Genomic DNA, 91815 nt, shown 5'->3' with positions numbered 1-91815 from the left:
GGAGTCCGCCGGAGTCCGGCGGCGGCCCCGGTCGCTGCGCGCCCCCCGTCCGGCAGGGCCCCGGCGGCGGCGATCCGCATCCGCTCCCGGGTCCGGCCGGAGCGGTTCCGGGTCCGGCGGCGAACAGGTGCCCCGGGCGGCGGCTCATCCCGGCCGCGGCGTATCGATTCGCTTTCCCGTCCCGGGCACGCTACTCTGAAGACACAACGACGCGGGGTGGAGCAGTTCGGTAGCTCGCTGGGCTCATAACCCAGAGGTCGCAGGTTCAAATCCTGTCCCCGCTACCAAGGCCCGGACCCGGGATGAATTTCCCGGGTTCGGTGCTTTTCCCGGTCCATTCCCCACGGAATGGCCGGGGGGTGATGATCTTCACGATCATCATCGGCCCGGGCCCTCGGACCCGGGTGAACAGGGCCGATCTCACCGTTATCCCTCACCGGAAACGATTTGCGGCCCGGGGGGAAACCCTCTAAAGTAGAGATCAACGGCGCGGGGTGGAGCAGTTCGGTAGCTCGCTGGGCTCATAACCCAGAGGTCGCAGGTTCAAATCCTGTCCCCGCTACTGAAACCGGGCCCGGAAATCCATTGGATTTCCGGGCCCGAGTCTTTTCCCCGGGCCGCTCCTCCTTCCGGGAAGCACAGATCCATCCGGGAAGCACAGAGCGGCGAACCCGCCGAGGTCGCGTCGACCGGGTTCGCCCACGGGACACCGATCGGCACGATGCGCCTCCGCTTCCGCGCCCCCGCCCGGCGCAGGGGGCTCGGCGATGTCCTCGCCGGGGGACCGCCCGGGCTCCGGGGTCTCAGGGGGCCAGTGCGGGCAGGTGGGTGCGGATGGAGCGGCGCAGGACCGCCGCCACGATCGGCGCCAGCCCGGGCAGGACAGGGCTCGGCGAGGACATCGCCGGGGGACCGCCCGGGGGTCTCAGGGGGCCAGTGCGGGCAGGTGGGTGCGGATGGAGCGGCGCAGGACCGCCGCCACGATCGGCGCCAGCCCGGGCAGGACGGCGTCGAACTCGATGAGGTACTCCAGGCGGGTGCCGCCGCCCTCGACGGGCTCCAGCCGCTGAACACCGCGGTGGCGGCGCAGCGGCCCGCCCGCGGTGATGCGGTACTCGATCAGCCGGTGCGGCTCCGCGACCGTCACCGTTTCCACGAACCCGGGCAGCGGGCCCACCCGCAGCAGGCGGGCGGAGCCGACCCCGTTGCGGGACGTCTCGCCGTCGCGCAGACGGGTGATCCGGGCCCCGAACAGCGGCCCCAGGTTCTCGTGCTCGGAGAGCGCCGCGAACACCGTCTCCGGGTCGGAGGCGAACGTGTGCGTGAGGTGGATGCGCGCGCTCATGGGACGCCCTTCGGTTCCGGGGCCTTCCGCGGGCACCCTGCCCGGGAGGGGACTCACCGGCAGCGTACGGCGGCCACCCGAAGGTATTCAACCCCGCGACCATTCATATAAGTGAATACCCCGGGAGGCGGGACCTCCCGGGGGCCGGGCGCCGTCGGGCGAGGGGACGCGGCGACGGCGCCCGGGGTCTCAGCGGGTGCGGCCCTCCACCAGCTCCACCACCCGGTCGGCGCGCTCGGCGACCTTGGGGTCGTGGGTCACCACGACCACCGCCGAATCGCGGATCCGGGCCTGTTCCAACAGCTGATCCATGATCATCCGGCTGCTGGCGGCGTCCAGCGCGCCGGTGGGCTCGTCGGCGAGGATCAGCGCGGGGTCGCGGCTGAGCGCCCGGGCCAGTGCCACACGCTGCTGCTCGCCGCCGGAGAGCTGGTGCGGCTTGGAGTGGAGCCGGTGCCCCAGCCCCACCGCCTCCAGCAACTCGCGGGCACGGCCGCGGCGGCGCAGCGCGGGCATCCCCGCCAGCACCAGGGGCACGCCCACGTTGGCCATCGCGGTCCGCCGCTCCAGCAGGTGGAACTGCTGGAACACGAACCCGATGCCCTCGCCGCGCAGCCGCGAGCGCGGGCCCTCGCCGAGTCGGCTGGTCGCCACCCCGTCGAACGTGTACTCGCCGCCGCTCGGCTTGTCCAGCAGCCCGAGCAGGCTGAGCAGGGTCGACTTGCCCGACCCGGACTGGCCGATGATCGCGACGACCTCGCCCCGGTACACGTCGAACGTGCAGTCGTGCAGCACGTCGATCCGGGTCCCCGACACCGTGAAGTGCCGGGTCAGCCCCTCCACCCGCAGCAGCGGGGCCTGTGGAGGGGCTGCCTGCGGGGCCAGGGGGGACGGAGCCGTGGACACTACATCCCCTCCTCTTCCAGGTACATCTCCTCGGTGCCGTCGTCGGCGCCGGGCACGTCGAAGCGCGGGTCGAGCGGGATCGGGTCCATGACCTGCTCGCCGACCTCCAGGCCGGAGACGACCTCGATGAACGAGCCGTCGGAGATGCCCAGCTCCACCGGGCGGGTCTCCTCGGTGCCGTCCTCGGCGACCACGATGACCTCGCCCTCGCCGGTGGTGCCGCGCACCGACGTCACGGGCACGACCACGACGTCCTCGACCTTGCCGGTACTGATCGACAGCTTGCCCTGGACGCCCGCGAACACCTGGACGTCGGAGGGGACCCGGCAGGTCAGCTCGCCGCCGGAGCCGCCGGTGTCGCCGCCCTCCATCGGCAGGCCGAACTCGTCGGTGCCGGACTGCTCCCCGCCCCCGCCGGCCTCGGCGGCGCCCAGCGACAGGAACTCGCACTGGGTGGGCGGCGGGCCGTTCTTGATCTCCAGGAGGATGTCCGAGGGCTCCTCGTAGAACCGGTACAGGTCGTTGGCGGGGATCGTGGCGACCGCCCGGTACACGTCCGGGGCGACGGCGGCGACCACGGCCCCCGGCTCCAGGACGTCGCCGACCTGCACGTCGGCCAGGCCGGTCACCTTGCCGTCGACCGGCGCGTACAGGCTGACCTCGCGGGTCACCGGGGCGGCCGGGGCCTCGTCCTCACCGGTGCCGGCGCCCGGGTCGGGCTCCTCGGTGTACTTCACGTTGAGGATGGGCGCGCCCTCCTCCACCGTGGCGCCGTCGGTCACCCACAGGTGGACGACCTGGCCGCCCTTCTGGGCCTTGACGCTCTTGCCGGGTTCGGCCTGGACGGTCGCGTCCAGCACCATGACGGAGTCGATGGTGCCCAGCTCCACGGGGTAGGGGGCGCCGCCCACGTCGACGGCGCCCTCCATCGGGAACTCCTCGCCGGAGCCGCCCATGCGGTTCAGCAGGAAGAACCCGCCGCCGGCGACCGCGACCACGAACAGCAGCGCCGCCGCGCCGATGATGATCCACTTCTTCACGTGTGTCTCCTATTCCCGCAGTCCGGCGACGACGGACGAGCGCAGTGCCCGCAGGGCGGGGATGACTCCGGCGAGCAGGCCGACACCGGCGGCGCTGCCCAGGCCGACCAGGACGGCGGTCGGCGGGATGGCGATGGGTACGTCGGGTGGCAGGTCGATGAAGGAGGGGACGATCGCGGCACCCGCGGCCACGACGGCCCAGCAGCCGAGCAGGGCGATGACACCGGCGACCAGCGACACCACGACGGCTTCCATCACCACGGCGACGAACAGCGTGAACCGGGTCGCGCCCAGGGCGCGGTAGGTGGCCAGCTCGCGCCTGCGCTCGCGCACGGTGACCAGGCCGACGTTGAGCACGCCGAGCAGGCCGGTGGTGAGCGTGATGGCGGCGATGCCGATGAGCCCGACCGACAGGTAGCCGATCACCCGGTTGACCTCTTCGGCGTAGTCCGCCCGGTAGACCATGACGGACTCCTGGTCCTGCCCGCCCCAACGCTCGGAGGCCGACAGGATCCGCTCGGTGAAGACCTCGCCCCAGGGGTCGGTCGCGGCCGGGTCGGCGGGGTCGATCCGGACGCTGTACTCGGGGTCCTTGATGGTGACCGGGGCGGCGGCGCCGTCCTGGGAGGTCTCCACGGCCTCGCCGTAGATGAGCTCCTCGGTGGCGGGCGCGCGTAGCAGGTAGGCGGTGTACCAGCCGCTGTCCAGGGCCGAGCTCGACGAGACGCCGACCACGCGGACGTCCATCCAGTGATCGGTGCCGATCTGCACCCGGGTGATGTCCTCCATGTCCCCGGCCAGACTCTCGTTGACCACCAGGACCGGTGCCAGGGACTCGGAGTCGGCGTCGGTGAACCAGCGGCCCTGGGTCATGGTCATCCGCCGGATGTCGCCGAGGGTGGCGTCCACGGCCCGGATCTCGACGTCGGGGATGGTCTGGTCGCCCGAGCGCACGGAGACGCCGTGGAGCATGGTGTTGAGCGACACGTCCACGCCGCCGGCGCGGACCAGATCCTCCTCGAAGGCCGCCACGTCGGTGACATCGGTGTCCCACATGCCGACCATGAGGGTCGCGGCGCGTCCGGCGTTGGCCTCGCTGTAGGCGGTGGCGAACCGCTGCCCGAAGTCGCCCGCGGTGACGACGGCGATCAGTGAGCCGACACCGACGACGATGCCGGCGCAGGACAGGATCGTCCTGGCGATGTTGGCGCGGGAACCGGCGAAGGCGAGCAGTATCCCGGCAACGAGGGAACGCAGCATACGGTCCCTTCCCAGTGAATGTGTGTGGGGTGGCGCCGCGTCGCGGGCGGCGCCGTACAGGCCCGTGGGGACGGGACCTCACTCCGGAACATCGCAGGGCGGGCAGGTTTCGGTTCATGATCATCGAGGGATTTTTGTTTTTCCGCGACCGGACCGGGGCCGCCCCGGGGAGCGGGTGCGCCGGTGCGGGTCAGACCTCGAAGCCGTCGCAGGTCAGGGGTGTTCCCGTGGCGGCGTCGGACCACAGGGCGGTGTACACCCCGGGAGGAAGGTCGAAACCGTCTTCTTCGGGATAACGGACATGCACCCATTCCCCGGGAACAGTGTCCGTTTCCAGGGTGTGGAGGTCGTCGCCCGGGGTCCGGACCGTGACGGTCACCGTGGTCGGGCCGACGCCCTCGGGCGGCAGCAGGCCCAGGTCGACGGGCCCCTCCCCGACGGCGGCGCGCGGCGCCTCGGTGCGCCAGGCGCCCTCGCCCGGGACCCCGGCGGTGTCCACGGCGGGGGTGCACATCAGGAGGTCCGGGTCGAAGACGGCGCCGTCCGCGTCGGGGGCGGACTCCGCGCCGGGGCCGTCGGTGCGCACCGAGTCGGCGATCATCGCGTCGAGTTCGTCGGGTGTGTACCCGTGGCCGCCGCCGCAGGCGGTGGCGGCGAGCAGGAGCAGCACGACGGCGCCCGGGCGCACGGGTGTGGGAATGTGGGTCGGCACGGACGCCACGCTACTACTCTCCGTGTCGTGGTCGATGCACAACGTCGAAGAGTGGTGGTCCGCAACCCGGAGCCCGCCCCGGATCAGACCGGGCGCAGCGGCGTCGGCCCTCCGTTAAGCCAGGTCAGCGCCCGATCGTGCAGGATCCCGTTGGTGCACACCAGCGGCCCGCCGTCGACGAACCCCTCACCGCGCAGGTTCGTGGCCCGCCCGCCGGCCTCCTCCAGGATGATCGGCAGCGGCGCGGCGTCCCACAGCGACAGTTCCGGTTCGGCCGCGATGTCCACCACGCCCTCCGCCACCATCACGTGCGACCAGAAGTCGCCGTAGGCGCGGGTCCGCCACACCGACCGGGTCAGGCCCAGGAACGACTCCAGCCGCCCCTGCTCCTCCCAGCCGCTCAGGGACGAGAAGCTCAGCGAGGCGTCGGACAGCTCCGACACCTTCGACACGTGGCAGCGCGAGGCCTTGGACAGGCTCCGGCCCTGCCAGGTGCCGCCGCCCAGGGACGCCCACCAGCGCCGGAACAGCGCCGGGGCCGACACCACGCCGACCACCGGCCGGTCGCCCTCCAACAGGGCGATGAGCGTCGCCCACACCGGGACGCCGCGCACGTAGTTCTTGGTGCCGTCGATGGGGTCGATCACCCATACGCGGTTGCTGTTGCCGCTCTTGCCGTACTCCTCGCCCACCACGGCGTCCCGGGGGCGGGCGCGCGACAGCACACCGCGGAGCGTCTCCTCGACCAGCCGGTCGGCCTCGGTCACCGGGGTCAGGTCGGGTTTGGTGTCGACCACCAGGTCCAACGCACGGAAACGCTTCAGCGCGATGTCGTCGGCAGCGTCGGCGAGCACGTGGGCCAGCCGCAGATCATCGTCAAAGGACGCCATGGGCGGTAACGCTACCCTCCCGGGCACGAACATGGCCAAAGAGCCCCACGCGCGTGATCAGAGTGTTAGTCGGGGACACCGCCCGGTCACCGAACCGGGGGGTGGGAGTCCGGACTCCCGGATGTCACCATGGGGGGATGGATACCAGACAGGGCGGGTCGGTCCGCGAGCGGCTGATGGACGCCGCCTACGCCGAGGTCGTCTCCGGCGGGTGGGGCGAGCGTCGGATGGCCGACATCGCGGCCGCGGCCCAGGTGTCCCGCCAGACCCTGTACAACGTGTTCGGCAGCAAGGAGGGGCTGCTCCAGGACGTCGTGGTGCGCGAGGTCAACGCGCTGCTGGACGAGGTGGTGCGGGTCCTGGCCGCCGAGCACGGCGATCCGGCCCACACCGTGAGCCGGACCGCGCGCCTCATCCTGGACACCGCGCGCGGCAACCCGCTGTTGCACGCGGTGGTCACCGGCGACCGCGAGCTGCTACCGGTGCTGACCACCCGCTCGGAACCGCTGCTGGGGGTGCTCGGCGAGCGCATCGCCGCCTCCCTGCGCGAGCACCGCCCCGACCTCGGCCCGGACCTGGCCGAGGCGGTCGCCGACGTCGGCGTGCGGCTCACCGTGTCGTACGCGCTCCAGCCCATCGACCCCGCCGAGGCGGCCCGCCGGATCGAGACGGTGACCCACGGGATGCTGCTGGTCGGCCGCCGGGAGGAGTGTTGACCGGGGAGGAGGCCGCCCGGGCGCGGATCACGGCCATCCCGGTGCGCAGACCCGAGCGGCTGGCCGTGCTGGACCGGGTGGCCCGCGCGTTCGAGCCCGGCGTCCGCTACACCGAGTCGCAGGTCAACGCCGTCATCGGCGGCTTCAGCGCCGACGTCCCGGCGCTGCGCCGCGGCCTGGTGGACGAGGGCTTCCTGGAGCACGACCGCGTCCACTACTGGCGCTGCGGCGGCACCGTCGACCTGTGACCCGGCTCAGGCCGGTTCCTTCAGGAGCCGGTCGACCAGCCCGGCGCCGTCCTGGTCCCCGCCCCCGGCGGCGATCTGACGCCTCATCAGGTCGCCGTAGGGGAGCAGCAGCTCCGTGCTCACCCCCTCCTCCCCGGCGGCGCGCAGCAGGGTCTCCTCCCCACGCGCCTGCATGGCCAGGTTCGAGACCACCCCGGTGGTGAAGTCGCCGCTCTCCAGACGGGCGGCGAACTCGCCCGCGGCGGGCAGCATGGCCGCCAGCCAGCCCTGGAGGAGTTCGGCGACCTGTGCGGGCGGCACCTGCGACCTCCGGGTCAGCGCGAAGGCGTGGGTGATTCCGGCGAACATCCCGTTCATGGCGCTGAGCAGGGCGATGTCCACCAGGGAGGCCGACCCCGGGTCCTCGCCCTGGAACCGGGCGTCGGTGGGGACGGACAGCGCCCCCTCGTGCTCGGCGAACGCCTCCGCCGAGCCGCTGTAGAACGTGTACGCGCCCGACTCCGGGACGCCCACCATAGGCGGTACCGCCATGATCCCGCCGCTGACGAACCGGGCCCCGCGTTCGGCGGCCCACTCCGCGCGTGCGCGCGCCTCCCCGGGGGTGGAGGTGGTGAGGTCGACCAGGTCCTTCCCGGTCAGGTCCACCCCCTCCAGGGTGGAGCCGACGGAGGCGTCGTCGAACAGGCAGGTGAGGACGAGGCGGCCTGCGGCCACCGCCGCGGCGGGGTCGGCGGCGACGTCGGCGCCTTGCGCCGCCAGGGGTTCGGCGCGGGACGCGGTGCGGTTCCAGACGGTCACGGGGTGCCCGGCGGCGAGCCAGGCGCGGGCGAACGCGGCGCCCATGTCACCCAGGCCGAGCAGGACGATACGGGACGGGTCGGTGCTGTTCTCTGTCATGTGGACTAGGCTCGCGGCGGGCGGGAACGCCCACAAGTACGCACTTTGAAGTGGGTGCTCACCGCGGGGTGAGCGTGCAGGCAGGGGGGTCGGGATGGCCCGGCGACCGGGGGTGTACCACTGCGGCACCGACGCCGCGATGGACGTGATCGGCGGCAGGTGGAAGGTGCTCGTGCTGTGGGCGCTGGGCGAGCGCCCGCACCGGTTCGGCGAACTGCGCCGCGCCCTGGACGGGTTGTCGGAGAAGGTCCTCGCCTCGCACCTGCGTGAGATGGAGGAGGACGGGCTCGTCCACCGCGAGGACTTCGACGAGGTCCCGCCCCGGGTCGAGTACTCGTTGACCTCGCGCGGCGTCTCCCTCAACGAGGCCCTCGAACCGCTGGGCGCCTGGGGCCGCGAGCACGTCCTGAACCGCGCCCCCACCGGCTAGGGCCTGTCCGGCGGGTCGTTCCGCCCGCCCGTCGCCCACCGCCGCCCTCAGCGGACGCCGTCGGCGCGGTGTCTCCGCGGAGCCGCCTGCGCTCGGATGGCCGAACCCGGGCGGGCCCCCGCCGTGCGGGAGATCGCCCGGCGGCCGCTCGTGTCCTTCGGCGCTTGCGCCGATGCACGGGAGCCGCCTCGCGGCCGTGTCCCGGAGCGGTCGGGCGAAGAGGCCCTATCGCTCCCGCTCGTGCTCCTCCTCGGTGTCGCCCTCCCGGCTGGCGAGCAGACGGCGCAGGGAGGCCGCCCGGGCCGGGTCGGTCTCACCGCGCGCCAGGGCGGCGCCGATGGCGCAGTCCTCGGCGTCGTCCTGGTGGGTGCAGCCCGCCGGGCAGTCCAGGGCGAGGTCGGCCAGGTCCGGGAAGCCCTCGACGATGTCCTCCGGCGCGATGTGCGCCAGGCCGAAGCTGCGCACACCCGGGGTGTCGATCAGCCAGCCGCCCTCGAACGGCAGCGCCACCGCGGACGTGGAGGTGTGCCGCCCCCGGCCGGTGACCGCGTTGACGTGGCCCACCGCCCGGTCGGTGCCCGGGATGAGCCGGTTGAACAGAGTGGACTTGCCCACACCCGAGGACCCCACCAGCACGGTGGTCCGCCCCGCGAGCCGGCCCGCCAACCCGGTGAGGTCGCCCTCCGGGCTGAGCACCTCGTAGGGCACGCCCAGCGGCTCGTACACCTGGAGCAGCTCGCCGGGGTCGGCGAGGTCGGCCTTGGTCAGGCACAGCAGCGGGGACAGCCCCGCGTCGTAGGCGGCCACCAGGCAGCGGTCCACGAACCGCGGCTGCGGGGCCGGGTCGGCCAGGGCGCACACGATCGCCAACTGGTCGGCGTTGGCCACGATGATCCGTTCCACCGGGTCGGTGTCGTCGGCGGTGCGGCGCAGCACCGAGCTGCGGTCCCTGACCCGAACGATCCGCGCCAGGGTGTCCGGGAGCCCGGACAGGTCGCCGACCACGTCCACCCGGTCGCCCACCACGATCGACCCGCGGCCCAGCTCGCGGGCCTTCATCGCCACCACCCGGGTGCCCTCGACCAGGCACCGGTACCGGCCCCGGTCCACCGCGGTGACCAGGCCCTCCACCGCGTTCTCGTGCTTGGGCCGGGTGCGGGTGCGGGGCCGCGACCCGCCCCGGGCGCGGATCCGGATGTCGTCCTCGTCGAGGTGACGCCCCCCGCCCCGGGTGCGGCTCATGCCAGCGCCCCCGTCCACAGGCCGGGGAAGTCCGGCAGCGTCTTGCGGGTGGTGGCGATGTTCTCCACCTCCACCCCGGGCACCGCGAGCCCGATGACGGCGCCGGAGGTGGCCATCCGGTGGTCGTCGTAGGAGTGGAAGACACCCCCGTGCAGCGGCCGAGGCTCGATGACCAGGCCGTCGGGCAGCTCTTGGACGTTCCCGCCCAGGCGGTTGATCTCGGTGGCCAGCGCGGCGATGCGGTCGGTCTCGTGGCGGCGCAGGTGCGCGACGCCGGTGAGGCGCGAGGGGGTCGAGGCCAGGGCGGCCACCGCGGCGATGGTGGGGGTCAGCTCGCCCACCTCGCGCAGGTCGGCCTCCAACCCCAGGATCCGCCCGGTGCCGCGCAGGGTCAGCGCCCCGTCGGCCCAGGACACCTCGCCGCCCATCCGGGTGAACAGCGACCGCAGGTGGTCGCCGGGCTGGGTGGTGCGCTCGGGCCAGCCCTCGACGGTGACCTCGCCGCCGGTGACCAGCGCGGCCGCCAGGAACGGGGCGGCGTTGGACAGGTCCGGTTCCACGGTGATCTCGGTGACCTTGACCGGCCCCGGCTCCACCGTCCAGACGTCGTCGCCGACCAGCACCGTCACCCCGGCGGCGCGCAGCATCTCCACGGTCATGTCCAGGTGCGGCCGGGAGGGCACGGGGGCGCCCTCGTGGCGCACCCGCACCCCCTGCTCGAACCGGGCGCCCGCCAGCAGCAGCGCGGACACGAACTGGGAGGAGCCCGAGGCGTCCAGGACGACGTCGCCGCCGCGCACCCGTCCGGTCCCGTGCACGGTCATCGGCAGGGCGCCGGCGGAGTCGTCGATGTCGGCGCCCAGGGCGCGCAGCGCCGCCAGCAGTTCGCCCACCGGCCGCTCCCGCGCCCGCGGGTCGCCGTCGAAGTCCACGTCCCCGGTGGCCAGCGCGGCCACCGGCGGCACGAACCGCATCACCGTTCCGGCGTTGCCCACGTCGATCGCGGCGGGGCCGCGCAGCGGACCCGGGGTGACGAACAGGTCCTCACCGCGTTCCTCCACGACCGTGCCCAGGGCGCGCAGCGCGCCCACCATCAGTTCGCTGTCCCGGCTGACCAGGGGACGGCGCACCAGACACGGTGTCTGTGACAGGGCGGCCAGGATCAGCGCGCGGTTGGTGACCGACTTGGAGCCGGGCAGGGCGAGTCGGGCGCGGACGGGGCCCTCGGCGACGGGAGCGGGCCAGTGCGGTGCTGTGGTGGGCTCAGGCATGCCCCAAGGTTATCGGGAGCCCTCTCCGGACGCTTATTCTTGGTAACGCCATGGTGTATCTGGATCACGCAGCCACGACCGAGGTCCGCCCCGAGGTGATCGCCGAGGTCACGGCCGGGCTCGGCTCCCTCGGAAACCCCTCCTCCCTGCACGGACACGGGCGCGCCGCCCGACGCGCGGTCGAGGAGTCGCGCGAGCGCATCGCCGAAGCCCTGGGGTGCACCCCGCACGAGGTGATCTTCACCGCGGGCGGCACCGAGTCGGACAACATCGCGATCAAGGGCCTGTACTGGTCCCGCCGCGCCGAGGATCCGCGGCGCCGCCGGATCATCACCAGCGCGGTCGAGCACCACGCGGCCCTGGACCCCGCGCACTGGACGGCCGAGCACCAGGGCGCGGTCCACGAGACGCTGCCGGTGGACCGGCTGGGCCGGGTGGAGCCGCGCACCCTGCGGGAGGCGATCGAGCGCGACCCGGAGTCCGTGGCCCTGGTGTCGGTGATGTGGGCCAACAACGAGGTCGGCACGGTGCAGCCGGTGGCCGGGCTGGCCGCCGTCGCCGCCGAATACGGGATCCCCTTCCACACCGACGCGGTGCAGGCCGTGGGCGTGGAACCGGTGGACTTCGCCGCCTCCGGGGTGAGCGCGCTGACGGTCAGCGGGCACAAGCTCGGCGGCCCGGTGGGCACCGGGGCGCTGCTGCTGGCGCGCGGGCTGGCCCCGGTCCCGGTGCTGCACGGGGGCGGTCAGGAGCGCGACATCCGCTCGGGCACCCTGGCCACGCCGCTGGTGAGCGGGCTGGCCACCGCGGTGCACCTCGCGGTCGCCGAGCGCGAGAAGCACGCCGCGCACCTGTCGTCGCTGCGCGACACCCTGGAGGAGCGGGTGCGCGGAGTGGTCCCCGACGTCGTCGTCAACGGGGACCCGGACCGGCGGCTGCCGGGTATCGCGCACCTGTCCTTCCCCGGCTGCGAGGGCGACGCCCTGCTCATGCTGCTGGACGCCAGGGGCGTCTCCTGCTCCACCGGCTCGGCCTGCTCCGCGGGGGTGGCCCAGCCCAGCCACGTGCTGCTGGCGATGGGGGCCGACCCCGACACCGCCTCCAGCAGCCTGCGCCTGTCGCTGGGCAGGACGTCCACCGAGGCCGACGTGGACGCGCTGGTCGAGGCCATCGGGCCCGCGGTGGAGCGCTCGCGGGCGGCCCTGGCCAAGCGCCGCGGGAACAGTGAGCGGCCGAGGGCCTTCCGCGGGTGAGGGGCGGGCTCAGCCGGCCCGGTGGATGGTGACGGACTCGATCACCACGTCCTCGACCGGGCGGTCCTGGCCCTGGGTGGCGACCTGGGAGATCTCCACGGCCACGTCCATCGAGGCGTCGTCGGCGACGTGCCCGAAGATCGTGTGCTTGTTCTGTAGGTGCGGGGTCGGCGCCACGGTGATGAAGAACTGCGAGCCGTTGGTGCCCGGACCGGAGTTGGCCATGGCCAGCACGCCCGGCTCGTCGAAGGTCTCCGCGTCGCTGAACTCGTCCTGGAACTGGTAGCCGGGGCCGCCGGTGCCCTGTCCCTGGGGATCGCCGCCCTGGATCATGAAGTCGGGGATGACCCGGTGGAAGACCGTGCCGTCGTAGAACTCGGCCTCGCCGGTCACCGGGTTGGCCACCCCCGCGCCCTCGGCCAGGCCGACGAAGTTGGCGACCGTGACCGGCGCGATCTCGGGCAGCAGGTCCACGGTGATGTCGCCGTGGTCGGTGTGCAGGGTCGCGCCCTCCACGTCGGTGACGTCCACGTCCGGGACCTCGGTCGAGGCCGGCGCGTCGTCGTTGCCGCAGGCGGCGGTCGTGGCGAGCAGTGCTCCGGCCAGCAGGGCGGCGGACAGGGCGGTCGGGCGCATGGATCACTCTTCGGGGAATCGGTGGGGACGGCGGTCGCCACTGAAGGGTACCGACCCCGCGGGCCCCGCGCCGCCCGGGGCCGTCAGCCCCGTGTCTCCTCCGGGCCGTCCTGCTCCCGGCGTTCGGCCTGCTCACGGGCGCGGCGGCGCTGCTCCTCGGCGCGTTCGCGGCAGCGGCGCAGGAACTCCTCGTCGTCCTCGGGCGTCGCGCCCCGGGCCCGGTTGGGGTGGTCGTATTCGGGGAAGGGGGAGGGCGGGCGCACGGGTCCGGGAACGCGGGCCCGGTGCGGTCGGCCCAGGGCGAACCACGCCAGCGCGCCCAACTTGGGCAGCAGCAGGACGATCACCGCCCAGGCGGGTTTGGGCAGCAGGCGCACGGCGTCGGCGTCCGAACCGATGACGTCGAACAGCGCGTACACCCACACGGCCAGTGCCACGACGAAGAACAGCAGGTAGAGGTAGGCCACGGGATCTTCCTGTTGATCGGGGGAACACCCGGAGCGCCGGGTGGCATTGTCAGACCTTGTACTGACTTATCACGGATCGCCGCACTCATTGGTCGCTTGACCGGGCACCCCGCTCCGGGAGAGGGTCGGACCACGGGGCCGCCCGGCGTCGATCCAGGTCCGGCCCCACGTGCGACGGAGGAGGATGATGGGCGTGAACACGGTGTTGCCCTCGGCGGTATGGCTCCCCTTCGGCGCGCGGATCCTGCGTGCCCGCTCGGACAAGGGGCTCTCCCGTGCCGAACTCGCCGCCACGGTCGGGGTGAGCGACGACAAGCTCGGCGAGGTGGAGAGCGCCCGCTGCCGACCGGCCCGCTCCCTGGTGGAGCGGGTGGACAACGCGCTGGGCACCGAGCACCAACTGGTGGACGCCTGGGCGGTCGCGCTCCAGGCGGAGGCGTTCCCCAACGAGTTCGGGGACCTGAGCGAGCTCACGGTGCACGCCCCCGAGGTGTGGGAGACCCAACCGGTGGTCATCCCGCCGTTCCTGCGGACCCGGGAGTACTCCTGGGCGGTGCTGCGGCCCAGCTACTTCGACCTGTCCGACGGCGAGGTCGAGGCCATGGTCGAGGAGGAGATGTTCCTGAGGGCCGCGATGACCGGTCCCGAGGGGCCGTCGCTGCGGGTGGTCCTCAACGAGACGGTGCTCCGGCGGCCCCAGGGCGGGGCCGAGGTGCTCAACGCCCAGCGCGACTTCCTCGCCGACCTGGTGGCGGCCGGGATCGTGCGGCTGGGGATGATCCCGGAGAAGTCGCCCCGCCACCCCGAGCTGGGCGGGCCCTTCCGGCTCATGGAGTACGGGGACCGGGCGCCCATCGTGTACGCGTTCGCCGCCCAGGGCGGGGAGCTCATCACCGACGCCGAGCAGGTCCTGCGATGCTCCATGATCCGCGACGCCATCGAGGAGGTCACGGTGGAGCTGACCCCGGATTCGGAGATCCTCAGCTCGCGCTGGCCCGAGAGCTGAACGCGGGCGGACCGGGGCGGGGGAAGCGCTCCCACGAAAGGTCTTGGGGTGGGGTCCCATGATGGGCTAGGTTGCCCGCCATGGATATCGCGATCACATCCGGATACGTCGTGCCCGTCGACGGGGACCCCATCGACGGCGGCACGGTTCTCATCACCGACGGCAGGATCACCGCCGTCGGCCCCGACTCCGAGGTGGCCGTCCCCGCGGGCGCCACCGTCGTCGACGCCTCCGGCAAGTGGGTGCTCCCCGGTTTCGTCGAGGCCCACGGCCACATCGGCATCGACGAGGAGGGCATCGGCTGGGCCGGTGACGACACCAACGAGATGACCGACCCCAACGGGGCCCGGATGCGCGCCCTGGACGCCATCAACCCCGCCGACCGCGGCTTCGTCGACGCCCTGTCCGGAGGCGTCACGAGCTCGGTGGTCAAGCCCGGCTCGGGCAACCCCATCGGCGGGCAGACCGTGGCGGTCAAGTGCTGGGGCCGCAGCATGGAGGACCGGCTCATCAAGCACCCCGCCAGCGTCAAGAGCGCGCTCGGCGAGAACCCCAAGCGGGTCTACGGCAACAAGGACAAGCTGCCCTCCACCCGCCAGGGCGTGGCCGCGGTCATCCGCGACGCCTTCACCAAGGCACAGGACTACAAGGCCAAGAAGGAGCACGCCGAGGCCGAGGACAAGCCCTTCGACCGGGACAACACGCTGGAGGTGCTGGTCAGGGTCCTGGACGGCGAGCTGCCCTGGTGCCAGCACACCCACCGGGCCGACGACATCCACACCGCCATCCGCCTGGCGGACGAGTTCGGCTACCGGCTCATCGTCAACCACTGCACCGAGGGCCACCTGCTGGCCGACGAGCTGGCCGCCCGGAACATCCCCGTGATCACCGGCCCGCTGATGACCAGCCGCTCCAAGGTCGAGGTCAACAACAAGACCCTGGCCAACCCGGGCATCCTGGACCGCGCCGGAGTGAAGGTGGCCCTCACCACCGACCACCCGGTCGTGCCCATCGAGTTCCTGATCCTCCAGGCCGCCCTGTGCGTCAAGGAGGGCATGGACCCGGACTCGGCGATCCGCGCCCTGACCGTGAACCCGGCCGAGATCATGGGCCTGGACGACCGCGTCGGCTCCTTGAGGCCGGGGCTGGACGGCGACGTCGTGCTGTGGTCGGGCGACCCGCTGGACCTGCGCAGCCGCGCCGAGCGCGTGTTCATCGAGGGCCGTGAGGTGTACACCTACGACTACGAGGCCCGCCGCGGTACGGCCGCGGACGCCTACTACCGCGAGTCCTGAGGCGGCCGGTCCGGGCCGCGCCGGCCGGCCCGGGCCCCCGCCCCCTCAGCCTCCGGCCCCCGGCCACCGGGGATATGAGGCGGCCGTGGCCTGCGATATACGCGCATGTGCCGATGTGCGGGCAGGGTCCTTAGCGGGAGTCTGAGGTCATCCGGGACGACGGAGCCCGGGACGGGACTTCCGGGAGGACACCATGACCCACCACGACCCCGCCGCGGACGCCGCCGAGCGCTACCGCCTGGACCGGGAGCAGGAGGCCGCCCGCGAGCGTGAGCTGCGACGCATCCGCGAGGAACGGCTCCGGGGCGGGGAGCCGCGCCGGTTCGGGCGGTTCCGCGGCCGGAGACGGCCCGCGGGTGATTACGACCTGGCCGGGTAGGCGGTACGGGCACCCCGGGTCGGGCCGGGGAGGGGGCGGTGTGCCGCGCGGGGTGCGGCACACCGCCCCCGCGTTCGGCCGGGGCGGGGTCAGCCGGCGAGGGGGAGCCGCCGCAGGGGTGCTCCACCGGGGAGGTCGGCGTCGCCCGCGGTCGCGAACACGGTGGCGCGCTCCGCCTCCAGGCGCTTCCAGGTGTCCTGCGGGTCGGCGCCGACGGCCGGGAACGGCGTCAGGATGATCGGCGCGCCCGCCGCCACCGGCCCCAGCAGCAGCTCCGCGCTCCCCCCCAGCACGTCCAGCGGGGCCGCGGGGTCCAGGACCAGTGCCACCCGGTCGGCGTCGGCCAGCCCCCAGCGCCGCGCCCGCTGCCGGCCGTCGGCGACCAGGGCCGCGCCCGTGCGGGTTCCGGACAGGCTCAGCGCCGGGGCCTGCGGGTCCACCGGGTAGGGGGAGAAGCGGTCACCGTACCCGCGCACCTCCGCCGAGTAGTCCAGCACCATCGCCGGGACCTCCCGCAGCGGCAGCCCCAGCGGGTGCAGCGAGGTGCCCACGACCTCCTCGGCGCCGCTGTCCAGCGCCGCCTCCAGACGGTCGGCGTCGGCCACCGCCACCTGGGCGTCCGCGGGCAGGTCGCCGCCCTCGGCGACCTCGGCGACCGCACCCACCGACCAGCACGCCGTCAGCCACACCAGCGCCTGCCAGTGCACCGGCAGGGCCAGGACCACCCGGTCGCCCGGCTGCGTTCCGAACCCGTCCACGAGCATGTTCGCGGTCTTGGACACCCAGTTGTCGAAGGTGGCCCGGGACAGTTCCACCCGGCCGCCCGAGGCGTCGTAGGAGGTGATGAACGGGCGGGAGGGGTCGGCGGCGACCAGGTCGCGCCACAGCTGCGCGGGAGTTTCGGACATGTCCCCACTCTAGAACCCGCCCGGAGCGGGAGGCGGCGGGTCCGTAACAAACCGCCGTGCGGTGTGCGAGAAGGTGACGGGAAGTGTCAGAGTTGCCTCATGCGCTTGCTTCCCGGACGATTCCTCGCCCGTGTCACCGCGCTGCCCGCGATCGCCGTGTCCGCCTGGCTCCTGGTGGCCTTCCCCCTTCTGGCACTCGGACTGTTCACCCCCTGGATCGCCCTGATCCTCGGGGTGCCCGCCGTGATCGCGGCCGGTGCCCTGGTGCCACGGCTCATCCCCGACCCGGAGGAGGACGTGCCCTGGTGGCCCGTCATCCTGGTCCTGGTGGTCGCCGCCGCCTTCGCGATCGTGCAGATCGCCTACCACGCCGAGGCCCTGGTCATCCGGCGCGACCCGGCCTCCTACGCCATGTACACGGTGTGGATCGCCGAGAACGGCCACCTGCCGATCCCGCAGCAGCGCGAGCTCATCGCCGGGGACGACCCGGCGCTGAGCTACCAGAGCCTGGCGCACTACGAACGCGGCGACGTCATCTGGCCCCAGTTCATGGCGGGCGCCCCCCTGGTCGCCGCCATCGGGTACTGGCTGGGCGGCCTCGACGGCATGCTCATCGTCACTCCGGTCCTGGGCGCCCTGGGCGTCCTGGCCTTCGCCGGGCTCACCGCCCGCCTGGTCGGCGCCCGCTGGGCGCCCCTGGGCGCCCTGGTCCTGGCCCTGTGCCTGCCCCAGCAGTGGGTCAGCCGGTTCACCTACAGCGAGCCCGTCACCCAGATCCTCCTCCTCGGCGGCCTGATCCTGGCCTACGACTCCCTGGTCAGGCGTACCCACATCACCGACCGGTGGTCGAACACGCAGACCCTGGCCGCCGTCGCCGGCCTGGTGCTCGGCCTGGCCCTGGTCGTGCGCATCGACGCCATTCGCGACCTGCTGCCCGTCATCGGGTTCGCCGCCCTGCTCCTGCTCGCCCGGCGCGGCCAGGCCCTCCCGCTGCTCGGCGGCCTGGCGCTCGGCTCCGGACTGGGCTTCTACGCCGGGTACGGGCTGTCGCTGCCCTACCTGGAATACCTGTCGGACTCCCTGGAACCTCTGCTGATGATCAGCGGCGGGGTGGTCCTGGCCGCGGCCTTGGGCACCGCGCTGCTGTGGCGGCACGGCCTGCCGCGCACCGACCGGGTGCGGTGGCTGCCCGGCGCCGTCGCCGCCCTGGCCCTGCTCACCATGGTGGGTTTCGCGATCCGCCCGCTGCTGTGGCCCGACTACGGCCACGGCAGCGACTTCACCGACGGCTGGGTCGCCTACGTCCAGGCCCAGGAGGGGCTGCCGGTCGAGGGCAGCCGCACCTACTACGACATGAGCCTGTACTGGGTGGGCTGGTACGTGGGCCTGGGCACCGTCCTGTTCGCCTCCCTGGGCGTGGCACTGGTCCTGCGCCGCCTCACGCAGTGGCGCGACCCCCAGTGGCTGCTGCCCGCCATGCTGCTGGTGTGGACGGTGGCCACCACACTGCTGCGCCCCGCCATCACCCCCGACCACCCCTGGGCCAGCCGTCGCCTCATCGTCCTGGTCATCCCCGCGTTCGTGCTGTTCGCGGTCTGGTTCCTGGCCTGGCTCACCCGTTACTGCGCCATCGCCGTGCAGGCGGAGAAGCAGAGCTCGGCCATCCGCGTGCTGCCGGTGGTGGTCGCCGCCGGGGCGTCCGTGGCGATGGTCGGCCCCACCGCCGTCACCTCCTTCTCCGGGATCATGGGGTACCGGCAGGACGTGGGGACGGTGGCGGCCACCGAGCGATTGTGCGCGGCCCTCCCCGACGACGCCTCGGTGATCGTGGTCGACCCCGGCATGGCGGGCAACTACATGCCGTTGCTGCGCAACGTCTGCGGGGCGCCCACCGCCGCGCTCGGCGAGGCCGCGCCCGAGAACGTCGACCGCGTCATCGGCGAGATCCTGGCGCGCGGCCGCACGCCCGTGCTCGCCTCCGAGGACTGGGACCAGCTGTCCGCCCTGGTCCCCGACGTGGAGCCGGAGCGACCCTTCCACGTGGTGGCGCAGATGGATCCGAGTACCCTCATGGAACCGCCCACCGGCCACTGGAGCTTCGTCGGGAGCGTGTGGATCACGGTCGTCCCCAAGCCCTGACCCGCGCCCCGCAGTCCGTCCGCACCCTCTGAGAAGAACGCATGAGCCAGACACACGACGACCCCAGCCCCCACCCCGACGCCGGGACCGAGGACCCGCCGGTCCGGGTCACCATCGTCCTGCCCTGTTACAACGAGGAGGACCACGTCGTCGACGAGGTCAAGCGGATCTGCTCGGCCATGGACGCGTCCGGGTACGGGTACGAGCTGCTGGCCGTCGACGACGCCTCCACCGACGCCACCCTGGAGCGGCTGCGCGAGGTCGCCCCCGTGTTCCCGAGCATGCGGATCATCGCGTTCGGGCACAACGGCGGCTCCGGCACGGTCCGCCGCATCGGCAGCCAGCGGGCCCGCGGCGAGTACGTGGTGTGGACCGACGCGGACATGAGCTACCCCAACGAGCGCATCCCCGAGCTGGTCGCCATGCTCGACGAGGACCCCGAGATCGACCAGGTGGTGGGCGCCCGCACCCAGGAGATGGGCAGCCACAAGGCACTGCGGGTGCCCGCCAAGTGGGTCATCCGCAAGATCGCGGAGAGGCTCACCAACACGCGCATCCCCGACCTCAACTCCGGGCTGCGCGTGTTCCGCCGGGACGTGGCCCGCCCCTACCTGCGGCTGCTGCCGCCCGGATTCTCCTGCGTCACCACCATCACACTGGCGTTCCTGTCCAACCAGCACCCGGTGCGGTACGTGCCGATCGAGTACGCCAAGCGCGCCGGGAAGTCGAAGTTCCACTTCGTCACCGACGCGTACCGGTACATCCTCCAGGTACTGCGCATGGTCATGTACTTCAACCCGCTCAAGGTGATGATGCCGCCCGCGCTCGCCCTGCTGGGCGTGGGCGCCGCCAAGTTCGTGTTCGACCAGGTGCGCAACCCGCTGTACATCCCCAACAACACCGTCATGATCCTCATGACGGGGCTGATCATCGCCGCCATCGCCCTGCTGGCCGATCTCATCGTGCGCTCCCGGGACGGGGCGTGAGTCCCGCGCGGGTCGCGCTGGTCGGCCCCGCCCACCCCTACAAGGGCGGCGGCGCCCGGCACACCACCGAGCTGGCGCACCGCCTGCGGGCCGCCGGGCACCCCACCGTGGTCGAGTCGTGGCGTGCCCAGTACCCGGCCGCCCTCTACCCGGGGACGCAGACCGTCGACGAACCCGAGGGGGAGCCCTACCCCGACACCGCGCGCGAGCTGGCCTGGTACCGGCCCGACGGGTGGTGGCGGACCGGGCGGCGGCTGGCCCGGGGGTCCGACCTGGTGGTCCTCACCCTGTTCTCGCCCGTGCAGGTGCCCGCCTACCTCGGCATCCTGGCCGGGGTGCGGTCGGTGCGCGGCGGCCGCACCCGGGTGGTGGCCCTGTGCCACAACGTGCTGCCGCACGAGCGGCGGGCCGTGGACGTGTCGCTGGTCCGGGCGCTGCTGCGGCGGGTGGACGGGGTGCTCGCCCACTCCGCCGACCAGGCCCTGCTGGCGCAGGGCATGCGCGCCGCCGGGGCCGACGCCCCGGTCACGGCCGTGCTGCCGCCGCACCTGCCCGACACCGGCGCGGTCGTCCCGCCGGAGCCGGGGGAGCGCCGCCACCTGCTGTTCCTGGGCATCGTCCGCCCCTACAAGGGTGTGGACGTGCTGTTGCGCGCCCTGGCCGCGGGGGCGCCCGGCGATGTCGCGCTGACCGTCGCCGGGGAGTTCTGGGGCGGCACCGCGGAGCTGGAGGCACTCGCCGCCGAACTGGGGGTCGGTGACCGGGTGCGGCTGCGCGACGGGTACGTGCCCGCCGAGGAGCTGCCGGGCCTGTACGCCGCCGCCGACGCGGTGGTGCTGCCCTACCGGACCGCCACCGCCAGCCAGAACGTGTGGCTGGCCCACCGGCACGGCCTGCCGGTGATCGCCACCCGGGCCGGGGCGCTGGCCGACCACGTCCGCGAGGGCGTCGACGGGCTGCTGTGCGCCCCGGGCGACGCCGACGACCTGGCCCGGGCGCTCAAGGAGTTCTACACCCCGGGCACGCCCGAACGCCTGCGCGCCGGGGTCCGCCCGGTCGACCCCGCCCCCTTCTGGGCCGACTACGTCGAGCGCCTCCTGTCCGCCTGAGCGCGCCCGCGGAGGCGATTCCCCGAAAACACGGAAAGTAACACCGAAGTCGCTTTATGCTCGAACCATGCCCCTCAAGGTACGCGAGATCATCAAGTTGATCGAGGCCGATGGGTGGCGGCTCCACCGAACAAGAGGAAGCCATCGCCACTTCGTTCACGATCACAAACCAGGAGTCGTCACCATCGCCGGTAAGCCGAGTGGTGACTTGCCGATCGGCACCGAGCGAAGCATCCTGAAACAGGCGGGTATCACGTGGAGGTAGGGATGAGCACGTTCGCGGTCATCATCGAGCGAGCCGAGGACGGCGGGTACGGAGCCTGGTCCCCCGATCTGCCCGGATGCGTCGCACTCGGGGACACCGAGGAGGAGGCCCTGCGTGAGATGGCCGAGGCCGTCCGCGGACACCTGGAGGTGCTGCGCGAACTCGGTGAGCCCCCGCCCCGGCCCGCGACGGTCTCCGCCACCACTCTGACGGCGGCCTGAGGGGCCGGGGCTCCGGGGTCACAGCGGCCAGTCGTCGGTCCAGCCCATCTCCTCGTACAGGTGGTAGAGGACCACGTCACCCGGCTCGCTCCAGTCCCGCTTCCCCTGCTCCGGCACCACCACGGCCAACTCGCTGGACAGCAGCATGCCCGTCTCCGGGTCGAACAGGATCCGCTGTTCCAGGACGCTGCCGTCGGTGGAGGGGAACTCGAAGGCGACACCGGTCGCAGGCCGCCCGGAGACGTCGGCCACCTCCGTCAGCGGACGGAGCCCGTCGATGCCCGCCAGCACCTCGTACACTCCCGCACGCACATCCGGGGTCATCGGATACGTCAGGACCGCGCGGATCGCCGCCGTGGCGGAGTGGGCCTCGGTGTCCTCCTCCAAGGACGCATCCTCCTCGATGAGCAGCAGGTCGGCGAGCGTGCCCCGGTCGGACGGCAGGGCGTGCAGCCCGGCCGGGTCCAGGGACTCGGTACCGAAACCGAAACCCGCGGGGACCGGTTCGTGCAGCACGCCGTACTCGTATCCGGCGTCCCGCGTCGGCACCTCCCAGCCGTCGGTCTCCGGACCCGCGGGCCAGTAGGTCGGCGAACCGTCCCGTTCCCAGGCCTGCCTGTCCGCCTCGTGCATCAGGGCCCAGTCGGCGGACACGGACCGGTCCGCCACCAGGGCCTGTTGCATGTGGGTCCACGATTCGGAGGTGTCCAGGCCGAAGATCCCGTAGCGGTCGCCTTCGCGGCCCACCCCGTAGGAGCTGCCCTGCACCGATCGCACGTACCAGACGTCGGTGACCTCCTGGCGCCGGGCCGCCTCGATGATCGGGCCCATCGCCTCCGTCACCGGGTCGGCGGTCCCGGTGCCGTCCCCCTCCGTGACCGCCTCGGAGGGGGCGGTGGCCGGGCCCACGCCGACGGTGAGCGAGCCGGGGAACACCACCAGCGCCAGGAACAAGGCGGCCGCCGCCACCAGCGCGACGCCGCTCAGCGCCAGTGGCAGCAGGCGTGGTCGGCGCACCGAGCGGAAGCCCGCTCCGCCCGGCCGCCAGCCGGTCAGCAGTGCCAGCTCCTCCGGGGAGCGTTCGGGGATCTCGGACCTCAGGTTCCTCAGGTGGTCGAGCTCGTTCACCGGGTCACCTCCTCGTGGTGGGCGGCGGACGTGGACAGGTCGGCGCGCAGGCGTTTGCGGGCGCGGTGCAACCGGGAGCGCACGGTGCCCACGGGGATGCCGAGCACCGCGGCGACCTCCTCGTAGGTCAGCTCGCCCCAGGCGATCAGCAGCAGGACGTCGCGGTCGCCCTTGGACAGCCCGGCCAGCGAGGCGGCCAGGGAGGCCGACACCGAGGCGGCGTCCACCCGCTCGCCCACCCGGTCGGCGTGCCCCTCCATGACCGGGTCGACGCCGGTCCGGGCCAGGGCGCGGTAGTGGCGGGTCTCGGTGCGGTGGTGCCGGCGGATCAGGTTGGCGGCGATCCGCCACAGCCACGGGCGGGCGTCGGGGTACACCGGGTCGTAGCGGTGGCGTTTGCGGAAGGCGATGTGGAAGGTCTCGGCGACCACGTCGTCGGCTTCGGCGGAGCCCAGCCGTCGAGCCGCGTAGCGGTGCAGTGCGGGCGCGTGCCGGCGGAAGATCTCACCGAAGTCGGTGGGCTCGTGCAGTGACCGGCGGACGACCGACGCGTCGCTCTCCGCTTCTTCGGGCGGCAGCGCCCTGGAGGCGGTAGGGGACATGGGGGTCCAATCCGTGGGGGACGTCAGGAAGGTGCTTCTGCCTGTAGTAGCCCGATCCCCGGGAAGGGGTTCACGCCGGTTCGGACCGCGGCCCGTCCGCGTCCACCGGGCGGCCCCCCAGCCGCGACAGCGGTACCGACAGCCCGGCCCACGCCACGTCGGCGACCGTCATGACCAGCCGTGACAGCACCGCCGCCACCAGGGCCGCACCGGCGTCCACCACCGGGGCCAGGGCCACCACCAGCACCGCCTCGCGCACCCCCAGTCCGGCCGGGGCGAACACCACCAGCAGGCCCAGGGTCCAGGCCAGCGCGTACGCCCCCACCGCCGGGGCCAGCGACCCCCACGGGTCGCCGCCCACCGCCCACACCAGCACCCACAGGTGCAGGCCCAGCGGCACCCACGCCACCAGGGTCCACCCCAGCGCCGCCGCCATCGCCCGGCCGCCGATGTCCAGCGGGCCGGCCTCGGCCACCTCCCGGAACCGGGCGAACGGGCGCGCCGCCAGGCGCACCCCCCACCGCACCACGCGCGGGTGCAGCCCGGCCAGCAGCAGCGGCGCCAGCGCCAGCGCCCACCACCAGGTGCGGGCCGCCTCCGCCGACGACAGCGGCAGCGCCACCGCGGCCACCGCCAGGCCCGCGGCCACCGTCACCCCCACCGCCAGCAGGGTCGCCGCCGTGCCCCGCACCCGGGGCACCTCCCGGTCGCGGGCCAGCTCCACCTGGGCCACGAACGCCCACACCGACCCCGGCAGGTACTTGCCGAGCTGGCCCACGAACATCACCCGTGCGGCCACCGGTACCGGCAGCGGCGAGCCCAGCCCGGCCAGCAGCGCCCGCCAGGCCATCATCTGCGCGGTCAGCCCGGCCATCCCGGCCAGTACGGCCAGCGGCAGCGTCCACAGCGGAAGGGACAGCGCGGCGTCGCGCGCCTGCTCCCAGTGCCCGTGCAGCGCCCACCCGGCGCACACGCACAGCAGCCCCACCAGTACCAACCGCACCCAGGGGTCGCGGCGCAGCCGAGCGAGCACGCGGTCCCTCCTCATCTCCGTCCTGCGCCGACCCTACGCCCTCCCGCTCGGGGCCGATCCGGTTCACCGGAGCGGAACCTCCGGGGCGTAGGGTGCCGCTTATGACCGGTGCGAACGAACCCGCCCCCACCCCGTCCGCCATGCGCCGCGCCCTGGCCCGCGCCCGCGACGGCAAGACCCTCGACGCCGCCGAGGCGGAGGTCCTGCTGCACGCCCGCGGAGAGGACCTGGAGACCCTCCTGGGGTACGCCTCCCGGGTGCGCGACGCGGGCCTGGAGGCGGCCGGCCGGCCCGGTGTGGTGACCTACAGCCGCAAGGTGTTCGTCCCCCTCACCCGCCTGTGCCGCGACCGCTGCCACTACTGCACCTTCGCGACCGTGCCCGGCCGCCTGGACGCCCCGTTCATGTCCCCCGACGAGGTCCTGGACATCGCCCGCCGGGGCGCCGAGATGGGCTGCAAGGAGGCCCTCATCACCCTGGGGGACCGCCCCGAGGACCGGTGGAAGCAGGCCGCCGAGTGGCTCGACGCCCACGGCTACGACGACACCCTTTCCTACGTGCGCGCCGTCTCCATCATGATCCTGGAGGAGACCGGGCTGCTGCCCCACCTCAACCCGGGCGTGCTCACCTGGGCCGACTTCCAGCGCCTCAAGCCCGTCGCCCCGTCCATGGGCATGATGCTGGAGACCACCTCCCGGCGGCTGTTCGAGGAGAAGGGGCAGCCCCACTACGGCAGCCCGGACAAGGACCCGGCCGTCCGCCTGCGCGCACTGGAGGACGCGGGCCGCACCAGCGTCCCCTTCACCACCGGCATCCTGCTGGGCATCGGGGAGACGATCGCCGACCGGGCCGAGTCCATCTTCGCGATGCGCTCCGTCGCCCGCCGCCACGGCGGGATCCAGGAGGTCATCGTCCAGAACTTCCGCGCCAAGCCGGACACGGCGATGATGCACCGGGCCGACGCCGAGATCGACGGGATGGCCGCCACCATCGCCGTCACCCGACTGGTCATGGGACCCAGGGCGCACGTCCAGGCCCCGCCCAACCTCATCGGCGGTGAGGACGGCGGCCGCGACGAGTACGCGCTCATGCTCCGCGCGGGCATCGACGACTGGGGCGGGGTCTCCCCGCTCACCGCCGACCACGTGAACCCGGAACGGCCCTGGCCGCAGATCGACGAGCTGGCCGCCCGCAGCGCCGCCCAGGGGTTCGAGCTCAGGGAGCGGCTCACCGCGTACCCGGAGTACATCCGCGCGGGTGAGCCCTGGCTCGACCCGCGGCTGCGGGCGCACGTCGAGGCCCTGGTGGACCCCGACACCGGTCTGGCCCGTGAGGACGCGCCCGTGGTGGGCCGCCCCTGGCAGGAGCCCGAGGCGGTGCTGGCCGACACCGGGCGCACCGACCTGCACACCGCCGTGGACACCGAGGGGCGCACCGGGGACCGGCGCGGCGACTTCGACTCGGTGTACGGCGACTGGGAGTCCCTGCGCGAGGGCGTCGACCGCGAGGGCGCGGTGCCCCGCCGGTTCGACCCGGAGGTCGCCGACGCCCTGCGCGCCGCGGAGCAGGACCCGGCGGGACTCTCCGACGCTCAGGCCCTGGCCCTGCTGCACGCCGACGGGCCCGAGCTGGAGGCCCTGGCGGAGCTGGCCGACGGGCTGCGCCGCGACGCGGTCGGCGACGACGTCACGTTCGTGGTGACCCGGAACATCAACTTCACCAACGTCTGCTACACCGGCTGCCGGTTCTGCGCGTTCGCCCAGCGCCGCACCGACGCCGACGCCTACACCCTCTCCCTGGACCAGGTCGCCGACCGCGCCGAGGAGGCGTGGAACGCGGGCGCCACCGAGGTGTGCATGCAGGGCGGCATCCACCCGGACCTGCCGGGCACCGCCTACTTCGACATCGCCGCCGCCGTCCGCGAACGGGTCCCGGGCATGCACGTCCACGCGTTCAGCCCGATGGAGGTGGTCAACGGGGCGGCGCGCACGAACCTGCCCGTCCGCGAGTGGCTCACCCGGGCCCGCGACGCGGGGCTCGGGTCGATCCCGGGTACGGCGGCGGAGATCCTCGACGACGAGATCCGCTGGGTCCTCACCAAGGGCAAGCTCCCGGCGAGCGAGTGGATCGAGGTCATCACCGCCGCGCACGACCTGGGCATCCCCACCACGTCGACGATGATGTACGGGCACGTGGACTCGCCCCGCCACTGGGTGGCGCACATCAAGCTGCTGCGCTCGCTCCAGGAACGCTCCCTGGAGCGCAACGGGCGGCCGGGGTTCACCGAGTTCGTGCCGCTGCCGTTCGTGCACACCAGCGCGCCCATCTACCTGGCCGGCCTGGCCCGCACCGGCCCCACAGTCCGGGAGAACCGGGCGGTGCACGCGCTGGCCCGCCTGCTGCTGCACGGGTCGATCGACAACATCCAGTGCTCCTGGGTGAAGCTCGCCGAGGACACCTGCCGCCTGCTGCTGCGCGGCGGGGTCAACGACGTGGGCGGCACCCTGATGGAGGAGACCATCAGCCGCATGGCGGGCTCGGACCAGGGGTCGTACAAGACCATCACCGACATCCGCGCCCTGGTCGGGCCCACGGGCCGCCCGCTGCGCCAGCGCACCACCCTCTACGGCGAGGTCCCCGAGGAGCGCCGCGCCGTCGCCGAGGCCAGCGACGGCGTCGCCCCGAGCATCCTGCGCCGCTCCCTCCCCCTCGTCTGAGAAACCCGGGAGCGAAGAGTATGAGCGGAGTATGACGAACCGGCGCATCACCGTCAGCATCCCGGAGGAGATCCTGGCCAAGGTGCAGAAGGCCGTCGATTCCGGGCAGGCCGCTTCGATCTCCGCGTACATCACGGAAATCATCAGGAACCAGCCGGATTGGGCCGACGCCGAACTTCTCGCTGCTGAAATTCTGGCGGAATCGGGCGAACCGACCGCCCAGGACAAGGAGTGGGTCGAAAACGTGCTCAGTGGGGGAGAGGCTTCCGCAGGGTCCGCCGCATGACCCCTCTCGTATTCGACACGGGTGCACTCATCGCACTCGAACGTCGCGACGTTCGCATGTGGCACCTGGTGCAGCGCACCTCCCAAGAACGGCGCCTCATCGTCATCTCCGCCGGTGTCTATGCCCGGGTGTGGCGGAACGATCCCCGGCAGCACGCGATTGCTCGCCTGGTCAAGGACCTCACGGTGAGAATTGAGCCTCTTGACGAGGAGATCGCCCGACACGTCGGCGCCCTGCTGGCCCGGACCGGATCCCGCGATGTCGTGGACGCGCACGTCGCTCTTCCGGGCAGGCTGTTCCGTGCGCCGGTGCTCACCTCCGACCCGGATGACATCGGCAAGCTCGATTCCACCCTTGAACTGATCCGGGTCTGAGACACCGGGGGCAACGGCGAAGGGGCGGGAGCGCCGGGGGATCGGCGCTCCCGCCCCTTCTTCAGGGGCCGCGCGGAGCGGGTGGGGGCCGGGCCCCCGCGCGCGGCCCGGGGTCAGCAGGCGCCGACCAGGCGCCAGACGCCCCATTCGCCGGTGGTGCCGGGTTCCTCGCCCTGGGTCCACCACTGGGCGCGCCATTCGGAGCCGTCGTGGGAGACCACGTCGCCGCCGGTGTAGATGTCGCCGGAGGCCCAGGCCGGGGCGGTGCAGTCACCGGGCTCGCCACCGCCGTCGCCACCGTCGTCACCGCCGCCGTCCCCGTCACCGGGGTCGTCCACCACGGTGCCCTCGCGCGGGTGGTCGTAGGTGATGGCGTATTCGGTACCGCCCACCTCGATCCGCCAGTTGGAGGGCTGCGCGATGGGCAGCCGCCAGCTGAGGTCGAACGTGAACGTCCCGCCGTCCGCCGGGATCGACTGCCAGCCCGGAACGGTGATCTGCGCCCGGTGGAAGTCCCCGTCCAGGCCGCCGATGTTGTCCGCCCGGTCGTGCCCGATCTGGAGGTGGGTGAGCCCCAGCCCCGACTGGTCGCCCATGTTGCCCGGCGCGGAGGTGCCGTAGTCGAAGGTGATCTTCGTCCCGCCGGGGATCTCGGCCGCCGAGTTGTTGGTGATGGTGACCTCGGGGTTGATGGGGTAGTTGTTGTCACCCAGTGCGAACCCGCCGAAGTCCACGTCCACGTCCAGGACCTCGGCCGGGGCCTCGGTCTCGGCCTTGAGCGCGCCGTAGGGGCCGGCGTTGCTCAGGGTCTCGTGCAGCGACGTGATGAGGGTGTCGCCCATCTCGTACTGGCCCGCGGCGGTGTCGTAGGAGTAGTCGCCCGCCATCTCCCAGATCATGACGCCGCCCAGGCCGGTGTCGGCCACGTAGTCGGCCTTGGCCTGGATGGTCTGTTCGGCGTCGCCGGTCAGGAAGGTCCGCGTCTCGGCGTTCCACCACCACTCGTTCTTCGTGACGTCGTCCCAGTGCCGCTCGTAGGTGCCCTCGATCGGGTCGTCCACGCCGTAGTCGTCCACGTAGTCGCCGACCACGCCGTCCTCCAGGTTGAGGACGTGCCAGATCGGGTTCGCGCCCGCCGGGATCTCCCCGCCGGTCACCGGGTCGCTGTCGTGCCACAGGTTGTCGATGCCGCCGGCCCCGTTGCCGCAGGGGGTGCTGACCCCGGTGCCGGGCGGGCACTGCGTCTGGTCCGGCAGCGCCGAGGTCCCCCACAGTCCGTTCGTGCCGCCCTGCACGTCCGTCCAGCCGCGTGTGTAGAACGGCACCCCCAGGTTGATCCGGCCCGCCTGCATCGCGCCCCGGAAGTAGTGGTGGGCCCAGTCGGCGTTGAGGTAGCCGATGCCGTTGTAGGCCCCGTACACCTCGCTCAGCTCGGGGTCCAGGCCGCTGTCGTACAGCGCGCCGTTGTGGCCGACGAAGTGGTTCCAGGTGCCGTGCAGGTCGTAGCTCATCATGTTGACGAAGTCGAGGTACTGCACGACCTGGTGCACCTCCTGGCCGCGCAGCAGCCATCCGGAGGCGGGCACCGCGGCGGTCAGCTGGTAGTACGTGCCGTCCTCGGCGGAGGCCTCGTCGAGCTTCTCGCGCAGGACGCGCATCAGCTCCTCGTAGCCCTCCCAGAGCAGGCCGCGCCGGGCGTCGGAGATCCAGAAGTCGTCCGGGCTGCCCGCGCCGTTGTTGGAGGTGGCGTACTCGTAGTCGATGTCCAGTCCGTCGAACCCGTACTCGCGCACGAACTCCACGGCCGAGTCGGCGAACGTCTCGATGCCCTCGTGGTTCACCCCGGTGGGGGTCGTCGTCATCGAGTAGAACCCGCCGCTGGCCACCCGCTCGCCGTCCGCGTCGAAGTACCCGCCGGTCTCGGCCCAGCCGCCGACCGCCAGCAGGGTCTTCACCCCGGGGTGCTCCTTCTTGAACTTGTTGAGCAGGTTGAAGTGCCCCTGGTAGCCGAACTCCGGGTCGGGCTCCAGCCCCTCCCAGGTCATCCCGGTGGCCGGGTTGTCGGGGGTGTCGGCGCCCACGGAGACCCGGTCGTCCGGGCCCACGTGCGCGAAGGCGTAGTTGATGTGGGAGATCCGGTCCCAGGGGATGTCGTCGGCCAGGTACTCGGGCTGTCCGTTGGAGCCGTTGCGCCAGCTGGTGAAGTACCCGATGACCCGGCGGTCCAGGTCGTTGGGGAGTTTCTCGCGGCCGGCGGTGTCGTAGATGTCGCAGTAGGGGACGTCCACACCGGGGGTGGGGTACAGCCCGTCGGGTCGGCACTCGGCGTCGGAGGAGGCGGACACCTCGGCCGGTGCCACCGGTGCGGCGTGCGCGACCGCGGGGGTGAACAGCGTCCCGGCCGCCAGGGCCAGCGCCGCCAGGGCGGAGCCGAACCGGCGTGCGGGTCCGCCGCGGGGTCGGGTTTCGGGCATGGGGGACCTTCCTCGGGATCTCGGGGGATGCGTCGGGCCCGGACATGGGCACGGCAGAGGGCCCCGCCGGTGCGGGGACCGGGGGAGCACTGGAAGGAGAGGGGCCGGTGGGGCCGCCCGGCGATCGCCGGGCGGCCCCGGTCAGGGGTGTGTCAGCAGGCGCCGACGAGGCGCCAGACGCCCCATTCGCCGGTGGTGCCGGGCTCCTCGCCCCGGGTCCACCACTGGGCGCGCCATTCGGAGCCGTCGTGGGAGACCACGTCGCCGCCGGTGTAGACGTCGCCGGAGGCCCAGGCCGGGGCGGTGCAGTCGCCGGGCGGGTCCGTCGGCGGGTCCGTCGGCGGGTCGGTCGGCTCCTCGGTGGGCGGGTCGGTCGGACCGGTCCCGGGGCCCTGCTCCAGGCGGTCGGAGACGGTGTTCGCGAACGCGTAGCCGTTGGTGGCGTCCCAGTTGACGGACCAGGTCATCACGCCGCCGATGGGACCGTACGGGGTGTCGGGGGAGAAGTTCCCGCAGTTGGTCCCGGCCTCCAGGCAGTCGAGGGCGCGGACGATCTGGCTCGGGGCCATGTACCCGCCGCCCGCGGCGGAGGGCGTGGCCGGCAGGCCCAGGCCGACCTGGCTCGGGTCCAGGCCCATCTCCAGCTGGATGCAGGCCAGGGCGGCGACGAAGTCGGGCGTGCCCTGGGCGTAGACCTGCTGGTCGCAGCCCATCATCGTGCCGGAGTTGTAGTACTGCATGTTGACGATGGTGAGGATGTCGGAGATGTTCGACGCCAGCTGGTAGTACCCCATGGTGGGGGCCTGGAAGTCGATCGTCTGCGGCGCCATCGTGATGATCAGGTCGTCGCCGGCCTGGCCGTGCAGGTCGCGCAGCGCGTCGGTCATGTACTGGGCGTTGATGCCGTGTTCGAGGTCGATGTCGACGCCGTCGAACCCGTAGTCCTGCATCAGCGCGTACGTGGTGTCGGCGAAGTTCTGCGCCTGGGCGGGGTTGGAGACGATCACGTTCCCGCGCTCGCCGCCGACGGAGATGATCACCTTGCGACCCTGGGCCTGGATGGCCGCGATGTCGGCGCGGAACTGCGCGTCGGTGTAGCCGTCCAGTTCACCGCCGGCGAGGTTGAACGTGATGCCGCCGTCGAGGCTCGGGTGGTTGTCGGCGAAGGCGACGGCGACGAGGTTGTACTCGGAGGGGATCTCCGAGAGCGGCATCACGGTGGAGCCGTTGTCGAAGTTGTGCCAGTAGCCGGTCAGCCACTGGCCGTTCGCCTGCGCGGCGGATTCCTCGCCCGCCACGGTCTCGGCTTCGGTGGGGCCGGAGGGGAGCTGGGTCGCGCCGATGGCGAACGCGGCGGTCAGGAGCGCGAAGGCCCCTGCCACCAGGGCTTTCGCCCGGGGGGAACGACTTCGTTGACGGTTCACGGTCGGGGGGTTCCTTCCGTCGAGCGGGTGACGAAGGTCGGGGGATTGAATTGTTAAGAAACCTTATAGTTGCCTTACCCGCGCGTCAATGCAATGGGAAGGAAAGCTTTCAGTTTTCTTCGGGACCTGGTTCCGAGAGGGACTCCATTCGATCACCCGGAATTCACCCGCCCCGGAGCCCGCCCCTTTGGGGCCGACGCCCCTGCCCGGCGCCGGGAGGCCGACGCGGTCGGTGGAAGCACCGCGGCCGCGGGCCCCTCGCATTCCGAGGGGACCCGCGGCCGCGGCGCCGGGAGGCCGCCTCAGCGGACCTCGATGAAGTCCTCCGGGTCGCGCGGCGGCCGCTCCCGCGGCGGCTCGGCGGCGTGCCCCACCGCCACCGCACCCATCGGCCGCCAGTGCTCGGGCACCTCCAGCACCTCGCGCACCACGTCGGCACAGAACATCGTGGAGGAGATCCAGGCGGAGCCCAGCCCCTCCACGGCCAGCCCCACCAGCAGGCCCTGCACCCCCGCGCCCATCGCCACGTGGAACATGGTCCGCTCCGCGTCGGCCCGCCGCTCGTCGGGGTAGGCGTGCGCCCCGTCGGCCACCAGGAACGGCACCACCAGGTAGGGCGCCCCGCGCAGCACGTCGCCGCGCCGGGTGCGCCGGGCGATCGCGTCCTCGTCGAACCCGTCGCGGCGCAGGTCGGCCACCCACGCCTGGAGCATCGCGTCCAACAGCCGTTTGCGCACCGGCGCCGACTCCACCAGCACGAACCGCCACGGCGTCGTGTGATGCGGGGCGGGCGCGGTGATCGCCGCCGCCACCGCGCGGCGCACCGCCCCGGGGTCCACCGGGGCGTCGGTGAACGCACGCACCGTGCGCCGGGCGGGCACCACGTCGCGCGAGCCGTACCGGAACAGGTCGGCGTCGGCCGGGCGCACCAGCGCCGCCGCCCCCGGCCCGTCCGCGTCGGTCACCACCGACAGGCCGCTGACCACCGCCACCGGCACCCCGCCCGTCTTGCCCTTGACCAGCTCCCCGGCGGCGGCGATCTCGTCGGCGACCGCGTTGACGGTCGCCTCCATGATGTTGCCGTGGGTGTCCACGGTGCCCCGCAGGTCCTGCACCGGGTCCAGACCGGCCGCGCCGATGGCCACGTCGGTCTGCCCGACCCGCCAGGGCCGGCCGAAGGTGTCGGAGACGATCACGCCCACCCGCACCCCCAGCCGCTCGTGCAGCCCGGCGCGCAGGGCGCGGGCGGAGGCGTCGGAGTCCTCGGGCAGCAGCAGCACCGTGCCGGGTTCGACGTTGGAGGCGTCCACCCCGGCGGCGGCCATCACCAGCCCGTGCCGGGTCTGCACGATCCGGGTCCTCCCGGCGCGGGCGACCACCCGCACGGTCTCGGCGTCGACGGCGGCCTCCCGGTCCATCCGGCGCAGCCGCCCCTCGGCCTTGGCGACGATCTTGGAGGTGACCACCAGCACGTCGCCGTCGGCCAGCGGCTCACCGGAGGCGGCCACCGCGTCGGCGATCAGCGCGGCCAGGTCGGCGCCCGCGCCCACCTCGGGCAGGCCCGCCAGCCCGCGCACCCGCACCCCGGTCCCCGCGTCCGCGCTCACTCGCCACCGCTCCTGCGCTCGGCCAGTTCGCGGCCCAGGTCCAGGGCGGCCCGGGCGATCGCCTCCGTGGCCTGCGGGTCGCTCATGTACAGCGGGCGCGAGCGCACCTCGATCCCCTCGACCTCGGTGCCCGCGTCGGCCTCGTCCACCAGCCACCCGTCGAGCAGGTCGGCGCCCAGGTGGGCGGCGACCGCCCCGGCACCCGTCTCCACCCCGATCGCGTCCAGGCAGGCGTCGGCCATGCCGCGCACCGGGGCGCCGCCGATGATGGGGGAGACGCCCACGACCGTCTTGGCGGCCAGGGCCTCCCTGATCCCGGGCACGCCCAGGACGGATCCCACGCTCACCACCGGGTTCGACGGCGGCAGGATCACGAGGTCGGCCTCGGCGATCGCCTCCAGCACCCCGGGGCCGGGCTCGGCCTCCTCCGCGCCCACGCTCACGATGCCGTGCGCGGGCACCGCCGCCCGGTACCTGATCCACCACTCCTGGAAGTGGATCGCGCGCCTGCGCCCGTCCTCCTCGATGACCACGTGCGTCTCGACCTGGTCGTCGGTCATCGGCAGCAGCCGCACCCCGGGCTTCCACCGGTCGCACAGGGCCTCGGTGACCGCCGACAGCGGGTACCCCGCGGCGAGCATCTGAGCCCGCACGATGTGGGTGGCGGTGTCCCGGTCGCCCAGGCCGAACCAGGTGGGGCGCATGCCGTAGGCGGCCAGTTCCTCCTTGACCGTGAAGGTCTCGTCGGCCCGGCCCCAGCCGCGCTCCTCGTCGATGCCCCCGCCCAGGGTGTACATCACCGTGTCCAGATCCGGACATATCCTCAGTCCGAACAGAGTGATGTCGTCACCCGTGTTGCCGATGACGGTGATGGCGTTCGTGCTCTGCTCCTCCGGGATCGGGGAGTCGATTCCCAGGGCGGCCTTCAGGCCCCGCAGGAAGCGCGCTCCGCCGATACCACCGGCCGGTACGACTATCCGCATGCGTCCAAGTCTGGCAGGCTGGGAGCATGTACGGGTCGTCTGCCCCACCGTGGGCGCGACCCGGGCGTGACCGTACCGGTACCGCCGGTTCGCCGTTCGGCCGAACCTCGGTACCGTGGCCGCCGTCCCACTTTCACGATCGGATCCTCCGGCGTCCCCGTGTTCCGCAGCCGGGATCGATCGATTCCAACCGAACAGCCCGACGACAGAGCCACTCTTCCTCCCACGAGGGCGGCGACGAAGCAGCAGAGGGGAACCTCCCTTGAACAACGAAACACTGGAACGCCTGCGCCTACCCGCGGCGTGGGTCCTGATCGGTGCCGTCGGCGCCGGTGTGCTGGCGGGTTTCATCCAGCTGATAGCCGGATCGGGCTACCCGGGGTCCTTCGCCTCGGCACTGGGGGGTGCGGGGGGCAACTTCTTCGGCCTGTCCGTTGTGATCCTGCTCGCTGTCGCGGTGCTCCTGGTGACCACCTCCGAGCGGACCCGGCCGTCGGCCTTCGGCATCGTGCTGACCGCCCTCATCTTCTCCGGCCTGGGGCTGCTCTTCGCGCTCATCAACCTCATCACCGAGTTCATCGCGGCCAGTGAGATCGACGCGATCAGCCTCGGCTTCGCGGGCTTCCTGAGCACCCTGGGCCAGGGCGCGGTGCTGGGCATCTTCGCCTTCGCGCTGCTCAAGGTGTTCAACGACCCGACCCTGGTGCCGCGGGCGACCCCGCAGGCGCAGACCTACGGCGGCTACCCGCAGGCGTACGCCCAGCCCGGCTACCAGGACCCGGCCATGACCGGCGGCCAGCCCGCGGCCGACCCCGCGCAGGCCGTCTCGGGCCAGCAGGCGGCGTACGACCCCAACCAGTACGGCCAGCCGCAGCACTACGCCACGGGCGCCCAGCAGTCCTACGCCCAGCCGCAGGCCTACGACACGTCGGCCCAGCAGGCCCAGGCCTACGACGCGGCGCAGCCGCAGCAGCAGGCCTACGACCCGAACCAGTACGGCCAGCAGGCCCAGCAGCAGTACGGCACCGGGGCCCAGCAGGCCTACGGCCAGCAGGGGTACGACGCCTCGGCACAGCAGGGCTACGGCCAGGCGCAGCAGCAGGGCTACGACGCCTCGGCGCAGCAGTACGGCACCGACGCGTCCGGTCAGCAGGCGGCCTACGACCCGAACCAGTACGGCCAGCAGGCCCAGCAGCAGTACGGCACCGACGCCCAGCAGGGCTACGGCCAGGCCTACGACCCGTCCCAGTACGCCCCGCAGGGCGAGCAGCCGGCGGCCTCCGGCGAGCAGGCGGCCCAGGACGCCATCAACTACGGCTGGTACGGGCAGGGGCAGCAGCAGCCGCAGGGCCAGCCGTCCGAGAGTGGAGTTGAACCTTTCTTTAACTCCGGTGAGAACAACGGCACGGAGACGACCGACCAGGGCGGCTCCGCGTACGGAGACCAGTACGGCTCGGGTCCCGGATACGGCTCTGACCAGCAGGGACAGGGCGGCACCGGAGGCCAGCAGGGCTGGTACGGGGGCGAGGGTCAGCGCTGAACCCTCCGCGCGGGCCCCGAGCCCCCCGCCGCCTTGGAACGTCGTGAATTGCGTGGTAATCCGCAGAACGGACATGAACCGAGCAGCGTTGGCGCTTCGTTACATGATATTCAGTGGATTACCACGTAGGGCGCTTGACGAGTAGCACTGCGTCCGCGTGTAATTTCAAGGTGGGATTCCACCCGGCCCGGGGGACGAAATGGGTCGGGTCATCTATGGGGGGCAACAGGAGGTGCGCATGAGCGAGGTCATCCCGCTGGCGCACGGCTCGGATGAGGATCTGGGCTGGCAGGAACGCGCACTGTGCGCGCAGACCGACCCGGAGGCGTTCTTCCCCGAGAAGGGCGGCTCGACCCGGGAGGCGAAGAAGGTCTGTCAGTCGTGCGACGTGCGCGCGGAGTGCCTGGAATACGCGCTCGAACACGATGAGCGCTTCGGTATCTGGGGGGGACTCTCCGAGCGCGAGCGCCGAAGGCTGAAGAAAGCCGCCGGAGGGGATTTCGATTTCCTGGCGGACATGCTGTAGGAAGGCGTGCGCGTGATGCGCGCCCGGGCCGCGAGCCCGGGCGCGCTTTTTTCATGTTCCCGACCGTTCGGGTCTAAAGTGAGGTTTGGCACGCACGGCCCTTCGGCGTCGAATAGGGGGATAAGTCGCCAGTCGTGCGGACCGGAGGTGAATAGGCACGCAATGGTGCGAGGTGGCGTAGGGTGATGTCCCGCACGCACCCGTGCCATCCCGACCCGCGGTCGGGATCCGGCGTGACCGCACGCCCACCGCCCCGGCGCCCCGCCTCCGGCCCGGCGCCCGGCAGGCCCGTCCCTTCGCCCGGAGAGAACCCACCACAGCCGTGCTCGACCTCGACTCAGCCCGACACGTCGTGACAGCGGTCATCGTGTCCCACGACGGGGCGCGGTGGCTGCCGGAGACCATGGCCGCGCTGCGCGCCCAGAGCCGCCCGGTGCAGCGCGCCGTGGCCGCCGACACCGGCGGCACCGACGGCGCCGCGGACATCCTCCACGAATACCTGCCCCCGGACGCGATCATCGGGCTGCCCGCCCGCACGGGCTACGGCGACGCGGTGCGCGCCGCCCTCGAACTGCCGCGCTCCACGTCGCCGGTCCACGGGTTCGACGAGGACGCCACCGAGTGGATCTGGCTCGTCCACGACGACCTCGCCCCCGAGAAGGACGCCCTCGCCCACCTCCTCGCCGCCGCCGACCGCGACCCGCGCGCCGCCGTCCTGGGCCCCAAGCTCCGCGACTGGTTCGACCGCCGCCTGCTGATCGAGGTCGGCGTGACCATCGACGGCGCCGGGCGCCGCGAGACCGGCCTGGAGCCGCGCGAGTTCGACCACGGCCAGCACGACGGCACCCGCCAGGTCCTGGCCGTGTCCAGCGCGGGCATGCTGGTCCGCCGCGACGTGTGGGAGCGCCTGGGCGGCTTCGACCGCGCCCTGCCGCTGTTCCGCGACGACATCGACCTCTGCTGGCGGGTGGGCGGCGCCGGACTGCACGTCCTCATCGTCACCGAGGCCGTCGCGTACCACGCCGAGGCGTCCGCCCGCCGACGGCGGTCCATCGGCGCCGCCCGCAACCACCCGCGCCGGGTGGACCGCAGGCACGCCGTCTTCGTGCTGCTGGCCAACCTCCCCTTCGGCGGCATGCTCTCGGCGCTGCTGCGCAACTCCGTCGGGTCGCTGCTGCGCGTGATCATGTACCTGTTCATGAAGCAGCCCGCCAACGCCCTCGACGAGGCGGCTGCGATCACCCTGGTCTACCTGCGGCCGGACAAGCTGCTGCGGGCCCGCTTCCGGCGCCGCCGCGACCGCCGCCGCACCTACAGCGCGATCCGGCCCTACCTGGCGCGCGGTGTGGCGATGCGCCAGTTCACGGACTTCCTCACCGGGGTGCTCTCCGGCGAGCCGGTCATCGACACGGCGGGCCGCCACCAGGCCGTCACCACCGCCCCCGGGTCCGCACCCGAGGACGAGGAGGCGCTCACCGACACCGGGGGCTTCCTGCGCCGGGTGGTGCTGCGACCGGGCCCGCTGCTCGTCATGGGGTTGACGGTCGTCGCGCTCATCGCCGAGCGCTCCCTGCTCTTCGGCTCCCTGCTGGCCGGCGGCGCGCTGCCGCCCGTCGCGGGCGGCGCCGCCGACCTGTGGAACCTCTACCTGTCCGGCGCCCCCGACTCCGGTCTGGGCTCCGACGGCGCGGTCCCGCCCTACGTCGGGATCCTGGCCCTGCTCTCCACGGTCACCTTCGGCAAGCCCTGGATCGCGGTCTCCGTGCTGCTGCTCGGCTCCGTTCCCCTGGCCGGGGCCACCGCCTACCTGCTCGCCCGCGAGGTGCTCGGCTACCGGCCCGCCCGGGTCTGGATGGCCGCCTCCTACGCGCTGCTGCCGGTCGTCACCGGGGCGATCGCCCAGGGGCGGCTGGGCACCGCCGTGGTCCACATGCTCATGCCGGTGCTGGGCCTGCTGCTCATCCGCGTGGTGTCCATGCCGGCCAAGCACTCCCGGCGGGCGGCCTGGGGCCTGGGCCTGACCCTGGCCGCCGCCACCGCGTTCGTCCCCCTGGTATGGCCGCTGGCGCTGGTCACCGGCCTGCTGGTGGCGGCCGCCTTCGGGCACCTGGGCCGCCGCCTGTACGCCGCCGTCGGCATCTCCCTGGGCGTCCCCCTGGTCATGCTGATGCCCTGGACCCTGGACCTGCTGGTGCACCCCACCCAGTGGCTGCTGGAGGCCGGGCTGCACCGCCCCGAGCTGTCGGAGCCGGGGGCCACCCCGGAACAGCTGCTCATGCTCTCCCCGGGCGGACCCGGCGCACCCCCGGCCTGGGTGAACGCCGGGCTGCTGGCCGCCGCCCTGTGCGCGCTGCTGCTCCTGCGCAACCGCATCCTGGTCGCCGCGGGCTGGTCCCTGGCCGTGTTCGGGCTGCTCGTCGCGGTCCTCACCTCCCGCCTGGTGGTCGAGCCCCACTTCGGCGGCCCGCCCGCGGCGGTCTGGCCCGGGGTGGCGCTGACCTTCGCCGCCACGGCGGTGCTGCTGTCGGCGGCCACCGCCGCCCGCGCCTTCCGCACCATGCTGTCCCTGGGCGGCCTGCGCCGGGCCTTCGCCGTCGGTGTCGCGCTCCTCGCCGTCACCACGCCCCTGGCCGGTGCGGGCCTGTGGATGTGGGAGGGCGTCGACGGGCCGCTCACCTCGCGCGCCGAGCCGGTCCTGCCCGGCACCCTGGTCGGCGGCGGTGTCGGCCTGAGCGACGACGGCACCGAGCCGCGCACCCTCGTCGTCACCCCGGACGGCGAGGGCGGTGTGGACTACACCGTCGTGCGCGGCCGCGAACCCCGTCTGGGGGAGGAGCGCATCCGCCCCGACGGGGCCTCCCGGGCGGCCGTGGACCTGGCCGTCGCCGAACTGGCCATCGGGCAGGGCGGGGACCGGTTGCGCGTCCTGGCCGACCACGGGATCCAGTACGTGCTCTACCCCCGGCCGGAGACCGGGACCCCCACCGACGTCACCGTCGTGGACATGCTGGACGGTACCCCCGGGCTGATGCGGGAGTCGCTGTCCGACGGCTACGGCCTGTGGCGGCTGGCCGAGCCCACCGGGCGGCTGCGCGTGGTCTCCGCGGACGGACTGGAGACGGAGCCGCTGCGGGTGAGCGGCCCGGGCCACGATTTCACCGCCCGGGTGGCGGAGGGCGGCGCCGGCCGCCGCCTGGCCCTGGCCGAGACCGCCGGGAACGGCTGGCGGGCCGACCTCGACGGCACCGAGCTGACCCCGGTCGAGGGGCAGGGCGGGGTCCAGACCTGGGAGCTGCCGGTGCAGGGCGGCGAGCTCCGGGTGTGGCACACCGACCACGTGCACACCGCCTGGGTGGTCACCCAGGGCGTGCTGCTGCTCGTCGTGGCGGTCCTGGCCGCCCCCGGGGTGCGGACCGAGGAGGACGTCCGGCTCATCGAGTCCACCCCCGCGCCCCGGCCCCGCCGCCCGGCGGGGTTGCGCGTGCCGCGCCGCGGCCACCGCGGCTCCCGGGCGCGCCCCGCGCCGGCGTCCGAGGCCGACGACGCGGAGCCGACCCCGGGCGGGGAGCCGCAGGACCCCGCCACCGGGGAGTTCGCCGTCACCGACACCGGGTCGATCACGACGGTCCGCGGCCGCCGCCGCGGCACCCGTCGCAAGGGGCGGCGCCGGGTCGGTCCGGCACGGGACGGCGCGGACGGCGGCACCGCCGGCGACGAGAGGGAGGAGTAGGCCGTGCGACTGATCGTGGAGAACCGGTTCGCGCTGTTCGGACTGGTCGCGCTGGCCCTGGCCGCGCTGTTCGGCATCGCCGTGGCGACCCGGCCGGTGACCGCCGAACTGGGCATCACCGAACCCGGGACCGCCCGCCCCTCCCACACCCTGCGGGTCTGCCCGGCGCCGCACGACGCGGACGCCGACAGCTCCGTCGCCGCGTTCGCGCCCCGGGTCAGCCGCGACGACACCGGCGACCTGTGGGCCGTCCCGGTCCCGTCCGTCGACGAGGACACGGACGACGAGGACACGGACGACGGGGACGGGGCCGAGGACACCGAGGAGGGCGCAGGAGGCGGGCAGGGCGGGGACGCGGCAGGGCGGGCCGCCTCCACCGGGACCGGCGCCACCCCCGACCCCGAACTGCTCCTGGGCGAGGAGCTGACCGAACCCGGCAGCGTGTGGGGCGTCGACACCTCCGGGGCCGCCGATCCGACCGCCGTCCACGCCCGGGGCTCCCTCGCCTCCGGCCTGGAGTCGGCCCAGATCACCGTCGCCTCCGACGGCGTCACCGAGGTGCGCTGCGCCGAGCCCTCGGTGAGCACCTGGTTCGCCCTGCCCGGAGGCGGCGACTCCGAGGGCGTCCGGCTGGAGCGGATCACCGTCCACCTCGCCAACCCCGAGACGTCCAGGGCCACCGCCAGCCTGGACATCCACACCAGCGGCGGGCCGTCCTACTCCCTCGACAGCCGGGGCATCTCCCTGCTGCCCGGCCGGTCCACCGAGCTGGACATCACCGAGCTGGCGCAGAGCATCGGCGGGATCGGCGTGCAGGTGCGCACCAGCACCGGCCGGGTCGCCGCCTCCCTGAGCGCCGAGCACGTCGAGGGGCACACCGACTGGGTCCCGCCCACCGCGGCCCCCGCCCGCGAGCACGTGATCCCGGGCGTCCCGGCCGGCGGCGGGCGCCGCCACCTGGTCGTCACCGCCCCGGGCGAGGAGCCCGCCCGGGTGCGCATCCACGTCATCGGGCCCGAGCGCGACGACACCGCGGACGCCGCGGAGGAGGAAGAGGAGGAAGAGGCCGCGGAGGACGGCGGGGACGACGCCGCGGCGGCCGCGGGCACCGCGGACGACCCGCTGGAACTCCGGGTCCCCCCGGCGGCGTCCGCCCGGATCAGCCTGGACGCGGTCCTGGGCGGACACGCCGGTGCGGTCGTGGTGGAGGCCGACGTGCCCGTGGTCACCGGGGTCGCCGCCGAGTTCACCGGCGACGACCCCGACGAGATCCTGGAGACCGCCTACACCGCGGCCGTGCCGCCGCTGTCGTTCCCGCTGGACACCACGGCGGTGCTGCCCGACTCCCCGGAGGGCACCGCCACCCGGCTCGTGCTCACGGCCCCGGAGGGCGACGTCCGGCTGATGGCCACCCCGGTCGGGGCCGACGGCACCCAGGGCGACGCGGTCCGCACCGAGATCGCCGCGGGCACCACAGCCGTGTTCGGCGGGGACGGCGAGGGCTGGGCGGCGCCGGAGGGCACCGACCCCGAGGACGGCTACACGGTCCGCCTGGAACTGCTGGACGGCTCGGGGCCGCTGTACGCGGCCCGGATCCTCACCGACGGGGACGCCCGCAGCGCGCTGCCGGTGCGCCCGGCGCCGGTGGAGGTGGCCCTGCCGGTCGTGCGCGACACGATGGTGGGCGTGGTGCCCTGACCGGTGCGGAAGCAGGAGTGGGGGCCCGGCGGCGGGTTCGAAGAACCGCCTCCGGGCCTCCACGCGGACACCGGGCCGGTCAGCTCTCGGGGTCGACCGACTCCGGTTCCACACCGAGCAGGTTGGCGACCTCCTCGACCACGGTCTCGTGGACGAGGAGTGCCATCTCCTCCGGGTCCTTGGTCCGGATCTCCAGCGGACGCCGGTACACCACGATCCGGGCCCGGCCCGAGGGATCGGTCTCCAGTCGGGAGAAGGGGATCGCCTCGGTCAGGGGGCCCCGGGGTGGCACCGGCGGGACGTCCTCCACGAGGAAGTCGACGTTCGCCAGCTCGCGCGCCCACAACCGCTCCAGGCGTTCGACCGCGTCCAGCACGAGGTCGTCGAACGCCTGCGCACGGCTGCGGAACACCGGTAGGTCGGAGGGCACGAGAGGACCGCGGATGCCTCGGCCGCGGCGGTCCCGGCGTCGCACTCGGTCAGGTTGGCCATGGGAAGGGCGCACTCGTCGCACACTTCGAGACTAAGCCATCGCGGGCGCCTCGCGTAGCCCCGCGGGCGCGCTGATCGGCCGGCCCCCCGAACCGCCCCGGTGGGGCACCGATCCGGCGCCGGTATCGCGTTGGACACCACGAAACAGACCAGGTCGTGGAACGATGCTGGCGTGTCCCTCAGTAAAGGCATACAGTCGAACGCTGTGAGCCCTGTTCGACGCTGCTCCCGAACCGCCTGCCGGCAGCCCGCCGTCTTCACGCTCACGTACGTCTACGCCGACTCGACGGCCGTCCTCGGTCCGCTCGCCGCCTACGTGGAACCGCACTGCTACGACCTCTGCGCCATGCACGCCGACCGTCTGACGGCGCCGCGCGGCTGGGAGGTGGTCCGGCTCCCCGTCGAGACGGCGGGCGGAGGTCCCGGTAGCGACGACCTGGAGGCCCTCGCGGACGCCGTACGTGAGGCGGCGCGCCCGCCCGCCCGACCGGCCGACGACGCCGACGGCCCCGACGGCATGCGCCGTGGACACCTGAGAGTCGTCCGCTCCGACCCCTCTCGGCCGGACCCCCGCACCTGAGCCGCCGACGCGCCCTCGCGCCGGGGGGCCGCCGGACCCCTTGCTAGGTTGGTAGCGCGCGCGGTCCGCCGCGGTGCCGCATGCGAATTTCCGGACCACCGGAAACGGTAAGTCGGAAATTCGGCTGATGGCCCGGCCTCCGCGCGGCATGACCATTCGGAGCAGGACCGATCCGGCCGGAGAAGACGTGGCAGACCTCGCAGGCATCTTCAAGGCATACGACGTACGCGGTGTGATCCCCGACACTCTCGACGCGGACATCTCCCGGGCCATCGGGGCGGCCTTCGCCCGGGTCGTCGGCGGACCGGCCGTCGTGGTCGCCCACGACATGCGCCCCTCCTCGCCCGAACTGGCCCGGGCCTTCGCGGACGGCGTCACCTCCCAGGGCGTCGACGTGGTCTTCGCCGGGCTGGGCTCCACCGACCTGCTGTACTACGGCTCCGGTGCGCTCGATCTGCCCGGCGCGATGTTCACCGCCAGCCACAACCCCGCCCAGTACAACGGCATCAAGATGTGCCGGGCCGGGGCCGCCCCCATCAGCGCCGAGACCGGCCTGGCCGAGATCCGCCGGCTGGCCGAGGAGGGGGTGCCCGCCCACGACGGTCCGGCCGGGACGGTCACCGAGAGGGACCTGCTCGCCGGGTACGCCGACCACCTGCGCACCCTGGTGGACCTGTCCGGGATCCGGCCGCTCAAGGTCGTCGTGGACGCGGGCAACGGCATGGGCGGCCACACCGTCCCCGCCGTCCTGGAGCAGGGCCTGCCGCTGGAGGTCGTGCCGCTCTACTTCGAGCTCGACGGCACCTTCCCCAACCACCCGGCCAACCCCCTGGACCCGGCCAACATCGTCGACCTCCAGAAGAAGGTCCGCGAGACCGGCGCCGACCTGGGCCTGGCCTTCGACGGCGACGCCGACCGCTGCTTCGTCGTGGACGAGAACGGCGACGCCGTGCCGCCCTCGGCGATCACCGCCCTGGTCGCCGTGCAGGAGCTGGCCAAGGACCCCGGCGCGACGGTCATCCACAACCTCATCACCTCCCACGCCGTCCCCGAGATCGTCCGCGAGCACGGCGGTGTCCCGGTGCGCACCCGCGTGGGCCACTCCTACATCAAGGCCACCATGGCCGAGACCGGCGCGGTGTTCGGCGGGGAGCACTCCGCCCACTACTACTTCCGCGACTTCTGGAAGGCCGACACCGGCATGCTCGCCGCCATGCACGTCCTGCGCGTGCTGGGCACCGACGAGCGGTCGCTGTCGGAGATCACCGCCGAGTACTCGCGCTACGCCGCCTCCGGCGAGATCAACTCCGAGGTCGCCGACGCCGCGGACCGCGCGGCCGCGGTGCGCGCCGCGTTCGCCGGACGCGAGGGCGCCGAGGTCGACGAGCTGGACGGCCTGACCGTCGCGCTGCCCGACGGTTCCTGGTTCAACCTGCGGGCCTCCAACACCGAGCCGCTGCTGCGGCTCAACGTCGAGGCCCCCGACACGGAGGCGGTCAACGCGCTGCGCGACGAGGTGCTGGCCATCGTCCGCTCCTGAGAGGGGGCATGATGGAGGGGTGGGACGTTCGGTCGTCCCGCCCCGCACGACGAGGAACGAGGACCATGAGCACGAAGATCGACGGCTGGCTGCTGGAGATCCTGGCCTGCCCGCAGAGCCAGGCGCCGCTGCGCCACGACCCCGAGACCGACGAGCTGGTCTGCGACGAGAGCGGCCTGGCCTACCCGATCCGGGACGGCATCCCCGTCCTGCTGGTCGATGAGGCCCGCAAGATCGGCTGACGGCGTCCCGGGCGGGCAGGGGCCCGAATTCGTGTCGGACCCCTATGGAACGTTATGGACGTTCCGGTAGTCATAGCGGGTGCGGCGAAGTGAGAGACTTCGTCTCCGGGGGGTGACGGGCGCACCGTCCCATACCCCCGCAACCCGTACCCTGTTCGTGCCCACCCGCTCAACACGACCTCCCTGGAGGACACCGATGCCCGGTCCCGAACCGCTACAGCCGAGCGATCCCTCCGCGTTCGGCGACTACAGCGTGACCGGACGCCTGGGCAAGGGTGGCCAGGGCATCGTGTACCTGGCCGAGGACCCGCAGGGCGAGGAGTACGCGGTCAAGGTCCTCAACGACCAGTGGTCCCGCGACAGCGACCTGCGCAAGCGGTTCGAGAAGGAGGTCCGCGCCGCGCAGAAGGTCGCCTCCTTCTGCACCGCCGCGATCATCGACGCACAGCTCGACAGCGACCCGCCCTACGTGGTCAGCGAGTTCGTGCCCGGCAAGGACCTACAGGAGACGGTCGCCAAGGGCGCCCCGCTGCGCGGCTCGGCGCTACAGCGGCTCGCGGTCTCCACCGCCACCGCGCTCGTGGCCATCCACAAGGCCGGGATCGTCCACCGCGACTTCAAGCCCGGCAACGTGCTGCTGGGCCCGGACGGGCCCCGCGTCATCGACTTCGGCATCGCCCGGATCGACGACGGCACCGCCACCATGACCAACTCGATCGTCGGCACGCCCTCCTACATGGCGCCCGAGCAGATCGAGGGACACGGCATCACCGACAAGTGCGACATCTTCGCCTGGGGCTGCGTCATCGCGTTCGCCTCCAGCGGCCGGGCGCCGTTCGGCTCCGACACCGTCCCCGCGGTCGTGCACCGGGTCATCAGCGCCCCGCCGGACATCGACGGCGTCGACGAGGCCCTGCGCCCCATCGTCGCGGCCTGCCTGAGCAAGGACCCCGCCAAGCGGCCCACCGCCCAGAAGCTCCTCATGCGCCTGCTCGGCCACGAGGACGCCGAGGAGGCCCCCTCCACCGAGGACGCCGTCAAGCAGGGCGAACAGATCGCCCAGACCGGGCTCATCCCGCAGGGGCAGATGCCGGTGCGCCCGCAGACCGGCCCCCAGGGCGGGTTCGGCCACGGCCACCCCGGGGTGTCCAACCCCCGCCCCGGGCTGCCCGGCCACCCCGGCACCTCCAACCCCCAGCCCGGCATGCCGGTGCAGGGCCGCCCCGGCTACCCGCACCCCGGCACCTCCAACCCGCAGCACGGGATGGGCATGCCCGGCCACCCGGGCACGTCCAACCCGCAGCACGGGATGGGCATGCCCGGCCACCCCGGCACGTCCAACCCGCGGCCGGTCGGCCCCTACCCGCAGGGCCCCCAGCCGCAGTTCGGCAACCCGCTGGTGACCGGCAACCCCAACCAGACCTACGGCGGACCGGTCCAGCAGCCCCCCGCCGAGGACTCGCTCCTCCAGCAGAGCTGGGTGATCCCGGCGGTCCTCATGACGATCCTCATCCTCGTCCTGCTGCTGATCCTCATCGTCGTCTCCTGACCCGCGACGCCCGCGGGCTCAGATGCGGGTGAGCTCGCCCAGCGCCAGGGACACCCCCTCGTCCACCAGGTCGCGGATCCGCGGCCAGCGGTCGTCCACGCAGTCGGTGGGCATCAGGGTCACGCCCTCGGTGCCCGAGATCCCCGGCAGGTCGCGCACCCCGTCGGGATCGGTCAGCCGCCCGTCCACGGTGACCGCCAGCACCCCCGTGCGGGGGCGGCCGATCTCCTGCACCACCACCACGAGCGACAGCGTCACGTCGTCCACCAGCAGCTCCAGCGTCGTCCACCAGTGCGCGGCCCCCGGGGTGAGCACGGCCCGCCCCGCCTCGGAGAGGCCCTCCGCGCCGACTCCGGCGTCGCAGCCGCCGGTGCGGACCGCGGCGCGCGCCGCCGGGTCCAGGCCGCGCAGGATGAGGCCCACCGATTCCCGGTGCGAGCGCAGGTGCTCCGTCACCCGGCGGCTGGTCACCGCCGCCAGCGGCGGCACCGGCTCCCCGGGGTCGGGAACGGACTCCGGCGGCGTCCAGCTCAGCTCGTCGCGCAGCGCCGCCGTGACGGCCCGGGCCAGCGCCGACACGGTCGGCGCCAGGCGCTCGTCGGGATCCGGGTCGGTACTCGCGGGCGGGTGCACCGGCGGCAGCGGCGGGAAGTCCGAACGGCGCAGCACCAGCGCGGCGGCCAGCCACGGCAACAGCCGGGGCGCCTCGTTCCCGTCGTCCAGTTCGGTGACGACCGCCAGCGTCTCGGCGTAGGTGTGCGCCGCGCGGATCAGGGGGTGGCCGGGGACCGCCGCGGGGGCGGACACGACGCGGGCGTGGCCGTACGCGGCCAGGGGGGTCCCCGGGGCGCGGAAGGCGCCCGGGGCGGGCAGGGAATGGACGCGGTCGGCGAGTTCGAGCACGTACTCGGGGCCGAGCGCGCGGCCGCCCATCCCGTCCGCCAGCGTCGACTCCAGGAATTCGGCCAGGGCCCCGCCGACTCCGGCCCCCTCGATCCGGGAGCGCACCAGGGACCGGCGCGCGGCCTCGCGCGCCTGGCGGGGCTGGGTCTGCCGGTGCCCGGACCAGATCCGACGCAGCCGGTCGACGTCGGTCAGCTCGTCGCGCACGCGGTCGGGGAGCCGGGCCGGGTCCGCGCTGAGGCGTAGGGTATCCACGCCTTCTCCGTAGCCCGTGGGCACTGCGGTGAAACCTGCCCGATGGCCCCTTGACCGCGCACCCGGAACCCGGCCCGTACGTGCGGACCGGTTCCGACCTGCGTCGTCAGGGGCGTCTGCCCAGCAGGCGCATCGCCTTCTGCTTCTCGAAATCCAGGGCGCGGGTCGGCGCCGGGGCCAGTCGGCCCAGCCGCTCCCCGTGGGCGCGCACCCGCGCCAGCACCTCCGGCTCGGACAGCACGCGCAGCGCGAACGCCAGCGCGGCCGGGGGGATGTCGAACTCCCGCTCCAGGTCCAGGCCGGTCGCGATGGTCCGCAGGTCCTCCTCGGTGAACCGGCGGTGCCGGTGCCCGCGCCCCGTCGGCTGCTCCTGGGTGCGGGGCAGCAGCCCCAGTGCCTCCCGGTACCGGAGCATGCGCGGGGTCGTCCCCACCCGTTCGGCCGCCGCCGAGATGGGCATCGGACCGCCGTACGCGGTAGAGGTGTCGTCCAGGGCCATGCGGACGACCCTAACCGAGCCCGGCGCCCACATCGGCGGTATCTGACGCCGCATTGTCAGATTCGCGCCGATGACGGGCGTGCGGGCCTAGAATCAGGGGCGCCACGACCATCACGAGTGAGGAACGCATGGCTTTCGACTTCAAGGTCGCCGACCTGTCCCTGGCCGACTTCGGCCGCGACGAGATCCGGCTCGCCGAGCACGAGATGCCCGGCCTCATGGCGACCCGCGCCGAGTACGGTGACAGCAAGCCGCTCCAGGGCGCCCGCATCATGGGCTCGCTGCACATGACCGTCCAGACCGCGGTCCTCATCGAGACCCTGGTCGCGCTGGGCGCGGAGGTGCGCTGGGTCAGCTGCAACATCTTCTCCACCCAGGACCACGCCGCCGCCGCCGTCGTCGTCGGCCCCGACGGCACCGTCGACGACCCCAAGGGCGTCCCGGTCTTCGCCTGGAAGGGCGAGACCCTGGAGGAGTACTGGTGGTGCACCGAGCAGGCGCTCACCTGGCCCGGCGGTGAGGGCCCCAACATGATCCTGGACGACGGCGGCGACGCCACCATGCTCGTCCACAAGGGCGCCCAGTACGAGAAGGCCGGGGCCGTCCCCGACCCCTCCACCGCCGACAGCGAGGAGTTCGAGGTCGTCCTCAAGCTGCTCCAGGCGAGCCTGAAGCAGGACCCGACCAAGTGGACGACCATCGCCGGCCGCATCAAGGGCGTCACCGAGGAGACCACCACCGGTGTCCTGCGCCTGTACGAGATGCAGCGCGACGGCAACCTGGCGTTCCCGGCGATCAACGTCAACGACTCGGTCACCAAGAGCAAGTTCGACAACAAGTACGGCATCCGCCACTCGCTGCCCGACGGCATCATGCGCGCCACCGACGTCCTCATCGGCGGCAAGGTCGCCGTGGTGTGCGGTTACGGCGACGTCGGCAAGGGCGCCGCGGAGGCGCTGCGCGGCCAGGGCGCCCGGGTCATCGTCACCGAGATCGACCCGATCAACGCCCTCCAGGCCGCCATGGACGGCTACCAGGTCACCACCCTGGAGGACGTGGTGGGGACCGGCGACATCTTCATCACCACCACCGGCAACTTCAACGTCATCATGACCGAGCACATGTCGGCGATGAAGCACCAGGCCATCGTCGGCAACGTCGGCCACTTCGACAACGAGATCGACATGGCCGGCCTGGCCAAGGTCCCCGGCATCGTCAAGAAGGAGATCAAGCCGCAGGTCCACGAGTGGACCTTCCCCGACGGCCACACCATCCTGGTGCTGTCCGAGGGCCGCCTGCTCAACCTGGGCAACGCCACCGGCCACCCCAGCTTCGTGATGTCCAACAGCTTCACCAACCAGGTCATCGCGCAGATCGAGCTGTTCACCAAGCCCGACGAGTACCCGGTCGGCGTCTACACGCTGCCCAAGATCCTCGACGAGAAGGTCGCCCGCCTGCACCTGGACGCCCTCGGCGTCAAGCTGACCACGCTCAGCAAGGAGCAGGCCGCCTACATCGGCGTGGACGTCGAAGGCCCCTACAAGTCGGACCACTACCGCTACTAGGACTGTTCCTCCGAACCTCCGCTCCGCCTCGGTCCGTGCGCGGCGCCCTTCGAGGGCGGGGACCTCCGGTCCCTCCGGCGAAGTCCTCGTTCCTCGGACCTGGCTTCCAGGGCCCCGGAACCCCGCCGGCGCCTCGTGCGGACCACTGCGGCACAGGAGGGTGTTCGGAGTACAGGCCCCAGGGCCGTCACTCCTCCGGGGCCGGTGCCGTACACCGGCCCCGGAGCCGTCTCTCCAGAACGGGCACCATGACCGGGACTCCACACGAGGTCGCCGACCTGTCCCTGGCCCCCGCCGGGGTGCGCCGGGTCGCCTGGGCCGAGCGGTCCATGCCGGTGCTGCGCAGCGTCCACGAGCGCTTCGCCGCCGAGCGGCCGCTGGCCGGGCTGCGCGTCGCCGCCTGCCTGCACGTCACCGCCGAGACCGCCAACCTGCTGCGCGTCCTGCGCGCCGGCGGCGCCGAGGTGGCCCTGGCCGCCTCCAACCCGCTCTCCACCCAGGACGACACCGCGGCCGCGCTGGTCGCCGAGTACGGGGTGGCCGTGCACGCCTGGGCCGGGATGGACCCCGCCGCCTACGACCGCAACCTGGTCACGGTGTTGGAGACCCGTCCCCACCTGCTGCTGGACGACGGCTGCGACCTCGTCCACACCCTGCACGCCGCCCGCCCCGACCTGCTCGACGGCGTCCTGGGCGGCTGCGAGCAGACCACCACCGGTGTCATCCGGCTGCGCCGCATGAGCGCGGAGGGCGAGCTGCGGCTGCCCATGGTCGCGGTCAACGACACCGCCACCAAGCGGATGTTCGACAACCGGTACGGCACCGGGCAGTCCACCATCGACGGCATCCTGCGGGCCACCAACACCATGCTCGCGGGCCGCACCGTCGTCGTCGCCGGGTTCGGCTACTGCGGGCGCGGCCTGGCCGAACGCGCCCGCGGCATGGGCGCCCGCGTCATCGTCACCGAGGTGGACCCGGTCAAGGCCCTGGACGCCGTCATGCAGGGGTACACGGTCACCGCCATGGCGCAGGCCGCCCCGGTCGGGGACGTGTTCATCACCGTCACCGGCAACCGCGACGTGATCCGCGAGGAGCACCTCGCCCTGATGCGCGACGGCGCGATCCTCGCCAACTCCGGCCACTTCGACCTGGAGGTCGACCTGGCCGCGCTGGACCGGCTCGCCGTCGCGGTGGACCGCGGGGTGCGCGAGCACGCCGACGAGTACGAGTTCGCCGACGGCCGCCGCGTCCTGCTGCTGTCCGAGGGCCGCCTGGTCAACCTGGGCGCCGCCGAGGGGCACCCGGCCGCCGTCATGGACCTGTCGTTCGCCGCCCATGCGCTCACCACCGCCTGGCTGGCCCGAGCCCACGGGGACCTCGCCCCGGGGGTCGTGGACGTCCCCGGCGAGATCGACACCGAGGTCGCCGGACTGGAGCTGGCCGCCCTGGGCGTCACCATCGACACCCTCACCCCCGAGCAGGAGTCCTACCTGCGCTCCTGGCACCCCTGACCGCGTACGGCCCGGTCAGGGGTCGGCGGGGCGGGAACGGTGGTTCCGGAGGGCGGTCTCCTGGCGGCGGCGCCGCTCGGCCAGCACGGCCGCGAGGAAGTCCACCACCCCTGAGCAGGAGTCCTACCTGCGCTCCTGGCACCCCTGGCCGTGTACGGCCCGGTCAGGGGTCGGCGGGGCGGGAACGGTGGTTCCGGAGGGCGGTCTCCTGACGGCGGCGGCGCTCGGCCAGCACGGCCGCGAGGAAGTCCACCGGCGCGACCCCCGGCGGCGGGGGCGGGCTGATCTGCGCGACCACCGTGTCGGCCAGCCGGAAGCCCATCTCGTAGCGGGTGTGCTCGGCCAACTCCCGGTAGCGCAGCACGTACTGGCGGGCCGCCGCGGCCGACTCCGGCGACAGCCGGGACAGGTCGGCACCCGACGCCCACCCCGCCAGGTACGGCGGCATCGCGACGTACTCCTGGCGCGGGCGCCCCGTGCGCTCCTCCACGACCATGGTGCCCGCCAGGAAGTCGCCCACCCGGCGCCCGTCCCTGCTCAGCATCGAGGTGATCAGCGCGATCACGCCCGTCGTCAGCCAGATCTCGACGAACCCCGCCAGGGCCCGCGCCAGCGCCTGCCGGAACCGCTCGGGCGTCCCGTCGGTGCCCACCACGCGCAGGCCCAGCGCCATCTTGCCCAGGGAGCGGCCGCGCGAGATCGTCTCGAACGCGGTCGGGTAGCCCACGAGGATCAGGATCGTGCCGCCCAGGTACACCGCGGCGGTCGCCGCCGGGTCCATGGTGGTGCCCATCCAGAACACCAGCACGGCCAGCAGGAGGAGCAGCGCGCCCTGCACGATCACGTCGATGACCAGGGCCACCGCCCGGGTCGCGAACCCCGCCGCGCGCAGGTCCAGGACCACCGCGTCCCCCGTGACCAGGGGCGTCGTACCGTACGCGTCGCCGCGTACCTCACCACCGCCGGGATAGGACACCGGTGCTGCTCCCTCGGGGCCGAACGGAACTTCCCCCCTGACACTACCCGCAGGGCGGGCACCGCGTTCCCACCGGCCGCGTTCCCGGGCCGCGAGACGGTAGGGTCCCTTGCGTGGATATCGACGTTTTCGCCGCGGCGCACGCCCGGGAATGGGAGCGCCTGGACCGGCTGGTCCGCCGACGCCGCCACCTCGACGGTGCCGAGATCGACGAACTCGTCGACCTCTACCAGCGGGTGTCCACCCACCTGTCGGTGGTGCGCTCCTCGGGCCAGGACCCCGCCCTGGTGGGCCGCCTGTCCGCGCTGATCGCCCGCGCCCGCTCCGCGGTGACCGGCGCCCACGACCCCGCCTGGCGCGACATCCTCGGGTTCTTCACCCGGGTCTTCCCCGCGATCCTGTACCGGCTGCGCTGGTGGTGGCTGGGCATGACCGCGGGCACCGTCGGGATCGCCGCCGCCGTGGCCTGGTGGATCGTCGCCGATCCCGCGGTGATGCACGCGATCGGCACGCCCGAGTACGTCGCCCAGGTGGTCGAGTACGAGTTCGCGAACTACTACGTCGAGAACCCGCGGGGCTCCTTCGCCGCCCAGGTGTGGACCAACAACGCGTGGGTGTCGGCACAGGCGATCGTGTACGGCGTGGCGTTCGGGGTGCCGACGCTGGTCGTGATGCTGATCAACGCGGTGAACGTGGGCACCATGGCCGGGCTGATGATCGGCCACGGCCGGGCCGACGTGTTCTTCGGCCTGATCCTGCCGCACGGCCTGCTGGAGCTGACCGCCGTGTTCGTGGCGGGCGGCATCGGCCTGCGGCTGGGCTGGTCGCTCATCGCCCCCGGGAACCGCACCCGGCTGCGCGCCCTGGGCGAGGAGGGCCGCTCGGCGGTGGCGGCGGCGCTGGGGCTGGCGGTGGTGCTGTTCATCTCCGGCCTGATCGAGGGCCTGGTCACCGGGAACACGGTCGCCGGGCACATCCCGGTGCCGGTGGCGCTGGGCATCGGCGTGCTGGCGGAGGTGCTGTTCCTGCTGTACGTGTTCGTGGTCGGCCGCCGGGCCTACCTGGAGGGCGAGACGGGCGACATCCGGAACGCCCCCGCGGCGGTGCCGGTGGCCTGAAAGCCCTACCGTGCCGGGCTTGTGTGTGGCAGTGTCGGCGTCATGAGTGAAGCCCTCCAGTGGTTCAAGAGCTCCTACAGCTCCGCCGAGAACTTCGCCTGCGTCGAGATCGCCTTCGCACCGACCTGGTTCAAGAGCACGTACAGCGCCGCGGAGACGGACTGCGTCGAGGTGAACTTCGGGGCCTCCCCCGCCGCCCTGATCCGGGACACGCAGCACCGGGAGGCCGCCGTTCTGACAGTCGGATCGCGGGAGTGGTCGGCCCTCATTCCGACCGTGTGCGACCGCCCCGCCTGTTGTTGACCGTTTCTCGTGCTCTCGCCGCGTGCTCCTTCGCGAGCAGTGTCTGGGGGTGTTCTCCTCCCATGATCCCGGCCCGTGCGGCGGCGACCGCGTCGAACAGGGCCGCCGCCCGTGCGTGATCGCCGCGTTCGGCGGCGTTGCGGGCGAGGTAGTAGTCGGCGTCGATGGTGTGCGGGTGCCTTTCCCCGAGGGTTCCCGCCCTGGCGGCGCGCACCCGGGCGAACCCCTGCTCCGCGGCGTCGAAGTCACCCCGCAGCATGCGGATGTACGACAGGTTCTCCAACGCGGTGATGGCGGTCCGATCGGTCTCGTCGCCCGCGTATGCCTCCCACACGGCGAGGAACTCGCGCTCGGCAGTGTCCCGGTCGCCGCGGAGGAGGACCTGGAGCGCCACCTGGTGGCGGGTGCTCAGGGTCGCGGGATGGCGGGGACCGAGTACGGCCTCGCGGTCCCCGAGCACGGACCGGTAGACCTCTTCCGCGTCCTCGATGCGCTGCGCGGCCCGCAGGGCGTCGCCATGGAAGTGCCGGATGAGCAGGGTGTCGGGGTGGGTGGCGCCGAGCAAGCCGGCCGCCTGCCGGGCCAGCTCCTCCAGGGGCGGAACCGCTTCGTCACCGGGGTTCAGGCGCATGTGCATCCGCAGACCGTGGGCGAGCGCGACGAGGGCGGCGGGGTGCTCCGGGCCGTGGAGCCGGACCAGGACGTCCCACAGCTCATGGAAGGCGGCCGACTCCAGGGAGAGGTCGTGCCCGCCCTGGTGCTCCAGCAGGCCGAGCGCGATGTCCGCGACGGCCCCGTCCGCGATCCCGGCCCGGATGGTCTCGGCCACCAGCGGGTGCATCCGCAGCGCGGTCTCCCCGCCGTGCTCGCCCAGGGTGACCAGCCCGTGCACGAGCAGCGCGTTGACGGCACGGGCCAGCCCCACCACGTCCAGTCCCTCCAGCGGTCCGGCCGCCAGCACCGCCACCGGCAGCCGCCGCAGCGGCACCGGTACCGCGTTCGGGCCCAACACCGCCAACACCTGCGACAGCGGCTCCGCGTACGGCTCCCGCTCCGCCACCAATCGCAACGACAGGTCCCACACCCCCGACAGCAGCCTCCGGTCCGCGTCGGGGCCGGTCACGAACGGCGCCGCCAGCTCGTCCAGCCGGTCCACGCCCTCCTCCAGGTGCGCCAGCAGTGCGCGGGCGTCCGGGAACAGCACCCGGTGCGTGGCCAGGATGCGCCCGGCCAGCGACAGTGCCAGCGGCACCCGGCCCAACCGTTCCGCCAGCTCCCCGGCCCCGGCCGTCCCCTCCAGCGCCGCGTGGTCGGTCAGCGCCGACACCGCGGCACCCGACTCCAACGCCTCCACCCGGTGGATCCGGGCCGGCGCCCACTGTGCGGGGTCGTCCACCCGCGTCGTCACCACCACGAACCCGCCCGGGCTGGCCCGCATCCACCCCAGCTGGTCGCCGGGCCGGTTCCCGGGGTCCAGCTCCTCGGGGCGGTCGGCGTTGTCGATGACCAGCAGCCACGGCCGCGGCGCGCCGTCCAGGTGCCGCCACACCCACCGCATCGCCAGGTGCCGGGTGGTCCGCACCTCCTCGGCCTCCCGCCGCGACCCGCCCAGTTCCACGGCGACCTCGATCATGCTCGCCGCGACGCTGTCCGGCCGCACCCAGAACACCGTGCGCCCCTCGGCCCGCGCCCGCACGGCCAGCTCCGCCGCCACCGTGGTCTTGCCGAACCCGCCGGGCCCGGTCAGCACGTGCGGCACCGCCGCCCCGGCGCGCATCTCCGCCAGCAGGGCCCCGACCAGCTCCTCCCGCCCGCGCACCGCGGTCGCGGGGCGCGGCGGGTCCAGCACCACGTCCGCCCCGGGCGGGGGAGCGGGCCGCTCCCCGGCGTTGATGGTGACGCTGTGGATGTCGCGCGCCTGGAGCAGCCGCCCGTACACGTCGCCGCTCACCGTGTTGGCATGGGTTCCGGGGGAAGAGTCCATGCCCACATACTGCCCGAGCGCCCCACCGCCCACGGGCGGACCGCACGTGCCCGGACACGGTGAGCACGGGAAAGGGCGGGGTGGCCGGAACCGGCCACCCCGCCCCCCGCGTCGTTCCGCTACAGGCGGCCCTGGGCCTTGAGGTTGATGTAGGCGTCGGCCAGCGCTGGCGCGATGTGCTCGGGTTCGGCGTCCACGACCTCCACTCCGACCCGGCGCAGCTCCGCCGTCACCCGGCGCCGCTCGGCCAGGGTGCGCTCGGCGGCGGCCGCCCGGTACACGGCCGCGGAGTCGTCGCGCCCGGCCGCCATCGCCGCCACCGCCGGGTCCTGCACGGCCGCGACCAGCAGCAGGTGCCGGGCGGTCAGCGCCGGCACCCGGGGCAGCAGCCCCTCCTCCAGCGACGCCGCGTTGAGGTCGGTGAGCAGCACCACCAGGGAGCGCGTCCGGCCCTGGGCGGTCAGGATCGCGCTCGCCATGCCCGCCGGGTCGGACTCCAGCAGCTCCGCCTCCAGCGGGGCCATCGCCTCCACGATCCGGTGCACCTGGCTGCCCTTGCCGGCCGCCTTGACCTGCGCCCGCAGCCGGCGGTCGTAGGCCAGGAAGTCCACCCGGTCGCCCGCCTTGCCCGCCAGCGCGGCCAGCAGCAGCGCCGCGTCCATGGAGTGGTCCAGGCGGGGGGTGTCGCCCACCCGGCCCGCGGAGGTGCGCCCGGTGTCCAGCACGATGAGGATGCGCCGGTCCCGCTCGGGGCGCCAGGTGCGCACGACCACCCCGTCGTTGCGGGCGCTGGCCCGCCAGTCGATGGACCGCACGTCGTCACCGGGCACGTAGTCGCGCAGCGAGTCGAACTCGCTGCCCTGGCCGCGCACCATCGCCGTGTGCTGCCCCTCCAGCTCCCGCAGCCGCGACAGCTTCCCGGGCAGGTGGCGGCGGCTGTGGAACGGCGGCAGCACCCGTACCGTCCACGGCGCCGGCAGGGTGCGCTGCCGCCCGGCCAGCCGCAGCGGGCCCAGGCTGCGCACGGTCACCCCGGCGGCGCGGGCGTCGCCCCGCCGGGTCGGGGTGAGCGTCGTGCCCACCCGGCGCCGCTCGCCCGCGTCCACCCGCAGCGGCTGCACCCCCGGTTCGACGTTCGCGCTCGGCGGCCACGCGTCGCGCACGGTCCCGCGCAGGCCGCGCCGCGTCGGGTTGGCGACGGTGACCTCCACGGCGGCGGTGTCGCCCAGCCGCAGCGACGTGTCGCCCGCCCGGGACAGCCGCAGCGCCCGGGGGCTCGCCGCCAGCAGGACGTCGAGGACGACCAGCACCACCAGGACGGCGGCGGCGACCGCGGCCGCCCACGGGCCCAGGGAACCGGAGAACGCCACGGCGACCGTCAGCACCCCCGCGAGCAGGACCGCCCGGCCGGTGACCACCATCAGCGCGGCACCGGGACGGAGGACAGCACGCCCGCCAGGATCCCGTCGGTGGTCGCGCCCTCCAGCTCCGCCTCCGGGCGCAGCGAGATCCGGTGCCGCAGGGTGCCCTTGGCCAGGGCCTTCACGTCGTCGGGGGTCACGTAGTCGCGGCCCGACAGCCACGCCCACGCCCGGGAGGTGCGCATCAGCGCCGTCGCACCGCGCGGGGAGGCGCCCAGTTGCAGCGACGGCGACTGCCGCGTGGCCCGGCACAGGTCCACGATGTACCCGAGCACCTCGGGGGCCACCCGCACGGTCTCCACCGCCCTGCGGGCGGCGTGCAGCTCGGCGGCGCCCGCCACCGCGGTCACCCCGGCCGCCACCAGGTCACCGGGGTCGAACCCGGCGGCGTGGCGGCCCAGGATCTCCACCTCGGCCTCCCGCGGCGGCAGCGGCACCGTCACCTTGAGCAGGAACCGGTCCAGCTGCGCCTCCGGCAGCGGGTAGGTGCCCTCGTACTCCACCGGGTTCTGGGTGGCGGCCACCAGGAACGGGTCGGGCAGCGCCATCGGGCGCCCCTCCACCGTCACCTGCCGCTCCTCCATGGCCTCCAGCAGCGACGCCTGGGTCTTGGGCGGGGTCCGGTTGATCTCGTCGGCCAGCAGCAGGTTGGTGAACACCGGGCCCTGGAGGAACTCGAACTTCGCGGTGTGCTGGTCGTACACCAGCGACCCCGTCACGTCGCCGGGCATCAGGTCGGGGGTGAACTGCACCCGCTTGTGGTCCAGCGACAGGGCCGCCGACACGGTGCGCACCAGCAGTGTCTTGGCGACACCGGGCACACCCTCCAGCAGTACGTGGCCGCGGCACAGCAGCGCCACGACCAGGGCCGTCACCGTCTCGTCCTGGCCCACGACCGCCTTGGCCACCTCGCGCCGCAGGGCGACCAGTGCCTGCCGCGCCTCATCGGCCGAGGGGGGTGCCTCGTGTGTGAAGGCGCTCACGTGCCGTCCACCTCTCTCGCTCTGTCGGAATTCTCCGTCGGTCCGGTCACCGCAGTCTCCGGGACCGCTCGTCCAGCTCGGCGGCCAGCCGCAGCAGGCCCTCGTCGTCGGCGGCGTACGGGTCCGGGCCCGGCGGGTACAGCAGCTCGCGTACGGCCTGCGGGTCGTCCCCGGTGCGTTCGGCGACCGCCGCGACCACCGCGTCGGGCGGGGCGTCGGGCCCCAGCCCCAGCCGGGCGGTGTGCCGCTCCAGGAAGCCTGTGCGCAGCGCGCCGGTCACCCGGTCGCGGGCCGTGCGCGAACGGTACAGCCCGGCCCGCCCCTCGGTGGTCTCCGAGGCGCGCACCACCACCGGCAGCGACTCGGGCACGAGCGCGCCCATGCGGCGGCCCTGCCAGACCACGAGCAGCACCAGGCCCACCGCCAGCGGCAGCAGCGACCAGCGCACCCCGGCGGGCAGCAGCTCGGTCAGGGACGCCGTGCCCTCCTGCCGGGGCGGGTCGGGGCGCAGCCACACCACGGTCCCGGCGTCCAGCAGGTTGAGCGCCAGGGCGGCGTCGCCGCCCCGGTCCAGGAGCCGGTTGGCCCACGGACCCCCGTTGCCCAGCACGGTGGTGGTCGTGCCGTCCTCGGACACCTGGACCAGGGCGTCGCCCGCACCGGCCGGGTAGCAGCCCACGGCGTCGACCCCCGGGTCGGCGGTGTACAGCTCGCCGTGCACGTAGGCGGGGCCAGCGGACGCGGCGGCGGGCAGGTCGCAGTGCGGCTCCAGGGGCCGCTCCAGGATGTCGCGGGGCAGTTCGCGGCCGGTCATCTCGACCCCGGGGGCGAACGCCGACAGCGATCGCACCGAGGGGCGCACCAGGACGGTGTCCACGTCCAGGGCGGCCAGCCGGTCCAGCTCCTCGGGCAGCAGCCGGTGGTCCAGGAACACGACCAGGACCGCGTCGTCGGCGGCGCCGACCGCGGCGGCGGCGTCCCCGGAGGAGCGGACCACCTCGACCTCCCGGTCCTCGCTCAGCACGTTCACCAGGGCGCGAGTGCCGTCCGGTGAGACACTGCCGGGCTCCAGGTGGCCGGTGGGGAACTGCTCGTCGCCCAACGACATCAGCACGGACACCACGATGAGTGCGGCGGCCAGGACCGCGGGGAAGCGGGCGGCCCGCCAGAGGCGGCGGACGGCCGATTCCGGGGGTGCGTCGGCGGGTGCCGGGACGGCGGGGGCCTCGGGGGAGTGGACGGTCATCCGTGCGCCTCCTCGGGGGCCAGGGCCGGGCGGGCCGCGCGCAGGCGCTCGTCGAGCTCGCGCAGCGTCCGGGCGGTGTCGGCGGTCGCCGGGCGGTCGCCGTAGACGACGTCGTTGAACAGGCGGGCGCCCTCGCGCAGCCCCCCGGCCTCGCCGGGCAGCGCCTTCGCGGCCTCGGCGGCCAGCTCGGTGGCGGTGCGCCCGGCGCGCGGCGAGATGATCGTGCGGTCCTCCAGGTCGACGCTGATCGCGCGCATCCGCTCGGTGACCGCGGCCGTGTACTCCCCGGCCTCCTCATGGGCCCGGGCGGCCGCGCGGTGGTCGGCCGCCGACCGGGGCGCGGTCCGGTGGACGGCGCCCCCGGCGCGACGGGTCCGGGAGGGGCGCAGCCACAGGACCAGCCAGAGCACCAGCAGCGCGATCACCACGAGCACGACCACGGTGACCCACCCGCCGCCGCCTCCCGGGACGGGGACCTCCAGGCCGAGGAACCATTCCAGGACGCGGTCCAGCAGGGACGGTTCCTGCCCCCCGTACACCGGGTCGCTCAGCTCCTCGACGGCGCGGCGGCGCCCCTCGTCCCCGGTGACCTCCAGGACGGCCGCGAACGGCGCCGTCACGCCCGCTGCTCCGGCAGGTAGATCTCCGGACCGACCTCCTGGCCGGACAGGGCGGCGGTGTGCAGCCTCAGGTCCAGGCCCTCGCGCCGCATCCGCAGGTCGACGTAGAGGAGGGTGGTCACACCGACGGTGAAGGGGGTGGACACGGAGTAGACCAGGACGTTGCCCAGGTAGATGATGGCCCCCGATGCGACCGTGGCCCACAGGGCCCCGGGCGCGACCAACGCGGGCACGACCGCGGCGATGCTGAACGGCATGCTCAGCAGGTTGGTCACGAAGCCGATGAGGATGGCCGACAGCAGGACGATGCCGAAGACCCGCCACCAGCTCCCCTGGGTCAGTTTCCAGGAGCGGGTCAGGGCCTCCCCGACGCCGACGCGCTCCAGGACCACGATGGGCATCGCGAAGTAGATCCGGATCAGGATCCAGGCGGACAGGGCGGCGCCGCCGATCAGCCCGACCACCACGGAGACGATCATGACGGTGATGCCCGCCCCCTCGCTCCCGGCGAAGGCCAGGGTCGCGCCCGCGAACACACCCGCGATGACGAGGACCACGACGATCGTGGTCAGGCCGAGCCCGATGAGCAGCTGGAGCACGGCCACGCCCACGGCGGGCCCCAGACGTCCCCGGAAGGCGGCCCAGGTCTGGCCGGGGGACAGCCTGCGGCCGAGCACGGCCATGCCGACCGCCGTGGTGAGCAGGCCGGTGAGGAAGACGACTCCGGCGTAGTTGACGAAGGCGCCGCCGTACAGCGTGAGGATCGACCAGAGGCTGAAGGGCACCGGGTCGTTCGGATCGACGGACATCGGGTCGTTCATGGCCTGGTCCATGAACGTCCCGTAGTCGGTCATGTAGCCGCTGAAACCGATGGAGGTGACGATGCTGGAGACCGCCATGATGATCAGCGACAGGCCGACCATGGTCTTGGGGTTGCGGCGGATGAGCGTGAACGCGCCGTTGAGGATGTCCCCGAGGGTCATCGGGCGCAGCGCCACCACACCGGGTTTGGGCGCCTGCGGCCGGGCCTGGCCGTACCCCGGGCCCGGCGGGTACTGCCCGGGGGCCGCCTGCCACGGCCCGGTCTGCGGTCCGGTGTGGGGACCGGTCCACTGGCCGTGCCCGGGCTGCGGGCCGTACCCGGGTGCGGCGAACCCCTGTTCCGGGGCCTGGCCGTACCCGGGTTGGCCGTACCCGGGCTGTCCGTGGCCGCCCTGCGGTCCGTAGCCGGGGGCGTGGGGTGTCTGTCCCGCGGGCTCCTGTGAGCCCGGTGCGGCGAACCCCTGTGCCGGGGCCTGGCCGTACCCGGGCTGTCCGTGGCCGCCCTGCGGTCCGTACCCGGGGGCGTGGGGTGTCTGTCCCGCGGGCTCCTGTGAGCCCGGTGCGGCGAACCCGGCGGGCGTGCCCTCCGCGGGGGCGCCGCCCGCGGGCGGCGCGAAGGACGGGTACCGCGGATCCGCGGGACCCTGCGCGTCCGGCGTTCCGGGGGTGTCGGCCCCCTGCCCCGGCGGGGACCAGGACTCCGCGTTCCCGGCCCCCTCCTGGGTGCCGGGTACGGGCGATCCACCGTCGGCGGGTGCCTGCGGGGTCTCCCCCGAGGGGTTCCGGTGGTCGTCCTCCTGGGTCATCTGCCCCCGCCCTCCGTGAGGTTCGGTTACTCTGCGTAAGCGGACCGGGTTCCGCATTCACGTCTCGGAGAACAACCTACCGGCCGGTTCCCCCGAAGTCGGGCACGGTCCGGGCGCCTTCACGGGCAACCGACGCACTTCATTCCTTTTGTATGCTTTCTGTTACCAACCGGTCGGGCGTTATCAAGGGCGCTATCAGCCTCCCGGCCAGGGAGGACGTCCGAAGTGGCCGAAAACGGTCCCTGAAGGCCCCAAAGACATCGACCGCACTTCCCACCGCTCCAGGAGATGGCAGAGTGGGGGGAATGACGGTTCCCCGCGTCGGTCGGTGACGGCGCACCCGAGACCGCACCGACGACGTTGACATTCGTGTTCTTCGACGAGAGAGGAGTAGGCGCCGCGAACTCCGCCCCACAGGGTGGGACCGACGCCCGGCGCCGGACACACCGATGAAGGGACGTGTACTGGTTGTCGACGATGACCTCGCCCTCGCCGAGATGCTCGGCATCGTGCTGCGGGGCGAGGGTTTCGAGCCCTCGTTCGTCCACGACGGCGACAAGGCGCTCGAAGCCTTCCGCGAGACCAAGCCCGACCTGGTCCTCCTCGACCTGATGCTGCCCGGCGCCGACGGCATCGACGTGTGCCGCCAGATCCGCGCCGAGTCCGGGGTGCCGATCGTCATGCTCACCGCGAAGAGCGACACCATCGACGTCGTCCTCGGCCTGGAGTCGGGTGCCGACGACTACATCGTCAAGCCGTTCAAGCCCAAGGAGCTCGTCGCCCGCATCCGTGTGCGCCTGCGCCGCACCGAGGAGCCCGCTCCCGAGGTGCTCCAGATCGGCGACATCACCATCGACGTCGCCGGGCACGCCGTGCGCCGCGACGGCGAGCAGATCAGCCTCACCCCGCTGGAGTTCGACCTGCTGGTCGCCCTGGCCCGCAAGCCGCGCCAGGTGTTCACCCGCGAGGTCCTGCTGGAGCAGGTCTGGGGCTACCGGCACGCCGCCGACACCCGCCTGGTCAACGTGCACGTGCAGCGCCTGCGCGCCAAGATCGAGAAGGACCCCGAGCACCCCGAGGTCGTCGTGACCGTCCGCGGTGTCGGCTACAAGGCCGGTACGGCCTGACCCGCACGAAGTTCTCATGACCGCACCCGCATCCGAGGAGCAGCGGGGGGCCGACCCCGAAGGGGAGCGGCCGCCCCGGCCCTCCGGACGATCCGAGTCCGGAGGGCGCCGTCGTGATGCCCGGGACGCCGACTCCGGACTCACCCGCGCCTACCTGTTCGCCCAGCGGGCGGCCCGCGCGCTGGTCCGCGGCGCCCACACCAACTGGCGCCGCTCCCTGCACCTGCGCGTCATCTCCACGACCCTGGTGCTGTCCCTGCTGGTCATGGCCGGCCTGGGCTACGTGCTCATCTCCCAGGTGCGCAGCGGCCTGCTGGACGCCAAGATCGCCACCGCGGTCAACGACCACCGCGCCGGGCTCAACTACGCACTCGCCGAGATCCAGGAGAACGAGACCGGCGACCGCGACCGGCTGATGTACAACATCGCCAGCGAACTCGCCGGACGCAGCGGCGACACCGGCCTGTACGGGGTCGTCATCCTGCCGTCCGTGGACGACGAGCTCGGCTGGGTGGGCGAGGAGTCCCCGGACGAGCAGCTTGAGACGAGCGTCCCGGAACGGCTCATCGACCAGGTCGGCGACTCGATGGGCGACCAGCAGTACCACACCTACGCGCGCATCGAGAACGAGGCCGAGGGCACCGAGGAGCCCGCCCTGGTCGTGGGCGCCGAGCTCACCCACGCCTACGAGCTGTACTACGTCTTCCCGCTCCAGCACGAGCAGGAGATCCTCGACCTGGTCCAGCGCACCGTCGTCCTGGTGGGGGCGCTGCTGGTCATCCTCCTGGGCCTCATCGCCTACGTCGTCACCCGCCAGGTCGTCTCGCCGGTCCGCTCCGCCGCCCAGTCCGCCGAGCGGCTGGCCGCGGGCGACCTGTCCGAGCGCATGGCCGTCCAGGGCGAGGACGACCTGGCCCGCCTGGCCGTGTCCTTCAACGACATGGCCGGGACCCTCCAGGAGAAGATCCAGGAGCTGGAGGAGCTGTCCAAGCTCCAGCGCCAGTTCGTCTCCGACGTCTCCCACGAGCTGCGGACCCCGCTCACCACCATCAAGATGGCCGGCGACCTGCTCTTCGACGACCGCGACGAGCTCGAACCCGCCATGCGCCGCTCGGTCGAGCTGTTGCAGAGCCAGGTGGAGAGGTTCGAGGAGCTGCTCGCCGACCTGCTGGAGATCAGCCGCCACGACGCCGGCGCCGCCACCCTGGGGACCGAGCCCTCCGACATCCGCGACGCGGTGATGAAGGCGGTCGGCGACGCCGAGCAGATCGCCGAGAAGCGCGGCATCAAGGTCGTCATGCGGCTGCCCGCCGACCCGTGCGTCGCCGAGTACGACCCCCGGCGGATCAACCGCATCCTGCGCAACCTGGTGGTCAACGCCATCGAGCACAGCGAGGGCCGCGATGTGGTGGTCACCGCCGCGGGCGACCGCGACGCCGTCGCCGTCGCCGTGCGCGACTACGGCGTCGGCCTCAAGGAGGGCGAGGAGCACCTGTGCTTCGACCGCTTCTGGCGGGCCGACCCGGCCCGGGTGCGCACCACGGGGGGCACCGGACTGGGCCTGTCCATCGCCAAGGAGGACGCCGCCCTGCACGGCGGCTGGCTCCAGGCGTGGGGCATGCCCGGCCAGGGGTCCCAGTTCCGCCTGTCCCTGCCCCGGCTCGCGGGCGCCGAACTGCGGGGCTCCCCGCTGCCGCTGGTGCCCCCGGAGTTCTCGCTGGGCCGCGCCTACCCCCGTGAGGGGGGAGAGGACCACCCGTGAGCAGAAACCTCCTGGTGTTCGGCGCCTCCGCGCTGTCCTGCCTGTTCCTCACCTCGTGCGCTGGCGTGCCGACGACCGGCCCGGTGGTCCCGGGCGAGGGCGGTGACGGCGGCGCCGACCCCTACGGCGGCTACGTGCGGCTGCTGCCCGCGGGCCCGCAGGCCGGCATGAACCCGGACGGGCTGGTCGGCAGCTTCCTCAAGGACATGGGCAGTTTCGAGGAGGACCACAGGGCGGCCCGCGTCTACATGCTGCCCGACACCGATGACGAGTGGTCGCCGGACGGCTCCGTCAAGGTCTTCAGCGACCTGGACACCGTGGACCTGGAGACCGAGGTGTCCGATGACGGGCTCACCGCCACCGTGCGGATGCGCACCCCGCTGGTCGCGACCATCGACGAGGACGGCAAGTACCGCCCCGGTGCCACCGGAACGCTGATGGACGAGACGTTCACGCTCGCCCGCGAGGAGGGCGACCCCGAGGGCGAGTGGCGGATCCAGAGCCTGCCCGACGACCTGATCCTCAGCAGGCTCGACGTGGAGCGCACCCACCGGCCGTTCAACCTGTACTACTTCAACCGGGAGGGCACCTCCCTGGTGCCCGACCCGATCTACCTGCCGGTGAGCACCGACCGGCTGGCCGGGCGCCTGCTGGCGCGCCTGGGGGAGGGGCCGACCTCCTGGCTGGGGCCCGCGGTGCGTTCGGAGTTCCCCGAGGACGCCCGGGTCGATGTGACCGCGGACTCGGAGAGCGTCGTGGTCGAGCTGTACGGCGTCGGCGACGTCGACGAGTTCCGGCTGGGCGCCCAGATCGCCTGGACCCTGCGCCAGATTCCGGACGTGCAGGAGTTCACGCTGGCCGTGGACGGCCAGGAGGTGGCGTTCGCGGCCGCCGACGGCGACAGCGCCGACCGGCCCCGGCCCGCCAGCGAGTTCTGGAACGGGGTCGGCCCGGGGGCGCTGGGCCCGCAGGTGCGGGCGTACTACTCGCACGAGGGGCAGCTCTGGTCCACCTCGGAGTGGGACACCGAGGTCTTCGGCGACGCCGAGCGCGTCCCGGGCCCGCTCGGCGCGGGCGACGTGCTGCTGGAGCGGTTCGCCGTCTCCATCGACGAGAGCACCGTCGCGGGCATCACCCTGGACGGCGCGACGGTCGTGACCTCCGCCGCGTCGCCGAATACGGAGGTCGTGGAGGTCCTCGACGACGGCGTCTTCACCGAGCTGTCCTGGGACATCGAAGGCAACCTGTGGGTGGTCGAGGAGATCGGCGAACCGGACGGGGAGTCCGAGCAGGAGCCCTCCGAGCCCCCCGCCGACCCCGAGACGCCTCCGTCGCCGGCTCCGCCGGAGCCGGGGGACTCCGCGGTCTGGGTGCTGCGCGACGCCCAGGAGGTGGTCCGGGTGGACATCGGCGGTCTGCGCGACGAGTCCCTGGTGCACTTCCGGGTGTCCCGCGACGGCGCCCGCGCCGCCGCGGTCACCGAGGTCGACGGGCGGCGCTCGCTCAAGGTGGGCCGGGTGGTCACCGACGAGGACGGCCGGGTCTCGGTGGAGGACTTCGTACCCCTGGCCGGGGAGCTGGAGGAGGTCACCGAGATCTCCTGGCGCTCGGCCGACCAGCTGGCGGTGCTGGGCCGCCGCGAGGCCGGCACCGACCAGGTGTTCCTCGTGGCCCTGGACGGCGGTACCCCGCCCTCCAGCGCCGGCAACTCGGTCACCGGGCTGGTCACCATCTCCGGCGCCCCGGGCCAGCCCCTGGTCGCGGGCACCGACGACGGCAACATCTGGATCTCCAACGACCGCCTGAACTGGCAGACCGCCGTGGAGGGCAGCTCGCCCGCCTTCCCGGGCTGACCCCGGCGGCCCCGCCGGGGCACGCCCCACCCGCGGCGGTTTCGGGTCCGCCGACCTGCGGGCGGTGTCCCATCGGGTGGTGCGGTGTTGTGCGGCCCGGTGTTTCCGGGTGCGGTGGTGTGTCGGTCGGTGGTCCGTTCCTGTTCGGGTGGCCGGTGTTCCCGCGCCGCCCGCCGGGTCCCGTCCGGGGCCGTGGCGGTTTCGGGTCCGCCGACCTGCGGGCGGTGTCCCATCGGGTGGTGCGGTGTTGTGCGGCCCGGTGTTTCCGGGTGCGGTGGTGTGTCGGTCGGTGGTCCGTTCCTGTTCGGGCGGCCGGTGTTCCCGCGCCGCCCGCCGGGACACGCCCCACCCGCGGTCGCCGCCTGTGGGCCTCCCGGGCGGAGCCGGTCGTCCACAGGTTCGGGGAAGGGGTGGCGCGGCCGCCCCCGGTCGCCGACCCTGAAGGCATGGATGTCGGGGAATCCCTTGTCAGGGCACTCGCGCGGATCTGGGACGCGCTGCTGGACCTGCTGCTCCCGCGGGCCTGTCCCGGGTGCGCGGGTCCGGCGGCGGGTGCCGGGCCGCTGTGCCGGACGTGCCGCGACGCACTGGTGCGTCGGCCGCACCGGTGCACACCGCGTCCGGGGTGTCCGCCGGTCTGGGCGGCCGGTCCCTACGCCGGGCTGCACCGCCGGGTGCTGCTCGCGTACAAGGAGGGCGACGACGCGCTGGCCCGGGTGTGGGGCGAGCGCCTGGCCGCGGTGTGCGAGGCGAGCGGTCTCGTCCGGGCCGACACCCTGCTGGTTCCGGTACCCGGGCGCGGGCCGCCGCACGATCCGCGTGCCCCGGTGGCCCGGATCGCGGCCGCGGCCTGCGGGGAGCACCGCGGCGGCACCCCCCTGCCGCTGCTGCGCCACCGGGGCCGGATGCGGCGCCAGGCGGGCCTGGGGCGCCGGGAGCGGCTGGCCAACCGGGCGGGCGCGTTCTGTGCGGACCCGGTCCCGGAGTGGGCCGTCGGCCGCCGGGCCGTGGTGGTCGACGACGTCGTCACCACCGGCGCGACGCTGGCCGAGGCGGCGCGTGCGCTGCGGGCCGCCGGGCTGTGCGTGGCGGGCGCGGTGGTGCTCGCCGAGCGACTCCCGTCGACGGAGGGCGGCGAAGCCCTGCCACAGAGGTGAGGAGAAGGTTTTACGAACACCCTGGAAACCATGAAAAGTCCTTGTGTACAGGGGTTCGCGGTGGTTTTCCGGAGCTTGGGGGCGGGGGCGCCACCTGACATCCTCGCCAGGACAGGTTACGGTCACCGTATGGCACCCGTCCGGGTCCGTGGTTGCGTCGGAGTTTCGGTGTTCCTGGGAAGACCAGGGCACTCCTCCGGCAAGCCGATGCCAGGCGCAGGCGAAACGGCCCACGTAAGGCGACTTTTCGTCGACCGATCACGGTGCGCCTTAGAGGTAAGCCCTGCCCCGCGGAGGGTCCCGATGTCCCTCACGACAGGGAGAAGAGCAGTAGTCGCGGATAAGAGCGGCGACACTCTCAGCAGGCGGATGTGGGGACGAAGACCAGGTCGGCCGGACGGGTGGCATCCCATCGGGGGCCTCGCCATGAGCGAGCCCCCGGGGATCCCCTCCCATGCCGATTTCCTCCCTGGCGCGACGAAAGTCCCTTTCCCCAGTTCAGGGCTCCCACCGATCATGTGCGTGGGACGGGTGATGACCGTGTCCCCGGTGGGTATACGCACTTTCAACCGAGACGTGATCCGCGCAGAACCGGATCACTCGCAGAAGGGGGCCGACAGCGCGAGACCCTTCCGTCCCCCGAACGACGGAAGGCGCAGAAACCAGCCTGGCCGTCGCCTTCTCGACGGCCACGCGATGAAGGGGGTCCTATGGACATCATCGTCAAGGGTCGACGCACCGGTGTGAGCGACAAGTTCCGACAGCATGTCGAGAACAAGCTCGACAGGCTCTCCAAGTGGGAGAAGAAGGGCATGACCGTCGATGTGGAGGTGTCCACGGAACGCAATCCCAAGCTCGCCGATGTGAAGGAACGCGTCGAACTGACCATCCGCTCGAACGGCAACGGCCCCGTCGTTCGCAGCGAGGCGGCCGCGGTGGACCGGCACGGCGCCCTGGACATGGCCATCGACAAGATCGAGGCGCGCCTGCGCAAGGCCGCCGACCGCCGCAAGGTGCACCGGGGAACCCGGGCCCCCGTCTCCGTCGCCTCGGCCACCGCGAACCTGCCCGGGGACCTGCCCCCGGAGGGTGAGATCGTGCAGGCGCCCCCGGCCCGCCGCAGCGCGGAGGAGGACGTGGCGTCCGACGCCGGGCGGTCCCGCTTCTCCGACGAGTTCGTCGAACTCGACACCCAGGGGGAGGTCCCCCTCATCGTTCGGGAGAAGTCCCACCAGGCCAAGCCCATGAGCATCGACCAGGCGCTGATGGAGATGGAACTCGTCGGCCACGACTTCTTCCTCTTCCACGACGAGGTCAAGGACGCACCCAGCGTCGTCTACCGCCGCAAGGGCTTCAACTACGGGGTCATCCGCCTCGTCGACTGATCCGGACCCTTCCCCGAGGGCCGAGGCCGACAGCCGGGACACGGGTGCGGCGGGCCGCGAGACCCGCCGCACCGGTGAGCCCGAACGGGCCGTGTCAGACGGCGGTGGCGCGCCGCTCCCCCCGGCCGCGCCGCCGTTCCCGCAGCCGGCTCCGGCGCTCGCGCCGCTGCTCCTTGCGGATCCGGTGCAGCGAGACGCCGTGCGGCTCCTCCGGTTCCACCGACGGCGCGTCGAGCACGACGTCCTCGAAGATGCGGGTGACCGCGGCCAGCACCAGCGCCGCGGCCAGCAGCACGGCGGCGATCACCAACAGCCACACGGTCATCCCCTGGACGAGGGCGATCGCGGCCGCGACGGACCCGGCCAGGGCGAGCGCCACCACCGCCCAGGACGCGGCCCGGCCCCGGTGCCGCCCGGTCGGAGCCAGGCTGCCGCCCTGGCGTTGGAATCCCCGGATGCGGCCGAAACGCTGCTCGTCGTCGGGGTTGTGCAGCTCCCATCCCAAGCTGGCCTCGGTCGACGACGGGTGCCGCCGCCTCTCGATCAGGTCGTCGAGGATCTCCACGGGCGACCGGGGCGACGGGGCCCCGTTCTCCGCGGCCTGTGCCCTTTCGGGTCCTTCACCGGTACGCATGGCGGTCCCCCTGAACGCTCATGAGGTCGGCCCGGCCGCTCCGGCACGGGCCGGGCGTCTATCGATGGTCTACCCGGATCCGGTCGATGAACGCGGACCGCGCGGAACCGCCCGTACCCGGACGGTGTCCCACCGGGCGGTGTGACTTCGTTCGACCCCCGGGCCCAGCGGCGACGACGCACCGGTCGGCGGTCCGTTCCTGTTCGGACGGACGTCGTCCCCACACCACTCGACGGGACACGATCCGTACCCGTCGGCCCCGGGCCGCGGCCGCCCCCTCGTCTCCGGGCCGTGTCCGTCCGGCCGTGCGGGCGCCGAACGGGCGCCCGCCGGACGCGACCGCGGCGCCGCCCGCCCGCAACGGTTGGAAAAGGGTGAGAATCCCCGGCGCCGCGTGCGCCCGGGGGCATGTCCCCTGAAGCGGTGTGACTTCCGCGCGGGTGCGTCCTTGCGGGTCATCGCGATCCGCCGGTGTTGGACGGCCATCGCGCCCTGTCGGCACGGTGCCCCGGGTGGAGGCGTCACCGAAGGCGACGGCGCACCGGTCCGGCCTGCGCCGCCGACGCGTATCCGTCGGAACAGAGCCGGAAGAGTCACACCATTCGGCGGGAGACACCATCGCGCACGGCCGCAGGACGACCCTGGAGGACCTGTACGTGCGCAGGGGAACATTCTCCGTGGTTTCGATCGTTCACCTGGGGGAAAGGGCCTCCCGTCCGCGCCCGCCGTCGAGCGGACCGGGTACAGGGTGCACGTCCTCTAGGATGTAGGCCCGAGGGCCCAGGGACCCCCGCCGCCCTCCGCGGCCACGGGACAGCGGTCAGCGGGCCTAGATCTGATCTCCACGCGTGCCGTGGAGCCAACCGCGATCTGCGAGGAGCGCATAGGAAGTGCCAGGGATACTCAGCAAGCTCCTGCGCGCGGGTGAGGGAAAGATCCTGCGCCGGCTCAACAAGCTGAAGGACCAGATCAACTCGCTTGAGGACGAGTACGTCGACCTCACCGACGAGGAGCTCCGGGACCTCACCCAGGAGTACAAGGAACGTCACGAGGACGGCGAGTCCCTCGACGACCTCCTCCCGGAGGCGTTCGCCACCGTCCGTGAGGCCGCCAAGCGCACCCTGGGCCAGCGCCACTTCGACGTCCAGCTCATGGGCGGTGCGGCGCTCCACTTCGGCAACATCGCCGAGATGAAGACCGGTGAGGGCAAGACCCTGACCGGTACCCTCGCGGTCTACCTCAACGCGCTCGCGGGCGAGGGCGTCCACGTCGTCACCACCAACGACTACCTGGCCAAGCGCGACGCCCAGAACATGGGCCGCATCTACCACTTCCTCGGCCTCGACGTCGGCGTGGTCAGCCCCAACATGACCCCGGCCGAGCGCCGCAAGGCCTACCAGGCCGACATCACCTACGGCACGAACAACGAGTTCGGCTTCGACTACCTGCGCGACAACATGGCGCTGTCCCTCAAGGACACCGTCCAGCGCGGCCACTTCTTCGCCCTCGTCGACGAGGTCGACTCCATCCTCATCGACGAGGCGCGCACCCCGCTCATCATCAGCGGCCCCTCCGAGCAGAACTCCCGCTGGTACGGCGAGTTCGCCAAGATCGCGCCCCGCCTGAAGAGGGACACCGACTACGAGGTCGACGAGAAGAAGCGCACGGTCGGCATCACCGAGTCCGGTGTGGCCAAGGTCGAGGACTGGCTGGGCATCGACAACCTCTACGAGGCCGTCAACACCCCGCTGATCAGCTTCCTCAACAACTCCCTCAAGGCCAAGGAGCTGTACCGCCGCGACAAGGAGTACATCGTCAAGGACGGTGAGGTCCTCATCGTCGACGAGTTCACCGGTCGCGTCCTGGCGGGGCGCCGCTACAACGAGGGCATGCACCAGGCCATCGAGGCCAAGGAGCGCGTCAAGATCAAGGACGAGAACCAGACGCTCGCCAAGATCACGCTCCAGAACTACTTCCGCCTCTACGACAAGCTCGCGGGCATGACGGGTACCGCCGAGACCGAGGCGGCGGAGTTCCACCAGACCTACGGCGTCGGTGTGGTGCCCATCCCCACCAACAAGCCGATGGTCCGCGAGGACGTCAAGGACCTCGTCTACAAGAGCGAGGACGCCAAGTTCCAGGCGGTCGCCGAGGACATCGCGGAGCGCCACGAGGAGGGCCGGCCGGTTCTCGTCGGCACCACCAGCGTCGAGAAGTCCGAGCTGCTGTCGCGGATGCTCAAGCGCGAGGGCGTCCCGCACGAGGTCCTCAACGCCAAGAACCACGCCCGTGAGGCCGCGATCATCGCCCGCGCGGGCAAGCTCGGCGCGGTCACCGTCGCCACCAACATGGCCGGTCGCGGTACCGACATCATGCTGGGCGGCAACCCGGACTTCCTCGCCGACGAGGAGCTCCAGGCGCGCGGCCTGAGCCCGCTGGAGACCCCCGAGGAGTACGAGGCGGCCTGGCCGGACGCGCTGGAGAAGGCCAAGTCCGAGTACGAGGAGGAGCACGAGAAGGTCGTCGAGATCGGCGGTCTGTACGTGCTCGGCACCGAGCGGCACGAGTCCCGGCGCATCGACAACCAGCTGCGCGGCCGCTCCGGCCGCCAGGGCGACCCGGGCATGTCCCGCTTCTACCTGTCCCTCCAGGACGACCTGCTGCGCCTGTTCAACAGCAGCCGTCTGGAGGTGTTCATGAACCAGCTGAACATCCCGGACGACCAGCCCATCGAGTCCGGCATGGTCAGCAAGGCGATCGCCTCCGCCCAGGGCCAGGTCGAGACCCAGAACTTCGAGATCCGCAAGAACGTCCTCAAGTACGACGAGGTCCTCAACCGCCAGCGCAAGGTCATCTACGCCGAGCGCCGCAAGGTCCTGGAGGGGCAGGACCTGCGCGACCAGGTGCTGGTCATGCTGGAGGAGGTGCTGCGCGGCTACGTCGCGGAGGAGACCTCCGAGGGCGACCCGGCCGACTGGGATCTCGACAAGCTGTGGCGCGCCTTCAAGCAGGTCTACCCGATCAGCTTCACGGTCGACGAGTTCATCGAGGAGAACGGCGACCTGCACACCCTCACCGGTCAGCTCATCGCCGACCGCGTGGTGGAGGACGCCCTCGCCGCCTACGACACCCGCGAGTCCGAGCTGGGCGAGGAGGCGATGCGCGAGGTCGAGCGCCGCATCATCCTCCAGGTCATGGACCGCAAGTGGCGTGAGCACCTCTACGAGATGGACTACCTCCAGGAGGGCATCGGCCTGCGCGCGATGGCCCAGCGCAACCCGCTGATCGAGTTCCAGCGCGAGGGCTTCGACATGTTCCAGCAGATGCTGGAGGCCATCAAGGAGGAGTCGGTCGGCTACCTCTTCAACCTTGAGGTGCAGGTCCGCAAGAAGGAGGAGCCCAAGCTCACCACCACCGCTGCCGCCACCGCGGCCGCGACCGTGGGCGGGCCCTCCGGTGCGACGGCCGTGGCCACCGCCGTGGACGAGGACACGGAGGCCGCCGCTGCCGAGGCGCCCACCGAGGAGGCCGAGGCCGCCGAGGACGTGGTGGTCCCGGGCTTCGGCGAGGGGCAGCCCAGCCGCCTCCAGTACTCCGCGCCGAGCGAGGACGGCTCCGTCGAGCGCCACAGCGAGGCCAACGACGAGTACGCGGGTGTCTCCCGCAACGCGCCGTGCCCGTGCGGTTCCGGCAAGAAGTTCAAGAAGTGCCACGGTGATCCGGCCGGCCGGTAGCCGCCGCCGGAACACGCCTGTGGGCGCGCTCCCCTGAGGGGGACCGCGCCCACACGCATTCCGGGGTTCGGGACCGTTCGCCCGGTGGTCCGCTTCCGTGGGAGGCCGGGGTCCCTCGCGGGCGGCCGCGTCGTCTCGGCCGGGGCGGGGCCGGGGTCACTGCTCCCGGCCGGGCGGTCCTCGGTCCGGTCCGGAAAGGGGGCGCCTTCGGGTGGTCCGCTTCCGTGGGAGGCCGGGGTCCCTCGCGGGCGGCCGCGTCGTCTCGGCCGGGGCGGGGCCGGGGTCACTGCTCCCGGCCGGGCGGTCCTCGATCCGGTCCGGAAAGGGGGCGCCTTCCGTTCCCGGGACACCGACGCGCGGGGCCCGCGGGCAGCGGACCGCGGGAAGCGGACCGTGCCTACAGCCCGACCGGGGCCGATCCGAAGGCGACCGAGAAGCGGTCGCACCAGATGACCACGCTCGTCATGCCGGAGATGTCGGCGTCGGCCGGAATCTCGTAGTTGGCCGACCCGTGGGTGCCCCTCAGCTCGCCCAGGGCGACGTACCGGCCGTCGCGGTACTTGAACCAGTCGCCGCCCGCCTCCTGGTCCGTGATCCAGACGTGCAGGTCGGGGCCGTCGCTCGTGGCCAGGTCCTCCAGGCGGACGTGGCGCGACCCGTCGGGCAGCTCCAGGACGGTGACCGTGCCGGAGGTGTCGTGCTCCTGGCTCACGAACTCGCCCTCCGCCAGGACCACCGGCTCGGGCTCCGTTCCCGGCTCCTCGGCGTCGGCCGCCGCGCCGTCACCGCCCTCGGCCTCCGGACCCCCGTCGCCGGGGTCGCTCGGCGCCGTGACCGCGACCGGCGGCGGCTCCTCGACCGTGCGCGTGGTGAACAGCCGCCAGGGCTGGAAGGCCCACAACCCGGCCGCGACCAGGACCAGGACGAGGCCGGCCACCGGCCACACCACCAGGGGCCGGCGCCACAGGGCCGCCTTCGGAGTCCGCGTGTTCATCGCTCCGCCTTTCCAGAGGGTTCGTTCCCCCTCCATTCGGAGCGGACGGCGGTGAGGAGACCCCGCTGCGCCGATTTCCTCACCGCCGGACTCCGCCGCGGGCGGGTCAGCCGGTGCGGTCGCCCCGGCCCCCGTCCTGCTCCCCGCCCTCGTCCGGGGTTCCACCGGCCTCCGGGGCTCCGACGTCGGCCTTGGCCGACTCGGCGCCCTCCGCCGGTTCCCGGCCCGGGGTGGGCAGGTTCATCCGCTTGATGAGGAACATGAAGATGAAATAGTAGAGGAAGAAGTACGCCACGCCCATCGCGAGGATGATCCACAGGCCCTCGGTATTGGACTTCGTGGCGTTGAGCAACAGGTCGATCAGGCCCGCCGAGAACCCGAAGCCCAACTGGGTGTCCAGGGCGTTGAGCACCGCCATCGAGATGCCGGTCAGCACGATGTGCACACCGAACAGGACCGGGGCGATGAAGATGAACGCGAACTCGATCGGCTCGGTGATACCGGTGACGAAGGCCGTCAGCGCCGCGGCGACCATGAGACCGCCGATGTTGGCGCGCTGCGAGGGGTGGGCGCAGCGCCAGATCGCCAGCGCCGCACCGGGCAGGCCGAACATGAGCACCGGGAAGAAGCCCGAGAGGAAGCCGCCCGCCGTCGGGTCCCCGGCCAGGTAGCGGTTGATCTCGCCCAGGTACACGTCGCCCGTCTCCGGGTCGGTGTACGAGCCGAACACGAACCACACCACCGAGTTGACGATGTGGTGCAGGCCCAGCGGCAGCAGCAGGCGGTTGATCATGCCGTAGATGCCGGCGCCGACCGCGCCCAGCCCGATGATCCACTCACCGAGGGAGTTGATCAGGGAGCCGACCACAGGCCAGACCAGACCGAACGCCACGGCCACCAGCAGGCCCACGCCCGCCATGAGGATGGGCACGAAGCGGCGCCCGCCGAAGAAGCCCAGCCAGGTCGGGAGCTTGATCCGGTGGTAGCGCTGCCACAGCAGCGCCGAGAGGAGGCCGATGACGATGCCGCCGAGCACGTCGCTCGGGTTCTTCGCACCCCAGTTGACGATCATCTCGCCGCCCGCGTCCAGGGTGACCCGGGCGCCGACCTCACCGCCCAGGTCGAAGAAGAGCAGCTTCGACACACGGTCGAACACCAGGTAGCCGACCAGCGCGGCCAGGGCGGTGGAACCGTCGGACCGCTTGGCGAAGCCGATGGCGACACCGACCGCGAACAGCAGCGGCATCGCCTGGAACAGTGAGTCGCCCGCGGTGCCGACCACGTCCGCGACACCCTGCATCCACCCCATGCCGTTCAGCCCGGCCAGGCCGTCGGAGCCGAGCAGGTCGTTCTGACCCAGGCGGAGGAGGATGGCGGCCGCGGGCAGGACCGCGATGGGCATCATCATGCTGCGCCCGAGGCGCTGTAGCACGGCCAGGGTGGAGGAGGCGCGCTTGGGCGTTCCTGCCGCGGCCTTCGTGGCCGGTGTGTTGTCCGAACTCAAGGGGGGTCCTTCCCTCGGACCTGCGCCGGGTGGGCGCGGGGGGTGAGAATCAGTCGCCGTGTCGGCGCGGGTCCAGCCGCGAGTGCAGCTGGTACCGGTCGGCGCGGTAGGTGGACAGTGCCAGTTCCACGCACTGTCCCTTGGAGAAGCTGCGGCGCTGCATCACCAGCACCGGGCTTCCAGCCGGCAGACCCAGGAGGCGGGAGTCGGCCGAGTCGCAGATCCCGGCCTCGATGGTCTGTTCCCCGGAATCCAACAGGATGTCGTACTCGTTCTCCAGGACCTCGTACAGCGAGCGTTCGGCGAGGTCGAAGGCTTCGAGCCCGGGGGCCATGGCCGCGGGGATGTTGGAGCGCTCCACGGCCATGGGTTCGTCGTCGGCGGTGCGCATCCGCTCGATGTGGTGGACCAGGGTGCCCGGCTCGATGTCGAGCATGCGGGCGGTGTGCCCGCTGGCCGGGATGACCTGGCGGATGAGCTCGCGCGCCCCGGGCTCGTACCCGCGGGCGCGCATGTCCTCGCTGAAGGAGGCCAGGACCAGGGACATCTCGATCTTGGGGCGGGCGATGAAGGTCCCCTTGCCGGGGACCCGGTAGAGCCGTCCCTCCGAGACCATCAGGTCGATGGTCTGGCGGACGGTCATGCGGGAAAGACCGTAGGAGGCGCTCAACTCCCGCTCGGAGGGGATCATGTCGTCCACGCCCAGTCCGGCCTCGGTGATCCAGTCCAGGATCAGGTCGCGGAGTTGGACGTACTTCGGCAGCGGGTTGCCGGGATCGATCGCCATGGGTGCGGGTGGCCTTCTCGGTCGGTGGAGTCGGTCTGGGTGGTGCGGTGCGCTCCGGGTTCGCTCGTGGTCGGTCTCCTGTGACGCAGTGGCCCCGTGAGCGCGGGTACATCCTCTTGTACCCCGAGTATCAGGACAATCCCGGAGCCACTGGTATAGTCCGGACTAGACCATAGCTCTGCCCGAGTGTCAATCCACCCAACGGCAGGCGGTTCGCACCACTTCACGGGAGTGCCGGGCACCCGGCACGAGCAGGGGAAGGCCCTCATGACCACCACGACGAGCGTGATGCGCTCCGAGATCGCCGAGCAGCCCGAGGCGCTGCGCCGCACCTTCGCGGAGCTGCTCCCGCTCCGTTCGGAGATCGCGGCCCTGGGACGCTCCACCAAACACGTGCTCTTCATCGCCCGCGGTTCCTCCGACAACGCCGCGGTGTACGGGAGCTACCTGCTCCAGGCGCACGCCGGCCGACTGGCCACCCTGGGCTCGCCCTCGATCGCCACCGCCTACGGTGCCAAGATCGACCTGTCCGACGTCCTGGCCGTGGCCATCTCCCAGTCCGGCAAGACCGAGGAGATCGTCGAGACCATGCGCTGGGCCGCCGACTGCGGGGCCCGCACCGTCGGCGTCACCAACGGAGCCGACTCCCCGCTCGCCGCCGAGGCCGACGTCGCCCTGGTCACGCGGGCCGGGAACGAGCTCGCGGTGCCCGCCACCAAGACCTACAACACCCAGCTGGCCGCCCTCGCGGTACTGGCCCTGGGCCTGGGTGCCGACCTGGACCCGGCGGACCTGGACCGGGTGCCCGACGCCATCGAGGAGACCCTCGCCGCGCCCACCGACTCCCTGGAGGAGATCGTCGAGCGCATGGTCGCCGTGCAGGGGGCGGTGATCTCCGGACGGGGCATGGCCTTCTCCACCGCCCTGGAAGCCGCCCTCAAGCTGAAGGAGGCCTGCTACCTGCACGCCATGGGCCTGTCCTACGCCGACCTGCTGCACGGCCCGATCGCCGTCGTCGACCCGCGCACCCCGGCCCTGCTGGTGGCCGCCCCCGGCGGCCCCACCCTCGCGGGCACGGTCGCCCTGGCGGAGCGGGCCCGCTCCGCCGGCGCCCCGGTGTTCGGTTTCGGCGGCGGGGCCGCCCTGGCCGAGGCCAGCGACCTGTCCGTCCCCGTCCCGGACGTGCCCGAGTGGGTCTCCCCGATGAACCTCATCGTCCCGGCCCAGCTCCTCACCGAGCGGCTGGCCCGGCGCCTGGGATACAACCCGGACGTCCCCCGGGGCCTCAACAAGGTCACCCAGACGGCCTGAGCCACGCCCCGGGACGCGGTTGTCTGGCGCCCCGGGTTCCGCGGCCCTAAGCTCCCCCCACGGGGACGTAGCGGTTCCCACGGCACAGCACGGAGGACGACACATGGCGGACAAGGCAGCGGCGATCGTCGCGGGTCTGGGCGGCGCGGACAACATCGAGGACATCGAGGCGTGCATCACCCGCCTGCGCACCGAGGTCACCGACTCGTCGCTGGTGGACGAGCAGGCCCTGAAGAACACCGGGGCGCACGGCGTCCTGATCTCCGGCAACGTCGTCCAGGTGGTCGTCGGCCCCGAGGCCGACTCCCTCACCGACGACATCCGGGACATCATCGACGGATAGCGCGGGCGGTCGCGGCGGCGGACACCGCGCCCGGTAACGGATGGGACGCAGACCCGTTCTCCGTCGGTCCGGATGAAGTCCCCCCAACAGGGAAGAGAGCTCCCATGCCAGACGTCAACGGATTCCTGAGCGTGTTGTCCCCCGTCCGCGGAACCGCCCTCTCCCTGGAGACGGTGCCCGACCCGGTGTTCTCCCAGGGGATGGTGGGACCCGGTGTCGCCGTCCACCCCGAACCGGGCCAGGAGGGCGGGCAAGAGGGCACCCAGGAGGCCATCGCCCCCATCGACGGCACCCTCGTCAAACTGCACCCGCACGCCTTCGTGGTGATGGCGCCCGACCAGCGCCGGGGTGTGCTCGTCCACCTGGGCATCGACACGGTCAAACTCAAGGGCGAGGGGTTCACGCTCCTGGTCGAGGAGGGTGCCGAGGTGGCGGCGGGCACGCCCGTCGTGCGCTGGTCCCCGGGGTCGGTGGCCGCGCGCGGGCTGCCCGCCGTGGTCCCGGTCGTCGCCCTGGACGCCGCGCCCGGCGCGCTGGACGCCATCGCCGACGGCGGTGTGAACGCCGGGGAACCGCTCTTCACCTGGGCCTGAACGACACGGCCGGTGCGCGGTACCGTGTACCGGCCGGGTCGTCCCACGGAGTCCTGAGGAGCGGGTAGTCTCCGGCGAACCAGCGATCCGCCGGAGATGAAGCACCACCATGAGAAGTCCCGTCACCCGAGCCCTGGCCTGCGCGGGAATCGCCCTGATCGCCCTCTCGGCCTGCACCACGGCACCCCAGGAGGTGGACACCACGCCGAGCGAGGAACCGTCCCCGTCCGAGCCGCCCTTCGAGCCGGTCCTGGCCCCGCGCCTGCTCGCGGAGATGGACCTGGACGCCAAGGTCGGCCAGCTCCTGGTGCTCACCGCCCAGGGCACCGCGGCCGCCGACAACGCCGCCGGAATCGAGGAGTTCCGCCCCGGCGGCATCATCTACTTCGACGCCAACCTGACCGACGCGGCCCGGATCGCCGAGTTCTCCAACGGGGTCCAGGAACTGTCCGACATCCCGCTGTTCGTCGGCGTGGACCAGGAACAGGGGCTCGTGGTGCGGCTGCCGGTCGGCACCCGCTTCCCCGACGCCATGGCCGTCGGCGCCACCCGCGACCCCGGACTCGCCGCGCTGCGCGCCACGACGACCGCCGCCGAGCTGGCCGCCCTGGGGATCAACCTCAACTACGCGCCCGACGCCGACGTCAACACCGACCCGAACAACCCGGTGATCGGCATCCGCTCGTTCGGCTCCGAGCCCGACCTGGTCGCCGAGATGGCGATCGCCGAGGCCGACGCCTACGCCGAGCAGGGGATCGTCCCGGTCGTCAAGCACTTCCCGGGCCACGGCGACACCGACGTGGACAGCCACACGGGGCTGCCCGTCATCGACCTGCCGCGCGACCGGTGGGAGGCCGAACACCTGCCGCCGTTCCGCGCCGCGGTCGAGGCCGACGTGGACGCGGTCATGACCGCCCACGTGCTCATGCCGCAGCTGGACCCCGACGAGCCCGCCACCCTGTCGTCGGAGATCATCGGCGGCATCCTGCGCGACGAGCTCGGCTACGACGGCGTGGTCACCACCGACGCCCTCAACATGGAGGGCGTGCGCCAGCGCCACTCCGACGGGGAGAACGCGGTCCTGGCCCTGGAGGCGGGTGTGGACCAGCTCCTGATGCCGCCGGACCCGGCGGCCGCGGTCGCCGCGATCAAGGCGGCCCTGGAGGAGGGGCGCCTCACCGAGGAGCGCATCGACGAATCCGTGCTGCGCGTCCTCTCCCTCAAGGAGAAGCGCGGCATCCTGGAGGCGGACCCGGTCGACCCGGCCGCGGCCGACGCCGCCGTGACCGACCCGGCGCACGCCGAGGCCGCCCAGCGCGTGGCGGACGCCTCCGCCACGGTGCTGCGCAACACCGACGGAGTCCTCCCGCTCGCCCCGGGCACCCGGGTGCGGGTCGAGGGCACCAACGCCGACCGGCTCGCCGAGGCGCTCACCGAGGCGGGGCTCGAAGTGGTCACCGGCGACGCCGACGCGGTCATCGTCGGGGCGAACACCGCCCCGGTCGGCCGCTCCACGGCGCCCACCATCGCGGTGTCCCAGGGCGGGCCGTACCCGCTGGCCGCCTCCCCGGACGTCGACGGGTTCGTCGCCGTGTACTCCGCCGTCGACGTGTCCCTGGCGGCGGCCGCCCGGGTCATCGCGGGCGAGGTCGAGCCCACCGGAACCCTGCCGGTGACGATCCCGGACACGGCCGAGTTCGGCGCGGGGCTCTCGTACTAGGGTCCGCGGTCCCGAACCGATGGGGCAAAAGGATTGAAACGGACGGGGAACGGGAAGAACCGTTGCCCGCCCGATCCGGGCATCCGAGGTCGGGTGATACGACGACACGGATGGAGGGGATCGGATGGACGGCACCCGCCGCGGAGTCATCTCCGACTGGGGAGGCGTGCTCACACCCCCGCTCCCGGACGGGATCCGGGCCTGGCTGACCGCCGACCGGATCGACGTCGAGCACTACTACGAGGTCATGACTCCGTACTTCGACGGCAGCCTGGCCGACGACAACCCCGTGCACGCGCTCGAACGCGGGGAGATCGACACCGGGCGCTTCGAACGCGACCTGGCATCGCTGCTGCGCTCCACCCATGGGGGGCCGGTGGTCGCCGAGGGTCTCATCGAGCGCATGTTCGCCTCCTTCGCCCCGGTCCACGACATGTACGAGGCGCTCCGCGACGCCCGCAGCTCGGGTGCGAGTACGGCGCTGCTGTCGAACTCGTGGGGGAACGGCTACCCGCGCGAGCACTTCGCCACCACCTTCGACGAGGTGGTCATCTCGGGCGAGGTGGGGATGCGCAAACCGGAACCGCGCATCTACCTGCACACCTGTCAGCGGATCGGGCTGCGGCCCGAGGAATGTGTGTTCATCGACGACCTGGAGCACAACGTCCGCACGGCCGAGGAACTCGGGATGACCGGCATCCTGCACACCGACGTGGCGACGACCACGCGGGAACTGCGCGGGTTCCTCATGGCGGACAGCGAAGCCGCCTGACGGGTGCGGCAGACTGCTGGGTGACCGTTCCACCTTCCGGAGAGCCGCGATGTACGTCTTCCTGCCCAGTACCCTCCCCGCCCTCGCGACCGTCCTCGACGAGGGGAGGGTGCGGGTGCCGGTGGCGTTCGCGGCGGACACCGACGACGAGGAGGCGGAGTACGAGGCGATGTACGCGGCCGCCGAGGAGTCCCTCCGCCTCCTGGCGCAGGACCCGGCCGCGCCCCGCCGCCGCGTGGTACTCGCCGCGAACCTCGCCGACCACCTGGTCGAGGAGGAGGGCCGCCAGGGACCGGACGTGGTCCGCGTCCGCATCACGGGGGAGTCGATCCCGTACAAGCGCCTGGCCTCCGCGCACATCGACGACGAGGCCGCTGCGCCGGACATCGCCGAGGCGGCGGCCGACCCGGATTCCGACGCCGCCGACGGCCACGAGCTCATGTGGTACGCCCTCCAGGAGCTGCGCCACCTCCTCGCCTGATGGCGGGCTATCGCCGCCACCGAGGTTCGGCAGTCCCACACGTGGGTCACCGCCGAGCCCTCTCCCTGCCTTGAGCCTGTGCCTCGCACCTGCCACCCTGACAGGAGGACGTGGTGTTGCCACCCCGGGCAAGGTAACGCGGAGATAACGTCCCGCGTTTTCCCAGGTCGTTAACTGTCAGCCCCGCGCACGCGGGGATGGACCGATGTAGTACTTCGGGTACCGGTGCACGTCGGTGTCAGCCCCGCGCACGCGGGGATGGACCGGCCGCCGGGGAGGGTGACCGGTCGCCGCTGATGTCAGCCCCGCGCACGCGGGGATGGACCGGGCGAGGTCGAGCTCGGGCCCGTCAGCGTGGCGTCAGCCCCGCGCACGCGGGGATGGACCGCGGACCACATCGACCGGCTGGCGAAGACCACCGTCAGCCCCGCGCACGCGGGGATGGACCGGGCTGGGCGAGCTGGCCACCGCGTAGTCGAGGCCCTTGGTCCTTCCCCGTCATCACCCGGCCGGGGTAGAGTGTCCCCGGGATTGCATCGATTCATCAGGTTGATGCACGACGAAGGCCCTGACCGCCAGCCGGTCGGGGCCTTCGCTGTTGTCGGGGTCAGGAGCGGGTGGCCGCTCGCAGGAGGGCGGTCCATTCGGCGGCGGGGACCTCCAGGTGCCCCAGTTCCCTGTTCTGGGTGTCACGCACGGCGGCCCCGCCGGCCGGAAGGTCGGCGACCTCCACGCAGTTCTCGGTGGTGCCCTGGCTGTAGGACGACTTGCGGAAGATCAGGTGGGATTGCATCGGTGCTGCCTTCTAGATGAGGGTCTCCAGGAAAACCCGGGAGTCCGGGACGCTGAGCGCCGCGGCATGTACATGGTCGTACACGACCTCGCAGTGCGCGATCTCCACAGGGTCTTCGTAGAAGAGCTGGGACATCACCGCCTCCAGATAGACCACAGAGGGGTCCTCGGGGAAGTCCAGGATCGAGAACGACCCGGCTGTCGCGGGGTGCAATCCGGCTGAGTCGGGCAGCACCTGCACGCGCAACTCGGGGCGCTGCACGTCAAGCAGGTACCTGATCTGGGCCTCCCGGATGTCGTCCGGGATCTTCCGAAGGGCGGCTTCGTCGATGATCGCCCAGATGCGTGGACCGCTCGGAAGCGCGAGGATCTGCTTGCGCGCCATGCGGGCTTCGACCCGGCGCTCCACCGTCGACTCATCTGCCACACCGTGCCCGCGGATGATCGCCCGCGCGTACTCCTCGGTCTGGAGTAGACCCGGGACTACGAGCGCCTCGTAGGTGCGGATGCGTTCCGCCTCCAGCTCCAGCCCCACGTAGGTGCCAGCCCCGAGGACATCTTTGTAGCCGACCCACCACCCGGCCTGCCGGGCCTCTCGCGTGAGCCGGGCGTAGGCCTCGCGCTCTGCGGGGTCGGTGACCTCGTAGATGTCGAGTAGCGCCTCGACGTCCGTCACGCTCGGGCGGAGCCACTCGTTGTTCTCGATCCGGGTGAGCTTCCCACGTGACCACCGCCCCTTCCCGAGCCGCTTGGCTTCGGCGGTGACGTGCGCAGACGTGTACCCCTTCGCCTCGCGCAGCTCACGCAGGCGCCGGGAGAGGCGGCGCCGTCGCAGGGTGGGGCTCTTGGCCATGGGTGTCTCGCTCCTCGCCATCGGCTGGCTCGATCCTACGGCGGAACCTCGCTGATCAGGCATTTCGTACACCGCCCATCACTTAGTGGGCTTCGAGCCCAATGAAGCACCTGTCTCTATAGATTCTCGCACCGAATTGCAAAGTGGGCATTGAGAAATTGACTGCGATGCGTCAACATAGAGCCACCTGATGAATCGCCGGACCTCCCATCCGGCTCCCTGATGGAGGTGCGCCCATGGCGCGATACCAGTCCTGCTCGGAGAGGGCGGCCGCTCAGTGGCCGGCCCCCGAGAACTCGCTCCCGCGGCGACGCCGCGCCCGCCGCTGTCGCCGGTACGCCCCGGTCGGCCGCCACCGCCGGACCACGCCGCCCCGGCCTGCGCCGGGCCGTGCCCTGCTGTTCCGGGTGCTGGTCGGCCTGGAGGGTCTGGGGGTGGGGGCGTGACCGGCGTCTGCTACTCCGAGTGCCGCGACAGCGGCGGCCGCCCCCGCGTGTGCGTGCTCGACCGCGACCACACCGGTGACCACGAGGACGCCCGCGGAGACCGGTGGGAGCGTCCGGAGGTCACCCTCGAACGACTCCGCACCGCGTGGGGGCGCACCCACCGCATCGCCTGGACCGGCGCCCTGTGGGTGGCCGTTCACCGCGACCCGGCCGCCCCGTGGCGCACCGAGGTGGAGCCCACCGCCGGGCAGTTGGAGGAGCGTCTCCAGAAACGCCAGACCGCCCCCGTGCCGACCCAGAGGAGCCATCCATGAGCCGCCATGTCAACCCGGCCGAGGACCCGATCCCGGACGACCTCACCGAGGAGGAGAAGCGCGCCGTCCGCCTCCAGGGGGAGCGCATCGCGGCCCAGCGCGAGGCTGGGCTCCCCCTGCTGGGTGAGGACGGCCGCCGCCGGGGCGTCGACTACGACCTGGGCGACTAGGGACTCCGTGCGCCCGCCTGTCCGTGGGCGCACGGTTCAGACGGCCGCCTCTGGCACTCGGCGCATCCGGCGCCACATCTGAGGGGATGTGCGAGGCGGCCCGGGGCCACCGGGCTCGGTTCCGGTGGCCCCTCTTGGACGGCCGCTCTGCCCGTGGGGGGAATACGGAGCGGCCAGCGGGGCCGGGGGACCCAGGAAAGATCCCCGGCCCCGCCCACAGGCGAATGCCCCCGCTCACCGTGATGGTGGGCGGGGGCGCCCGCGTGTCAGCACATCCACCCCCGCCAGTGCCACATCGCTGGGTCCCCTCCGGGCTCGGCGGTGTACGGTCACGTAGTCGCTCATGTCGGGCATCCTGCCACCGGCCGGGCTGACCGGCCCCGGAAACGGCGAAAGCGCCCCGCCCCGAATGGGGCGGGACGCCAGCGGCCCTGGACTACATCAGGCCAGCCTGGTAGGCGAGCGTGTGCAGGACCGCGGCCCCGGCGACGATCACGGCCCAGATGGCCCAGGCCCACCAGGGGGCGCCGACGGCGAGCGCGACCAGGGCGACGGCGAGGGCCGCCCAGGTGACCCAGATGGCGAGCTTCGTGCTCATGCTTTCCCTTTCTGTGCGGTGGTGCGGTGTGCGATTCTGGGAGGGGCGGACCCCGGATGATGTGAGCATCCGGGGTCCGCTTTACCGCTTCTTATGGAGGCGGCGGTGGCGTCCGATCGCGTGGCGTCCCTTGCCCGGTTTCGGCCGATCCTGGATGAACCGGACCGTCGCGAGCGTCAGGGCCGCGAGCGCGATCATCAGCGTGATCGCCTGGAAGAGAGTCACTCTCTCACCTCCCCTCTATTATTCTGTTGTGCCTCCATTGCATAGGCGCCTTTACTGTGATGTCAGCCCGTCTGGACAAAAAAAATGTTCAGGCGCCTACACTGTCGCCATGGACATCACCGAAACCCTCGCCCACCTGCGCAAACTCCCCACTCTCGCTGGGGAGGAGACGGACCCGCTCACGCGTGCTCGCACCGTTGGCGAGATCCTCGCCGCCATCGCCGAAGTGGAAGAAGCCCTCAAAGCGGTCCGTCAGCCTGCCGTCGCGGAGCTGCGCGAGCAGGGCATGACCGTGCGCGCCCTCGCCGCCGAGCTCGGCCTCAGCCCCGCCCGGGTCGACCAGATCGGCAAGGGGAAGAGGGCATGACGAAAGCGCCTCCGCTCCTCAACTGAGGAGCGGAGGCGCTCGTCACGTGTTCTCAGAAGATCAGCTTGAGGACCTGGAGCACTCCACCGGCGAAGACCAGGGCCACGCCGAACAGTTCCAGGTGGATGCCGTCGGTCATGGCCTTACGCATCTTGGCGTCCACGGCCTGGTTGGCTTCCGCGAGCTGGGCGCGGAGCTCCTTCTCGACCTTCTTCGCCCGCCACTGCTCTTCCTCGAACTGGGCCTTGGCCTTGCCAGCGATGGTGTATGCCTCCCGGAGCTGATCGCTGACGGCCTGCGCGAACTCTTCAAGGTTCTCGGGAGAGGGAAGGGGGCCTGGGCCACGATACCCCGAGACGAATCCTTCGACCTGGATAGTCGCGGTCGCGGTACCGGAGGCGTGCTTGGGGGTTTCCTTACCGAAGATGCGCTGGAAGTGGCGTCTTGCGGCGTTCCAGGGGACCATCAGGGCCCGGATGATCGGGTCCTAGAACCCTACGCCTTCCGGTGCCCACTCCTTCCATGTGCCCCAGATACCGAAGAGCGTGACGGCCACGCCGAGGAAGACAAGCCCAGCCGAGACGGCGTCGGCGATGATGTCGAACATGGGGGACTTTCCCGTGGAGGTTGCGATGGGATGACCAGTTGGACGCAGGGCCTCCAGCGCTCGTTCCCCATGAAGCTGAATTGCCGCAGGGTGCTCACGGGCACCGCGTGAGCCCCGCGCACGCGGGGATGGGCCGGACGCGGTTCCGAAGATCATCGAACACCGCTGGTCGGCCCAGCACATGCGGTTCCGGTCACACGGGGGCCGACAGCTCGGCGAGGCGCTTGTGCAGGAGCGCGTGGTCGTCCCCCGACAAGTGGACGCCGAGGCGGTCCAGCCACGGATCGAGGTCGGCCGGGGCCAGCTCCTCGTGCCGGGTGGGGGAGTCCGGGGCGCGGAGGGTGACCGACGCCTGGGTGAGGCTCGCGTGGATCCCGTCCGGCAGGAAGCCCGTCACCACCAGCATCCTCCGGAACACCGAGTCCGGGTGCGTCGCCACGAAGTGGTTCCCCGCGACCAGGTCCACCGGGTACACCTCCGACTCGTGCGTCACGTGCAGCGGCTCCCACGCATGGCCGCGCTGTTTGCGCAGCTCCCACCCCCACGACCTGCCGCGGGGCACCCGGGCGAGTGCGAAGGCCATCCCGCCCCCACCGCTCCGGGCCCCGTCCCTCAGCTCGATCGGACGCCGCATGCCCGATCCGAACCCCGGGTCGGCCAGCAGCCGGCGGCCGTCGACCACGACCTCCACCAGCAGGTGCGTCCGGGCGTTCTCACCCGCCGGGCCGACCGTGCCCAGCCGCCGGTGCACCTCGAACCCCAGCCGCTCCAGCGCGGCCGCGAACAGCACCCCGTGCTCGAAGCAGTAGCCTCCCCGGCCTCCACCCAGGAACTTCTCCTGCACGCCCCGTACGTCGACCGCCGGGGCCCGGCCCAGGAGCGCGTCGACCGTCTCGAAGGGGAACGCCCTGATGTGCGCCTCGTACAGCCGGTCCAGGTACTCCTCGTCCGGCCGCCGCTCCGGCACCCCCACCCGGTCCAGGTAGGCCGCCAGGTCCAGGGCCTCGACACCCCATGCGATCGTCACGGTGGATCTCCTCTCGTCCACCGTTGCAGCACGGGCCGATCGCTGCGTGTTCCGGGAGGAATCTGGAGGAACGGCACGGGAATATCTCAGGGGCGGAGGTCGCGGCGGAGCACCGTGCGGAGGTCGCCCGGCGGCCGACCGGCGATGCGTTCGACCGTGTCCGTGACGCGGTCCTCGGCGCCCGCGGCGATGAGCCCGTCGAGCCCCACCAGTATCCGCGCCACCTCCACCGGCATCGCCGCCGCCAGCGCCCGCTCCACGGCACCGGGCTCCAGCGACTCGTGCACGACCTCTCGCCCTGTCACCTCCCCGTAGATCGCGGCGACCTCGTCGTAACTCAGCGCCTCGGGTCCGGTGAGGACCGGCTCCCGTTCGATCGGCTCCGCGTCGGTCAGCGCGTGCGCGGCGACCGCCGCGATGTCGCGGACGTCGACGAACCCCACCCGTCCGCCCCCGGTGGCCGTCGCGATCGCCCCCCGCTCCCGGAACCCGGCCGCGTGCGGGTGGTCCCCCGTGAAGTTCTGCATGAACCACGACGGCCGCAGCACCACCGCCTCCTCGAACACCTCCAGTACCATCCGCGCCACCCGTCCCACCATCGGCCCGCCCGTGGGAACGGCCGACGCCCCGAGCAGCACCGCCCGGCGCACACCGCGGCGGTGCGCCCGCTCCAGGAACGCCCCCATGACCTCGACCGGGTCGGCGTCCGGCGGCGGCACCAGGTAGACGCGGTCGACGCCGTCGAGCGCCGCGGCGTGGCTGTCCGGGTCGTACCAGTCGAACCGGACGCCCCGCGGCCCCGGCCGGCGGCTCGCCGCGACCACCTCCGCGCCGCGTTCGCCCAGCACCGGGATGAGCGCGCGGGCGGTCGTCCCCGTCGCCCCCGTCACGAGGACCTTCACACGCCCACCCCCGCGGCCTGCGCCACCAGCGGGTCCCGGTGGTCGCGGTAGGAGGTGACCCGCACCTCGGCCGCATCCGGCACGACCACGTACCGCCGCTCGTAGGGTCCGCCCGTCGCCCCGGCCCGGGCGCGCAGGTCCGTCTCGATGACGGTGCGCGCCGGATCGGTCGTCCGACGGGACACCGTTTCCGGCTTCCCGCCGCACTCGAACACCTCCGGAACGCCCGCCGTGTACGCCGGCACCGCCTCCCGCCCCTCGGGCCTCCGGGTCGCCCCGGGCCGCGCGAACGGGAACTCCGCCACCGGATCCGCCCCTCCGGCGGTGTCGCCCCGCCACGGCAGGTCCATCGGCTCGCGGAACACCGCCTCGGGTGCGCTTCGCTCCAGGTCCATGCCGACTCTCCTAAGATTCGGACCATCGGTCCGGATCAATATACGGACTGCCGGTCCGTTTATCAAGGGAGGGGCGGGAAGCGACATGGCCCGCGAGAACGAACGCGCCGACGCGGCGCGCAACCGGGCGGCCGTCCTGGCCGCCGCGGACCGGCTCTTCGCCGAGTCCCCCCACGGCACCGCCGTGTCCATGGACGAGATCGCCGAGGCGGCCGGCGTCGGCAAGGGCACCCTGTTCCGCCGCTTCGGGGACCGCGCGGGCCTGGTGCGCGCCGTGTTCGAAGCGCGCACCGCCTGGTTCCGCGAGGCGCTGGAGTCGGGCCCCGAACCGCTGGGCCCGGACACCCCGCCCCGGGAACGGGTCTTCGGGATCATGGAGGCCCTGGTGCGGATCAAGCTCGACAACACCCACTTGGCGCAGACCCTGGAGGAGGCGCCCGCCGGGCGCGGCGCCGAGCTCTTCGCCTCCGCGTCCTACCGCCTCGTCCACGGGCTCCTCGCCGACGCCGTCGCCCGCGCCTGCGCCGGCCAGACGCCTCCGGCGCCGGACGCCGCGTGGACGGCGCACGTCCTGCTCGGCGCGGTCCGGGCCGACCTGGTGGGCCATCTCGTCGCCACCGAGGGCCTCACCCGGGGCCGGGCGCTGCGCGACGTGCGCGACCTCGTGGAGCGCCTCCTGGGCCCGTGACCACCGCCGGCCGCCCCGCCGGTGGCCGGTCCCGGACGGGGTACTCCACGCGAAACGGCCGTGCGGCACAATAGGGGAGTCCCGTCGTGCATCACCCGAGGAGTTCGCCATCAGCCGCCTGGTGCTATGGAACATCGACCTCACGCTCCTCGACGTCGGCCAGGTCATGCGGGCCGCCTACGCCGAGGCCTTCGAGAAGGTCACCGGTGAGCCCCTGGTCTACCTGACCTCGACCGCCGGCCGCACCGACTCGGAGATGTTCTTCGAGTTCTGCGCCCGCAACTACGTCGACATCGAGCCCGACGTCGACACCCTCGCCCAGTTCCTCACGGCCCTGGAGGCCGCCTTCGAGACCCGGACGGGGGAGCTGGCGGCCAAGGGCAGGGTGATGCCCGGGGCGGCGGCCTCGCTGGCGGCCGTGGCCTCGCTGCCCGGCGCCGTGCAGACGGTGGTCAGCGGCAGTCCCCGGACGGTGGCCACCGCCAAGCTGGTGGCCTTCGGCCTGGACTCCTACCTGAACCTGGCCATCGGCGGCTACGGATCGGTCAACTACCCCAAGTCCACGCTCATCCAGTCCATCCGCCTGCACGCGGCGGAGGGCGGGATGATCCCCGACTCCAGCACCGTCCTGATCACCGACAACGTTCCCGACGTCCGGGCCGCCCTGATCGGCGGGGCCGTCCCGGTCGGGGTCCTCAACGGTCCCACCACGGAGGGGCGGCTGCGCGATGCGGGCGCGCAGGTCATCCTGCCCGACCTCACCGATCCCCGCGCCGTGATGACCGCCGTCCAGCAGGCGACCGATTCGACAACGGCTCGATAACGACAGGTACGTCCCCGACCGGGTCGAGGTGAACCCTCGTGTACATCGCCACCGACCGACGCAATCCGTTTCTTACAGCATGTAACCGTTGGTTAACGGTGTTGCTCCTGCCCTCCGGCGTGAAAACCAGTAGCCTGTCTTCTTGGACGAGGCGGTGACAATGGGGTCCGACGCCTCTTTCTTCCAGCCTGTGCGCACAGGTCACACCACCACCACACCACTCCCGGGGCTCCGTGCGGCCCTCGGGGGTCACGAAAAATCACACATCAGCTCACGGATTCACAGGGCACATGACCCGGTGATCCCACAGCGCTCGTGCGACGTTGCTCACAAAGGAGTGAGATAGACACATGTCCGGGCAATCCGACGGCACCCTCCAGCAGCTGCTCGCCGAAGCGGCGACCAAGTGGTCCCCCGGCCCGCGGCTCGGCGCCGACGAGGCCGAGGCCGTCCGCCGCTTCCTCCCGCTCTACTACCGGCACACCGACCCGGAGGAGATCGCGGGCCGTACCCCCGAACAGATCTGCGGTACGGCCGAGACCCACCGCGCCTTCGGCGCCCGGCGCCGCCCCGGCCGCGCCAAGGTCCGCGTGCACACCCCGACCGTCGAGCACGACGGCTGGGACTCCCAGACCAGCATCGTCGAGACGGTGACGGACAACGCCCCCTTCCTCGTCTCGTCCGTGACCATGGTCCTGCGCGAGCTCAACGCGGGCGTCCGCCTGATCATCCACCCCCAGATGACCGTGGGCCGCGACCTGGAGGGCGACCTCCGCCAGATCGACCCGGAGATCGGCGGCGAGGGCCTGCTGCCCGTCGACGAGTCCTGGATGCACATCGAGATCGACCGGCAGACCGACCCCGAGCGGATCAAGGAGATCACCGACCGGGTCGAGGCCGTCCTCAACGACGTCCGCTACGTGGACGAGGACGCCGCCAAGATGAGCGACCGGGCCATCCGGATCGCCGACGAGCTGGCCGCCTACCCCGACCGCCTGGTCGCCGGGGGCGTGGACGCCCGCGAGATCGGCGAGAGCGTCGACTTCCTGCGCTGGGTCGCCGGACGCCACTTCACCTTCATGGGCTACCGCGAGTACTCGCTGGTCACCGACGAGAACGGCGACGACGCCCTGCGCCCGGAACCCGGCACCGGCCTGGGCATCATGCGCATGGACTCCCCGGCCTCCACCAGCTTCGCCGCCCTGCCCCCGGAGATCCGCGGCAAGGCCCGCGAGCCCTACATCCTGGTGCTCACCAAGGCCAACTCCCGTTCCACCGTCCACCGGCCCAAGTACCTGGACTACATCGGCGTCAAGAAGTTCGACGCCCAGGGCAACATCGTCGGCGAGCGCCGCTTCCTGGGGCTGTTCACCTCCCAGGCCACCAACACGGGCATCGCCCAGATCCCCATCCTGCGCCGCAAGCAGGCGGAGATCCTGGCCCTGGCCGGGTTCGAGGCCGACAGCTACGACGGCCGCGACCTCACCGAACTGCTGGAGACCTTCCCCCGCGAGGAACTCCTCCAGATCCCCGTCGGCGAGCTGTACACCATCGTCCGCAGCGTCATGCGCCTGCGCGACCGGCGCGGCACCAAGCTGTTCATGCGCCGCGACCCCTACGGCGGCCGGTACATGTCCTGCTTCGTGTACATGCCGCGCGACGAGTACAGCACCCGCGTGCGCCTGGACATCCAGCAGGTCCTCGGCGACGCCTTCCAGGGCGCGACCATGGACCACAACGTCATGATCGGCGCCGCCCCGCTGGCCCGCCTCTACCTGGTGGCGCGCGCCCGCCACGGCGAGACCCTGGCCGACATCGACCAGCTCGCCCTGGAGGAGAAGGTCCGCCTGGCCGCCCGCTCCTGGGACACCGACCTCGACGACGCCCTCACCGACGCCTTCGGCCCGGACCGGGCCACCGAGTACAAGGAGCGGTACGGCTCCGGCCTCAGCGAGGCCTACAAGGTCGACAACCAGCCCGAGGTCGCCGCGGGCGACATCGGCGCACTGGAGGAGCTGCTCGGCCGCACCGCCCCCGACGAGCGGCGGGGCGCGTTCTCCGCCGGCCTGTACCGCCACTCCGAGGACGACGCCTGGCGCTTCCGCGTCCACAGCGTCGGCGAGCCCATCTCGCTCTCCCGGATCCTGCCGGTCCTGGAGCACCTGGGCGTCGAGGTCATCGACGAGTGGCCCTACGACATCGACGTCCAGGGCGTGGGCCGGGTCTGGATCTACGACTTCGGCCTGGGCCCCATCACCGCGGTGGACCTGCCCGACGACCGCCTCAAGAAGCT

87 protein-coding genes, 2 tRNA genes and 1 CRISPR repeat array (1 of these 90 cut by a window edge) are annotated in these 91815 nt (G+C 72.6%); of the genes, 48 read left to right on the top strand and 41 right to left on the bottom strand.

Going from position 1 to position 91815, the window contains the following annotated elements:
- Positions 1-210 precede the first annotated feature (210 nt).
- Positions 211-287 (top strand) — tRNA-Met (locus QJS33_RS03195).
- Between the two features lie 201 nt (positions 288-488).
- A tRNA-Met gene (locus QJS33_RS03190) sits at positions 489-562 on the top strand.
- 363 nt (positions 563-925) lie between these two features.
- Here the strand turns inward: QJS33_RS03190 and QJS33_RS03185 are convergent.
- The 6 genes from QJS33_RS03185 to hisN all read right to left on the bottom strand — a co-directional run bounded on the left by QJS33_RS03185 (position 926) and on the right by hisN (position 6153).
- Positions 926-1345: an SRPBCC family protein gene (locus QJS33_RS03185; protein ID WP_306366317.1), complete on the bottom strand. Its 420-nt coding sequence runs from the start codon at positions 1343-1345 to the stop codon at positions 926-928.
- Between the two features lie 189 nt (positions 1346-1534).
- On the bottom strand, positions 1535-2251 hold the full coding sequence (locus tag QJS33_RS03180) for an ABC transporter ATP-binding protein (protein ID WP_306366316.1): 717 nt from the start codon (positions 2249-2251) through the stop codon (positions 1535-1537).
- Positions 2251-3291: an efflux RND transporter periplasmic adaptor subunit gene (locus QJS33_RS03175; RefSeq protein WP_306366315.1), complete on the bottom strand. Its 1041-nt coding sequence runs from the start codon at positions 3289-3291 to the stop codon at positions 2251-2253. The genes QJS33_RS03180 and QJS33_RS03175 overlap by 1 nt, the downstream gene beginning before the upstream one ends.
- 9 nt (positions 3292-3300) lie before the next feature.
- A complete protein-coding gene (locus QJS33_RS03170) occupies positions 3301-4551 on the bottom strand; it encodes an ABC transporter permease (protein WP_306366314.1) in 1251 nt (416 codons plus the stop codon).
- A gap of 190 nt (positions 4552-4741) precedes the next feature.
- Positions 4742-5263, bottom strand: coding sequence for a hypothetical protein (locus tag QJS33_RS03165; protein WP_306366313.1), 522 nt, complete (start codon positions 5261-5263; stop codon positions 4742-4744).
- An 83-nt stretch (positions 5264-5346) separates the two neighbouring features.
- The gene (gene hisN / locus QJS33_RS03160) at positions 5347-6153 is read right to left on the bottom strand and encodes a histidinol-phosphatase (protein WP_306366312.1); all 807 of its coding nucleotides are present in this window, start codon (positions 6151-6153) and stop codon (positions 5347-5349) included.
- A 137-nt stretch (positions 6154-6290) separates the two neighbouring features.
- On the opposite strand from hisN, the gene QJS33_RS03155 reads away from it, so the two are divergent.
- Together QJS33_RS03155 and QJS33_RS03150 are read left to right on the top strand one after the other, a co-directional pair.
- Positions 6291-6869 (top strand): TetR/AcrR family transcriptional regulator, encoded by a 579-nt coding sequence (locus QJS33_RS03155; RefSeq protein ID WP_306366311.1) that lies wholly within the window; start codon positions 6291-6293, stop codon positions 6867-6869.
- On the top strand, positions 6866-7117 hold the full coding sequence (locus QJS33_RS03150) for a DUF2087 domain-containing protein (RefSeq protein ID WP_306366310.1): 252 nt from the start codon (positions 6866-6868) through the stop codon (positions 7115-7117). Before QJS33_RS03155 ends, QJS33_RS03150 begins: the two co-directional genes overlap by 4 nt.
- Positions 7118-7123: 6 nt before the next feature.
- Here the strand turns inward: QJS33_RS03150 and QJS33_RS03145 are convergent, their stop codons facing one another.
- On the bottom strand, positions 7124-8014 hold the full coding sequence (locus QJS33_RS03145) for an NAD(P)-binding domain-containing protein (RefSeq protein WP_306366309.1): 891 nt from the start codon (positions 8012-8014) through the stop codon (positions 7124-7126).
- A gap of 94 nt (positions 8015-8108) precedes the next feature.
- Between QJS33_RS03145 and QJS33_RS03140 the strand changes: the two genes are divergently transcribed.
- The gene (locus tag QJS33_RS03140; RefSeq protein WP_306366308.1) at positions 8109-8444 is read left to right on the top strand and encodes a helix-turn-helix domain-containing protein; all 336 of its coding nucleotides are present in this window, start codon (positions 8109-8111) and stop codon (positions 8442-8444) included.
- A gap of 225 nt (positions 8445-8669) precedes the next feature.
- Here the strand turns inward: QJS33_RS03140 and rsgA are convergent, their stop codons facing one another.
- Positions 8670-9686 carry a ribosome small subunit-dependent GTPase A gene (gene rsgA / locus QJS33_RS03135; RefSeq protein ID WP_306366307.1) on the bottom strand — a complete coding sequence of 339 codons (1017 nt, stop codon included), beginning with the start codon at positions 9684-9686 and terminating at the stop codon, positions 8670-8672.
- Complete coding sequence (gene aroA / locus QJS33_RS03130; protein ID WP_306366306.1) at positions 9683-10957, bottom strand: 3-phosphoshikimate 1-carboxyvinyltransferase; 1275 nt, start codon at positions 10955-10957, stop codon at positions 9683-9685. Before aroA ends, rsgA begins: the two co-directional genes overlap by 4 nt.
- Before the next feature lie 50 nt (positions 10958-11007).
- On the opposite strand from aroA, the gene QJS33_RS03125 reads away from it, so the two are divergent.
- Positions 11008-12210 carry a cysteine desulfurase family protein gene (locus QJS33_RS03125; RefSeq protein ID WP_306366305.1) on the top strand — a complete coding sequence of 401 codons (1203 nt, stop codon included), beginning with the start codon at positions 11008-11010 and terminating at the stop codon, positions 12208-12210.
- A 9-nt stretch (positions 12211-12219) separates the two neighbouring features.
- Here QJS33_RS03125 and QJS33_RS03120 read toward each other — a convergent pair whose 3' ends face one another.
- Positions 12220-12846 carry a peptidylprolyl isomerase gene (locus QJS33_RS03120; RefSeq protein ID WP_306366304.1) on the bottom strand — a complete coding sequence of 209 codons (627 nt, stop codon included), beginning with the start codon at positions 12844-12846 and terminating at the stop codon, positions 12220-12222.
- 83 nt (positions 12847-12929) lie between these two features.
- Positions 12930-13313: a PLD nuclease N-terminal domain-containing protein gene (locus tag QJS33_RS03115; protein ID WP_306366303.1), complete on the bottom strand. Its 384-nt coding sequence runs from the start codon at positions 13311-13313 to the stop codon at positions 12930-12932.
- Between the two features lie 187 nt (positions 13314-13500).
- On the opposite strand from QJS33_RS03115, the gene QJS33_RS03110 reads away from it, so the two are divergent.
- From QJS33_RS03110 to QJS33_RS03100, 3 genes are all read left to right on the top strand, one after another.
- Positions 13501-14319 (top strand): helix-turn-helix transcriptional regulator, encoded by an 819-nt coding sequence (locus QJS33_RS03110; RefSeq protein ID WP_306366302.1) that lies wholly within the window; start codon positions 13501-13503, stop codon positions 14317-14319.
- An 80-nt stretch (positions 14320-14399) separates the two neighbouring features.
- On the top strand, positions 14400-15614 hold the full coding sequence (locus tag QJS33_RS03105; protein ID WP_306366301.1) for an amidohydrolase: 1215 nt from the start codon (positions 14400-14402) through the stop codon (positions 15612-15614).
- 193 nt (positions 15615-15807) lie between these two features.
- Positions 15808-15993: a hypothetical protein gene (locus tag QJS33_RS03100; protein WP_306366300.1), complete on the top strand. Its 186-nt coding sequence runs from the start codon at positions 15808-15810 to the stop codon at positions 15991-15993.
- Positions 15994-16082: 89 nt separating this feature from the next.
- Here QJS33_RS03100 and QJS33_RS03095 read toward each other — a convergent pair whose 3' ends face one another.
- On the bottom strand, positions 16083-16901 hold the full coding sequence (locus QJS33_RS03095) for a TIGR03089 family protein (protein WP_306366299.1): 819 nt from the start codon (positions 16899-16901) through the stop codon (positions 16083-16085).
- Positions 16902-17000: 99 nt separating this feature from the next.
- On the opposite strand from QJS33_RS03095, the gene QJS33_RS03090 reads away from it, so the two are divergent.
- From QJS33_RS03090 to QJS33_RS03070, 5 genes are all read left to right on the top strand, one after another.
- Entirely contained in the window at positions 17001-19040 is a 2040-nt protein-coding gene (locus QJS33_RS03090; RefSeq protein ID WP_306366298.1) for a hypothetical protein, read from the top strand.
- A gap of 41 nt (positions 19041-19081) precedes the next feature.
- A complete protein-coding gene (locus tag QJS33_RS03085; protein ID WP_306366297.1) occupies positions 19082-20026 on the top strand; it encodes a glycosyltransferase family 2 protein in 945 nt (314 codons plus the stop codon).
- The gene (locus QJS33_RS03080; protein WP_306366296.1) at positions 20023-21135 is read left to right on the top strand and encodes a glycosyltransferase family 4 protein; all 1113 of its coding nucleotides are present in this window, start codon (positions 20023-20025) and stop codon (positions 21133-21135) included. Before QJS33_RS03085 ends, QJS33_RS03080 begins: the two co-directional genes overlap by 4 nt.
- 67 nt (positions 21136-21202) lie before the next feature.
- Positions 21203-21400: a type II toxin-antitoxin system HicA family toxin gene (locus QJS33_RS03075; RefSeq protein WP_306366295.1), complete on the top strand. Its 198-nt coding sequence runs from the start codon at positions 21203-21205 to the stop codon at positions 21398-21400.
- 2 nt (positions 21401-21402) lie between these two features.
- Complete coding sequence (locus tag QJS33_RS03070; RefSeq protein WP_306366294.1) at positions 21403-21621, top strand: type II toxin-antitoxin system HicB family antitoxin; 219 nt, start codon at positions 21403-21405, stop codon at positions 21619-21621.
- 18 nt (positions 21622-21639) lie between these two features.
- Here the strand turns inward: QJS33_RS03070 and QJS33_RS03065 are convergent, their stop codons facing one another.
- The 3 genes from QJS33_RS03065 to QJS33_RS03055 form a co-directional block, all read right to left on the bottom strand.
- Positions 21640-22749, bottom strand: coding sequence for a CU044_5270 family protein (locus QJS33_RS03065; RefSeq protein ID WP_306366293.1), 1110 nt, complete (start codon positions 22747-22749; stop codon positions 21640-21642).
- The gene (locus tag QJS33_RS03060; RefSeq protein WP_306366292.1) at positions 22746-23351 is read right to left on the bottom strand and encodes an RNA polymerase sigma factor; all 606 of its coding nucleotides are present in this window, start codon (positions 23349-23351) and stop codon (positions 22746-22748) included. The genes QJS33_RS03065 and QJS33_RS03060 overlap by 4 nt, the downstream gene beginning before the upstream one ends.
- Before the next feature lie 70 nt (positions 23352-23421).
- The gene (locus tag QJS33_RS03055) at positions 23422-24384 is read right to left on the bottom strand and encodes a lysylphosphatidylglycerol synthase domain-containing protein (protein WP_306366291.1); all 963 of its coding nucleotides are present in this window, start codon (positions 24382-24384) and stop codon (positions 23422-23424) included.
- A 101-nt stretch (positions 24385-24485) separates the two neighbouring features.
- On the opposite strand from QJS33_RS03055, the gene QJS33_RS03050 reads away from it, so the two are divergent.
- The 3 genes from QJS33_RS03050 to QJS33_RS03040 are packed head-to-tail and all read left to right on the top strand — an operon-like array spanning position 24486 to position 27761.
- Entirely contained in the window at positions 24486-27101 is a 2616-nt protein-coding gene (locus tag QJS33_RS03050) for a bifunctional FO biosynthesis protein CofGH (protein WP_306366290.1), read from the top strand.
- Positions 27102-27132: 31 nt separating this feature from the next.
- Positions 27133-27387 carry a ribbon-helix-helix domain-containing protein gene (locus tag QJS33_RS03045; RefSeq protein WP_306366289.1) on the top strand — a complete coding sequence of 85 codons (255 nt, stop codon included), beginning with the start codon at positions 27133-27135 and terminating at the stop codon, positions 27385-27387.
- Positions 27384-27761 (top strand): hypothetical protein, encoded by a 378-nt coding sequence (locus tag QJS33_RS03040; protein WP_306366288.1) that lies wholly within the window; start codon positions 27384-27386, stop codon positions 27759-27761. Before QJS33_RS03045 ends, QJS33_RS03040 begins: the two co-directional genes overlap by 4 nt.
- A 113-nt stretch (positions 27762-27874) precedes the next feature.
- Here QJS33_RS03040 and QJS33_RS03035 read toward each other — a convergent pair whose 3' ends face one another.
- The 4 genes from QJS33_RS03035 to cofD form a co-directional block, all read right to left on the bottom strand.
- Complete coding sequence (locus QJS33_RS03035; protein WP_306366287.1) at positions 27875-30235, bottom strand: chitinase C-terminal domain-containing protein; 2361 nt, start codon at positions 30233-30235, stop codon at positions 27875-27877.
- A gap of 152 nt (positions 30236-30387) precedes the next feature.
- Positions 30388-31620, bottom strand: a complete 1233-nt coding sequence (locus QJS33_RS03030; protein WP_372339570.1) for a glycosyl hydrolase family 18 protein — start codon at positions 31618-31620, stop codon at positions 30388-30390.
- A gap of 341 nt (positions 31621-31961) precedes the next feature.
- Positions 31962-33266, bottom strand: coding sequence for a coenzyme F420-0:L-glutamate ligase (locus QJS33_RS03025; protein ID WP_306366285.1), 1305 nt, complete (start codon positions 33264-33266; stop codon positions 31962-31964).
- Complete coding sequence (cofD, locus tag QJS33_RS03020; protein ID WP_306366284.1) at positions 33263-34249, bottom strand: 2-phospho-L-lactate transferase; 987 nt, start codon at positions 34247-34249, stop codon at positions 33263-33265. The genes QJS33_RS03025 and cofD overlap by 4 nt, the downstream gene beginning before the upstream one ends.
- A gap of 262 nt (positions 34250-34511) precedes the next feature.
- Here cofD and QJS33_RS03015 point away from each other — a divergent pair, with 262 nt between their 5' ends.
- From QJS33_RS03015 to QJS33_RS03000, 4 genes are all read left to right on the top strand, one after another.
- A complete protein-coding gene (locus tag QJS33_RS03015; RefSeq protein WP_306366283.1) occupies positions 34512-35789 on the top strand; it encodes a hypothetical protein in 1278 nt (425 codons plus the stop codon).
- A 238-nt stretch (positions 35790-36027) separates the two neighbouring features.
- Positions 36028-36315 (top strand): WhiB family transcriptional regulator, encoded by a 288-nt coding sequence (locus tag QJS33_RS03010; RefSeq protein ID WP_211715498.1) that lies wholly within the window; start codon positions 36028-36030, stop codon positions 36313-36315.
- Between the two features lie 322 nt (positions 36316-36637).
- Positions 36638-40045 carry a glycosyltransferase gene (locus tag QJS33_RS03005; protein ID WP_306366282.1) on the top strand — a complete coding sequence of 1136 codons (3408 nt, stop codon included), beginning with the start codon at positions 36638-36640 and terminating at the stop codon, positions 40043-40045.
- Positions 40046-40048: 3 nt separating this feature from the next.
- Positions 40049-41743 carry a DUF5719 family protein gene (locus tag QJS33_RS03000; protein WP_306366281.1) on the top strand — a complete coding sequence of 565 codons (1695 nt, stop codon included), beginning with the start codon at positions 40049-40051 and terminating at the stop codon, positions 41741-41743.
- Positions 41744-41822: 79 nt separating this feature from the next.
- Here the strand turns inward: QJS33_RS03000 and QJS33_RS02995 are convergent, their stop codons facing one another.
- On the bottom strand, positions 41823-42173 hold the full coding sequence (locus QJS33_RS02995; RefSeq protein ID WP_306366280.1) for a metallopeptidase family protein: 351 nt from the start codon (positions 42171-42173) through the stop codon (positions 41823-41825).
- Positions 42174-42440: 267 nt separating this feature from the next.
- On the opposite strand from QJS33_RS02995, the gene QJS33_RS02990 reads away from it, so the two are divergent.
- From QJS33_RS02990 to QJS33_RS02975, 4 genes are all read left to right on the top strand, one after another.
- Positions 42441-42815 (top strand): DUF3499 domain-containing protein, encoded by a 375-nt coding sequence (locus QJS33_RS02990; protein WP_306366279.1) that lies wholly within the window; start codon positions 42441-42443, stop codon positions 42813-42815.
- A 187-nt stretch (positions 42816-43002) separates the two neighbouring features.
- The gene (locus tag QJS33_RS02985) at positions 43003-44355 is read left to right on the top strand and encodes a phosphomannomutase/phosphoglucomutase (protein ID WP_306366278.1); all 1353 of its coding nucleotides are present in this window, start codon (positions 43003-43005) and stop codon (positions 44353-44355) included.
- Positions 44356-44420: 65 nt separating this feature from the next.
- Positions 44421-44597 carry a Trm112 family protein gene (locus tag QJS33_RS02980; RefSeq protein ID WP_013154764.1) on the top strand — a complete coding sequence of 59 codons (177 nt, stop codon included), beginning with the start codon at positions 44421-44423 and terminating at the stop codon, positions 44595-44597.
- A 196-nt stretch (positions 44598-44793) separates the two neighbouring features.
- Positions 44794-46146, top strand: coding sequence for a serine/threonine-protein kinase (locus QJS33_RS02975; protein WP_306366277.1), 1353 nt, complete (start codon positions 44794-44796; stop codon positions 46144-46146).
- 18 nt (positions 46147-46164) lie between these two features.
- Here the strand turns inward: QJS33_RS02975 and QJS33_RS02970 are convergent, their stop codons facing one another.
- Together QJS33_RS02970 and QJS33_RS02965 are read right to left on the bottom strand one after the other, a co-directional pair.
- Positions 46165-47304 (bottom strand): hypothetical protein, encoded by a 1140-nt coding sequence (locus QJS33_RS02970; protein ID WP_306366276.1) that lies wholly within the window; start codon positions 47302-47304, stop codon positions 46165-46167.
- 106 nt (positions 47305-47410) lie between these two features.
- Positions 47411-47803, bottom strand: coding sequence for a MerR family transcriptional regulator (locus tag QJS33_RS02965; RefSeq protein ID WP_306366275.1), 393 nt, complete (start codon positions 47801-47803; stop codon positions 47411-47413).
- A 128-nt stretch (positions 47804-47931) separates the two neighbouring features.
- Between QJS33_RS02965 and ahcY the strand changes: the two genes are divergently transcribed.
- Both ahcY and QJS33_RS02955 read left to right on the top strand, forming a co-directional pair.
- Positions 47932-49368 (top strand): adenosylhomocysteinase, encoded by a 1437-nt coding sequence (gene ahcY / locus QJS33_RS02960; RefSeq protein ID WP_306366274.1) that lies wholly within the window; start codon positions 47932-47934, stop codon positions 49366-49368.
- A 248-nt stretch (positions 49369-49616) separates the two neighbouring features.
- A complete protein-coding gene (locus QJS33_RS02955) occupies positions 49617-50879 on the top strand; it encodes an adenosylhomocysteinase (protein ID WP_306366273.1) in 1263 nt (420 codons plus the stop codon).
- 163 nt (positions 50880-51042) lie between these two features.
- On the opposite strand, the gene QJS33_RS02950 is transcribed toward QJS33_RS02955, so the two are convergent.
- Entirely contained in the window at positions 51043-51855 is an 813-nt protein-coding gene (locus QJS33_RS02950) for an RDD family protein (protein ID WP_306366272.1), read from the bottom strand.
- 113 nt (positions 51856-51968) lie between these two features.
- Between QJS33_RS02950 and QJS33_RS02945 the strand changes: the two genes are divergently transcribed.
- Both QJS33_RS02945 and QJS33_RS02940 read left to right on the top strand, forming a co-directional pair.
- A complete protein-coding gene (locus QJS33_RS02945) occupies positions 51969-52973 on the top strand; it encodes a stage II sporulation protein M (protein ID WP_306366271.1) in 1005 nt (334 codons plus the stop codon).
- A 42-nt stretch (positions 52974-53015) separates the two neighbouring features.
- Positions 53016-53276 carry a DUF397 domain-containing protein gene (locus tag QJS33_RS02940; protein WP_306366270.1) on the top strand — a complete coding sequence of 87 codons (261 nt, stop codon included), beginning with the start codon at positions 53016-53018 and terminating at the stop codon, positions 53274-53276.
- Here the strand turns inward: QJS33_RS02940 and QJS33_RS02935 are convergent.
- From QJS33_RS02935 to QJS33_RS02910, 6 genes are all read right to left on the bottom strand, one after another.
- A complete protein-coding gene (locus tag QJS33_RS02935) occupies positions 53239-55260 on the bottom strand; it encodes a tetratricopeptide repeat protein (RefSeq protein ID WP_306366269.1) in 2022 nt (673 codons plus the stop codon). The two genes, QJS33_RS02940 and QJS33_RS02935, sit on opposite strands and share 38 nt — an antisense overlap.
- A 119-nt stretch (positions 55261-55379) precedes the next feature.
- On the bottom strand, positions 55380-56681 hold the full coding sequence (locus QJS33_RS02930) for a DUF58 domain-containing protein (RefSeq protein ID WP_306366268.1): 1302 nt from the start codon (positions 56679-56681) through the stop codon (positions 55380-55382).
- Positions 56681-57664 carry a MoxR family ATPase gene (locus QJS33_RS02925; RefSeq protein ID WP_306366267.1) on the bottom strand — a complete coding sequence of 328 codons (984 nt, stop codon included), beginning with the start codon at positions 57662-57664 and terminating at the stop codon, positions 56681-56683. The genes QJS33_RS02930 and QJS33_RS02925 overlap by 1 nt, the downstream gene beginning before the upstream one ends.
- A gap of 46 nt (positions 57665-57710) precedes the next feature.
- Positions 57711-58910: a DUF4350 domain-containing protein gene (locus tag QJS33_RS02920; RefSeq protein WP_306366266.1), complete on the bottom strand. Its 1200-nt coding sequence runs from the start codon at positions 58908-58910 to the stop codon at positions 57711-57713.
- Positions 58907-59530 carry a DUF4129 domain-containing protein gene (locus tag QJS33_RS02915; RefSeq protein WP_306366265.1) on the bottom strand — a complete coding sequence of 208 codons (624 nt, stop codon included), beginning with the start codon at positions 59528-59530 and terminating at the stop codon, positions 58907-58909. Before QJS33_RS02915 ends, QJS33_RS02920 begins: the two co-directional genes overlap by 4 nt.
- On the bottom strand, positions 59527-61158 hold the full coding sequence (locus QJS33_RS02910) for a glycerophosphoryl diester phosphodiesterase membrane domain-containing protein (RefSeq protein WP_306366264.1): 1632 nt from the start codon (positions 61156-61158) through the stop codon (positions 59527-59529). The genes QJS33_RS02915 and QJS33_RS02910 overlap by 4 nt, the downstream gene beginning before the upstream one ends.
- Before the next feature lie 449 nt (positions 61159-61607).
- On the opposite strand from QJS33_RS02910, the gene mtrA reads away from it, so the two are divergent.
- The 5 genes from mtrA to hpf all read left to right on the top strand — a co-directional run bounded on the left by mtrA (position 61608) and on the right by hpf (position 68442).
- Positions 61608-62285, top strand: coding sequence for an MtrAB system response regulator MtrA (mtrA, locus tag QJS33_RS02905; RefSeq protein WP_073376517.1), 678 nt, complete (start codon positions 61608-61610; stop codon positions 62283-62285).
- A gap of 16 nt (positions 62286-62301) precedes the next feature.
- The gene (gene mtrB / locus QJS33_RS02900; RefSeq protein ID WP_306366263.1) at positions 62302-64047 is read left to right on the top strand and encodes an MtrAB system histidine kinase MtrB; all 1746 of its coding nucleotides are present in this window, start codon (positions 62302-62304) and stop codon (positions 64045-64047) included.
- Entirely contained in the window at positions 64044-65900 is a 1857-nt protein-coding gene (locus QJS33_RS02895) for an LpqB family beta-propeller domain-containing protein (protein WP_306366262.1), read from the top strand. The genes mtrB and QJS33_RS02895 overlap by 4 nt, the downstream gene beginning before the upstream one ends.
- A gap of 446 nt (positions 65901-66346) precedes the next feature.
- Entirely contained in the window at positions 66347-67057 is a 711-nt protein-coding gene (locus tag QJS33_RS02890; protein ID WP_306366261.1) for a phosphoribosyltransferase family protein, read from the top strand.
- 710 nt (positions 67058-67767) lie between these two features.
- Positions 67768-68442 carry a ribosome hibernation-promoting factor, HPF/YfiA family gene (hpf, locus tag QJS33_RS02885; protein WP_306366260.1) on the top strand — a complete coding sequence of 225 codons (675 nt, stop codon included), beginning with the start codon at positions 67768-67770 and terminating at the stop codon, positions 68440-68442.
- 94 nt (positions 68443-68536) lie between these two features.
- On the opposite strand, the gene QJS33_RS02880 is transcribed toward hpf, so the two are convergent.
- The gene (locus QJS33_RS02880) at positions 68537-69076 is read right to left on the bottom strand and encodes a hypothetical protein (protein WP_306366259.1); all 540 of its coding nucleotides are present in this window, start codon (positions 69074-69076) and stop codon (positions 68537-68539) included.
- 890 nt (positions 69077-69966) lie between these two features.
- Here QJS33_RS02880 and secA point away from each other — a divergent pair.
- Positions 69967-72810, top strand: a complete 2844-nt coding sequence (secA, locus tag QJS33_RS02875; RefSeq protein WP_306366258.1) for a preprotein translocase subunit SecA — start codon at positions 69967-69969, stop codon at positions 72808-72810.
- A 397-nt stretch (positions 72811-73207) separates the two neighbouring features.
- On the opposite strand, the gene QJS33_RS02870 is transcribed toward secA, so the two are convergent.
- The 3 genes from QJS33_RS02870 to QJS33_RS02860 form a co-directional block, all read right to left on the bottom strand.
- Positions 73208-73804, bottom strand: a complete 597-nt coding sequence (locus QJS33_RS02870; protein WP_306366257.1) for a DM13 domain-containing protein — start codon at positions 73802-73804, stop codon at positions 73208-73210.
- A gap of 106 nt (positions 73805-73910) precedes the next feature.
- Positions 73911-75308, bottom strand: coding sequence for a PTS transporter subunit EIIC (locus QJS33_RS02865; RefSeq protein ID WP_306366256.1), 1398 nt, complete (start codon positions 75306-75308; stop codon positions 73911-73913).
- Between the two features lie 49 nt (positions 75309-75357).
- Entirely contained in the window at positions 75358-76095 is a 738-nt protein-coding gene (locus QJS33_RS02860) for a GntR family transcriptional regulator (RefSeq protein ID WP_306366255.1), read from the bottom strand.
- Between the two features lie 267 nt (positions 76096-76362).
- Here QJS33_RS02860 and QJS33_RS02855 point away from each other — a divergent pair, with 267 nt between their 5' ends.
- The 6 genes from QJS33_RS02855 (at position 76363) to QJS33_RS02830 (ending at position 81315) form a co-directional block, all read left to right on the top strand.
- Positions 76363-77406, top strand: coding sequence for an SIS domain-containing protein (locus QJS33_RS02855; RefSeq protein ID WP_306366254.1), 1044 nt, complete (start codon positions 76363-76365; stop codon positions 77404-77406).
- Positions 77407-77509: 103 nt separating this feature from the next.
- On the top strand, positions 77510-77749 hold the full coding sequence (locus tag QJS33_RS02850; RefSeq protein WP_306366253.1) for a PTS glucose/sucrose transporter subunit IIB: 240 nt from the start codon (positions 77510-77512) through the stop codon (positions 77747-77749).
- Between the two features lie 104 nt (positions 77750-77853).
- Complete coding sequence (locus QJS33_RS02845; RefSeq protein WP_306366252.1) at positions 77854-78342, top strand: PTS glucose transporter subunit IIA; 489 nt, start codon at positions 77854-77856, stop codon at positions 78340-78342.
- Between the two features lie 109 nt (positions 78343-78451).
- Entirely contained in the window at positions 78452-80062 is a 1611-nt protein-coding gene (locus tag QJS33_RS02840) for a glycoside hydrolase family 3 protein (protein WP_306366251.1), read from the top strand.
- 124 nt (positions 80063-80186) lie between these two features.
- Positions 80187-80834 (top strand): HAD family phosphatase, encoded by a 648-nt coding sequence (locus QJS33_RS02835; RefSeq protein WP_306366250.1) that lies wholly within the window; start codon positions 80187-80189, stop codon positions 80832-80834.
- A 49-nt stretch (positions 80835-80883) separates the two neighbouring features.
- Positions 80884-81315, top strand: coding sequence for a hypothetical protein (locus QJS33_RS02830; protein ID WP_306366249.1), 432 nt, complete (start codon positions 80884-80886; stop codon positions 81313-81315).
- Between the two features lie 176 nt (positions 81316-81491).
- Positions 81492-81764: direct repeats of the CRISPR family, unit length 29 nt; unit sequence GTCAGCCCCGCGCACGCGGGGATGGACCG.
- A gap of 158 nt (positions 81765-81922) precedes the next feature.
- On the opposite strand, the gene QJS33_RS02825 is transcribed toward QJS33_RS02830, so the two are convergent.
- Both QJS33_RS02825 and QJS33_RS02820 read right to left on the bottom strand, forming a co-directional pair.
- On the bottom strand, positions 81923-82108 hold the full coding sequence (locus QJS33_RS02825) for a DUF397 domain-containing protein (protein WP_306366248.1): 186 nt from the start codon (positions 82106-82108) through the stop codon (positions 81923-81925).
- 12 nt (positions 82109-82120) lie between these two features.
- Complete coding sequence (locus QJS33_RS02820; protein WP_306366247.1) at positions 82121-82960, bottom strand: helix-turn-helix transcriptional regulator; 840 nt, start codon at positions 82958-82960, stop codon at positions 82121-82123.
- A 236-nt stretch (positions 82961-83196) separates the two neighbouring features.
- Between QJS33_RS02820 and QJS33_RS02815 the strand changes: the two genes are divergently transcribed.
- The 3 genes from QJS33_RS02815 to QJS33_RS02805 are packed head-to-tail and all read left to right on the top strand — an operon-like array spanning position 83197 to position 83890.
- A complete protein-coding gene (locus QJS33_RS02815; RefSeq protein WP_306366246.1) occupies positions 83197-83406 on the top strand; it encodes a hypothetical protein in 210 nt (69 codons plus the stop codon).
- Positions 83403-83720: a hypothetical protein gene (locus QJS33_RS02810; protein ID WP_306366245.1), complete on the top strand. Its 318-nt coding sequence runs from the start codon at positions 83403-83405 to the stop codon at positions 83718-83720. Before QJS33_RS02815 ends, QJS33_RS02810 begins: the two co-directional genes overlap by 4 nt.
- The gene (locus QJS33_RS02805; protein ID WP_306366244.1) at positions 83717-83890 is read left to right on the top strand and encodes a hypothetical protein; all 174 of its coding nucleotides are present in this window, start codon (positions 83717-83719) and stop codon (positions 83888-83890) included. The genes QJS33_RS02810 and QJS33_RS02805 overlap by 4 nt, the downstream gene beginning before the upstream one ends.
- Before the next feature lie 436 nt (positions 83891-84326).
- On the opposite strand, the gene QJS33_RS02800 is transcribed toward QJS33_RS02805, so the two are convergent.
- Both QJS33_RS02800 and QJS33_RS02795 read right to left on the bottom strand, forming a co-directional pair.
- Positions 84327-84488 carry a hypothetical protein gene (locus tag QJS33_RS02800; RefSeq protein WP_306366243.1) on the bottom strand — a complete coding sequence of 54 codons (162 nt, stop codon included), beginning with the start codon at positions 84486-84488 and terminating at the stop codon, positions 84327-84329.
- A gap of 81 nt (positions 84489-84569) precedes the next feature.
- On the bottom strand, positions 84570-84713 hold the full coding sequence (locus tag QJS33_RS02795; protein WP_306366242.1) for a hypothetical protein: 144 nt from the start codon (positions 84711-84713) through the stop codon (positions 84570-84572).
- 109 nt (positions 84714-84822) lie between these two features.
- On the opposite strand from QJS33_RS02795, the gene QJS33_RS02790 reads away from it, so the two are divergent.
- Positions 84823-85080 (top strand): hypothetical protein, encoded by a 258-nt coding sequence (locus QJS33_RS02790; protein WP_306366241.1) that lies wholly within the window; start codon positions 84823-84825, stop codon positions 85078-85080.
- A gap of 52 nt (positions 85081-85132) precedes the next feature.
- Here QJS33_RS02790 and QJS33_RS02785 read toward each other — a convergent pair whose 3' ends face one another.
- From QJS33_RS02785 to QJS33_RS02770, 4 genes are all read right to left on the bottom strand, one after another.
- Positions 85133-85546 carry a hypothetical protein gene (locus QJS33_RS02785; RefSeq protein WP_306366240.1) on the bottom strand — a complete coding sequence of 138 codons (414 nt, stop codon included), beginning with the start codon at positions 85544-85546 and terminating at the stop codon, positions 85133-85135.
- Positions 85547-85880: 334 nt separating this feature from the next.
- Positions 85881-86714, bottom strand: coding sequence for an arylamine N-acetyltransferase (locus QJS33_RS02780; protein ID WP_306366239.1), 834 nt, complete (start codon positions 86712-86714; stop codon positions 85881-85883).
- Positions 86715-86800: 86 nt separating this feature from the next.
- Positions 86801-87616 carry an NAD-dependent epimerase/dehydratase family protein gene (locus QJS33_RS02775; protein WP_306366238.1) on the bottom strand — a complete coding sequence of 272 codons (816 nt, stop codon included), beginning with the start codon at positions 87614-87616 and terminating at the stop codon, positions 86801-86803.
- The gene (locus tag QJS33_RS02770; RefSeq protein ID WP_306366237.1) at positions 87613-88011 is read right to left on the bottom strand and encodes a hypothetical protein; all 399 of its coding nucleotides are present in this window, start codon (positions 88009-88011) and stop codon (positions 87613-87615) included. Before QJS33_RS02770 ends, QJS33_RS02775 begins: the two co-directional genes overlap by 4 nt.
- 85 nt (positions 88012-88096) lie before the next feature.
- On the opposite strand from QJS33_RS02770, the gene QJS33_RS02765 reads away from it, so the two are divergent.
- The 3 genes from QJS33_RS02765 to QJS33_RS02755 all read left to right on the top strand — a co-directional run.
- The gene (locus QJS33_RS02765; protein ID WP_306366236.1) at positions 88097-88699 is read left to right on the top strand and encodes a TetR/AcrR family transcriptional regulator; all 603 of its coding nucleotides are present in this window, start codon (positions 88097-88099) and stop codon (positions 88697-88699) included.
- Between the two features lie 121 nt (positions 88700-88820).
- A complete protein-coding gene (locus QJS33_RS02760; protein ID WP_306366235.1) occupies positions 88821-89522 on the top strand; it encodes an HAD family hydrolase in 702 nt (233 codons plus the stop codon).
- 350 nt (positions 89523-89872) lie between these two features.
- Positions 89873-91815: the 5' end (the start) of an NAD-glutamate dehydrogenase gene (locus tag QJS33_RS02755; RefSeq protein WP_306366234.1), read on the top strand. Its footprint extends 2926 nt past the window's final position; only the first 1943 of its 4869 coding nucleotides appear in the window; its start codon is at positions 89873-89875; the stop codon falls past the right edge of the window.

Source organism: Nocardiopsis sp. CC223A (genome assembly GCF_030766825.1).
Classification (GTDB): Bacteria; Actinomycetota; Actinomycetes; order Streptosporangiales; family Streptosporangiaceae; genus Nocardiopsis.
This window is presented reverse-complemented; position numbering and strand designations above follow the sequence as displayed.

Bases quoted from the DNA above. Each gene is read 5' to 3' on its own strand.
- QJS33_RS03185 (WP_306366317.1), bottom strand. From the start codon at position 1,345: ATGAGCGCGCGCATCCACCTCACGCACACGTTCGCCTCCGACCCGGAG.
- QJS33_RS03170 (WP_306366314.1), bottom strand. From the start codon at position 4,551: ATGCTGCGTTCCCTCGTTGCCGGGATACTGCTCGCCTTCGCCGGTTCC.
- hisN (WP_306366312.1), bottom strand. From the start codon at position 6,153: ATGGCGTCCTTTGACGATGATCTGCGGCTGGCCCACGTGCTCGCCGAC.
- QJS33_RS03155 (WP_306366311.1), top strand. From the start codon at position 6,291: ATGGATACCAGACAGGGCGGGTCGGTCCGCGAGCGGCTGATGGACGCC.
- QJS33_RS03145 (WP_306366309.1), bottom strand. From the start codon at position 8,014: ATGACAGAGAACAGCACCGACCCGTCCCGTATCGTCCTGCTCGGCCTG.
- QJS33_RS03140 (WP_306366308.1), top strand. From the start codon at position 8,109: ATGGCCCGGCGACCGGGGGTGTACCACTGCGGCACCGACGCCGCGATG.
- rsgA (WP_306366307.1), bottom strand. From the start codon at position 9,686: ATGAGCCGCACCCGGGGCGGGGGGCGTCACCTCGACGAGGACGACATC.
- aroA (WP_306366306.1), bottom strand. From the start codon at position 10,957: ATGCCTGAGCCCACCACAGCACCGCACTGGCCCGCTCCCGTCGCCGAG.
- QJS33_RS03125 (WP_306366305.1), top strand. From the start codon at position 11,008: ATGGTGTATCTGGATCACGCAGCCACGACCGAGGTCCGCCCCGAGGTG.
- QJS33_RS03120 (WP_306366304.1), bottom strand. From the start codon at position 12,846: ATGCGCCCGACCGCCCTGTCCGCCGCCCTGCTGGCCGGAGCACTGCTC.
- QJS33_RS03110 (WP_306366302.1), top strand. From the start codon at position 13,501: ATGGGCGTGAACACGGTGTTGCCCTCGGCGGTATGGCTCCCCTTCGGC.
- QJS33_RS03105 (WP_306366301.1), top strand. From the start codon at position 14,400: ATGGATATCGCGATCACATCCGGATACGTCGTGCCCGTCGACGGGGAC.
- QJS33_RS03100 (WP_306366300.1), top strand. From the start codon at position 15,808: ATGACCCACCACGACCCCGCCGCGGACGCCGCCGAGCGCTACCGCCTG.
- QJS33_RS03095 (WP_306366299.1), bottom strand. From the start codon at position 16,901: ATGTCCGAAACTCCCGCGCAGCTGTGGCGCGACCTGGTCGCCGCCGAC.
- QJS33_RS03090 (WP_306366298.1), top strand. From the start codon at position 17,001: ATGCGCTTGCTTCCCGGACGATTCCTCGCCCGTGTCACCGCGCTGCCC.
- QJS33_RS03085 (WP_306366297.1), top strand. From the start codon at position 19,082: ATGAGCCAGACACACGACGACCCCAGCCCCCACCCCGACGCCGGGACC.
- QJS33_RS03075 (WP_306366295.1), top strand. From the start codon at position 21,203: ATGCCCCTCAAGGTACGCGAGATCATCAAGTTGATCGAGGCCGATGGG.
- QJS33_RS03070 (WP_306366294.1), top strand. From the start codon at position 21,403: ATGAGCACGTTCGCGGTCATCATCGAGCGAGCCGAGGACGGCGGGTAC.
- QJS33_RS03060 (WP_306366292.1), bottom strand. From the start codon at position 23,351: ATGTCCCCTACCGCCTCCAGGGCGCTGCCGCCCGAAGAAGCGGAGAGC.
- QJS33_RS03050 (WP_306366290.1), top strand. From the start codon at position 24,486: ATGACCGGTGCGAACGAACCCGCCCCCACCCCGTCCGCCATGCGCCGC.
- QJS33_RS03045 (WP_306366289.1), top strand. From the start codon at position 27,133: ATGACGAACCGGCGCATCACCGTCAGCATCCCGGAGGAGATCCTGGCC.
- QJS33_RS03040 (WP_306366288.1), top strand. From the start codon at position 27,384: ATGACCCCTCTCGTATTCGACACGGGTGCACTCATCGCACTCGAACGT.
- QJS33_RS03035 (WP_306366287.1), bottom strand. From the start codon at position 30,235: ATGCCCGAAACCCGACCCCGCGGCGGACCCGCACGCCGGTTCGGCTCC.
- cofD (WP_306366284.1), bottom strand. From the start codon at position 34,249: ATGCGGATAGTCGTACCGGCCGGTGGTATCGGCGGAGCGCGCTTCCTG.
- QJS33_RS03010 (WP_211715498.1), top strand. From the start codon at position 36,028: ATGAGCGAGGTCATCCCGCTGGCGCACGGCTCGGATGAGGATCTGGGC.
- QJS33_RS02980 (WP_013154764.1), top strand. From the start codon at position 44,421: ATGAGCACGAAGATCGACGGCTGGCTGCTGGAGATCCTGGCCTGCCCG.
- QJS33_RS02975 (WP_306366277.1), top strand. From the start codon at position 44,794: ATGCCCGGTCCCGAACCGCTACAGCCGAGCGATCCCTCCGCGTTCGGC.
- QJS33_RS02965 (WP_306366275.1), bottom strand. From the start codon at position 47,803: ATGGCCCTGGACGACACCTCTACCGCGTACGGCGGTCCGATGCCCATC.
- ahcY (WP_306366274.1), top strand. From the start codon at position 47,932: ATGGCTTTCGACTTCAAGGTCGCCGACCTGTCCCTGGCCGACTTCGGC.
- QJS33_RS02955 (WP_306366273.1), top strand. From the start codon at position 49,617: ATGACCGGGACTCCACACGAGGTCGCCGACCTGTCCCTGGCCCCCGCC.
- QJS33_RS02940 (WP_306366270.1), top strand. From the start codon at position 53,016: ATGAGTGAAGCCCTCCAGTGGTTCAAGAGCTCCTACAGCTCCGCCGAG.
- QJS33_RS02935 (WP_306366269.1), bottom strand. From the start codon at position 55,260: ATGGACTCTTCCCCCGGAACCCATGCCAACACGGTGAGCGGCGACGTG.
- QJS33_RS02930 (WP_306366268.1), bottom strand. From the start codon at position 56,681: ATGGTGGTCACCGGCCGGGCGGTCCTGCTCGCGGGGGTGCTGACGGTC.
- QJS33_RS02920 (WP_306366266.1), bottom strand. From the start codon at position 58,910: ATGACCGTCCACTCCCCCGAGGCCCCCGCCGTCCCGGCACCCGCCGAC.
- QJS33_RS02910 (WP_306366264.1), bottom strand. From the start codon at position 61,158: ATGACCCAGGAGGACGACCACCGGAACCCCTCGGGGGAGACCCCGCAG.
- mtrA (WP_073376517.1), top strand. From the start codon at position 61,608: ATGAAGGGACGTGTACTGGTTGTCGACGATGACCTCGCCCTCGCCGAG.
- mtrB (WP_306366263.1), top strand. From the start codon at position 62,302: ATGACCGCACCCGCATCCGAGGAGCAGCGGGGGGCCGACCCCGAAGGG.
- QJS33_RS02890 (WP_306366261.1), top strand. From the start codon at position 66,347: ATGGATGTCGGGGAATCCCTTGTCAGGGCACTCGCGCGGATCTGGGAC.
- hpf (WP_306366260.1), top strand. From the start codon at position 67,768: ATGGACATCATCGTCAAGGGTCGACGCACCGGTGTGAGCGACAAGTTC.
- QJS33_RS02880 (WP_306366259.1), bottom strand. From the start codon at position 69,076: ATGCGTACCGGTGAAGGACCCGAAAGGGCACAGGCCGCGGAGAACGGG.
- QJS33_RS02870 (WP_306366257.1), bottom strand. From the start codon at position 73,804: ATGAACACGCGGACTCCGAAGGCGGCCCTGTGGCGCCGGCCCCTGGTG.
- QJS33_RS02860 (WP_306366255.1), bottom strand. From the start codon at position 76,095: ATGGCGATCGATCCCGGCAACCCGCTGCCGAAGTACGTCCAACTCCGC.
- QJS33_RS02855 (WP_306366254.1), top strand. From the start codon at position 76,363: ATGACCACCACGACGAGCGTGATGCGCTCCGAGATCGCCGAGCAGCCC.
- QJS33_RS02850 (WP_306366253.1), top strand. From the start codon at position 77,510: ATGGCGGACAAGGCAGCGGCGATCGTCGCGGGTCTGGGCGGCGCGGAC.
- QJS33_RS02845 (WP_306366252.1), top strand. From the start codon at position 77,854: ATGCCAGACGTCAACGGATTCCTGAGCGTGTTGTCCCCCGTCCGCGGA.
- QJS33_RS02840 (WP_306366251.1), top strand. From the start codon at position 78,452: ATGAGAAGTCCCGTCACCCGAGCCCTGGCCTGCGCGGGAATCGCCCTG.
- QJS33_RS02835 (WP_306366250.1), top strand. From the start codon at position 80,187: ATGGACGGCACCCGCCGCGGAGTCATCTCCGACTGGGGAGGCGTGCTC.
- QJS33_RS02830 (WP_306366249.1), top strand. From the start codon at position 80,884: ATGTACGTCTTCCTGCCCAGTACCCTCCCCGCCCTCGCGACCGTCCTC.
- QJS33_RS02825 (WP_306366248.1), bottom strand. From the start codon at position 82,108: ATGCAATCCCACCTGATCTTCCGCAAGTCGTCCTACAGCCAGGGCACC.
- QJS33_RS02820 (WP_306366247.1), bottom strand. From the start codon at position 82,960: ATGGCCAAGAGCCCCACCCTGCGACGGCGCCGCCTCTCCCGGCGCCTG.
- QJS33_RS02815 (WP_306366246.1), top strand. From the start codon at position 83,197: ATGGCGCGATACCAGTCCTGCTCGGAGAGGGCGGCCGCTCAGTGGCCG.
- QJS33_RS02805 (WP_306366244.1), top strand. From the start codon at position 83,717: ATGAGCCGCCATGTCAACCCGGCCGAGGACCCGATCCCGGACGACCTC.
- QJS33_RS02800 (WP_306366243.1), bottom strand. From the start codon at position 84,488: ATGAGCACGAAGCTCGCCATCTGGGTCACCTGGGCGGCCCTCGCCGTC.
- QJS33_RS02790 (WP_306366241.1), top strand. From the start codon at position 84,823: ATGGACATCACCGAAACCCTCGCCCACCTGCGCAAACTCCCCACTCTC.
- QJS33_RS02785 (WP_306366240.1), bottom strand. From the start codon at position 85,546: ATGGTCCCCTGGAACGCCGCAAGACGCCACTTCCAGCGCATCTTCGGT.
- QJS33_RS02770 (WP_306366237.1), bottom strand. From the start codon at position 88,011: ATGGACCTGGAGCGAAGCGCACCCGAGGCGGTGTTCCGCGAGCCGATG.
- QJS33_RS02765 (WP_306366236.1), top strand. From the start codon at position 88,097: ATGGCCCGCGAGAACGAACGCGCCGACGCGGCGCGCAACCGGGCGGCC.